Source organism: Candidatus Villigracilis affinis (assembly GCF_016705895.1).
Taxonomy (GTDB): domain Bacteria; phylum Chloroflexota; class Anaerolineae; order Anaerolineales; family Villigracilaceae; genus Villigracilis; species Villigracilis affinis.
On record NZ_JADJKT010000036.1, the window covers coordinates 461,374 to 576,716 of the forward strand.

Sequence of the window (115,343 nt, forward strand, 5' to 3'; positions counted from 1 at the left end):
TTCCACACTCAAATCCGAATCAGGTTCGAAGGTCGTTCCCTGAATGATCAGTGTGTATTTGCCCTTTAATGGCTGATTACTATCAGGCAGGGAAAACAATGCGGGAATGACCTCTTCCGTGCGCAATTTGGTACGCAGCTTTTCATCCTGTGAGAAGCGATAGGTAAATTCATTCCCGACAGAGAAATTGCCAATGCGGATCGTTCTATTATCCGGTGTAAGCAGTTCGACGGAAACGAACGGCTGCTTTTCATTGTAGGCCGCCTTCAGATACAGGATCAATTCCTGCGGATACACGTCGTACGAATAATCGAACTCGTAGGACATATCAATCGTTGAAACACCTTCGCTGCCGGGCGTCACTGTTTTTGTCACCTGCCCGTCCGTTGTGTTGACGGCGAACGATTCCGAATATTTCTGGTTGGAAAAATAATTGATCCAGGCCGGGGCGGCAAAGCGCGGATTCTGATACCAGACCTCTTCCCCGCCGCGCCACAAACGGATCGCTTCGGAGTAGGGAATCGTGATCATGGCATAGGCAGCCACAACGATCAGGGCCAGCACCACAAAGATACCCGCAACAGCCGATGGGTACTGAAATAATTTCGATAATGAACTTCGTAAATTGTTCATAGACTCAGCCGCCTATCTTCACCCTTGGGTCAACAAGGGCGTATACAAAATCGAGCAGGAAAACGGTCATGGCAAGCATATAAGCGAAGATGATGGATGAGCCGACAATTATGGGCGTATCGTATTGGCCGATCGCCTGAAAAAGCGTGCGTCCCAGGCCTGGCCAGAGAAATACGGTTTCGGTAAACAATGCACCCGTCCACAGGGTAATGATGAGCAGCGAAAAATTCGTGATGATGGTTGGCAGTGTGGGCCTGAGGATGTAAGTCCGTTCGATATCGCGGGCAGGCAGGCCTTTGGCTTTTGCCATATCCACATAATCTTCGCTGGAATAAATGAGGAAGAAGGTGCGATAGTTGTAAACGCTCAAAAAGAACGAGCTCAGAATCAGCGAAAGGCACGGCAGGGTCAGGTGCTTCAAAACGCTCATCGAATAATCAAAAGTATTGAGCGGCGGCGGAGAATCTACCATGCCGCCAAAGGGAAGGATCTTTAAAGCAGCAGAAAAGATCAAGATCAGGAAGATGCCGTAAAACCACGGCGGCACCGCCGAAGTTGGAGAAAGCGCGATCACCAGCTTGTCCCAAAAACTTCCATACTTGCGTGAAAGTGAAAGGGCAATAAAGATGCTCGAAAAGAACAGGAATAATTGCGAAGTGCCCATCAATAACAGGGTGGCAGGCAATCTTTCAAGAAGGATCAGGCGCACCTGTTTTGAACCGCTATCGCTGGTCAGGTTGATCGCGCGGCCAAGATCCAACTGCAAGGCATTCGACAGATAACGGAAATTACGCACGGCAATGGGCGTATTCAATCCACGGCGTTTTTCCTCGAGGGCGATCTGGTCTTCAATTAACTTTTTTCGCAGCTCAGGTTCCATTTGCAGTGCGTTCGGGTTGTTGGCAACCCTCTGCGTCACCGTATCGCGGATCTGGCCCTTGATGATCTGATCTACAAAACCGCCCATGTTGGCGATCAGGATCGTCAGATAGATTCCGATCACAACAGTGACGAACAGGGTCAGTAAACGTTTTACTGAAAAACGCAGCACGCGCAACACAGAGCTATTGGCGATCGATTTTTTGACTGTCAATTTCTCCACAGGGACTTGAGCAGTAACAGACATGGCAACCTCCACAATCGGTTTCTCAGGGCGGAGCAAGCTGCCCCGCCCTGAGTATTGAAATTACAAGCCGAGTTTATTTGACGACAACAAAATCAAATGAAGTGAAGGAAGGAATCGCCACAGGGATCGGGACGACGGCCACTTCAAGTTTCGCTGAACCAGTTTGCAGTTTGGATGTAGCGTCCGCATCCAACGTGACCTGGTACTGACCCTCGCCAAGAGCCTCAGCCTCACCGACAGCAACGACCGCGCCAGTGGTATCGTAGAGGATGTACTTCACGAGTTTGATATCCGCATTGGCATAGGCGGTGTCACCAAAGTTGACGATGACATCGAAGATCGCTTCCTGACCTGCGGTAACTTGTCCGGGGCCATCGAGGACGGTGCTCGCCAGTTTGGGTTCGCTGAAGTTAGCCCAACGATCAGAGGTATCGGCGAAATCAGGATTGTTCTTGAGAACAAGGGATTTCTCAGTGGTGAAGACCTGATCGAGATAATACGGGCCTGTACCAACCCAGAAGTGTCCATGCTCGTCGTACCAATTCTTCATGTTCGTGTAACGTTCTGAGGCTTCATCTGCAGTAAGGAACTGACTCATGGTGGGTTCGTACGGGATCAAGCTTTCTGATTGAGCCTGTTCCATATACTTCGCGAGGATCTCAAGGCTCGGTCCACCCACCCAGCTCATCTGCTCGATCTGGGCCACATCGGCTTTATCGGAGGAGTAGGCAAGCTCACCCGCAGCTTCAGCCAGATTCGAAACAGCCAGGATCTGCCAGCTGTTCTCACCGGAAAGCCCAAACGGAGAATTCGGCCAGAGGGTGAGGATATTCAATTCCGCGTCCGCATTGTAGGAATCTGAGTAAGCTTCGATGGTCAGCGGGTCGGTCGAAACGATGCGATAGCCTTTGAAGGAGGGCAGGAAGCCCGCGAGGCCAGGCACTGCGGCTTCGTCATATATGGCACTTTCGGGCTTGGCACGATCGAAGAAGATGATCATCGCCATTACAAAGTCAGCGGCGGAAATCGAACTGCCATCATGCCATTTCACGGTGTCATAGAGGTCGGCGGGGAAAGTGACAACACTCTTAACCTTGGCGGTGGTGCCATCGGGGAATTTCTCGCCAGCGGTGATGAACTTCTGGCTTGCGGCATCCCAATCCACCCAGGCATCTTCGGGGACATCGATCTGGTCGACGGCTTCAACACTCAACCAGTCGAGATTGTGCGTGATCGGCAGACCCTTTTGATAGGTCAAAGAAGCGCTTTCGATCCGCTGCGGCCAGGCAAGGCCGGTATATGGATCGCCCATGATGCCGCCGGTTCCGGTAATGTTATCGTTGCCTTGAGTTGTGGCGCGCATGACGTTGGAATCCCAGACCCAGTTACTACCGCCAATGGTATTCCACGGCTGGGTGAAGAGATCGTTCGTGCCAATCTTCATGGTTCCACCCTCTTGATCCTTGAAGCGCAGGTTGTAGTTACCCATAAAGGTTGATTCGTATCCTGCCGCAAGATCATAGGTCACGGAAACATTGTCATTGAAAGGTGCGTATGTTTGCTGGTCGATCACGAACACAAAGAGTGAATCTTCCAGAGAAAGGGCAAGCGCTTCCGCCATCATGGCATCGCGTTCCTCTTTCGTTGAGAAATTGCCTAGGGCCAGATCATCACCAAGTTTCTGGAATTCAGGGTCGGAAACATTGGAAAGGAAAGGCTCGGCAGCTTGAACACTTGTGTTCAGGTAATATTGCTGGAAATTAGCGCGTTCATCGCGGGTAAGGCCCGAGGGCAGATAACCAGCAGTATATAAATTCCACTGTCCATCCGCGGCATCCGTGCCCTGCCAGATCGGGAAGGCTTCGGAGGAGGTTTTGTACTGACGGTCAACGGTGAAACCAATGGCTTCCAACTGATTGGAGACATAATCTCCCATCGGCTGACGTGTACCATCCCCATCAGAGCGGATCAGGAATGCCAGAGTTACAGGCGCGCCGTTGTACTGCCATTTGCCATCGGCGCCGAGTTCGGCTCCCATTCCAGTCATTTCAGCGCTAATGACTTCATTCGCTTGATCGAGGTTATAGGCATATTTGGTTTCCAAAGCGCGTGCGGTTTCCACGAGGTTGGTGTATTCAACCAGTTGGGTGGTGATCGAAAACAGCTTCGGCAATGAGCCTCCGCCGTAGATCTCCTGGTTGATGTAGTTACGGTCGACCAACCAGTTCATCGCTTCGCGGATCTTGCGATTCGAAAATGGATTCAACACAGCGGTATCGTTGAACACGGCGGGGTTCATGCTGATGGCATAGCTTCCACCGAATGATTGTGTGTATCCCAGCCCGGCTTCCTTGATCGCTGGGAATGCATCCGAGGCAAGGGCGAAGGAATAAAAATCGATCGTCCCAGCCTGTAATTGCGAGATCGCGGAATCAGCCGCGACTACGGAAAAATCGATCTCATCCAACCAGCCGCCGCGGCGAGTTGTAGCGGCAGGTGCAGGCTCTTCAGTCGCGGCCATCGGGGGCTCGGTTGCAGCAGCGGGCGCATCGGTTGGCGCAGGCTCTTCCACTGCTTCTGTGGCGGCAGGCGCGCAGGCAGCCAGAATCATGCTAAATACCACGAGCAGACTGAACAGCATGTATAATTTTTTCGGTTTCATTCTCTTATCTCCTTGTTTTTGATTTTGAAAAAATGAAGGCACAGACAATGGAAGATCTACAACCAACCACCTCCTTTGTTTCTATTCGGTAGATATAATGGGAGGCGGAGTTCAGTGCGTAATGCTGAAATCCGCCTCGCCTGTCAAAGTGCGGTATGCTTTCGTGAGGAGAAGGCTGCCCGCTAAACGTTGACATCATCATACGAATTCCCGACCGAACTGTCATGCACCTGAGTAAGTATCTTTGCCAATACACCTGAACGGTTTACCCACCATGCTCTCCCCATTGTTTTGCACTTCCCCATGGATAAAAAAACCCCTCCTGAGGAGGGTATCCAAATGGGGTGGGCAGACACAAACTGCATATAATTGACTTTAATCATGCGAAAATACCTCGCCCCCGTCTTTTTTTTTCTAGCCCTGCTGACCAACTCCTGCGGCGCGGCGACCCCTACCCTAAAACCGCCTCCACCCGTCGCGTTCTCTGCGTCTCAAAGCGGTCAGAATGTGGCGCGGGATAATCGGTCAAGAGCATCCTACAGCCAAAACATCCGCTTCGAACATTTCAGTCTTGAAGAAGGGTTGTCTCAGAGCACGGCTACTGTCATCTTTCAAGACAGTAAGGGCTTTTTATGGATCGGCACAGAAGATGGGCTGAACCGATACGATGGCTACAATTTCAAGATTTACAAACCCAATACTGACGATCCAAACAGCCTAACAGACCGCTGGATCACAGCCCTTGCGGAAGATCCAAAGGGGAATTTATGGGTGGGCACACGTCTGGGCGGCCTGAACCGCTACGATCCCAAAACAGGGAAATTCACTCATCTTCTTTACAGCAGCACAAATAGTGAAGGTATCAGCCATAACAACATTACCGCGCTCAGCGCTGATAAAGATGGGATCTGGATCGGAACCAAGAACGGGCTCGACTACCTGGACTATGATTCGCAAAAGATCGAACATTATCGAGCATCCTCCATAAACCCCAACAGCCTGAGCGGCAACTGGATCAGCGCCATCATTCAGGATGCCAATGGGAATTTATGGGTTGGGACACAAGACGCAGGACTGAACTTCTACGACAAAGCCAAGAACGCCTTTTTTGTATTCAAACACAGCGATGATGTATTTACCAGTATTAGCAATAACCGCATCACGAGCATTCTTATCGACAAGCAGGGCGTGTTGTGGGTAGGCACGGCAAACGGATTGAATACTTCAGAATCATCAGGCCGCTATTTCACACACTTCTCCAATTTCCCGGATGATTCAGACAGCCTAAGCGGCAGCATTATTTATGCCATATACCAGGATCGCTCTCTTGGAATCTGGATCGGCACCAACAATGGGCTAAACCGCTACGATCCTCAACGACAGGGGTTTGTCCGCCATAACCATCAGCCAACTACACCCAATAGTCTGGCAAACGATACGGTTGTCTCGATCTTTGAAGACAGCAGTAACGTTCTATGGGTTGGTACGGATGGCGGTGGTCTGAGCAAATACAACCGCCAGCAGGACCACTTCGCCTACTATCGCGCAAATCCAGATGACCCCGCCAGCTTAAGCGGCAATTTCATCATGCCCATCATTCTCGGAGAAAACGGCACAGCATGGGTTGGAGCATACGGCACCGGGCTAAATCGGCTCAATGCCATTTCAAATCAATTCAGGCGATATGTGCACGATCCAAACAACCCCAATTCGATCAGCACCAACGAGATCATCTCGTTGAAACTGGATAGCAGCGGAAATCTCTGGATCGGCACCACCATCGGATTGGACCGTCTCGATCCAGACACCGGACTGTTCACTCATTTCGTCCCCGACATTACCAACCCGGAAAGCCTCTCGGCCGCTCCCGTCAACGTGATCTATGAAGACCATTCCAACACGATATGGGTTGGAACCAGTCGAGGCCTCGATCAATTCGATCCGCAATCACAGGTCTTCATCAAATATGATACGGAAGATAACGACCCGAACAGTTTCGATGACAATCAGATCACAAGCATTCTCGAAGATGAAAACCTGAATTTTTGGATAGGCACCTTCGATGATGGAGTTAAGCTTTTCAATCCGAGCAATGGCGAGATCATCAGTTACACCAACAACCCGGATAATCCCACAAGCCTCGGCAGCAATGCCGTGTTATGCCTGCACATCGACCATGCAGGCACCTTGTGGATCGGCACCGCTGGCGGGGGATTGAATCGCTACGAGCCGGAGACCGATTCATTTACACGCTTCACCGAAAAAGACGGACTGCCCAATGATGTCATTTACGGCATTCTCGAAGACAGGGATGGCTATCTCTGGGCAAGCACCAATTTCGGGATCACGCGCTTCGACCCCAACACGAACACCTTTCGCAACTTTACAGCCAGCGACGGCCTGCAAAGCAATGAGTTCCACCAAAATGCCTTCGCGATCGACCAAAAAGGGAACCTATATTTCGGCGGAATCAATGGCTTCAATGTCTTTTCACCGGATGCGATTGACAGCGATACGGTTGCGCCAAAGATCGTGTTGACCTCGCTCACACGAGATCGAGTGCCGATTTCAGGCCTGACCCCGGCCGAAAGCCTGCAGGAGATCACCCTGCAATGGCCGCAAAACTCTTTCGAATTCGAATTCGCCGCGCTTGCATTTGAACAGCCGTCAAAAAACCAATATGCCTATACGTTGGAAAATTTCGAATCCAACTGGAATATGATCGGGACTCAGCGCAATGGAAGATATACCAACCTACCTGGCGGCACATACACACTACGTTTGCTCGGCTCAAACAGCGACGGTGTCTGGAATGAAGAGGGTGTATCCATCAAAGTCACCGTCATTCCACCATTCTGGGTAACATTGTGGTTCCGAAGCTCGCTTCTGGTTTTTCTTGTGGCAGTCGTTGCCGTTGGCTATCGATGGCGTGTAAAAAGTATTGAAGGACGCAACCGTGAATTGGAACGCCTCGTGCAAAGGCGCACCGGCGACCTTGAGAAACGCACGCGAGAGATCGAAGCCCTGTATCAGGCCGATGAAAGAATTCTGAGGAATGTAACGCTCATCCAGGTCTTCCAAACATTGGTGGATGTATCCGTATCCATGCTCAAAGCAGACCGAAGCGTGGTCTTTATATGGAGTGAAGAGAAGAACAAGATCGTGCCGCGTGTCAGTCATGGATTTCGGCCCGAAACGCTGTATGCCCTCAACTTCGACCAGGGAGAAGGCCTGGTAGGGCAAACCATGAAGACCGGCGAAACCCTGATCGTCATGGATGTAAAACTCAGCGCCTTGCGCGGCGACATTCAAACTGTCATTCGCAACGAAGGTATTCAATCCTTCGCACACTTCCCCATTGTCGTGGACGGCAACGTGATCGCCATTTTCAATGTGGCATACACGCGTCCCAATGCATTCAATGATGATACGATTCGCCTGTTCACTTCACTGGTCAATCGCGCCGCGCTTTCCATTGCAAACATGCAGCTTTTCGAACAGACCAAGGACCTGGCGGTAATGGAGGAACGCAACCGCCTCGCCCGGGACCTGCATGACAGTGCCAAACAAAAAGCATTTGCGGCACTCGCACAGTTAGGCACTGCCAACGGCATTTTGAAGACCAAGCCGAATGACGTCAAAGTTCATTTAACTGAAGCGGAGACGCTCGTTTTCGAGGTGATCCAGGAGTTGACCTTCCTGATCCAGGAAATCTACCCGATCGCATTGCAGGAAAAGGGATTACCCACCACGTTAAGAGAATACATCTTCGAATGGGAAAACCGCAACGATACGGAAGTCAAGCTGGTCATTCGCAATGAGCGGCCACTCCCTCTGGAGATCGAACAAGCCGTGTATCGCATCATTCAGGAGGCACTGGCGAATGTAGCCCGCCACAGCAAGGCCAAACGGGCAGACGTTTCCCTGGTTTATAATTCCGATTCACTCCAGATCATGGTTGCCGACGACGGTTACGGCTTCGACATGAACCAGAGAGCAAAAGGCATGGGCTTCCGATCCATGCGCGAACGCATCAGCAGCGTTCGAGGTACCATTCAGATTCAAAGCGCGCCCGGACAAGGGACGCGACTTATCGCCCAATTGCCCATCAAAACCCAGGGCAAGGAGACATCAATATGAAACATCACCGCACAAGTATATTAATTGCAGACGACCATGAAGTGGTTCGCAATGGGATTCGCTCCTATCTTGAAACACTTCCTGATTTCCAGGTGGTAGGCGAGGCATCTTCCGGAGAGGAGGCGCTTGGCATGGTCGCTGAATTGATTCCCGATATCGTCCTGCTTGACCTGATCATGCCGGGCATGGACGGCATCGAAACCACACGCCGCATCAAACAGACCAGTCCACGCACACAGGTCGTCGTCCTTACTTCGTACCATGAAGATGTGCATATTTTCCCTGCACTAAAAGCTGGCGCGATCGCTTATATTTTGAAAGACATGAAAATGGAAAAGTTGTCGGAAGTTTTGCACCGCGCGGTACAGGGCGAAGTGACCCTGCACCCGCGTGTGGCTGCTCGCGTTCTGCAAAACATCCGCGGTGAAAACGGAGAGGAACAACCTCTATTCACAGATCTAACCGACCGCGAAACAGACGTCTTGAAATTGATCGCCAACGGACTGACCAACAGCCAGATCGCTGAAAAACTCGTCATCAGCGAAAACACGGTCAAGGGACATGTGAGCAATATCTTGAGCAAACTACATCTCGCAGATCGTACAAAGCTGGCTGTTTACGCATGGCAGCAGGGCATTGTCAATAGAGACAGCACGGCACGCGAGTAAATGCAGAGAATCAAAAAGGACACGGTCCATGAGACCGTGTCCTTTTTATTTTCCAAACTCTATTGAGCGGCTGCAGCCAGCGCAGCTTCAATCGCTTCGCTGAATACAGCGAAGGGTTGTGCACCTTCGATCAGCTGCGTAACTTCCTCGCCGCTGGCATTGGTATAGCTTAATACAAATCCAGGAGTACCTTTCACACCGGCAAGAAGCGCATCCTTGCCATCCTGAAATACCTGATCTTCGTATTTATTGCCTGAGTAGCATTCATTGAACTGACCCATATCCAGACCGGTCTTTTCAGCAATGGCAGCCAAACGGCGGTCTGTAAAGGAATCCACATCCTCACCCAGAACGTTTTCGAAAAGCATATCGTGCATTTCCCAATAAAGGTTCTGGTCGCCTGCGCAATAAGCAGCCTTGGCAGCGTCTTCTGATTCGGTCTTGCCGCCGCGGATGTTGTCACTTACCCAGTTGCCCGCCGAGCGGTAGGTGAAGTACAACTTGCCCGTGGAGATGTAGGTTTCAACCAATTGCGGCTCGGTCTGGGTGGAAAAACGCTCACAGAACGGACATTGGTAGTCAGAGTATTCCACAAGTTTGACCGGGGCGTTGGGGTCGCCCATATGATTGGCATCAGCCTGCGGGCGCGGATTCGGCTCAAGGGTGACGATTCCAGTAATCGGCTTGAAATTCGGCCAGATGATCAAAAAGGCAACTGCCAGCGCGCCTAGCGTGATCAAAGCGATCCCGACCAACCGCCCCCGTTGTTCCTTGCGGCGCATTTGCTCACGGCGTGCCTGCCGTTTGCTCAATTCTTTTGGGTTATTCATATTCTCTCCTGTTATTTAGATAGATGGGTGCGAATTTTCCCATGCTGAAATCAATTTGTCCAGTAAAGCGTTAATAGGCTCTTATTTTCACTCGCGCAGGCGCGCATCCATCCAGAGCGTCATGGTTTTGAAAACTTCACCCTTTTCAGGCTCATTATGAAGTTCGTGCGCGGCGCCATCCCAAAGGACGAGGGTACATTTTTCCTTCAGAGACGCTGCAAATTCTGTACTGCTGGAAGGAAAGGCGATGGCATCGGCCTTGCCATGCATCAGAAGAAGAGGAAGCGGAAAATCGCCGGCGTGAGCCAGCGTCCAGTTTGTGACGCCTATCATTACTTTCCCGAAGCCAAATGATATTCTGTCGTGCACGAGCGGGTCGTTGATGTAAATCTGCACCACTTTATCATCGCGGGAAATGCTTTTCGGGTCCAAGCCACTGGCGATCTGTACTTTGGGAGCGAGCGAGCCCAGCACTTTTGCCATCATCACTTTCGCTTTTTGATTTTCCAGGGCGGTATGCAAAGCTGAACTGGTTGCGATCACACCTTTGACGTTCGGCTTACGCAGTAAGCTGTAGTGCAATACCAGCACTCCCCCAATGCTGTGACCGTATAAAATGATGGGAAGGTTCGGATAGCGTATGCGCGCCTGTGCCAGAAGCAGGTCGATCTCCCCCATAAAATCCTCGATGGAGTTGATATGTCCGCGGGCACCATCGGAGCGGCCATGCCCGCGCAGATCCGGGCCAAAGAGGATCAGGCCTTCCTTTCCGAAGGCTTCAGCAACATGAGCGTAACGGGAGGTATGTTCCCCGAGGCCATGTACAAGACAAACCACGCCTTTCGGCTGAAGCACAGTCGGCTCCCAACCTTGTGCAAAAATATTCAGGCCGTCACTTGCTTTCCAGCTCGTTTCAAAGTGTTTCACTCTATCCTCCAATTGTGATCTTGAATTCGCATTGCCGCGCGCCCATGGCTCGACAGGCGCGTTCTTCGATATCGTGTTCCTGCCCCACCGCCCAAAACAAACATTCACGGATCAGGCCAAGGGTCACAAAGCAGATCGGAGCAGGATCGGTTTGATCTGTCGCTGTGGGAGATGCCTGGTCAACGAGAAGCAGGTCAAGGTCCAGAGAATGAACCGAGACATTTCCCGGAGTCACGCTCAAAATCCGCGCCAATAAATCCAGGGCGGGTTTGCGTCGCAAATTTTTTGGAAGTCTTTGAATGATCGCCGCCTGTGCCTTAATGCCAAAAGCCGAATCGTTCAAAAGCTGTTCCCAAAGTTTTACGCCGATACGCAACAAGGTGCTGCGTGCACCGCGCCCATAGTAAGTGCGCAATGCAGATTGCAAACGGGAGTACACATGCGCAGCGCGTTCATCATCCAACGCAGAGAAGTGTGCGGGATGCGCCCACTCTTCGGGCAGCCCGGCATTTGCAAGCGCGCCTGTAAAAATTTCATGTCCCATTTCGGCGGAAAGGGTTTCGACAAATCGCTGAAGGATGTGTGCTGGAAAACTGACGGCAGACATCAAGCACCTGCTCCCAATGGATAAACCAGCACGGGGAAATATTCGCCCGTGCGGACAAATCCCATTTTTTTATAGAGGGCCAGGGAAGATTCGTTATCTGATTGTGTGTTGACCGAAAGTCGATTGAGTTGGATTCCGCCAAGCGATTGGATGAGATCACTCACGAGAGCGGCCCCCACTCCCCTGCCTTGCGCTTCCGGACTTACCCCAAGCCTGGCGAGGTGGGCCCCAAGCGGATTCTTCGTACTGAGCTGGTACCCGATCACACCCGAAGAATCCTCGGCAACCGTGGCACTCGCGCATTGCAAACGCGCCCGCTGAAGTGTGCCCGCAGTGTTATGCCAGAATTCTCCAAATGCGGCCAGATCCAATTTGGCAACGACAGGGATATCGCCATCGGTCATCGGACGGATGCGAATGCCTGGCGGTGTGAGGTAATAGCGAATGTTCTCGCTCCTCAAATCAAGCAGGACAATGTTCTGTCTGTTTATAAATCCGCTTGAAAGCAATAGAGGCTGGAACCATTTGCGGACGACAATTGCGGCAACGCAAATCTCTTTGTTTTCGAATGCCAGGTCGCTGCGCGCTTTTTCCCATAGCAACAGCCATGCCTCCGCCCCAGACACGCTGTGATGATGCCCAAAGAAACTGACCCAGGCCACATTCGGCGGGTCTTCAGGACAGGCTAAAACGGCGTAAATGCTGTCGCCTTCGGCGAGCACCCAGCAATTCGGGAGGTTGATCCGTTCGAGCGGGGAATGCCAGTCTAAATGGCGGTGGTTGTTGGTTTCGTAATAGACAAGGCTTGCGACCTGGTTGTAGTCTTCGGCAACCATGCGGCGAGCCTGCAAATTGATATTGATCATTTGATGAAGCGAAGGAAGAATTTAAGAATGCGTTCGAAGAATCCTGGATTCTCTTTTGCATCGAGGGAGCCCATCATTTTGAAGGCCGATTCGGTGACCTTGCCTGTTTTGAGCTTGATGGCTGCAGCAGATTTCATGACCATGGAGCGGAGGTCGCCTTCGCCCGCTTCAGCAAATAATTCTGCAGAACGTTCATAGGCGGCGATGGCTTCGTCAAATCGGTTGAGCGCTTCGAGAGCGGCGGCTTGATTCCCCAAGGCCATTCCCTGACTTTTGATATCCTTTGCTTCTGCGAATATGCTGTCTGTCCCCATTGCGGCATCCAGTGACTCCTGCGCCTTGCCCGCCTGCAACAATGCCACGCTCAGGTTGTTTTTCATTTCGGCGGCAAGCAGCCCGGCGCGGCCAAGTGAAAATCCTTCCGCAGCCTGACGAAACAGTTCGGCGGCTTCGTCAAACTGTTTATTCCTGAAAGCCTGCTTGCCTTGTTCAGCGAGTTGGGCGGGTTCGAGTGTCATGGTATTTTCCCAATTTCAAAATGTTCTGCAAGTGCGTACGGTTCGGCCTGTTACAGTGTAATATCAAGCAGCCCTTCGGCCACGGAGCGGAGTTTTTCCTTGGACATATCGCTCAGTTTCATCGCCAGTTCAAGATAGGGTCGGTTGACCGGCTGGCAGACAAAGTTTTGGATCTCTTCGGGCAGGTCCAGGAATTTTTGCATGGCACGCTGGCTCGTCATCCACTGACCCACAGGGCCGTTTTGATCGAAGAAAACTTCGATGCGGCTACCCATGACGGAGAGAATGCTTTCCAACTCCGGCACGGAAATGGGGCGTTCGCCCAACTCATACATATTGAGGCGCGATGACTTGATACCTGTATCTGCCGCAAGCTGGCGGATGGACATATTGATCTTGTTGCGTTCCTGACGCAGAAGCGCACCGATCATCCTTTGACGTAAAGCGATCAGCTGAGCCGTATCAAGAGAGTCCACCGGGGAGGATGATTCGGACATGGTCTCCCTGCCCCAAAAATGTGTAATGGGGAGTTTGAGGTAATAGACGAGCGTCTCAAGTTCCGGCAGGGATGGCGAGCGGCGTCCCTCTTCGTAAGCACGGAATAAGCCCGGCTTTACACCGATCGCATCGGCACATTCCTTGATGCTGCGTCGTTCCGCCATACGCGCGTCACGAATGAGCAAACCAAGCTTTTTTTCACGTATGATGATCTGGGCGTTGTTCATAAATCCTCGTAAATAGGGTTAATAATTGTCGCTTGTCTCATAATTCGGCAGGCTTTTTCCGAAATTGCAAAGAAGAATCATTGTTTTATTTACCGAATATGCAATACTGTGTAGATTATAGCAGAGTGTTTCACCGCCGCGAGCCCTGATTGGAAGGTGCTTTCGGGGCGAAAATATCGGCAGTCAGTTTGAATCCAGCTGCTTCCAGGCGTGGGGTGAAATTGGGACGAATCCCTGTGGCGTTGATCTCGCCAAGCACCTTGCCTTCGGTGGTGACACCCGTTTGCACGAATTTAAATATATCCGTCAATACAATGATCTCACCTTCCATGCCTGCCACCTCGGTCACAGCTGTCACTTTGCGCTGACCATCCTTCAAGCGAGTCTGCTGAACGATCAAATCTACAGCGGAGGAAACTTGCTGGCGAACTACTTTGAGGGGCAAGTCCATGCCTGCCATGAGAACCAGAGTCTCGATGCGGGACATGGCATCACGCGGAGTGTTCGCATGCACGGTTGTCAGCGAACCATCGTGGCCGGTGTTCATCGCCTGGAGCATATCCAATGCCTCGCCGCCGCGCACCTCCCCCACTACAATACGGTCGGGGCGCATACGCAGGGAATTCTTGACTAGTTCGCGAATGGTTACGGCGTGAAGCCCATCTGCATTGGCGACCTTTGTTTCCATGCGCATGACATGATCCTGTTGGAGCTGCAACTCGGCGGCGTCTTCAATAGTAATGATGCGCTCATTCTCCGGAATATAGCCCGACAACACGTTCAACAGCGTTGTTTTACCTGAGCCTGTTCCGCCAGAGATAATGATATTAAAACGGGCTCTCACACAGGCTTGCAAAAAATCAGCCATTTGTCTTGTCAACGAACCGAAATTGATCAGGTCTTCAGGCTTTAGTTTATCCTTCCTGAATTTTCGGATCGTGATGGAAGGACCGTCGATGGCCACCGGGCGCACGACGGCATTCACACGCGAACCGTCGGGCATACGCGCATCCACAGTGGGAGAATCAGCGTCGACACGCCGACCAAGCGGCAGGATGATCCGATCGATGATCCGCAGAACATGGTCATCGTCATCGAAGGTGACTGCAGCTTTGGTCAACTGTCCCTTCTTTTCAATGAAGACTTTTTTAGGGCCGTTGACCATAATTTCGGTAACTTCTTCATCATCCAGTAATGACTGGATCGGACCATAACCAAGCACATCATTCAATACCTGGTCAAAGATCTGTTTTTTCAGGTCTTCAGGCAATTTCAGTTGTGTCTGTTCATATACGTGGAGGATATTCTTTTTTAAAAAAGCGCTACGCTCGTCTGCGGGAATCTTTTCCGACCCCATGACACTCATTAAATTGTCGGCGAGATATTTTTTCAGACGGGAGAGATCTTGCCCTGTCAACCTGCTGGATGGGCCAATGGTTGTCATCTGATCACCCCCCATGACTGGCTTCGTCGGCGGGTGTGATCCAAACAATGTGCGCGCGCAAAATCGCAAGGAAGGCCCCGGACAAAGTGACTTTATCATTCGTATCGTGAATGGTGAAATTGGTCACCGCTATGAATCTTTCCTCCACTTCAAGCTCATCCTTAAGCCTTTCCCCCTGGCGGACGTGCACCAACCCGCGCACCAAATGTGTGGTAGTTTGGATCACAACAGCAGTGGGGACTTTCGTCACCACCTCGGTATAGAACTTGCCCTTCTCGTCGTATTCAATTGTCATGATGATGGTTCCTTGTGATCGCCCGCATTGGGCGATTAATCAAATCAGGCATTATTCGGGGATGAACTTTTACAGGGTATCACAGAATACACCAAACTGAAATTACAAATTTTTAATTACAATTACTGAAAAAGATAAGTGGCTTTTGAAGCAATGAAAACACAGGCAACGGTCATTTTTTTTCATGTTCCGTGCGTAATTTATGAGCCAGGGCAATCATCTCCCTGGCGGTTTCCAGGAACACAAAGGAAGCCGTATCGTTCGGGTATTTTAAAGAAAACGGCTGATGATGACTGGTGGCAAATGCAAAACTGCTGCCGAGGTAGGGCATGGCAGCCTTGATCTGGATCTCGAGCGTTTTTTCCACATCCGGTTTGCTCAAGCCTTCCAAACCCACCGAGCGATTCAGGATCGGGAAGATCGAGTTCGAATCCACACTCTTATTCTTCATATAATTTAGAACGGTTTTTGTCAGGGGCAGGGCGCTGATATCGGTGCTGATGATCAGGGAGATCAAGTCGGCGTGCTGGATCAGCGGCAGGCTGATCTTCGAGAGCGCCCGTCCAATATCGATCAGCACGTAATCATAGGAGGCTTTCAAAGCCGCAATCACATTCCAAATGCGCCCCACTTTAAGGTGATTGCTGCTTTCGGGGTCCGGCGAGCCTGCCAGTAAATTAAAACGCCAGATATTCGTATCTGCAAGCTGATCGCGGAAATATTCAGGAGTGATTTTCTCTTCGGGCAAATCCGCTGCGTTGACAATATTTATCTCCCCTTCATAGCCGACAATGGAAGAAATGGAACCAATGGGCAGAACCAAATCCACGACAGCCACGCGGGCCTCCGGCTGGTTCTGGCAGAGGGTCATGGCAAGGTTTGCACAAAGGGATGATGTACCCGCTCCGCCCTTCGCACTGAGGAAGACGATCAGCAGCCCTCCTTCTTTTACCAGCGCGGAATTGATCCCCAGCAGGCGGTTGATCGCTTCGTTCAGGGTGGCCATGGCCTGGCCTGATTTCGTTATATATTCGCTGAAACCTGAATCAAGGCAAGATTTAATCCGAGCCACCCCTGGGTCACTGCTGAGTGCAATGAGCGGCATGTTCGTGGTGCGCGCATCCAGTTTGAGTTTTCGAGCCACCTCCTCCCCGGTGATGTCCGGGACGGTGGGGTCGATCACCATTAAATCAGGGCGGTCGCGCCACGCATAGATCAATCCTTCTTTGCCGGAACCCGTCTGAATGATCTCATATTTTTGATTTTGGAGGTTGCGCGAAATGAAGTTACGGCTGGCAACATCTGCATCAACAATAAGGATCTTCTTTTCGGGCATGACTCAAATTCCTTTACGCGCGTGGGGTACGCGCACGGCCGTGGTCAGACTTCAGTGGGTGGCATCAGATATCCCAGACCAGAGCGTGTAACAATATGTCGTGGAGAATGGGCATCTGATTCCAATTTTTGGCGCAAGCGCGCAATACTCACCCATAGAATTTCCTTGTCGTTCTTATATTCCACGCCCCACACACTGGTCAGCAGGTCTTCTGATGTGAGGATCTTCCCTACATTATGGGTGAACTGCAGGAGAAGACGATATTCCGTGGCTGAAAGTGAAACAGGTTCCTCGCCGCGCCATACTTCAGCGCGCGCAAAATCAATCTTGAGATCGTCATGAGTGAAGAAACGTGCCTGCCCCGACTCGGTGGGAGCTTGCGCACGGCGCAATACCGCACGCACCCGCGCCAGCAATTCGGTGGCAGAGAAGGGCTTCACCAGATAATCGTCCGCGCCCAGGTCGAGGCCGCGCACGCGATCCTGTTCCTCGCCTCGGGCCGTCAGGATGACGATCGGGACGTTCGAGAATTCCCTCAGACGCTGACAGACGCCGAAACCATCCAAACGCGGCATCATCACATCCAGCAGAACGAGGTCTATGGGCTGCACCGAAAACACATCCAATGCCTGAACGCCATCTTGTGCCGTGGCCACTTCATAACCTTCCGTACGCAGGTTCGCCTCCAACAGACGCAAATAACGGGGCTCATCGTCAACGATCAATATACGCTTGGACATAACGATCTCCTTGATGAAAGAGTTGAAGGTTGGTCAAAGCGTTGGATCAACCGGCAGTTCGATAATGAACGTTGTGCCTTTGTCCAACACTGACTCTACCCAAATATTACCATGATGCGCCATAACAATTTGCTTGCAAATATAAAGCCCCAAACCAGTACCGGTCACGGTGCGTTCACCGGGGACGCGATAGAAACGTTCAAAGAGAAAGGGGAGATAATCTTCCGGGATGCCCTCGCCATTGTCAGCGAAGGTGACGCGGATCTTATCCGACATTAAACGCATGCCGATATTGATCTCTGAAGCGGGGGCATATTTGAGGGCATTGCTGAATAAATTCTCGAAGACTTGTGCGATGCGCATGCCATCGCCGCGAATGGAGGGAAGCGTCTCGACATCAAAGTTGACTTTCATCTCCGGGTGATGCGTATGAATGCGCATGGCCACATCACGGGCGAGCGCATCGATGCGCACGGGAGAGAATTTGAACTGCAGGGTCTGGCTTTGCAACCGCGCCGATTCGAGCATGTTCTCGATCAGCCGCGCCAGTCGGTCGGCTTCCTCATCGATGATGTTGAGGAATTCGCGCTGGGTGGAGTCATCCCAAGTGGTGTCCTGCCTCAGCAGGCTGGTGCTGTATCCTTTGATAAAACCAAGCGGGGTGCGAAGTTCATGCGAGATCGTGGAAACAAAATCATCCTGCAAGCGCATCTGCCTTTGCACAGAATCCAACTCAGTGCGCGCGTCTTGCAATTCCTTGCGTTCGATGAGCGCCGTGGCCCAAAACGCCTGCAGGGATGCGATCTGAATATGCAGTTCGGTATACTGCGGCCCGCCAAAACGGATGAACACCAAGGCCCCATTCATATTGCCGCCGACATATAAGGGAAAGCCTAGCAAGTGCGCCTCGGTCAGACGATTGGCATAACTAAGGCCTTTTCGCGGCTCCTTCAAGATCATTTTCCCTTTTGAAAGCACCTCATTTGCAATGCCCTCCCCCCACATGGAATCCGCTTCGGCAGCTTTTCCACGCCCAACCGCGCGGGCGTACACAACCTCCGACGCCTTGGTCTGCGAATCTTCGAGATAGATGGCGGCATTATCAAAAACAAAAGAGCCGCGCAAGGACACAAATAATGTATCCAAGGCAGCCCGCCAATCCTGTTTTCTTTGGACCTCTTGAAAGGTCTTGTGCAGAAACGAAAGTGTAGCCAGATCCATGTTATTCACCCAATGCCAGCAACGGGAATTTGAAGATGGAGCCTTTTCCTTCAGCCGATTGTACATCCAACAGAGAGCCGTGTGCCTCGACAATTTGCCGCACCAGTGAAAGGCCAAGCCCTGTGCCGCCGAAATGCCGTGTCGAAGAACCATCCAATTGGTGGAATGGCTCAAAGATCTCTTTTAATTTATTCGATGGGATGCCAATGCCGGTATCCGTCACAGTGAGGATGACGAGGTTGTGGCCTTCTTCTTTAAGGGAGATGACCACGCTTCCACCCGACGGGGTGAATTTGATCCCGTTATCGAGGAGTTGATTCACCACCCAGCCGATTTTCTCGGGGTCTGCCTGCACGGTGGGGATATTCTCCACGGCAGAAACCAGCACCTGCACACCGCGTTCCTCCGCTTTGGGCAAAGCCGATTTCGCCGCGAGTGAAACAATGCGACGGATATCCACCTTTTGCAATTTCATGCTCATCTCGCCCTTCGAAGCGAGCGAGAACATAATCAGGTCTTCGATCATGCCTTCCAGTTTTGCGGTTGCCCGCTGACTGACTTGCAGCGCATGGCGCTGCTCATCTGAAATACTACCAAGCGACCCAGCCACCAGCAATTCGATGTACCCCTTCACATGGGTCAGCGGTGTGCGTAATTCATGTGAAATGTTCGAGACGAAATTCGATTTCAACTGACTTAATTCCGAAAGCCGCTGGAGTGCTTCATTCAATTCAGAGGTGCGTTCTTTTACACGCTGTTCCAAATTGCGGTTGGCAGATTGCAAGGCTGAGCGCAATTGCAGGATCTGTTCCGTCACCACCTGGTCGAGGGTGTCGCGGTCGAGCATGTTCAAATCCATCAGGGATTGACCCAGCAGATAGTGATTGCCTTTTGCCATCTGGTCCTGTTGATAGGCAAGCGCCTTTTGAAGGTCAGATTCACTGATCAATCCTTTTTGGACGATATATTCGCCCATGCGGGGAATCAACATTTCAGGGGTGAGTTTCGGAAGGTTTTGTGACATAGGTTTCTCAATAACTGATTTTACACAAAGGCAAAATTTTTGTCTTTGTTTTGGAGAGCGGGCTTCAACCCACAGTTCATTTTGCAAGCGCGGACTGAAGTCCGCATTCCAGTAAATTCAAGGTATTAACTTTCCAGTACCCATTCACCATGTATCATCGTTGATTTTGCTTCGATTGTCAACAGGGTCTGCGGGTCGGAGGAAAAGATATTTTCGTCAAGAACGATCAGGTCGGCGAGGTAGCCTTGCGCGAGTTTGCCGAGGCGGTGTTCTGCGTTGGCGGCGTAGGCGGCGCCGATGGTGTAGGCGGATAATGCCTCAGCCAAAGTCAATTTTTGTTCGGGGTACCAGCCTTCGGCGGAGGGTGATCCGTCGGCTCTTCGTCGAGTGACTGCGGCGTGCAATCCTAAAAACGGATTCGGGGATTCGACCGGGGCATCCGATCCAAATGCGAGGGAGGCGCCGTGATTCAATTGTGTGCGCCAGGCGTAGGCATGTGCGGAACGATCTCCCCAAAAGCGGTCGGCGGCGTACATATCGGAGGGCGCGTGGATGGGCTGCATGGATGCGATGACGTTGAGTTGGGCAAAGCGCGGCGCGTCATCGGGGTGAATGACTTGCACGTGTTCGATGCGATGGCGCAGGTGCGGAAGCCCATGTTCTGTTTCGTAGGCGCGCAGTTGCTGATAGGCGTTGAGCACTTCGTGATTGGCGCGATCCCCGATGGCATGGACGGTCATGCTCAAGCCAACATCGGCGGCTTTGCGGCAGTGCTCGAACAATTCCTCGCCATCCATGTTGAGGATGCCGCGATTCTCGGGTTCATCTTGATACGGTTGAAACATGGCGGCGGTATGCGGACCGAGTGCGCCATCCATAAAAGCTTTGACGGAGCCGATCCATAGCCAGTCATCGCCGAAGCCGGTGCGGAGGCCAAGCGCGTTCGCATGGTCAACGCTTTCGACGGGGATGTTTTTGTTCACGCGCAATTTTAGTTTCTTTTGCGCATGTAAGTGTTGCAAAGCCATGAAAGAATCACGGCGGTCGAAATCATGAACGCCTGTGAGACCCATTTTCCATAAAATGGATTGGGCCTTTTCAATTGCAGATTCAATTTCAGAAATTGACGGGTCGGGTATGGTCTTTTCCACCAAACTCATCGCTGTTTCGAGCAGGATGCCTGTTGCGCGGCCTGTGTCGTCGCGTTGAATGGCTCCGTTTTTGGGGTCGGGGGTGTCGTTGGTGATGCTGGCACGCTGCAATGCGGCGGTGTTTGCCCAGCCCATGTGCAGTGATTTCGCTGTGAGATAAACGGGATTGTTCGGGGCGATGGCATCGAGTTCGGCGGCGGCAGGGAAGGCGCTGTCATCGGTCCATTCATTTTGATTCCAGCCATGACCGAGAATCCACGCGCCGGGTTTGGCTTTTTGGGCGCGCTCCGCCACACGGCGCAGACATTCTGCCTTGGTCTTTGTTTCGCAATCCACTTTTTGCAGGGAAAGCCCGTAGTGCTGCAGATGCAGGTGCGCATCGGTGAGACCCGGCAGAATGGTTCTGCCGCCCATATCCTGTTTTTCCACCCTGCCATGTGCGCTGGCTTCAAGCACATCATTCTCCCCTACTGCCACAATGCGCCCGCCTTCGATCAAAATGGCGGAGGCATGTGGGTGCGATGTATCGAGTGTGTGAATATTTGCGTTGTAGAGAAGTTTCATGGGATGTACCTTTAATTTTTGATTCTATCATAGGGTATTGCAGGGAAATCGTGGCAAAGGGACTCATGGCGTGGGCAGACGCAGTTTGAGAACAGGGAAAAAACATAAAAAACCGTACTACCGAAAGAGGAGCAGAAATCAAATAACCACCTTACCTTGAACTATTATTCCGCTCTCATCATAATACCAACCTCTGAAATAATACCAATCGCTATAAACAGCAATTTTGTGTTTGTTCCAGAAAGATAGATTCCATCACCACGAACAACATACTTCCCCGTTGGGGAAGGTACATCTGCATCATAAAGGGAGAAATCCACAATCTCGTAATCCATCTCCCCAAGTCTTTCATGAGTTTTTCAAACAATTCCCGTACTCGCGATATATCAACCAAAGGACAACCTGTTACCCTGGATGATGTCGAAAATCAGTGCCAAGGCAATTAGAACATTTCCTGAATGATGGAGAAAAAACATTTCAGCCGATTCTGAAATATTCGTAGTATTTAGGATCAAACTGATCATCTTTAGTGGAAGCCAATCCAAATCAAGTAAGCTCATAGCGTTGACCATCTGTCAAATCCAAGATGTAATGAGGCCTATAACAGGAGACTCTGGACCTCCAAACTACCCATCAACCAGACCAGTTCGAACTTAAAATACTCCATATCAAACAAAAGCGGATCATTGGGGACATCCCTCTTTTCCCCAGTGCGTAAATCCAGCAGGTACATCTTGTCGGTAAATCCTTCGTCCCGGGAAAACAATACCACTGCTGGGCGTACAGGCCAAGAATTCTGTGTTGGCGGCAGGTTTGCGACATGCCCAGAGACCGAACATTTCTTTGTGTTGGGCGGAATGAAAAAGTCTTGTTTCAAATTCCGACCCTCATTCTTGCAAAGCTTGGTCGCAGTTTGTCGAAAGCGCAACACAACACAATCAACGAAACAACCATCAGTATTTTTACGAGCTGGGGTCTTCTTTCTTTGAGCGTTTGCATTGAATTAAAACCTCCCATCATCTCATTTGTAAATCACCAAACAGAATTACAAAAAAGGGACACAGCGGCGCTGTGTCCCTACGGGTTAGATCAATTTTTCGAGAAGCGCATCCAGTTCTTCGCCTGAGTAATAGTAGATGGTGACCGTACCGCCTTTTTTACTGTGCTTCAAAGCGACTTTGGTGCCGAGGCTGTTTTGCAATCGCTTTTCGACATCGTTCACGTCCGCGCTGCGGATTGGTTTCTTCGCCTTGATCGGTTTCTGCCCCGCGAGTTTTCTGACGTATTCTTCCGTTTGGCGCACATTGAAAGAAAGGTTGATGATCGTCTGCAAAGCGGATGTCTGCGCCTTCTGCGTGGATAAGGCCAGCAATGCGCGGGCGTGGCCTTCGGTCACTGTCCCATCCACCAACGCCTGTTTGACCACATCCGCGAGACCGAGCAGGCGCAGGGTATTGGTCACAGCCACGCGGCTTTTGCCAACGCGCTTCGCAACGGCTTCGTGCGAAAGCCCAAATTCTTCAACGAGTTGACGATAGGCTTCGGCTTCTTCAATTGAATTCAAGTCCGCGCGCTGGACGTTTTCGATCAGCGCAAGTTCAAGTAATTCCTGATTATTCGCCTGACGCGTGATCACAGGGACAGTCCGCAAGCCCGCTTTTTGAGAAGCCTGCCAGCGTCGTTCGCCCGCGATGATGATGTACGTCCCGTCCGCTTTCGGAGTGACAATGATCGGCTGGATCACGCCATGCTCGCGGATGGATGCGGCCAGTTCTGCAAGTTCCGCTTCTTTAAAGTGAACGCGCGGCTGCCGCGGGTTCGGCTGAATGGATTCCACAGCCACCTGTTGAACACCGCCAGTCCCCGCAGATGAAGCAGGCGGAGTCTTTCCGCCAGCGGGAATGAGTGCGTCCAGTCCTTTGCCAAGTCCAGTTCGTTGAGCCATAGTTTTTACCTTTTCAACCACCAAGGGTCACAAAGTATCACAAAGGTTTAAGAAGGTTTCCTTCGTGATACTTTGTGGTTAGTTTTTATCGCCCTTCAACAATTCCTTTGCCAATGCCTCATACGCCGCTGCACCGACAGAGGTGGGCGCATACACGGAAATCGGCAGCCCATACGAGGGCGCTTCCGCAAGGCGAATGCTGCGGGGAATCACGCTCTTGAATACCTGATCGGGGAAATGCCGATTCACTTCGGTCACTACATCTGTGGAAAGATTCGTGCGGCTATCGAACATCGTCAGCACCACACCGCGCACATTCAATTCAGGGAAAAGCAATGAACGCACACGGTCGATGGTTTGCGTTAATTGTCCCAGCCCTTCGAGCGCGAGATATTCGCACTGCACCGGCACGATCACACCGTTGATGGCGGCCATTAAGCCATTCACGGTCAACAGTCCCAGCGAAGGCGGACAATCGATCAGCACATAATCATATTGATGCGCCAGCGGTTCGATCGCTTTTCGCAAACGCACTTCACGGGCCAGTTCATCCACCAATTCAATTTCCGCGCCAGCAAGTGACGGCGAAGAGGGCAGCAGGGATAACCTGATCCGCTCATTCAATAAAACATAAGAAGCAATATTCGTATCGCCAAGCAAAGCTTCGTATGTGCCGCCCTGCACACTTAACTTGTCCACGCCGAGACAGGATGTGGCATTGGCCTGTGGATCCAGATCCACCACCAGCACGCGCTGACCCAACTGCGCCAGATACGCGCCGAGGTTGATTGTAGTGGTGGTCTTGCCCACGCCGCCTTTTTGATTCACAAGCGTATAAATACGCGTCACTGTAATACCTCCATCAAACATTCTTCGATCTCTGCCGAGGTCGGGATTCCGTTCAAACCGATCCGCGCCACCGAACGCGCCGCGAGTTGAGTGGCAAAACGCGCCGCCTCCCACGGGTCGCGCGTGGAATATAAACGCACAAAAAACGCTGCGGCGAAAATATCACCTGCGCCCGTCGCATCCACTTCATGCATCACAGGCGCACGAAAACGGCGGCGGTCTCCATTCCAATGCAGCACCGAGCCCAACTCCCCTTCCGTCATGCAGAGGATGCGGGTATGGTGCGCCATTTCTTCGGCAAGTTCCAGATCGCGATTGATATCTTCGACGCTCATGACTACGGCTCCTGCGTAACGAAGGGCCTGATCCTTGTTTTCCCAGGCAGTGGCCGCCACTTGACCATTTTCATCCCAAGTGCGCATCCAGCCTTGCGGCGTGATCCCCAAAAGCGAACCAGCCAGCTTCTCCGGCAGAGACAAATCCAATTCGCGGGCGATGGGCGCAAGATGAATGATCGGCGCGCTCCGCCACACCTGTGGAATGTGCTCCAACGTGATCGGCGCAGCCTGATGATGCAACACCTGCCTGCGTCCGTTTTCGGTTTTGATATTTTCAAATGTGGTGCTGTGTTCCGAGGGAATGTTGACGATGGTAATGCCATCCAAGGCTTGCAGGGGCGCACCCTCCCCCACCGCTGTAACGATGCCCACGCGCATCCCCAAAGCGCGCGCGGTCAGGGACGAGTAGGAAACTGTCCCGCCAAGCTGCATACCCGCTGGCGTAATATCCACAGCGGCGTGACCTACAACGAGATAATCCACAGGTTGAAGTGAAACAAGTTCCAGCATAGATGAATTATACCGTAGGGTAAATTCTTTCATCTTTCTTCTATATCTTCAAGAAAAAAGATGAAAGAAAAAAGACCGCCTTTCGGCGATCTTTTGGGTTGGAAATTTTATTCCTTCGGCAGAATGACCACTTTGCGGTGCGGTTCTTCGCCCACGCTTTCGGTCGTTACGGCGGGGTGTCCGCGTAACTCGATGTGGATGGCGCGGCGCTCACTGGCGGTCATGGGTTCGAGCGTGGCTTTGCGCCCGGTCTTGATGACCTGATCCACCATGCGCAGGGCGATCTGGCGAACCTGCTTTTCGCGGCGGCTGCGATAGCCTTCCACGTCCACAACCAATTGCACCCACTTCTGGGTTTCCTTGCCGACGATCAACGAGGCGACATATTGAAAGGCGTTCAGCGTTTCTGCCTGGCGGCCGATCAACGCGCTCAAGTCATCACCACGCACGTCCACTTGAATAATGCGGCGGTCGTCAGTGCTGCTCTCATCATAATGAGCGGAGACTTGTGCTTTCATGCCGAGGTAATGGATCAACTTGGAAACAATGGATTCGGTCGTATCCAATAACGGGTCATTGCTATCTGAAGCCTGTCTTGTTTTTTCAGGGGCGGGGGCGGCAGGTGCTTCGCGCGCGGGTTTCTTTTCTACGCGCGGTTTTTGTTCGCGCTGTGCTTTCGGCGCTGATTCTGTTTTTTGAACAGGAGCAGGCTTGCTCTTGGGGCGATCCGCGGGTTTTTGTCTGGCAGGCGGAGGAGTTTGAACTTCCTCCCCGGGAGGCGGGTTTACAGTCAGGCGAACGCGTACCTGGCGTCCACCGAGTCCGAATAATCCCTTGCTTCCTGAATCCAGCACTTCCACAGAAACGGCATCTGCCGTCAGGCCAAGTTGCGCCAAGCCCTGTGAAAGGGCTTCTTCAACGGTTGGGGCGATGATCTCAAGCGTGGTTCCGCTCATGGTGCCTCCCTATCTATTATTTTTTCTTGCTGCCGGGCAGCAGGTTGCTCCAATTGGCGCGGCCTGTGGCGGCATATTGAACGATACCCAATAAGTTACTGGTAATGAAGTAGATGGCAATGCCCGAGGCAAAATTCAGCGCGAACCAGCCAAGCAGGAGCGGCATGTAAATGCTCATCATGTTCGACATTTGCGCAGATTGGTCGTTGGGATTGCTGGAGGTGGGCATCGTCAGTTTTGACTGAATGTAGGTGGTCAATGCAACGATGAGCGCGAGCAGCGGAAAGCCGTTCGGCAGGAAGGAGGTGTGGATCAAACTTTGCAGAATGCCTTCCGGGCGGCCCAGATCCATCCACAGGAATGTGCTGTTGAGCGGAATGATGTTCTCAACATTTTGGAACGGGTAGATCGTGCGCGCCAGTTTGAGCATGTCGAAGGGTGTGATCGAAAGCGCGCGCGTAATGCTCTGATAAAGACCGATGATGATCGGGAACTGGATCAACGTGGGCAGACAGGAAGCAAAAGGATTGATGCCCTTTTCCTTGTAAATACGCATCTGTTCCTGCGCGAGCTTCTCGCGGTCTTTGGCGTATTTCTTTTGGATGTCCTGCCAATCCTTGTCATTGTTCAATTCCTGCATGGCCTGGGCGCCTTTTACCTGCGAGGCATTCAACGGCCAGGTGACCACCTTGATGAGGATGGTGAATAAAATGATCGCAAGACCAAACATATGCGGGCCATGACCGAGAACATCATAGATCCACAATAAAAGGTTGGTCATGGGGTTGATAATAATGGTATCCCACATGGGTTAGTTTCCTTATTTCTCTGGTATGAAAGTCCAGGCTTGTTTGCCTTCCGCATCATAAGCGACAAGCGTGAACTCAGCCTGATACGGCGCGACGAGGATCAATTCACCTGAAATAACAGGCGCGCTGTACAACTTGCCGCCGACTGTCTTTTCCCAGAGGCTGCCTCCGTCGCGGTCCAAAGCAACGAGATTGCCCGCTTCGGTCACAACGTAGATCTGGTCGGCCGTAACAAGCAGTCCCGCCACGACAGCATCGGACTGTGCAGCTTCCCAGTTCTGGCTTCCATCGGCAGTATTTAATGAAAAGACCTTGCCATTGAGGTCGGCATAATAAAGTGTTTCGCCATCGAGGACAGGCGAACCCCAGATCCAGTTTTCAGTTTTGGCAATAACTTCATGACTGCCATTGGCCTGGATCAATTCAATGGTAGAAGCGAACGAGCCCACATAGACTCCGCCATCAGCAACCACGGGGCTGCTGGGCGCAGCACCGCCCAAATCAATGCTTACAGACGAAGTGCCGCTGGCTGGGTCAATGATATGCAGATGATGATCGAGGGACGCAATATAGATGAGGTTCCCATCCGTTACAGGAGCAGACCACAGGGCGCCACCAACTTCGATGGGGTCTGCGGCCTCCCTGCCCTGCATATCCAGAATATATACGAAGCCATCGGTATTCGGCGCATAGATCGTATCATTCACAACAAGCGGAGAAGCAAGCCAGGCGCCTTTGCCTTTTGTAAAAGATTCCGCCCAATTTTCCTTGCCGGTTGCGGGATTCAAACTGACAAAGGGATGAGCTGTCCCAGCACTTCCGATGAGCAGTTGGCCATCAGCAGTGAGAACGGGATTTGCATAAAACATCAATTTGGTATCGGCTTCTGCGGGATATCGCCAGACTTCATTGCCGTTTTTCAAATCCACCGCATAAACATGCGAACCGCTGGCTACATAGGCATGTTCTGCATCTGCGGCGAGTCCGTGCCAGTTATTGGACACCGTGCGGCTGCCGCTACAAGCGCTTAAGATCAAAGCGCCCAGCACCAGCAGCGAGATCAAGACCAATCGTTTTGTATTCAAGTTATTTACTTCTCCTAGATTAATCGCAACAACCCGGGGATATTGAAATGGGAATGATCAGGGAACGGGATCGTATCCACCCGGGTTGAACGGGTTGCAGCGTAAAACGCGCCAGGCTGCCATCAGCGAACCTTTCAACGCGCCATGTTTATAAACGGCTTGATAGCCATAATGAGAGCAGGATGGATAAAAGCGGCAGGTGTTTGCGGGCAGGCCCGGAGAAATTGCCATTTGATATAAACGAATCAAGGCCAGCACGGCAATGCGCGGCCAGTTTGCCAGATTACGCGGCATGTCCCGCAAACGCGGCTCATGGGAGTAATCATGTAAATGGAATTCTTCTTCAGGGTTCATCCGCAGGAATAATTTTTGCGCGCTGGAGGAGGGCAAGCAGGGCAGAACGGGTATCTTCCAAAGTGGCGGTCACAAGTGCGGGTCTGGCGATCAGCACAAGGTCCCAGCCGGAAGCGAGGGAGGCCAGCATGGGGCGCATGGCCTCGCGCAAGAGTCGTTTGGCCCGGTTGCGATGGACGGCAGTCCCAGTCGTTTTGCCCGCCGCAACACCCACGCGCACGTGGCGAATGGCAGGGTCACTGACCAGCGCAACCAACACAACAAGCGGGTGGGCATAGGACTTGCCAATTCGCCGCACCCGCTTGAAATCTTCAGATCGGGACAGGCGAAATTTGCTCTGCACCCGTGCCTCAATATGAATCTATGCGCCCTAAAAAACGCAAATGCCTACCAACGAGTCTTCTTTACATGCTCATTGGCTTTGACGGTGAGTTTGTAGCGGCCCTTAAGGCGGCGACGCTTGAGAACTGCGCGTCCGTCAGCAGTGGCCATACGCGAGCGAAAACCGTGCACACGCACGCGACGGCGGATCTTGGGTTGGTATGTTCTTTTTACCATTCGAAATACTTCCTTATGTAAAGATGATTGCAAATCCCACGGGGGAGTTGTCTGTGAGTTAGTGGCGCGGAATTATACACCAATGCTTCTGATTCGGTCAATTTGAGTTTTAATCGTTTTCTTTTGTATAATCAAGTCATCCACAGGAGGCTGCCATGCCAATTCAGGTCGAACATTATAAAAGTCTGTTCGAGTACGCGCCAATCTCATTATGGGAGGAGGACTACAGCGGAATCAAGCTGTTCTTTGACCAATTGCGCGAGCGCGGCGTGATAGACCTGAATGAGCACCTCACCCGCCACCCCGAGGATGTGGAAGCCTGCATGACCAGGATCAAGGTCACGCGCGTGAACCTCAAGACACTGGAGATGTTCGGCGCAAGCTCGGTGGAGGAACTGACCGAAAACCTCGGCAAGATCTTCCGCGATGAAATGCGGCACCACTTTCACACCGAATTGCTGGCACTTTGGAACGGCGACACCAGCTGGTCGGGTGAAGGCATCAACTACACCCTGCAAAACGAACCGCTCAACATCCGTCTGCGCTGGCAGATCCTGCCGGAATGCTGCGAGATGTGGGAATGTGTAATGGTCGCCATCGAAGATATCACCCTGCTCAAAAAGGCGGAAAAGCGCTTTCAAAACCTGTTCACATATGCACCCATCTCGCTTTGGGAGGAGGATTATCGCGGCATCCGCGAGATGTTCGACACGCTGCGCGCACAGGGAATCACCGATCTAAAAACGCATCTCCTTCGGAACCCGGAGCTGGTCAACCAATTTATGAGCAAGATCGCCGTTACAGATGTCAACCTGAAAACGCTCGAACTCTACGGAGCAGAATCAAAGGATGCCTTGCTCTCCAATCTTGACCGTGTCTTTCGTGATGAAATGGGAAAGCACTTCATCGGCGAATTGCTCGACATGTGGAGCGGAAAGACCATATACGATCACGAAGGCATCAATTATTCCCTATCCGGCGAACCGTTCAACATCCACCTCGATTGGCGGCTCATGCCCGGGCACGAGGAGGATTTCTCATGGGTGTTGGTCGCCATTCAGGATATTACCGCGCGCAAAAAAGCGGAAGATTACATGCGCTACCTCGGCACCCACGATGTGATGACCGGGCTGTATAACCGAGCCTTTTTCGAAGATGAAATCTTACAGCTTGCTGCCCACGGAAGCGAAGTCAGTTTTGTGATGATCGATCTCGACGGACTGAAACAAATCAACGATACCCTCGGGCATCAGGCAGGAGACAACCTGATACGCCGCGCCGCCGAGGTGCTAAAAACCGCATTCACAGACAAGGCCACCGTCGCACGCATCGGCGGCGATGAATTTGTCGCCATCTTGAAAAACCAGGAATCCCCGCAGGAATTCATTGATCGCATGCCCGCTTTGATCGCCCTTAACAATCGCTACTATCAGGGTCCGGAGCTAAGATTCTCAATGGGCAGTGCAACCCGCAAAACGAACGAGGCACTTGAAAAGACTCTTATCCGCGCTGATGAAGCAATGTATCGAAACAAGGAAAGTCGCTACAGAAATAATCCCGCTCATGAAAGACGAAGAGAAGAATAGCCAAATAAAAACAGGTCAGGCGCAAAGCCTGACCTGTTTTTATTTTCCTTGCGTACCAATTCTACAAAAAATATTTCTGCCAAATCCTTTGCTTGACCTTTTCATCGACAAAAGAAGATTCAAACGCAAAACGATTGCAAGTCGCAATATCATCCATGCTCATGCCGAGGATTTCATGAGCAATTCGATATTCGTTGTTGACATTCGTCTCCAACACTTCGGGGTCATCCGAATTAATGGTTACACGCACGCCTAAATCAAACAACTTCTTGAGCGGATGCTCTTCAATCGTCCGCACTGAATTCGTCAGGTAATTGCTCCACGGGTTGACTTCGAGCGTGATGCCACGCTCTTTGATGAGATCAACTACTTTCATGTCTTCGATGCTGTGAATGCCATGACCGATGCGGTCAGGCTGAAACGCGTGGATCGTATCCCACACCGCCGAAGCAGGCGTATCTTCTCCTGAATGAATCGTTACCTTCAACCCTGCTTCTTTCGCCTTCAGAATTGGCTTCACAAAATCACTCATCGGGTAAAGCAACTCCCCATCAGCAAGATCCACAGCATGGATATTTTCTTTATGGCGGATCGCCCAGTCCACGGTTTTGACACACGACTCCGCGCCCATGCCGCGTGAGGTGATGGCGATGATGCCGATGGCCATATCAAATTCTTTTTCGGCGCGATCTTTAGCGCGAATCAAGCCTTCGAGACAGGCATCCCAATCCAAATCGTGACCATGAAAAGCCCAATCGGGAGAAAAGCGCACTTCGAATAGTTTTATATTCTGCTTCGCGCAATCCTCAAACAACTCCCAGCTGATCCGCTCGAAAATAGCAGGCGAAGTAATGCTGTTTTGGAAAATTCCAAAAGCCTCCAACACCGCCTCCAAATCACGCAACTGGTCGAACACTTTCACATGTGTATCCAATTCGCGGACATCATACGAAGGCAGTTTTAAATTATATTCACGCGCAATGTCAATGATCGTCTGCGTGCGGATCGCGCCTTCAAGATGGCAATGAATTTCGGTTTTGGGAATGTTATTGTATTTTGGGTCGAAGTTTTTCATGAGATCTATCTCTTTTTTACAAATAAATACCGTCAAGCCTATTTTACCCTGCCGCCAGCCGCAACACCGTCTGCAACAACACATTCGCACCGTTCACACAATCTTCCCACTTGGTGAATTCGCGCGGCGCATGGCTGGCGCCATCCACCGAGGGGACGAAGATCATGCCGATCGGGCAAACATCCACCAGCGATTGCGCATCGTGGATCGCGCCTGAAGCCAGCACCGTGCTTGATAATTTCAAATCATCACATGAATTCTTGAAAGCCTCTTGAATCTCCGTGCTCATCAAATTCGGCAGGTGCTTTCCGAGCGGCTCTGCGATCAATTGCAAACCAAATTGTTCGGCCTTTTCTTTCGCAAGGGTCATCAAAGTCGCATCCAATTTTGCGAGTTGATCTTCATCAGGTGAACGAAATTCAAGCAGAAAATCTGCGCGGGCGGGTACGATATTCGAAGCGCCGGGCGCAAACTCGATCTTACCTACATTTGCAACGCAATTCGGAAAATCGCGCATCACGGTTTCACGTGCCGCCAAAATAAAAGCGGCGACGCCCTGCCCCGCATCCCGCCGATCTTCCATCGTCGTCGAACCTGCATGGTCGGCGCGGCCAACATAACTCATGCGATACGATCCATAGCCCACGATCGCCGAGACAATGCCAATGTCAATCTTCGCACGTTCCAGCCGCTTGCCCTGCTCAATGTGCAATTCCAAATATCCCGCCAAAGATTCCTTTGCGCGTTTCGCTTGAAACAGCCCGTCTTCGGTCAAGCCAGAACGCGCCAATCCTGCCGTGAAATTTTCACGCCCGCTGTATGGATTTTTCAAATCTTCTGGATGAAGATGCCCGGACAGGGCACTGCTCCCAAACAGACTCAAATGTGTGCCTTCTTCGTCTGTAAAGTCAATCGCTTCGAGATTTAACCGCAAGTTGATCCCGCTTTCTTTGACAGTTCTCAACACTTCGAGAGCCGCCATCACGCCAAGCGCGCCGTCGAATCGTCCGCCTTTGGGGACAGAGTCGAGATGCGAACCTAACAACAAGGTTGGCGCGTTTGAATGTTTACAGGTTAAAACAGCGGAATGATTCCCCGCGCCATCAGTGCGAAATTCCAAGCCAGAGGCTTCGATCTGTTCTCGAAACCATTTGCGCGCAGCAAGATGCGCTTCACTGAATGTGGGCCGATTGACACCGCCGTCACCCGTCGCGCCGATCAAAGCCAGTTGGTTAAACGTATCCAGCATACGGTCGGGGTTGATGCGTAAAGATGAAAAAGAGTCAGTCATGTGGATGAGTCTCCTATCCATTAATCATAACGCGTAAAGTACGTCTCACCCATTAAAGCAAAACAGGAGTCGATTCTGCTCGACTCCTGTTTTGGGTTGGCGGTGGTTACTTCGCCTTAATCGAGATGGTCTTGGGTTTGGCTTCTTCAGCTTTGGGAATTGTGATGGTGAGGATGCCGTTTTCGAAATCGGCTTTGGCCTTGTCGGCGACGACCTCAGTGGGAAGAATGACCGAACGCTCGAACATGCCCCAGCGCTGTTCGCGCAGATGGTAGGCTTTTTCCTTCACTTCTTCCTTCTGCTTGATCTCACCCTTGATGGTGAGCACTTCGCCTGTGACATTGAGCTGCACGTCTTCGGCCTTCATGCCAGGCAGGGCGGCCTTGACCACGACCTCGTTATCGGTCTGGTACATATCCACTGCAGGCACAGCCCAGCCATTGCCAGCCATGCTGAGCGGACGGGTGAAGGCGTCGTCGAAGAGGCGATCCATGGCCTCTCGCAGCGTCATCATTTCACGGGCGGGTTCCCAACGAATTAAATTGGACATAGGTACCTCCTTCAGGTTTGGTTGGTTTTACCGTACGCCCTTAATTTAAAACGCTTGCGTTAAAAAAACGCAAGCGTTTTGTATTCGTTTTATTAGAGATTTTACACAGTCAGAAATGTGACCAGTGAAACAATGCCGTAAACGATACCGAAGCAAAGGATGCAGATGGCGATCATTTTGGCGATGGTGATGAGCTTATTGTCAGGCTTTTGTTCGGACATGCGATTACTCTTTACCGCGCTTGTAATCTACAAAACGGTAACCTACACCGCGCTCGGTGAGGATGTACTTGGGGTCGGCGGGATCCTTCTCAAGTTTCTGGCGCAGGTAGTTGATATACAGGCGGACATAGTGAGGCTCATCTCGATACTCATAGCCCCAAACTTTTTGAAGCAGCTGGTCATGCGAAACGACCCAGCCTGCATTTTGAACAAGGTGGAAAAGCAGGCGGTATTCAGTGGGGCGAAGTTTGACGAGCTTGCCTTCCAGCCAGATCTCACGGCGGTCGAAATCGATCTTGAGGCGTTTGTCGATTTCGAGCAGTCCGTGCATTGAGCCAGTGGCGCCTTCGGTGCGACGCAAAACGGCTTTGACACGGCTGACCAATTCACGCGGGCTGAACGGCTTGGTCACATAATCATCCGCGCCGCCTTCGAGGCCGCGCACGCGGTCGTCTTCTTCGCCTTTGGCGGTTAGCATGATGACGGGTACGGTTGTGATCTCCCGAATAGTTTCAAGTACTTCAAATCCATCCAGATCGGGCATCATCACATCGAGCAGAATGAGGTCAGGCGTAACATCGCGCAGTTTTTGAATGGCCTGTTTGCCGTTGAAGGCTTCGCTGACCTGAAAACCATCATGCTCAAGATTCATGCGGATGAAGCGCACCATGCGCTCTTCGTCATCCACAACAAGAATACGACGGCGTTCCAAAGAATCGGACATATTCCTTATTCCCTCACGAAGCTAATGATCTTCTCTTCACCGGTGCCTTCGAGTATCTCGATAAAGTTCAATTTGGTAAGCGGCCAGATGACCTTGGTGACATTGCTATCAAGATAATGCAGATCCTTGCCGTCCTTCTGGCGCGGATTCGTCACCAGGATGATCGTATCTGTAGGTTTTGGGAGCTCTTCAATCTCCCCTGCCACGGAAGTCTCTCCTGAAATATGAATAATCACTGTATAAGCCATATCGATCTCGCTTTCCTAATTACTCTTGACCAGTATCTGCAGTTTTAATTTTCCAAGCGCGACAATATCGCCGTGATTGAGGATCTGTTCAACGTTCGGAGTGAGACGTTTGCCATTGATATAGGTGCCGTTGGCAGAGCCGAGGTCAATGAAGATGATGCGTCCAGCCTCGCGCTTGATCACCGCGTGTAAACGCGATACTCCCGCGGCGTAAGCCTGATAGGGCGAAAGGTCAATATCGGGCATGATGGGCTGGCCTTCGCTGATGCGTCCCATGGTAAATTCGTTTTTCGTGGAAAGCGGAAGGACCTGCCCGGTATCAAGCAAATGCAGGCTTCCCCATGCATCGCTGCCATCAAAGGGCTGATAGGAATCGCTCCCGGGTCTGGGTTTTTCCTCTCTGGCCTTCTCGAATTGTTTTGTCGAGATGTTCTGGGTAATGAGGGTATCTTTACCGACCAGTTGCGAGCCGCATTCCGCGCAGAACATCGCCCCATCCATGTTTGTATTTTTACAATTGGAGCAGATAATCATTTTACTTTCTCCTTTGAACCGCCCATGAGGAGCGCACGGGTGTGATATTTAATATCCTTGGTTCCGCTGGCACTCCAGGCATGCATCTTTTCAAGATTCTCAGCTTCAAACAGGGCGGTTTTGGCAAGCGAGTTCTCACCTTTTGAAAGAAGGTGGGTCGCCAGGTTATGTAGGTGACGCGCCGCTTCATCAAACTGACCGGCATCTGCAGCACTGCGAGCCCGCTCCTGCATGCGGTATAAGGTAAGGCGGGAAAGTGCGCTCAGAATACGGGTGGGAGGTGGCTCAGCGGAAGGATTGGCGTGGACTTCACGCTTAAGATTTACACGAATGGGAGGAACCGGCGTAGGGCGCGCAGCGATAGACAACTTCAGCGTGCCATTCAATACAGAAACATCATCTTCCTTCAAGGCTGAAGGATCGACAATAAATTCGATCAGCACATGCAGCGGAGTATCGCGCAGGATCGGACCGAGCTTCATCGGAGATTCAATGGCAATGGAGCCGCCTTCCGGTTGAAGCCGAAACACATAACTGATCTTGATACCTTCCCGTGCTTTGAAATCAAGGAGGACTTCATCCGCATAGGTGCTGATAAGAGCGTTGAATTTATCGATCAGCAGATGCTGAATGTCCTTGGGTTTGGAAATATATGCGGAAGAGCCGCCCGTTTTGCTGGCGAGGGCGTCGAGGAAAATATCATTCCATTCATGGCCAATGCCCATGCCGGTAATGCCAATATTCTGGGCTGCGGCTTCCTCGGCAAGTTTCAAGCAATCCAGTTCATCACCGTAGGTCTGGCCATCGGTAAGCAGGATAATATGATTCACACGCGAAGGGTCAACGGTCCGTCGGACTTCCTCCAAGCCAGCTTTCAGCCCCTGGAAAATTTCAGTCGCACCCGATGATTGCATCATCTGAATGCGACCTTCCTGTTTCTTTTTATCTGCATTCAATGCGGCGGGGATGATCACTTCAGCACGATCACTGAAAGCCACCACACTGAAGACATCTTCCTGCCGCAGGCTGCGCAGCAATTGAATGGCAGTGGCCTTCACCATGTCCATCTTGTCGCCTTGCATGGAAGTGGAACGATCCAGCACAAGGCAGATGTTGAGCGGAGGAGTGGGCAGGCTTTCCTTTTCCTCACGCGGACTGACTTCGAGGAGGGCATAAAGCAATTGCGGCTCACCCAACTTTACGAGATTTGGGCGGCTAAAGGTCACTTCATGCTTTACAACAGTGCTGAAGTTGAGGTCCGGGGGGAGGGTGGCGTCGTATAAATTTTTTCGCTTGGGATTCGAGAGGACTTCGTAGGCTTGTTGTATCTCGAGAAAAAGCTCGGTTTCACCAGCAGCCACATTCTTATCCGGATGTAATCGCTGGGCTGCTTCAAAATAAGCGTGCTTTATCTCCTCTGATGAGGCATCGCGAAAAACACCCAACGTGGCGTAATGATCCGGCTTGTTGGAGGCCATGATTATCCAACCATTTGAACGAGGATCACTGTAATATTATCGGGACCACCGGCTAAATTGGCTGCTTCAACCATGTTCTGACAGGCACGGTGGAGATTTGGCGCTTCGGCAATCGAGCGATAGATATCTTTTTCGCTGATAACACCCCAAAGACCATCGCTGCAGATCATGAGATAACCAGCCTGCGGAAATGGAACCGTGAAGACATCGGCTTCAAGGGATTCGCCCTGGCCCAACGCGCGGATCAATACGTTGCGATGGGGGAAATTGGCGGCTTCATCCTTGCTGAGGTGTCCGAGCTCTTCCAGTCGCTTGACCAGTGAATGGTCGCGTGTGATCGGCTCGATCCTTCCATCCGGATAAATGGAATAAGCACGACTATCCCCCACATGCGCGATTGTCACCTGCTGACCGAGAACCAGCGCGGCGGTAACTGTGGTGCCACTGCCCGGCGCTTCCTTCTGAACGTATTGATGGGCTTCCATAACCGACGATTCCATCACCTCTTGCAGAGACTCTTGAAGGGCCTGAGTCGGCAGGTTGTAAAGATAGGAATGGAATTTTTTGGTAATGTTGCCACCCATAATGCGAACGGCGGCATTGCTTGCCACCTCACCGAACTGATGCCCGCCCATGCCGTCGGCCACGATGTACAACCCAAAGGGGATGCTTTCCGTGCTTCCGGAAATGGTGGATGTGATCGCGAGCAAACTATCTTCGTTATGCTCACGCTGCTTCCCTACAGACTGGCCCACACTGGCGATAACCTGTTTCGTTTCATACTTCACATATTGGTTCGCAATAATGGAGTTGATCTGCTGGTCTGAAAGCGGCGCAGTTGTGGCCATATCTACCTGCTTTGGTTTCGCAGGTTCCTCAGTTGTTTTTGTACCAAATAGTTTTCGAAAAAAATCAGCCACGAGAGACTCCTTTTAGGCAAACAGTGCGTAAACTTGGTGGTCTGTAGAACCAAAATAAACAATATCATCGAACACGACCGGTGAACCTGTAATAGCGGCCTGTGTTTCGAACTTCCAGCGCAAACGGCCAGTGCGGTATTCCAGGCAATACAAACTTCCATCGATGGAGCCGCAGTACAGGGAATCTTTGTATATCACGGGCGAGCCGCTCACCTGGTTTTCAGTATGGAAACGCCATACTTCCTTGGCGTTCCGTGTATCAACACAATAGATGAAGCCGTCAGCCGCACCGACGAAGATGAAATCATCTGCAAGCGACGGGGAGGAGATGGATCCCTTGCCCATGCGGAATTTCCAGATCGGCCAGCCGTTCTTTGAATCTAGCGCGTACAGGGTGCCATCCACAGACGAAAAATAAACGGCCTGTCCCTTGATGATCGGAGAGGATGTGACCGCGCGCTTGCTTTGAAAACGCCACTTCTGTTCACCGCGGAAATCAATAGCATAAAAACCGCCAGACTCGGTGCCGAAAAATATCATTTCATTTGCCACTAGCGGTGTGGAATGGATCGGCGCATCTGTGGCAAATTTCCATTTTGCGCGGCCACTGGTAACGTTGACCGCGTGCATATCCTGGTCATCTGAGCCGAAGAAGATATGTCCATCCGCAATACGCGGCGAGGAATAAATCTCACCTTCGGTGTAATACGTCCAAACCACCTTGCCACTGCGCACACTGACCACATGCAAACGATGATCCTCTGAACCAAAGATCACATTATTATCATAGATGGTCGGACGGGCAACGATGCCGCCCTCTGTGGCATACTTCCATTGAAATTGACCGTCGGCTGCGTTCAAGGCATACAGATTGTTATCGTAACAGCCGATGAACAGCATGCCCTGATGCAAAGCGGGCGTGCCGCGAATCTCATCTTCGCACTTGAACGTCCAGAGCGGTTTAACTCCACCGCTGGAAACCGGCAAAGCAGCAGCAACCTTGTCCAACGTTCCCGTCTTGCGGGCAACATTCAGCAAAGCATCTTTCATGGCGGCTGTGCTGGAGAAGCGGTCATTCGGATTATATTGCAACGCCGTATTTACCACGGCTTCAAATTCCATTGAAACATTGGGGTTAATACGGCGGATGGGGCGCTCTGCAAAAGAGAAAGGCGGCTCAAGGCGCGGGTCGCGTCTCGTAATAGCATGATGCAGGGTGGCGCCAAGGGAATAGATATCTGCCAACGGGGTGGCTTCGCCACGATATTGCTCGGGCGGTGAATATCCTTCGGTGCCGATCATGGTCCCTTTTTGCCCGGACTGGAAAGTCTTGGCAATGCCGAAATCTACAAGCACCACATCCCCATTGTGATTGATCATCACGTTGGAAGGCTTCATATCGCGGAAGATGATCGGGTCTGGCTTGTGACCGTGGATGTAGTTCAGCACATCACAAAGTTGAACCGCCCAACTGATCACCTGATCTTCCGGCAGGAAACCATTTGAATCACCGATAACCGCTTCAAGGTCCTTACCGTGGATAAATTCCAGGACAAGGTAGGAGCGATCATCCAGGGAAAAGTAATCGTAAATACGGGGGATGGCGGGATGATTAAGTGTGGCAAGCAAATTTGCTTCGCGCTCGAAATTTTGCACAATGGTTTGGCGCACAAGCGGATCTGGCGCGCTGTTGATCATTTCCTTCACAGCCACCAGCTTGACCACGTTTGGAAAATGCAGGTCACGGGCGCGATAAACAGATCCCATACCTCCCACACCGATTACATCCTGGATATTGTAACGATCCACGAGTGTAATGCCAGATTGTATCTGCTGGCGGGAGGCGGAATTACTGCCTGAATCTGACCCAATGGGAGAGGTGATATTTCTGGTTTCCAGAGAAGACTCCTGCGTTCATCCTGCGAATTCTTTGATTATAGTGTGTGGTTAATGGAATTGCAAATGCCGGAAATTGCAATTTCGTCGGTAAACTGGCTTGCGGGGAAATGCTTTCTACGGCAAAATGTAGAAGTTATGAAAATCCTCGCAGTAAGTGACCAGGCTCTTGATCGCATCTACACACTCTCAGCCAGCGGCCACTTTCGAGATGTGGAATTGATCCTCGGCTGCGGGGATATGCCCTTCGAATATCTGGAATATCTCGTCACCATGCTGAACGTGCCGATGTTCTACGTGCCGGGCAATCACGACCCGCGGCATGACCCGCGCCAGAATCCCCTGCGCCCCGAAGGCGGCATCAACCTGGACCTGGAAACTGCGCGCCACAACAAGTTCCTGATCGGCGGCTTTGGCGGAAGCATCCGATACCGGCCCGATGGCATAAATCAATACAGCCAAACGGACGCCTACTATCGGGCAATGCTCATGCTGCCCCGCCTGCTGCTTAACCGCCTCCAATACGGCCGCGCACTGGATATCCTCATCAGCCATTCGCCCCCCTTCGGCATCCATGACGATTCAGATCCAGCCCATCAGGGGTTGAAGGCCTTGAACTGGCTGATCCGCATTGCAAAGCCGCGTTATCATTTTCACGGCCATACCCATGTATACAAAAGAAACCTTGAGAACGTTGAAGCCAACTTTGGTCTTACAAAGATTATTAATGTTTATCCCTACAAAACCATAGAAGTGAGCCATTAACCATGTCTGACGAATTAAATTCCCGAGTGCGTGCCGATTTTAGCAAGGCACGTTTCAAATCCTTTATCAACCAGGCTATTGCCGTCCTGAAGGGACAGCGCCCCACCACCCTGCTCTCCTACGACGATGTCAAGGAGAAACTGCACATCGGCGGTCCCATTTATCGGGGAGTTAAAACCATTCGTGTGGAGCAGATCGCGGGTAGTTTGAATCGTTATCATGAATTCGACCGCGCCTTCCTTCCGCGTGAAGATCAGCTTGCCAACCGCTGGCAAAAGGTCGACCGCGCTTTTTATCAGGATGTAAATCTCCCGCCTGTCGTTCTTTATAAAGTAGGCGAAGTGTATTTCGTTGTCGATGGGCATCACCGTGTTTCTGTGGCGCGCGAACAGGGGCAGGAATTTATCGAGGCTGAGATCCGCGAATGTGCCACCCGCGTGAACATTACGCCGAACATCCAGCCCGAAGACCTCGAAATCCTCGGCACCAAAGTGCGTTTCCTCGAACGTTCATCGCTTGATCACATCCGCCCGGATGCGAATATCAAGCTGACCATCCCTGATGGCTTTGAGCGCATGCTCGAACACATCGCCGTTCATCGTTATTTCATGGGGATCGATCTGCAACGCGATGTCACTGATGAGGAAGCTGTGGCACATTGGTATGATACAGTGTATCTGCCGATCATCGAGGTCGTTCGCAAGAGCGACATTCTGAAGAATTTCCCCGATAAGACCGAGGGCGACCTTTATTTATGGACATTGGATCATCAGCACTATTTGTCCAAGGAAAAGGGACAGCCGTTGCTGCCGCCCGAGGAAGCTGCGCAAAAATTTGTCAAGAAGAAAAAGAAATAATCCATGACTGACTTACACCCACTTGCAGGAGTCTACGCTGCGGCAGTAACTCCCCTTCTCGAAGCACCTCCCAAAGGGAGTAAACACGATTCATCGCTGGACCTTGAAGCGGTTCCTGCTCTTTTGCGTTATCTCGCCGCCAGCGGATGCCACGGCGCGTTGCTCTTCGGCACCACTGGCGAAGGCCCGTCCTTCTCGCCAAAGGAGCGTGAAGTATTGCTGCGTTCCGTACGCGTGTATCGTCATCAGTTGCCTGGATTCAAATTGCTGGCAGGTACAGGCACGCCCAGCCTTTCCGAATCGATCGAATTGACCAAGCTCGCCTTCGATCTCGGTTATGACGGTGTGGTGGTTCTGCCTCCGTATTACTTCCGCAAAGCCACTGACGAAGGTTTGTTCAAATGGTTCAGTGAGTTGATCACCAAAGCCGTGCCAGCCAATAAATATTTACTTGGCTATCACATCCCCAGTGCTGCGGGCATTGGATTCTCACTTGACTTGATCGCCCGTTTGAAGGATGCGTTCCCAAATCAATTTGCAGGCATCAAAGATTCCTCTCACGATGAGGCTTTTTCAGCGGCAGTTGGTCAACGCTTTGGCAAAGACCTACTCGTGCTCAACGGCACGGATTCGCACTTCCATCACGCATTGAAGAATCACGCACAGGGCGCCATCACCGCGATGGCGAATTTAATTGGAAATGATTTGCGCGACATTTGGGATTTGTATAACGAAGGCAAAGACCCGTCTGAAATTCAGGCGCGGGTTGCAAAACAAAGGCATGCCCTCGAAAAATACACTCCCTTCCCACCCACATTGAAGGCGCTGTTGCATAAACTGCACGACATGCCGCGCTGGACCGTCCGCCCGCCGTTGGAATCAATTTCACCCGAACTTGAAGATCAAATATTGCAAGAGTTTGAAAGTTAGCAAGTTGAAATGTTTACAAGTTTCAACCACCCGACTTTCAAACTTTTCAACCTTTAAACCCAAATGAACTGGCGTCTCCTTTACACTCCCCCATCCAGCGGCGCGTGGAACATGGCCGTGGACGAATCCATTCTTGAACATATCCATCGCGGAGAATCGCTGCCTACGCTGCGGTTGTATTCGTGGGATCCGCCGTGCCTGTCTTTGGGCCACGCGCAATCCTTTGCAGATGTGGATGTGGAACGATTGAAGGCGAACGGCTGGGAAGTCGTCCGCCGTGTGACGGGAGGGCGGGCCATTTTGCACACTGATGAATTGACTTACTCAGTCACTGGCAGTGCAGATGAACCCGTGCTGGCAGGCGGCGTTCTGGAATCCTATAACCGTCTCGCGCAGGCTTTGTTATTCGCCATCCGCGAGTTGGGGCTGCCTGTTGAAATCAAGGAACATATCTCTGAACCTGCAACCTTAAACCTTAACCCCGTCTGCTTTGAAGTGCCGTCCACGTATGAAATCACTGTGGAAGGAAAAAAGCTCATCGGTTCGGCGCAGGCTCGAAAAAAGGAAGGCGTACTGCAACATGGCTCGCTTCCTCTTACGGGAGATCTGACTCGTATTTGTCAGGCATTAGTCTTCAGGGATGAAGCTGCGCGAGAAAATGCGGCTCAACGATTGCTGGCACGAGCGACGACTGTCGAATCCACTTTAGGCGTGAAAACTGATTGGGAAACAGCAGCCCAAGCCCTCGTTAAAGGGTTTGAAACGCAGTTGGGAATCCGCTTTCAGCGCGGGGAAATGTCTACATCCGAATCCGAAAGAGCGGAAGAACTCGTCCGTGAAAAATATGCACACCCATCATGGACGGAGAGGTCATGAAAAAATTTCTGATTTACGGATCGTATGGGTATACTGGAAGTTTGATCGTTGAACAGGCTGTTAAAGAGGGAATGCGGCCATTGCTTGCGGGGCGTGATGAAAGATTGTTGCAAGCGCAGGCTGAAAAATTCGGTCTGGAATATCGTGCGTTTTCAATTGATGATACAGCCGCGCTTGACTCGGCTTTGCGGGAAGTGGATGCAGTGCTGCATTGCGCAGGCCCGTTCGTGTTGACGTATCGCCAGATGGCGGAGGCATGTATCCGCACGAAACGGCATTATGTAGATATCAGCGGCGAGATCGAAGGGTTTGAAGCGCTGGCCGCGATGGATGAAGAAGCAAAACGTGCAGGCATTATGCTGCTGCCCGGCGGCGGCTTTGACGTGGTGCCATCGGATTGTTTGATCGCGCATGTTGCGAAAAAACTTGAAAGCGCGACCCATCTTGAAATTTACATCAAAAGTATTGGCAGCGGAGTCTCACGCGGCACGGCCCGTTCTGGCATCGAGAATATGCAGCGGCAGGGACGTATCCGCCGCGATGGAAAGATCGTCTCCGTTCCAAATGTGTGGGGCAGCAAGCAGGTGGATTTTGGGCGCGGGCCTTCGCGCGTGGTTTCGGTCGGCTGGGGTGATGTGAGCACGGCGTATCACAGCACGGGCATCCCGAATGTGACGGCGTATATGGGCTTCCCCGCTGCGATGGTCAATGGGATGCGCCTCACGCGTTATTTTGGATTCTTGTTGTACAACCGCACCGCAAAAGATTTCATCAAATGGCTGATCGGAATTTTTCTCAAGACAGGTCCTTCACGCAACCAAAACGAAAATGGATTCAGTCTGATGATCGCCGAAGCAACAGACGGAAAACAAACGGTCCGCGCGAAGTTGCGCACACCCGAAGCCTATCATCTGACCGCGTTGACGGCTGTCGAAATCATGAAACGTATCACTTCTGAAGATTACAAAATTGGTTTTCAAACCCCAAGCAAAGCCTACGGTGCAGATTTCATTTTGCAATTTGCAGGGGTAATGAGAGAAGATTTATAAGTAGACGGGTGCGCTGCATTTATTCTTTTAAACAAAAAGACCCTAAAGGTTTCGAAAACCTTTAGGGTCTCATCTTTATTATTTATCTTCTATTTCTCAAGAAGGTCGGGATATCCAAGTCGTCATTGCTGATGGAAGGCTGTGACGCGGACTTGGATTCGCTCGGGGTTTTGTAATCGGCGCTGACGCTGACCGATTCGCTCGGGCGTGATGTGAACAATGAACCAGCCGAAGCAGCAGGCTTCTCATTGCGGACGGGGCGTTCCAAGGCGCGGCGCGGAACGCTGGTGCGCTCAAAACCGGTCGCGATGACGGTACAGCGGATCTCGTCACCCATTTCAGGATCGATAACCGCACCGAAGATCATGTTGACATCGGGATGCGCGGTTTCGCGAATGATGGCCGCAGCCTGATTGACCTCGAAGAGGGTCATGTTGGAGCCGCCGGTCACGTTGAAGAGCACGCCGCGCGCGCCGTCAATGGTGATATCAAGCAACTGGCTGGAGATGGCCTGCTCGGCGGCGGTCTTGGCGCGTTCATCGCCTGAGCCGCGGCCTACTGCCATCAATGCCGCGCCGCCCTCGGACATGATCGCACGAACATCGGCGAAGTCGAGGTTGATCAAACCAGGAATGGTGATGAGTTCGGAGATGCCTTGAATGCCCTGATGCAGAACTTCATCCGCCATGCGGAAGGCATCCTGCAGGGATGATTTCTTATCTGCAAGTTGGAGCAAACGATCATTCGGGATCGAGATGAGGGTGTGCGCGTGTTCCTTCATCTTGGTCACACCCGCCTCAGCGGACTGGGTGCGCTTTCCGCCTTCAAAGGTGAACGGACGGGTCACAACACCAATGGTGAGTGCGCCGCATTCCTTGGCGACCTGCGCAACAACAGGAGCAGCGCCTGTTCCTGTACCGCCGCCCATGCCAGCCGTGACGAAGACCATGTCCGCACCCTTGAGCACGTTGTAGAGTTCGTCGGAAGATTCTTCCGCGGCTTTGCGGCCGATCTCAGGGTCGCCGCCCGCGCCAAGCCCGCGTGTGAGTTTGTCGCCGAGGCGCACACGGATGGGCGCGCGTGAAAGAGTCAACGCCTGCGCATCGGTATTGCAGGAGATGAATTCAACTCCCTGAATACCTTCTTCCATCATGCGGTTGACTGCGTTCTGACCAGCACCACCAACGCCGATCACTTTGATACGGGCGAAGGCTTCGGTATTTGGATTTCTTTTGTTCGAGTCCATGTGTTCCTCCTGGCAAGGGTATGCCAATCTTAAACGAGAATGCCGATTTTTAAAAGGTTTTAAACGATCTTTGTGAATCTTCTCATTAAACTTTTCTTCTTCCTTTTTGAAGAAGAAAGTCAATTACTAGGGTAGCAGCCGCTTCATCCAATTTTTGATCGAATCCAAATTCATAGAGCTTTCTCCTCTCGATCTGCGGCGATTCTTGTTGCCGCTTGTAACGATCATATCGTGATCGCGCATGGTCGTAGCCCAGCGCAGTAAACCAACGCTTGTGGAATACGCGGGGGAACCAAGTTTGTCAACAAGACCCGTCAGATTCTCCGGTTGCGCAGTGCGTACCGACATGCCCAATACTTCACTGGCGATCTGTTTGATGCCCGGCAATGCCGATGTACCACCGGTCAACACCATGCCAGCGGGAAGCAATCCGTCGTAGCCGGAGCGTTTCACTTCCTGCAGAATCAGGCGAAAGGTCTCTTCGATGCGGGCTTCGATAATGTGGGCAAGGTCCTGGCGATTGATCTTCACATCATGATCTTCGCCGAACGGGCGGATGGAGAAATATTCATCGCTCGCAATATCGGACCGAATTGCATATCCCTGTTGCTTTTTCACATCTTCAGCCTGAGCCATTGGCAGGCGCAAGCCGTGCGCGATATCCTGTGTGACGTGGTTCCCGCCAACGGCCAGAACCATCGTATGCCAGACATCGCCATTCACATAGATCGCCAGGTCGGTCGTACCGCCGCCGATATCGCAGACTGCGACACCCATCTGACGTTCCTGTTCTGTCAGCACCACTTCAGCAGAGGCCAGCGGATTCAAGACGAATTGCTGAATCTCAACCCCAGCCGCGCCAACACATTGACGAAGGTTATCCACCGTGGCCGCAGCCGCAGTGATAATGTGTGTTTCAACTTCGATCTTGTAGCCGTGCATCCCGATGGGAGTCCGCACGCCTTCCTGTCCATCCACGGTCATGCCGCGCTGAATCACATGCACGATCTCGCGGTCATGCGGAATGGCCACCGCCTGCGCCTGTTCAAGCGCGCGGGCAATATCCATTGCATCGATGATTCCGCCGGGAATGCCAGACGTGCCGCGGCTGTTCACTGATGAAACATGCGCGCCCGCCAGGCTGACCAATCCAGTGGTAATTTCCAACCCGGAGGTATTCTCCGCTTTTTCAACCGAACGTTTAATGGCTTGCGATGCGGCAGCAAGATCGACAATGATCCCCTTGCGGATCCCGTCGGAGGGTTCAATACCCACGCCAAGAATCCGAATGGACTTTGCATCCTCCACACGTCCGACGAGGGTGCAGATCTTGGTTGTGCCTACATCTATGCCAACTACGATTTCATCCATCTTTATTATTGTCCATCTTCCACGGTCAAGTCTTCTGTTGTGACTTCTGTTGCATCCTCTTCAAAATCAGCCATTCGATAAAAAGGTGCATCGGGATATACAACACTGATAAATACTGGAACCTTTCCACGGCCCTCAAGGGAAGCAACGAGGGATTGATACACGCGTACCTTCAACGGCATGTCATTGGCACTCGTGCCGAAATATGCCTTCCAGCCGCGGCTGTCTTCCCAACCGAGTCCATTGGCCGCATCGTAAAACATCGTTGAACCGGCGGGCACATTCGGAGCAAGAATGAGGATCGCTTCCACCAATTCCTTTGATATGTACGGCATCGGGCTAAGCGGATCGTCAGATGTGGCCAGACCAGCTGGCGGCGTGGAAAGACCGTTCACAGGGACAAGAGTCGATACAGCGCCACGCGGACGAAATGCCACACCGGCTGCGTCGATCCATGTAAATCCACCGCCTTGCTGCCACAGGATGACAGGCTCACGCTCTACTACTGTAATGTAAACATGGTTCGGCAAATAAGCATTGACATCCACTGAAGCCAATTCCGGATAATTCATACGCAGGCGGATTTCCATTTCATCAGGTTGAACCGTAAAAATAGATTGGCCGTTCACGCCAAGCACTGCTTCGATCTCTTCACGGCTCAAGCGTCCGCCGCCCAGCAGGGTGATGTTCGGCACGTGGAAATAAGGCAGGGTCAACGAAAAATAGATTGCCGCGCCAAAAAATACGATGATAAGGAAAGAGGTCAACCGCCAACTCGGGCGGATGCGCGGCATGCGAAACTGAGGTATACGAAACTGGGGCTTGTGCAGGTGGATCTCCGGCAATCCCAGCGCGATATTAAATCGGCGGCGCGGTGCGGCCTGGCGGGTCTTGGGAGCCACAACGATTTCAGGCACGCGCGAAGTGACGGACTGCATGGGTTTCAATGCACGTTTGCTGGTCAGTTCCAGTTCTTTTCTGGTGCGCTGATTACGGCGCTGGCGTGCGATCTCGGCACGGGTGGGTCTCTGTCGATCGCTCATGCCGCCCTCCGTCGTTCGGTGTGATCGCGCTGTGCTTTGCGCTCAAATGCAAGTTCGATCAAGCGGTCAACAAGCTGCGGATATGTCAGGCCGGTGGCCTGCCACAACTTCGGATACATGCTGATGGAGGTAAAGCCCGGCAGTGTGTTCAATTCGTTCAGGTATATCTTTTTCATATCGTTATCAAAGAAGAAATCGGCGCGCGCCATACCGGCGCAATCAATCGCCTTGTATGCACGCGCGGCATACTCGCGGATCTTATCGCTTATTTCCGATGGCAAGTTTGCAGGGATAAGCAGCCCGGAAGTGCCATCGATATATTTGGATTCATAGGAATAAAACTCACGACTCGGCAGCACTTCGCCGCACACAGATGTCTGCGGATGCTCATTGCCCAGCACACTGACTTCGATCTCGCGCACATTTCCAACGCCGCGTTCGACCACAATACGGCGGTCATAGCGCGCTGCTTCCATCAACCCTTCGCCAAGGTCGGAACGTGAATTGCATTTGCTGATTCCCACCGAAGAACCAAGATTGGCAGGTTTAGCAAAGAACGGATACGCGCCCATCTGTTCGACCTTTTCGATGACCGCATTCATATCCTTCTCGATCTCGCCGCGCAGAACAAGGATCGAATCCACAATGGGAATGCCGTTCGCGCGCATGACATCTTTGAAGATGCCCTTGTCCATGCCCACCGATGAACCAGCCACACCCGCCCCCACATAGGCCACATCTGCCAGTTCAAGCAAACCCTGGATCGTGCCGTCTTCGCCGAAAGGACCGTGCAATACGGGGAAGAACACATCCACCCCGCTCAAAGTTTCGAGTTTATCGCCAAGCTTTGTGGAACGCACTACATACAACGACTGATGAGCAGGCTCCGAGGGAGGCACAACGCGATCAAGTTCCTTGATATTTCCTTTTTCAAATGCATCCAGTGTGTTTTCGCCGGTCAGCCAGTTGCCGTCCAAAGTGATCCCAATCTGAATCACCTCGTAGCGTTCCGGATCCAGCGCATTGAGCACGGAACGCGCAGACATGAGTGAAACATCATGTTCACCGGAACGACCACCAAACAACACTGCCACTCGAAGTTTATTCATATCGTTTCCACGTTAAGCGCTTGCACGCTTATTCGTTCCATTCTCCAACAAGCTCAACTTCCAACTCCAACTGAACGCCGAATTTTTCGCGTACAGTTTTTTGCACCAAACGAATCAAGGCGAGAATATCATCCGCCCTGGTCTCGCCGTGGTTGATAAAAAAATTTCCGTGCAGCGTGCTGATTTCAGCGTTACCGATACGCGTACCCTTTAGTCCCGCAGCTTCGATCAAACGACCTGCATGATCGCCTTCAGGATTCTTGAACATTGAACCCATGCTCGCACCGGGCGGCTGCGTGGCTTTACGGCGTTCGCTGAATTGTTCGATTTTAACAGACACTTCCTCTTTTGCTGAATTTTTTAATCTCAACAAAGCCGAAAGTACTATTGCATGAATCTCACCACGCTTAAAAACGCTGGTGCGATACCCATATCCCATTTGCTCAACAGACATTCGTTCACGTCCGTTTTTTGTCAGCACATCGGCCCAGATCAAATTCATCGACACATCTCCGCCGAACGCGCCCGCATTTCCATACACCGCGCCGCCAACCGTACCGGGGACTGTCGCCGCCCATTCCAAACCTGCCAAACCTTTGGATGCACAGCGATTCGCGAGGTTGCTGAAAACAACACCCGCTTCACACCAGACTGTGGGCTGGTCGCCGCTTTCGAAACGCACTTCCTTCGCCCGATTCAAAATCACCACCCCGCGCAGACCCAGGTCGCTGACCAGCACATTCGACCCGCCGCCAAGGATGTAATACGGAAAATCGTTTTCCCAAATGAATTTCATCGCACTGGCAAATTCTTCTGCCGATTTAACCGTCACCACCACATCCGCCGGGCCGCCAATGCGCGCAGACGTATACGGCGCAAGCGAGACATTCTCCTGCACGGCATCGCCAAATTGACGGCGCAGCATTTCAATATTGAGGGCAGATCGGGTCATATCCATTTCTTTATTACTTCTTTTCCAGATGCTCGATGATCTTTTCGAGTGATTGCTTTTCCAAATTCTCATTACCCAGCACAGGGATTGCTGAGAGTTTACGGGTGGCCGTTTCAAGCGCGGCCCGCGTCAGGTACTCATCCACGGCATGGAATAGTGCCATCTTCAACGGCGGAAGCGCGATCACCTCAAACTGGACGGTTTGCTTTTCATTTTCCAACATATTCATTTCACAAACTCTTCAAAACGTTCGTGCTGATCTGGTCCGCATCGCCAGCAGAAAGCACCAGGAGAACATCGCCAGAGCGCAGGTTTTTCAATAAATACTTCGTCGTATCATCCAGCGAACCGGTGTAACGCGCAGATGCATGCGGCATGGAGCCCACCACTTCGGCAGAGGAAAATTCCTGCTTTGCTTCACGCGAGGCATAAATTTCGGTCACCAGCACTTCATCCGCATCGCTGAATGCACGGGAGAATTCAAAGAACAGGGTCTGCGTGCGTGAATAGGTGTGAGGCTGCCAGACCGCCCAAATGCGGCGGTTTGGATAACGCGCCTTGGCACCTGCCAGTGTCGCGCGGATCTCGGTGGGGTGATGAGCGTAATCATCGATCACGGTCACGCCCTTCTGCTCACCGCGGATCTCAAAACGGCGTCCAGTGCCGGTGAATTCACCCAAAGCATCCGCAGCTTCCTGAAGCGGCAGACCGAGAGTGGCAGCCACAGACAGGGCCGCCAGTGCATTTCGCACATTATGCTGTCCCGGCACTTGCAATGAGACATTCACAACAGAAGCGGAATCAGTGCCCATATTCGTCATCGCAGCGAAATCAAAGCCGCCGCGATCATTGGGTTTGGGGGTGCGCGCCTGCATCCACTGCGGACTATTGATGGTCAACTCGCTTTGCACGCTGTAGGAGATCACACTTAAACCTTTTTTGCGGGCATAAGAAAGCAAACTGACCGCGCCTTCATCCTCTGCACAGACGATCAATGTGCCATCAGCGGGAAGCAGATCTACAAAGCTTTGAAAAGCGGAATACATGTCATCAAAGGTCGGATAACAATCAGGATGGTCATGTTCCAGGTTGGTCACCACGGCAATATGCGGTTTGAGTCCCAGGAACATGCGGTCATATTCATCTGCTTCGATCACAAAGGGGCTGCCTTTGCCCGCCCGCGCATTGACCTTCAGGTTGTTCAACGTGCCTCCCACAATGAAGGAAGGATCACGGTTCATCGCAGTTAACATCCACGCGATCATGGCAGTAGTGGTGGTTTTGCCGTGTGTGCCTGCCACCGCAATACCGGTCTTCTCGGACATTAACTGACCGAGGAAATCGGAACGCTTGTAAACAGGAATGCCTGCACGTTTGGCAGCATCCACTTCGACATTTTCATCGGGAATGGCGGAGGAACGGATCACGATATCCGCGCCCGAAACATTGCGCGGATGATGACCCACATAAATGCTGACACCGCTATTCTGCAGGTCGATCGCGAACTGCGAAAGCGTGCGGTCAGAGCCCGTTACATCGTAGCCGCTCTCTTTGAGCAGGCGTGCGATGGCGGAAAGCCCTGAACCTCCGATGCCGATGAAGTGAACGCGTTTCATAATTTAGCTCCTAGCTGTTTGCTGTTAGCGATTGGGATCTAGCCACAAGCCAATCGCTCATAGCCAACCGCTAGATATACACCACGATAATGAAGATCAAAACGATGATGACTGCAAAGTATATACTTGGTTCGCCCAAAAAGCGCGGGGGCATGTATTTCATCATCGTTTCAATTGCCTGGGCGATGGCAGGGTCGACGGCCCGGCTGATGATGTGCGGATACGGGTAGTTTGCCATATGGTTGTAGAAAAGAACGGAACCTGCAACCAAATAGCCATTAAAGCCGCCCAGTACCGAGCCAAACATGGAATCCTGTAAACGCTCACGTGCAGCCTTGGAGGCAAAGCGCGAGATGTTCACAGTCTGGTACCCGAAGAAAACCAGTGTGATCAGGATGATGCTGCGGATCCAAAAAACGGAACTGGTGGTTTTATCGAGGTCGCGGACAAGGGGAATGTATTTCTCCAGCAGAAGGTTGACCGCCAGCGCGGTGATCACGCTGAAGATGACCATCAATTCCTTGGCCCATCCGCGCATGGCGCCGACGATGCCAAAGAGGAGGACATACATCCAGAAGATATAAACAACGCTCATCATAAGGGCTGTGCTCCTGCCAATTTAACCAACTGGCTGGCGATACTGCCCGCCGCGTCAGGGTGCGATAAAGCCTGCATTGCGGCGCGCATGGATTCGAGTTTGGTCTTGTTCAACAATAGATCTTTCACAACAGACGGAAGTTTCTCTTGCAGGAATTCATCCTGCAAAAGGACTGCCGCGTTCTTTTCAACAAGGAAATCTGCATTCACTTTTTGATAACGCCATGCATATGGATACGGCACAAGCACAGCGGGCAGACCGAAGAAGGGATATTCTCCAAGTGCAGAAGCTCCCGCACGCGAGATGACCAAATCTGCGGCAGCGAGGGCAGCGCCCATTTCATGAGAATAAGGCATGGCATGGTAGCGTGACTGCAAATCCACGGGCAATTCCTGGGCGGCTTTCTCAATGACAGGCCAATCCAATGAGCCTGTGATGTGAATGATCTGCGCCGCACCGAGCAATTCATGGAGATGTTTCAACACGGCCATATTGATCGAGCGCGCGCCTTTGCTTCCGCCGGTGACGAGCAGGGTGGGCATTTGTGGATTCAGCCCAAAGTGCTGAGTCGCTTTTTCGCGGGACCAGTTTGAAAGGTCGGAGCGAAGCGGATAGCCGGTGAGGACGAGTCTTTCCGGGCGAGTGAAATACTTTTTCGAGTCGGGTGCGGTCACAGTGACGACATCCGCAAAACGGGAAAGGAACTTGAGCGCAAGCCCGGGTTCGATATCGGGCACGTACAACGCGGTCGGAATATTTCTTCCAGCAACGGCCATGGGTGCGGCAACGAAGCCGCCGGTGAAGAAGAGCACATCGGGCTTGAACTCGCGCAGGATGCGGCGTGAAGCCAGCACACCGCGCGTGAGCTTTGCGATGTTACCCGGCAGTGCGCGCAAGCCAACGCCATGCACACCCGCCGCAGGAATGGAGCGATAAGAGATGCCCGCGCGATTCACGAGTTCCTCCTCCATTCCGCCTTCACCACCGACCCAAAGTGTTTCAACTTTCGGGCGCTGACTGGTTAGCGCGTTGTGTACGGCGAGCGCGGGATAAACCCCGCCGCCCGTTCCACCAGCGCAAATTAACAACCGCACTGTAAGACCTCCATTCGTCATCTGAGATCGTGCCTTCGCCTGTCTGGCGAGAGATATTAAAGATAATGCCGAGCGCGGCAAGCGTGGCTACAAGATTCGAACCGCCCGCACTGATAAAGGGCAAGGCGTTGCCTGCGAAGGGCAGCAGGCCCACCATCACCGCCATGTTGACCAGGGCCTCAATGGCGATCCATGTAACCAGCCCGGTGGCGAGCAGTGTGCCGAGCATGTCAGGTGCGCGGCGCGCAATGACCAATCCGCGCCAGACGAGAAAACCATACAAGGCGATCAAACCAACCGCGCCAAACCAGCCAAGTTCCTCAACCACAACTGCGAAGACGCTGTCGGTGGGAGGCACGGGCAACCCCGTGAGTTTGGATTGCGATTGGCCAAGGCCCACACCAAACCATCCGCCATTGACAATGGCTTCAAAGGAGCGGCGCACATGATATGAAGCCTGCAACGGGTCTTTGATGCCTGCAAGAAAATCACCCACGCGTTGTTGACCCGTGGCGCTAATGGAAGCTACAAACCATGCGGCAATAGTTGCAACGATGAGCAAAACGCCGATCTGTTTCAAATCACCGCCTGCAAGGAAGAAAAGCAAACCGCCCAGCATGAGCACGGTCGCAGCGGCGCTCAGGTCGGGTTGTTGATAGATCAACCCACCCACCACACCGAGGATCACGCCCAGCGGGATCAAACCAAGTGAAATATCGTGCAGATGTTGGCGTTTCGCATACAGCCAGACACTGAGATAAAGGATCGAAACCAGTTTCGCCAATTCAGAAGGCTGCACCGAACCGCCGAGGATGGCGCGCTTCGCACCGAAACGAATTTCATTCATCAACAAAACGACGATCAACAAACCAATGGTCAACGCCATGGCTGGCACCACAAACCTGCGCCAGTTGTGATAATCGAAGAACGCAAGTACGAGTGCGGCAAATAGTCCAAGTCCAAGCCAGGTCAACTGGCGGTTGAACATGTACATCGCATCGCCATAGGCGCCGAGCGAGAAATCCCACGAAGAGGAATAAAGCATGGACAAACCAAACACGACCAAAGACACCACCACTACCAGCAGCGGCATGTCAAAGCCACCGGTGAAGCGCGGCTTCTTGTAGGTCTGTCCGTTCACGAAAGCTCCTGTACCCATTTTCTAAAGTTCTCTCCTCTCTCAGCAAAATCCTTGAACTCGTCATAACTCGTACCGCCCGGCGAAAACAGGACGATGTCTCCTGCGCTGGCAACTTCCGCCGCGAGGGCCACAGCCTCTTTAAGATGCTCTGCGCGACGAAGATCAACGCTTCGCTCTCCGCCGACGGCTGATATGGCTTTCTGAATCAGTTCCGCCGCCTCACCAAAGAGCACTACATGATCCACGCGCTTGTGAATCAGTTTTGCAATTTCATCCCAGGGCAGGTCTTTGTCACGCCCGCCGAGCATGAGCACAATGGGCTCGTCAAAAGCATGGATATCTGCCATGCTTCGCTCTGGCGCAGTGGCAATCGAGCCGTTGTACCAGCGCACGCCGCGCAATTCGCGGACAAATTCCAGCCTGTGCGCCACGCCGCGGAATTCTTCCACAGCTTCGAGCATGGCATCCAATTTAAATCCAGCCGCGTGACCGATGGTGAAGGCCGCCAGCACATTGGCCACATTGTGAAGGCCGGGTAATTTGATTTTCTCGCGCAGCATCAAAGGCAGGTAGGCATACCCATCGCGCAGGCTTAACAATCCATCCTCGTGCATATACGCGCCGTTCAAGCCTTCGGCCAGATCATATAGGCTGAATGTCAGCAGCTTGCCATTGACCTTGTTGCGTAAATTCCACGCACCTTTGTCGTCATGGCTGAGAATGGCAGTGTCTTTTTCAGTTTGAAATTCCAAAATACGCGCCTTGGCATTTGTGTACGCTTCCATCGTGCCGTGGCGATCCAAATGATTCGGCGTGATATTCAAAATGGCTGCGATGTTCGGCGAGATCGTCATCTGCTCCAATTGGAAGGATGAAATTTCGAGAATGGCGAGGTCATCGGCAGTCATGTCGTCCACGTAGTTGATGAGCGGGTCACCAATGTTGCCGCCGACAAAAACCGAAGGATGAATGCTTTGCACAGCAGATGAATTTTTGCTCTCTTCATCCTTCATCCTTCCGCCTTCATCCTTTGTTCTTTGCGCCATCTTCCCAACCAGCGTCGTCGTGGTGGTTTTGCCTGCCGAGCCGGTGATACCGATCGTTTTACATGGAACGACTTCCATGAATATCTGTGTGTCGTTCGAGAGCGGAATGCCGCGCTTGACCGCTTCCTGCACGATGGGCAATGTCAACGGCACGCCGCCGGAAAGACAAAGCACATCGGTCGTATCCAGCAATTCCAACGGATGACCGCCCGCCGCCCATGTCACATTCGTATCCGCAAGGGATTCACGAGCGGAAGCGAGCTGCTCCAGTGAGCGCGAATCACTCAAGGTCACGTTTGAGCCGTGACGGGAGAGCCAGCGGGCAAGGGCAATTCCCTGCCGTGCTGCTCCGAGAATGAGGGTGCGGGTTCCGTTCCAGTTGGTCATCATTGTTTGAAAGTTTGCAGGTTACAGGTTTTTGAAACCCGCACCTATTCACTATTCTCTAAACTTGCGACAATCCTATTCCGATCAACGCGGCCATCAGGCCGATGAGCCAGAAGCGCTGCACAACCTGTGTTTCGCTCCAGCCAAGCAATTCAAAATGCAAATGGATGGGCGCCATTTTGAAGAAACGCTTGCCCTTTGTCCATTTGAAATAACCGATCTGGATCACCACGCTCAACATTTCACTGAGCGGGATGATGCCGATGATCAGCAGCATCAGCCACTGACCTTCCATCAATGCGACCACAGCCAGCACCGCGCCAAGCGAGAGCGAGCCCGTGTCACCCATAAACAATTCGGCGGGGTGCACGTTGAACCACAAAAAGCCGAAAAGTGCGCCGACCAAAATAAAACAAAAGCGGGCGATATAAACCTGTTCCTGCATCAAAGCGATGCCGCCGAATGCGGCGATGGCTGTCGCGGCGATCAAGCCAGCCAGGCCATCAAGACCATCTGTGAAGTTGATCGCATTTGATTCAGCCACGATGATAAAGGCGGCAATCGGCACGTACCACCAGCCAAGCTCAATCTTGAAGAAAATGCCGGGGAAATACATATCCGGCGCATCCATTTGATATTTCAAAATATAAGCAGCCACGAGCGCAAGAAGCACCTGAAACATGAACTTCGTGCGGGCGCGCATACCGTCGCCTTTGCGTTTTCCACGAATGCCTTCCCAATCGTCTACTGCGCCGAGAACGGCAAATCCTGCCATCACCGCCATCGGCAGCAAAATGGAACGTCCCACCCCCACCGCGCCGGAAAGCCCGCCGATCAACGCCGCCGCATTGAGCAAACCACTGAACAGCAGCACCGGAAAAATGAACATGACTCCGCCCATGGTGGGCGTCCCCATTTTCACGCCATGATGACCGGGTTCCTCCACACGGATGATCTTACCGATCTTGTAATGGCGCAGAATGCGAAGCAGAGGACCACCCCAAATGGCCGTCATCACAAAAGAGAGGCCTGCCAGACTGAGTGAAAGGGCGATCTGTCTCAAGATTGAATCTCCAATACGGCGGTAATGCGGTCCATGCGCAAGCCATGTGAGCCTTTGATGAGCACAGCGTCGTTCGAGGTGAGATGCTTGTTTAGCCAGTCAATGATCGGCTCGGAAGATTCGAATTCCAAAATGTTGGCAGATTTCATACCAGCACGGCGCGCGGCATCAGCGATCATATGCGCGCGCGGACCCAGCGTGAGCAAAGTCCTGGCGACCTGAGCGGCGCGCATGCCGACCATCTCGTGTCCCTGCTTTTCATAGGGCCCCAGTTCGAGCATATCGCCCAGCACGGCGATCTTGCGTCCGTCCATTTCATCGAGCAGGTTAAGCGCGGCCAGCATGGATTCAGGCGAGGCATTATAGGTGTCATCCAAAATCAAAGCACCTGTTTTGCTGCGAACGGCAACGAGACGCAATTGCGCATGTCCCTGCAGAAGACCATCGAAAATTTCCTGCCAGGTCAGCCCGTCGCTCAACCCAACTGCGGTGGCGCGCAAGGCAGTGTGCACGGAATGACGTCCGATCATCGGGATGTGCGAATGAACGGTCTCGCCTTTGTAGTGCAAACGGAAACGAATCCCATCCAAACCGAGGCCTTCGATGCCATCGGCCCACAGATCAGCTTCCGGGGAAAGCCCGTAAAAGAAGACCGGGGCTTTGGATTTCTCTTCCATTTTGCGGACCCAGGGATCGTCGAAATTAAGAATGGCAACGCCATCGGCGGGAAGTGCCTGGATCAATTCGCTCTTTCCGCGGGCGATGGCTTCCTGCGAACCAGCACGCTCGGCATGAACTGTGCCGACATTCGTAACCACGCCAATTTGAGGCTGGGCAATATCGCACAGGAATTGGATCTCACCGGGTACATAAAAACCCATTTCTAAAACAGCGCGTTCGTAACCCGAACCGAGTTTCAAAATCGTGAGAGGCAGGCCGATCTCGTTATTCAAATTGCCGGGGTTTCGCAGAGTGCGATAGCGGGTGCCGAGCACTTCCGCGATCATTTCCTTGGTGGTGGATTTGCCCACGCTGCCTGTGATGCCAACCACACGCAGATCCAGTTTGCGGCGCCAGAAGCGCGCAATCTGCTGCAGGGCGGAGACGGTATTGTCCACGCGCAGGCAGAGAGGAGTTGAAAGGTCGAGGGGAGACTCTGCCGATAGGCCATTGCGCAGGTCGAGGGTCCGAAATGAATCGGGCATCTCTGTCTGGGTTAAAGCAAAAGAGGCCCCCCTCTTGAATGCATCGGCAATGAAGTCATGCCCGTCCATTTTTTCACCGGGAATAGCCACGAACAGCGAAGCGGGAATCACCTGACGCGAATCAATGGCCGCTTCAGTAATGACGGCATTTGCGTTCGCAATGCGAATCGAGGTGATGGCTTCAAGGGCGTCGGCAAGTGTGAGCATATTATTTTGCTACGAGTTGTTGGCGAATGTAATCGGGAGGGATATCCATAAGGATGACGGTTTTTTGCGCCATCTCTGCAAAGACGGGGGCGGCGGTTTCCGAACCCCAGATCGATGAAGAAGGTCGTTCAAGCCAGACATAGATCATGAAACGCGGGTCGTCAATGGGTCCCCAACCAATGAAAGAGGCATTGGTCTGGGTGCTGTCGTAAAACCCGTTGACGGGAATCTGTGCGGTACCGGTTTTACCTGCAACACGATACCCGGGCACAAGCGCCAACGAGCCTTCAGATTCGAGTGAAACTGCAAGCATACCAGAAAGAATGTCGGCGGTCTGTTGTGAAATGGGTGTGCCTGCGAATTGCGCGGGTACGTTGTATTGGCGTCCGTCGCGCATCATGGCGTAGAGCGCATGGGGTGTGACCACGCGGCCATGATTGGCAATGGAAGAGGCGGCCATCATCACCTGCATGGGTGTGGCTGTCATCCCCTGACCGAATGAATTGGTGCCGAGATCAACAGGATACCAATCCGCATCGCCGGGGATCTTGAGCCTGCCCGGTGCTTCCCCGGCCAGATCCACGCCGGTGAGTTGACCGAGACCAAAGTTATCCATGTAGCTGTAAAAGCTGCCTGCGCCCATTTGCGTGGAAAGTGTTGCCATACACACATTGAGCGAGTGCTGCAAACAACCGGTCATATCCTGCACACCCCACGGTTCCTGATCCCAATTTTGAATGGTGGCTCCACCAACGAGAATGGAACCGGTATCAAGATAGGTTGTTTCCGGGACGACGGTGCCTGAATCAAGCGCGGCGGCCATGGTCAAAATCTTGATGACCGAGCCAGGCTCATACGGCATGGAGATGGCAGGGTTGAAATCACTGGCGTTGTCGTAGATCGAGCCGTAATTCCAGAACTCGTTCAAATCCATGCGCGGGGTGACAGCCATGGCAAGCAATTCGCCGTTGCGCGGGTCCATGATGACGATCGTGCCGCCTTGCGCACCATACTCGATGAGAGACCGATCGAGGATGTCTTCGGCGGCGGATTGCAAATCACGGTTGATGGTGAGGACGAGGGTCGTGCCATTGGGCACACGCGGAATTTCAAAAGCCTTGTTCGGGTCAGTAGGGACGAGAACCTGCACCGGGTTTCCAGCGAGCAGGGTATCGTATTTCTCTTCGACGCCGAAATATCCCTTCCCCTCACGATTGACGAACCCGATGATATTGGAGCCAAGGGAATATTCAGGGTAACTGCGCTGCGGATGAGATTTAAACTGCAAACCGGTCAAGCCGCCGAGCGTGCCTTCCGGGGCTTGTTCCTGCAAAGCCTTCTTTAATTCCTGTAACTTCAAAGCCTGCGAAGATTCGACATAATCAGCGACAACTATATAAGAAAGGCCATCGGGCGGATTAATGATCGTATCCATGATGCGGTCGTAGTTTTCGCCGAGTTCAGAGCTGAGCGCAAAGGCGATGGCGTGCGGGTCTCTGACTGTGTTCAAATCCACGCCGAGTTCGTAAACGGATTTGTTCCCCGCAAGCAAGTGACCGTTGCGGTCATAGATCTCGCCGCGATCGGGATAGAACGTGCGCAATTCATAGGCATAATTCGAGGCCTGCTGACGAAACACAGCGGCTTCGGCGCTGTTCTGAATGCGAGTCATTTGCACGACGATGGCAAGCGCGATCAACCCCATGACGAAGGTCAAGACCTGCGCGCGGCGCGCATACTGCTGTCTCATTGTGTGCCTCGCGAAGAGGAGGATGTGATCTTGTTATCCATCCAATCCAAAAGGGATTGATTGTATTCGGGGGGGAAAGTCAGCGCGCTCAATTGCGGCAGGGGCGCAGAGGAAAGGATATCGGGTTCGAGGACCACGTAGCCCGGCACCACAAGATATTCCGCCTCTTCAGATTCCATCGGGCGGAAACCAAGTTCGAGTGCGCGCTGCTGCATCACACTGGCAGAAGTCAATGAAGCGAGATGGGTTTGCAGATCACCACTCAACTGCTGGCTGACGATGATCGAAGCTGTGAGATCCTGTATTTCGCGGCCGGCAATGGCGGCCTGCGAGGTCACATCCAAGTAAAGTGTGGAGACCATCGCAAGCGCAACCACGGCAAGCAATGCGTTGCCGATCCACTGACGCTGTACGCGCCAGGGAGCGATCTTATAAGCATGAATGTAGTGGTTGACGTTCGGTATGTTCACTGCTCTTCTCTCTCTATTTATATCTTTTCAATAACTCTAAGTTTTGCACTGCGCGACCGCGGATTATCTTTTATCTCTTCCTCGGAGGCCGTGAGCGGTTTTTTATTGACCAATTTCACAACTGCCTTGCGTTCCTCTTCGTAAAGTCTTTCGTAAGGCGGATTGACGATGTCTTTGCTCTGCTCTCGAAAATATTCCTTGACGATGCGATCTTCCAAAGAGTGGAAGGAAATCACCGCGCATCTTCCACCTGACCGTAAAGCTGCCACGGCTTGCGGAAGCGTTTTCTCCACTGCGGCCAATTCATCGTTGACGGCGATGCGCAGGGCTTGAAAGGTCTGCGTGGCAGGGTGCACTCGGTCACCGTGGCGGGGAGAAGCCTGTTCGATGGCAGCGACCAGTTCACGGGTGGTGCGAAGCGGTCTATTCCTCACAATGGCCTTGGCGATCTTCCTTGAGTCGCGATCTTCGCCATAACGGAAGATGATGTCGGCCAGTTCCCGTTCTTCAAAGGTGTTGACGATCTCCTCCGCGCTCATGGTGGCGTTGACGCCAAAACGCATATCGAGCGGACCGTCCTGCATGAATGAAAATCCGCGTTCGGCGTTATCGAATTGCATGGACGATGCGCCGAGATCGAGGACGATGCCGTCGATCGAGTCCCATTTCAGCGCGGCGAGCTGCTGGCTGAGGGTAATGTGGGAGGCTTGCACGAGATGAATGCGCCCCTCGTAAGGAGCCAAGGTCTCACGAGCAAGCGCCAAAGCCTGCGGGTCTACATCAAGACCCAGCAAAAGCCCATCTGGCGTACAAGCCTCCAAAATCCCGCGAGCGTGACCGCCCGCGCCCAGAGTGCCATCTACATACCGCCCGCCATTGCGGGGTTGCAGAGCGTGTATAATCTCTTGGTAAAGTACAGGTTTATGCTGCATAAGTAGTGGCGACTTCAGTCGCCCCTAACGGCTAAAGCCGTTACTACGATGGCTTACTCTTTGAAAGATCCAGCGTGGAGAAGCGCGCATTGTTGGCTTCAGTGTCCTGCAATTGGGTCATTTGCTCGCTCCATTGTGCAGGCGTCCACACTTCGAAGTACTCGCCCTGCCCCGCTACAACCAGTTCGCCATTCTCAATGCCGAGAAAGGCACGCAGGTTTTGCGGAACGAGGATGCGCCCAACCTTATCCACTTCGATTGGATAAGCATTGGAAAGAATCAAGCGGCGCAGCAAACGGGCGGTCGGGTCAGCCAGGTTCATAGCTTCGATGCGTTCATAGACCTGCTTGAAATATGTCTCGGTCATCACCATGAGGCATTTATCAAAGCCCTGTGTAATGAAGGCCCCGCCTTCCAACATCTCACGGAAGCGCGCCGGTATCATCAAGCGCCCTTTGTCATCAAGATTGTGTTGGAACTGGCCTAAGAACATTTGTGCTACTTATCCTTTTAATGCGATGAACGCCGGGCATCCCGGCGCTCTTACCACTTTCTACCACTTCTTCCCATATTATACTGTTTTATGGGCAGAAATCAAGTGGCAGAAGGGCATTCCTATATTGCAAAGGCATTGTTGACTCATGAAAACCTCCCCCACCTTCACCTTACTTGAAGCCGCCAACTGGCATGATTATGAATTGCTCGATTCAGGCGACGGCTTGAAAATGGAACGCTTCGGCAAATACATTTTCTCGCGCCCCGAATCCCAGGCCATGTGGAGTCGCGCGCTGCCTGCCTCAGAGTGGAACAATGTCCATGCTGTGTTCCAGCCCACAGCCGAAGAAAGCGGCGGGCATTGGGTCGAGAAAAAGAAGCTGCCCGAAAAATGGGAGATGAAGTATCCACTTCCCCATGTACAGAATTTGACTTTCTCCGTGATGACGACGCCCGGCCGTCACCTCGGCGTATTTCCAGAAGTCGCCTCTCACTGGGACTTTATGGCTGATTCCGTCCGAACAGCGGGTCGGCCTGCAAAAGTGCTCAACCTATTCGGATACACAGGGCTTGCATCTCTTGCGGCCGCGGCAGCAGGCGCACAAGTGACTCACGTCGACGCCTCCAAAAAGTCTGTGGGGTGGGCGCGTGAAAATCCAAGGCCTATCTGGCCTGAACGAAAAACCCATCCGCTGGATCGTGGAGGATGCGGTGAAATATGTTCAGCGCGAAGAAAAGCGCGGCATGAAATACGACGGCATCATTCTCGACCCGCCCAAATTTGGACGCGGCCCGAAAGGTGAAGTATGGGAAGTATACAAATCCCTGCCCAGCTTATTAGACATGTGCCGTGCCTGTTTGAGTGACAATCCGCTCTTTGTCATTGTTACGGTTTATGCGGTTCGCGCATCCGCCATTCACATCGCACAGGCTATGGATGAGATGATGAAAAGATACAAGGGAAATATAGACAGCGGCGAACTGGTTACGCGCGAAACGAGCGCGAACCGTTTGCTTTCGCAGGCAGTTTACGCGAGATGGTCTTCCAAATAAAAAATTCCGAGGCTCATCACCTCGGAATTTTTTATTTCATCCAGATTATCCGCTGCTACTGCTGCTTGTGCTGCTGCTCCCACTCCCGCTGCTTTTACTGCTGCTCGTGCTTGTGGAGGGAGAAGATAATTTCTTCAACAGGTCATACCAGAACGATGATCCCTGTGAAACCGCTGCGGCAGTGACACCCAATCCAAGCATCTTCAGAAAAATAAACAACATCCAGTCGCCTACATTGTTGCTTTCTGGGAACTCCTGAGTCTGCCACCAGCCGATTTTTATCGAATACTTACTCAAGTCATCGATCAAGTCAGAAAGGTCAGCTGATGCGCCTTCTCTTGCCACCACAGCATTTGCCTGTGCGGCGGCAATGGCACGCAGCTCGGCATTTGTCCATAAATTCCTGGCAAGTTGAATGGTATCCGTGCCGAATAAAATAGTAATGGCAATGGAAAGAATGATCACAAAACTACGGGCACGCGCGCGGAATGTCGAGGAAGCCTGCTCGAGGATACCGCTGAAATATGCGGTGGTACGCGTGCGCAATTCAGTAAGGCTGGTCACACCCTGGTTGATCCAGATAATAAATGCCTTCTTACCTTCCGAATCTGGCAGCCTATCCACCAACTCGGCCAATTCAAGCAGTTCCATTTCCTTTTTTGCGGTCAAGCCTGCAAGGTCAAAATAAGCATCCACCAGAGTGGCTACTGGAATCTTCTCGATCATCTTCGGTTCGGTAACAGACCCAAACACACTCAACGGGTTTTTATATCGGATCGGTCGCAGAGACTGGATCTGCGGCAGGCTTCGCAGGTCACCTATCTTTTTATCGCCAACCAGTTTGATCAAGTATTGCTCCAGCGCCCTGCCGCGTGATTCAAAGAACTCATTGATCCACTGCGTGATCAACGAAACAACAGAGCCCAAAATATAATATACGACGATGAGACCAACAGCAACTTCGAGAACCAGCGAAATGGACATATGTTTCTCTCCTTGGATATGATGTTTTATTTTTTGTTAGGCACTGTATTTTCCAACTCAGCGAGCCATTCCAGAGGCCTGCCCCAGCGTTTCCGTTCCTGAACGCCGATTTGATCCTTCCTTGGTCTATCCCACTTGGGACCGGGCGGCCCCGATTCTTCGCTTAACATGCTTTTCACACCCCATAAACCTTTATATTGTACCCAATCCGGTTCAGGATTCAAGAGCACGCGCCGCCACTCCTTCACATGCGGGCGTGTCGTCTGCCGGTCCGACATGATCCGCTTGATATAACTGGTGGATTTCAGGATTCCCTCGCGTGTATTCTGGCCATCCAACCCAATGCGGTGACCATCCCCGGAAGCGATCTCCATCGGCAAAGTCACCACGTAGTGATCGGTCTCATCGCGCATGCTGGCAAACATTTCCTCGGTGAGAAAATTTCCGCCCTGTGTCCAGAATTGTCGCAGCGCGATCTGACGCGCCCGTTGATTCGGATTAAGCAATAAAAACAAATAATGAATAAAGCCATCGACCCAGAAAAGGAGTTGCTGCAGCCTACCCGGCTTATACATCACCGGCGAGCGGATCACCTCCGGCCTGCTGTAATTTGCATGTGAACCAAGCGCCACATAAACAACAGGATGTGTCGTGTCATTTCCATGCTCATCCACAGCCTTACGGACCGTCCTCCATTTTTCGATATTGCCTGCGCCATGCTGTGAAAAAAGAACCGCATAAGGCTCGTCATTTTTCAGGTAAACAGCCACCATCTCCCAATCCCCTTCGTGATGGTTCATCCCATTCGCAGCAAGCCGCCAATCATTGAATGCATAGAAAAAATGATATTGCAGAATTGTCCAATGATTCGCCTCGGCATCAGTTTCCCGCAAGACGCGTCCATAATAGACCGGCTTCGGATCCTTTTCAAGGATTTTTGCATATTCAAAATACGACTCGCGCGCGATCTTCTCTGTGGCCTGTGAAAGCATATCCATCACCATGCCGGGAGCCTCCGGAATCAAATGGTCAAGGATGAATTTCATCGTCCGCACGGAAAGATAGAACAATACAATCAGATAGATTGGCAGCAGGATAAGATATTCCACCGCAACACTGATATACCGGCTTGGATGAAGAAAGAACCAAACAGGCACAACCTCCGCAACAACAAAGAACAGGACGGCCAATGCGGCTGGAATGATCCGCAATCGTATCGGAGAGGCAAGCATGAAGATCACTAAAGCACCGAGCAATGAAAGCGCAAGAACAGCTTCGATCCCCGCAAAATTGGCAGCAAACCATCCCCCCACCATTCCTGCCGCCGAAAGCAACGCCCACCATACCCAAACATCAGAATCGTTCAACGGCTTATTGATGAACCGCAAAAAGAATTGCTCGCTCTTCAACTTGCCGATCCGCGCAACAAGTGGTTCATTTAAATGCAGCAGAGCCTCTACAACACCATGCGGCCCGCTCGGAAAGATCAAACATTGTTCTAGATACGGTTCAACCGCCATCGGAAAAAAACGCTCGCTCTTTGCAAAACGAAGCACAGGCTCATATTTTTCAAGAATCTCAAGCTCAGTCACATCGCCTCTATGGTATAAAAGCAAGCATGGACACAAAAAACCTCGAACAATCCTTTTTGACTCATTTTAATACCAAACCTGAATTTATAGTCCGTGCGCCCGGGCGTGTCAATTTGATCGGCGAGCACACTGATTATAACGATGGATTCGTCCTACCCATGGCCATTGACCGCGCCGTCTGGATCGCGCTTTCTCCCAGAACGGATTCACAAGTCCGCATTCATTCGCTGGATAGTTCAAACGCGGTCGAATCGGACCTGGGACCTGATTCAGCCTTCGATCTGCATTCCCTCACGAAAGGCAAAGGCTGGGCTGAATACATCAAGGGCGTGGCATATCAATTACAAAATGCTGGCCACGATCTCCGCGGCTTTGACGCGATCATGACAGGCGATGTTCCCCGCGGCGCAGGTTTGTCCTCTTCTGCCGCCGTGGAACTGGCAGCCGCGCGCGCCTTCGCTGTAGTCTCAGGCTTTGAATGGGATGCAGCGCAAATGGCAAGGCTTGCACAAAAAGCTGAAAATGAATGGGTCGGTGTCAATTGCGGCATTATGGACCAAATGGCAAGCGCAGCCTGCAAGGCTGGTCATGCACTATTCCTCGATTGCCGCTCATTGGAATATGAACTTGCCCCCCTACCCCACGGTACGGCCGTGGTGATTTTGGATACATCCACAAGGCGCGGATTGGTTGACTCAGCCTACAACGAAAGACGAAATCAATGCGAAGAAGCCGCGCGCTGGTTTGGCGTGAAGGCGTTGCGAGATGTCAGTGTGGCTGAATTTGAAACGAGAACCAAAGAGAATAACGATTTGAATGCCAATGCCTTCAAACGTGCCCGACACATCGTCACCGAAAATGCGCGCGTGCTTGAAGCTGTTGAAGCGATGAAACAAAATGACATTAAAAAGCTGGGCGAGTTGTTCAACGCCAGTCACAACAGTCTGCGCGATGATTTTGAGGTGACCAACGAAGCGCTCAATCAGATCGTTGCGTGCGCGCAGGAACAATCCAACTGCCATGGCGCGCGCATGACAGGCGCTGGCTTTGGAGGATGCGCTGTGGCTCTCGTGCAAGAGGAACATGCCGAAGAGTTCACAACTGCCGTTTCCGCCGCATACAGGCAAAGGTCGGGGTTGGAAGCGAGTGTCTACGTCTGCAAAGCCAGTGACGGCGCAGACATCATCCAAAGATAACTGCAATAAAAAATGGACACGTTGTACGTGTCCATTTTTGTTTTAGCTGTATGCCATCTGTTCAACGGCGATGGGGCGTTTGCGAGATTGACGTTTGATGATCTTTTCAGCGGCAATGCGGGTCTGTCGCATTTGGGCATTGCGAATGATCAGCTTCATAAATTTCGTATGATTGACCGGGTCATTCAGAAGTGAGAAATCAGCCGAACCCGGTTCGTGAGGCGGATAGAAAATACCGCAGTTGGGGTTGATCTCAAGCATATAAATATCGCCATTGGCATCCATGCGGTAATCGCAGCGGGCATAGCCATTGCCGCCCAACTCTTTGAAGACACGCATGGTTTGCTCGCGCAAGGTTTTCTGGATCTTCGGTTCTGCAACCACAGCCACAGACATTTTTTCGTATTCGATCCACTTCATATCGTAGTGTTTGAACGATTCACCATTGGGGAAAATGAATTCAACCGGGGTGAACGTGAGCGGTTTCTTCGGGTCTTCGGGATTCTCGGCGATCAAACAGGTGAATTCGCGGCCTTCGATGAATTCCTCGATCAAGGCACGCCCGAATTCGTTGATCTCAAGTTTCAACTGTTCGCGCAATTGATCAACATTCTCGACACGTGAATTGCGGCGGATGCCAACACTGGCATATCCGTGCGGCGGTTTGACAAGCATGGGGAATTTCAAGCGCTTTGCGACCTTCTCGGCATCTTCAACACGGTTCACGAAAACCCAATTCGGTGTGGGAACCGAAACGCGGCGTGCGGCGTTCTTCATCTCATCGCGTGTGGGATCGAAGAATTTCGAATTGGCGCCTGAAAAAGCGGCGTTATGTTTTTCGAGCGCATTCACGAGAGCAATGCCTGAAAGAGCATCATCGGGAGTGCCATCACATAAATTGATGAACACGTCAACACCCTCATCCATAAGATCACGAATTTGCTTTTCAACGTTCTTTGGTTCCACCAGATGTTGCTTCCAGCGATATCCATTCATGTATGGAGATGGATCGTAGGGGATATCGTTTTCGTCTGGAACGCTTGTCAATACACAGATATACATAATATTTCCTTTGTTATTATCCTTCTTTGTTTTATTTTTGATTCAATTCAGCGAATTGTTTTTATTTAATTCATCACTCAATCGATAATCAATCATCATTTGATTTGTAATCAATGAATTAATTATTATCATATGTTTATTGTATACAACTATTGAAAGATGTAAAGGTTTTTGAACATACAATTATCTTAAAATATTATGATAATGTTAATACAATTTTATTGTTTTATCATCAACAAGCACTACAAAATCATTAATGTCTTTAACGTTTTTAAGAATCAAGGACGAGCGTTCTCTGCTCGTCCTTGATAAACACACGAATTGCATTTGCATTACGCAATTCCATCACCGATGGAATTGCGGGAGATGGTCTTTGTATGCCATCAAGTAATCATCAAGCGTAGTCTTTGCAACGTGCATATCTGTAATGACTGGATCAAGTAAAAGACACTGCAATGCTTTTTCATAACTACCTTCCACAGCGGCATCGACGGAAAGCTGCGCAACCATCAATTCGCGCCGACATAACTCTGCAACGGCTTCAGGCAACGCGCCAACATGCACGGGGTGAATCCCCGCCCCATCGACATGGACGGGTGTCTCCACCGTTGAGCCCAATGGCAGGTTCGCAATTTGACCGACATTCGGCAGATTGGCGGCAAGATGATAATGACTGCCTGCATAAGCAATATTCTCAATCATTTCGAGTGCACCTTCAGAATCTGTGTTCAACAAACCATCAATAGCGACTGTGCCTTCGGCCATGTCATTCAAACGGTCCAGGCTGACATCGCGCAGGGTGGCACGCTCATCCCAATCGTACAAGCGGATATTGAACTTCTCCCACGGTTTGGTGACAGGGTCGCTGAGCCAGGGGAGATATTCGCACAAATGCGTATCACCAGGGACGGGAAACAATTCAAAGGCATTGAAGACTTCACGGGTTAAAGGCTCGAAGGCTGGGTCATAGGCCTTAAAACGCTCCCTGAACCGCGGATACAAATCCTCGCCTGTGCGTTTATCGCGCAGGGAAAGTATCCAGGTGAAGTGATTTGTCCCGGCGGCGCGCAGATCCACCAGCGGCAGGGTTTGATGAACAACGTGGTCCCGCAGGTCATGCTCCACCATATCGGCTTGCATTCCTGTGATGCCTTTAGGGACTTCAATGCCGAGTTCTTCAGCGAGCACCATTCCCACAAAACAATAACCGATAAATATCTGATGGCACAATCCAACTGCCTTGATCTTGCTGTGACGATTCACCAGGTCACAAATGCGCACCATCGGGTTGGTGAAATTGATAAACCACGCATCCGGACAAGCCTGCTCCATATCGCGGACAATACTCAACACGGGCATCGCATTGCGGGCGGTGTGCGCAAAACCACCGGGGCCGCCATTTTCTGCATAAGGCTGACGCACGCCGTATTTGATCGGGATATCAAAGTCTGCTTTCCATAATTCCTCACGTGGACCAACCTCGATGGCAGAGACAACGAAATCCGTGCCATCCAATGCGTCTTTGTGATTTGTATGCGCAGTGATGTTGAAACCCGAATTCCACTCCTTATTCAAGCGATTCGCAAGCCTGTGAACGATATCAAGGCTTTGCGCATTGCGATCAACAAGGCGAAGCGTGGAGCCTTTTAGTTTTTTCGAGCGCAACAATGCCGAGAGGGTGTTTTCTCCAAACGATGCACTTCCTGCGCCAATAACGGTGATGGTGGTCATGTTTTTCTCCTTTTTATGGGATGTGTCGCATTTATGATGGCGGCCCAAAAAATAAGCACGCTGGATAAAATCCAGCGTGCTTATTTTACTTCCATACCCAAACACTTTACTGCGTTTGTATTTCCACTTCAGCGCTCATCCCCCAAAACAAACCTTCGGGTTGTTCATCCAATGAAATGGTGACAGGGTAAACAACATCTCCACCAACGGTTTCTGAAACGGGAGAAATGCGCAGGACTTTGCCTGTTACAGTAATATCCAGTGCTTCGATGTAAACATTCACGCTCTGACCGATCTTCACGTTCGGAATATCGCGCTCGCTTAAGTCCGTTGTTTCGATCTGCATGTGGGCAATATCACCCAGGGCGATGACAGCACGTCCAGCCTGGGCAAGCTCACCCACTTGAACATTCACATCTACAACCGTGGCGTCAAATGGTGCGAACAGGGATGTTTGAGCAAATGTGGCTTTGGCTGTTTCAAGTTTTTTCTTCGCCTGCTCAAGTTCTGCTTCGGCTTGCTGCCGCCGTTCTGGCGGGCGATCATGGCGGGCAGGAATCCAATAGGTGAATTCAAGTTCCGCGGCCTTCAATTCAAGTTCTGCAGAGGTTACAGCAAGCTCGAGATCGGGCGAATAAAGCGTCATCAAGGTTTGACCCGCTGTCACGACGTCGCCTTCCTTCACGAGCACTTCCTTCACCGGCGCGGAAATGACGAAACTGATCTGTGTATCCTGCGCGGGGATGATCTCCGCGGAAGCAATCACTGCGTCAGACGAGGTAAAACCTGTTTGTGTTGTGGCAGGCTCCTCGGTCTGTACGGGAGGCGGGGTCGGGGTGGCAGGCGTTCCACAAGCCGTGAGAATCAAAGTCGCAGCGAGGAACGTCATCCAAATATTTTTTTTCATTCTCGCCTCGTTACTTTTCTTCGATCTTCACTTCGGCGCTCATACCCCAGCGCAAACCATCAGGCTGGTCATCCAATTCGATCGTCACTTTGAAAACAACATCACCGCCGACAGTTTCGGAAACGCGCGCGATATCGGTGACCTTGCCAGTGAATTCCTGATTGAGCGCTTCGATATAAACTGTTGCAGCCTGGCCGATGGATGCGGAAGGAATATCCTTTTCGCTGAAATCGGTGGTCTCAATTTGGAAGTGTGTGAGATCGCCCATCACGATGATGATCTGGCCCGGGCTTGCAAACTCGGCGGGCGAAATTTCAACCGAAGCGATCGTGCCATCGAACGGCGCAACGAGAGTGGCCTGAGTCAATTGCGCTTTGGCAATTTCAACAGCGGCTTGCGCGCGGTCAATGTTTGCCTGTGCGGCGTCAAGGCGTTCTTGCGATGTGCCTGTGCGTTTAAGGTATGTCAATTGAGTTGTCACCGTTACGACATTTGCCTCAGCCTCGGCAACACGCGCTTCGAGGATCGACGTATCCAACGTGACCAGAGGCTGGCCTGCGGTTACTGAATCACCCGCCGTAACCTCAACAGTTTTCACCGCGCCTGAAAGCGGAAACGACAATTCGACCTTGGTTACTGGAACAACAATTGCGGAAGCAGTGGCATTCCCCGACGACGATTGTGACGTGGTGTCGAGCGAAACCGTGGGAACGGCTTCAGGCGCTGCCTGCGCCCCACATGCAGTCAGTGCGATGGCAGTTAATATCAGTACGATCAAAAGATTCTTTCTCATTTTCATGGTTCTCCACATTACTGGTTTTGCCAAAGGATCGCTCCCGGCAAGTATTTTCTTTCAACAAGTTTTATCACACCGTGTCGGAAACCAACACGTTTTATCGCTACGAACTACTATCTTTTTCTATCAAACCATCCTGCAAGGTGACCACGCGGGAGGCATAGCTGATGACACGCGGGTCATGAGTGGCAAACACGAAGGTAACACCCGTTTCCTTGTTGAGTTTTTTCATAATATCCATCACCTGTTTGCCGTTGGTCGTATCAAGATTAGCCGTTGGCTCGTCAGCTAGAATGAGCGTCGGCTTGGAAGCCAATGCGCGCGCAATTGCCACACGCTGCTGTTGACCACCGCTCAATTGATCGGGACGGTTGTTGGCGCGGTCGGTCAAGTCCACTGCTTTGAGCAGCTCCATGACGCGCTCCTGGCGTTCTTTGGGAGAATGACCATTCAACAGGAGGGGCATCTCCACATTTTCATATGCGGTGAGGGTGGGGATCAACGCGAAGAACTGAAAGATGAACCCGATCGTTCCGCGGCGCATATCGGCGCGCTGGTTGCGATTGAGTTTGGTGACATCCTTGCCGCCAATGATCACCCGTCCGCTTGTGGGTTGGTCAAGACAGCCGATCATTTGCAAAAGCGTGGTCTTGCCAGAACCGGAAGGTCCAACCAGCGCGGTGAATTCTCCACTTTCGATGGACAGGTTGACGCCGCGCAATGCCTGGGTTTCCAATTTTCCAATTTGATATACACGAGTTACATTTTCGATTTTTACAACTTCCATTTTGCACTCCTCGCGGACTCGGATCCGCGTCTATTTTTCTGCGCGCAGGGCTTCGACCGGTTGCATGCGGGAAGCCATCACTGCCGGGTAAAGCCCGGCCAACAAGGTCACTACAAAGGTCATGATGGTCAGATTGACAAGGTTCTCCATCGTCAACTTGGCATAGATCGTATCGGCGATCGTCATCCCGCTCAATCCCATGTCGCCAATGTAGAATCCATTGATGTTGAAATACAGGGTAGCCAATACACCGATGATCAATCCCATCATCACACCGCCGACAGCCAGCATTGAAGATTCAGCGAGGAACAGCATCATGATGCGCCCGCCTCTCATTCCAATTGCAGAGAGGACCCCGATTTCACGTGTACGTTCGTAGACCGACATGATCAATGTATTGATGATGACCGAGGCAGAGATCGCCAGAATGATCATGTAAAAGATCGCGATGTAACTTTGCGCGAATGTCTCATATTCAACGAATAATACGTTCAAGTCTTTCCACGTCTTGATCTCCAAATTTGAAGAAACGCTCAACGCGGGGACAACGCTATCAGTCAATGTTGTATCTTTAAGCAGTACAAAAATCGTACTGGCATGATTTTCCGTCCGCGTCATCGCCTGCGCTTTTGCCAGCGGCAGAAAAACCGTCGCACTGTCGAAAGAATACGTATGGGTGGTGTAGATTCCTTTTACAATAAAAGTTTGATCCTGCACATTACCGTCGGCGGTATTAAGTGACAAGCTGACACTGTCGCCTACTTCCAAGTTCAATTTATCCGCCATCGGTTTGCCGATCAACAAGGCGTCACGGTCATCGGGATTAAGATAATCCCCGCTAATAACCCCTTCGCGGTAGGGATCGCTCGCAGGTGAAAGCGGGTCAATGCCCGTGATTCTCGCGCCCGCAGATTGAGTCCCTGAGGATAGGAATCCGCTTGCGTACAAGCGCGGTGTTGCGGTTTCGACCTGATCGAGCGCGGCGATCTTGTTTGCGACCTCATCAGGATTGGAGACAAGGTCTTCCCATTTGAGACTCGATTTATTTTCATCATACGTCGCCGCGCGGATTTGGATGTGCCCGGTTTGGAGGTTGATGGCAGACTCAATGGCGCTGCCCATCTCGCCTGCAACAACAGACGACATAAGAATCAACAGCGCAAGTCCGCCGCCCACTGCCAGCGCAGAAAAGAAACTGCGTCGGCGGTTGCGGCCCAGATCCCGAAAAGCCATTTTAAGAATTTGCATCATAGGAATGCCTCATACAAAATGCAGGGCTTCGGCAGGTTCGCGCCGCCCGGCTTCTGCAGCAGGGATAAGCGCCGCCAGCGCGGAAATGATCAAGATCATTGACACGCGCAAAGGCAGTTTCTCGATACCCCAGGTTGGGTAAGCACGGCTTTGAATCAACGCCATGTAACTGGCGGCTTGGGTCATATTGCCAAAATCGAGACCGACTTTCATCAAATAGCCGTTGATCGCCAGTCCCAGGATAATACCTGCCGCGACGCCGACCAGCCCGATCATCATGCCCTCAAGAACGAACAGCATGGAAATTTGATTCGGCTTGAGTCCCATCGCACCCAACACGCCGATCTCACGCGTGCGTTCATAAACCGCCATCAACAGCAGGTTGAGGATACCAACACCCGCGATGGCAATAATGATGATGCTGAAGACATCCATCACACCACTCTTGGTGTTGATCGCAGAAGCGAGGTCAGGATAATTCGCCTGAAACGATTCGATCTCATAGCCAGGCAGACCAGGCTGCATCGATTCGATCACAGCGCTTTCCTGACCCAGCTTTTCAAGGAAGATCGCCACTTCAGTGGAACCTGTCACTTCGTAAAGCGCCTGCGCCTCTCCAAGTGAGATATAAACGCTTTGCTTCTCAATGTCTGTCAGTCCTAAATCAAAAATACCGATAACGGTCATTGTACGTTGACGCATTTGCTCATGCTGTGAACGCCCGACCATGGTGATACGGTCACCTACTTTCACGCCCATCGCATCGGCAAGGCCCTTGCCGATCAAGACACTGTCGAGATCGTTGCTGGTGAGGTTACGCCCCTCTTTGACATTCTGCCCGATGATGTTGACGGTCATTTCCTTTTCAGGTTCGATACCAATGATACCCACTGAAAACGCGCCCTCACGGCTGGTGACCAACCCACCCGTACTGATGCGCTGTGTAGCCGCCAACGTCAGTGGATTCGCCTCCGCAGCATTGATCACCGCTTGCGGATCAACCAATGGAAAAAGCGGATTTGAATTTGCCTCGGCACGGTAGCCTTCGGCATGAACTTGAACGTTGCCGCCCAATATTTTCACGGCGTTGCCGTAAATCGCATCGGTGAACCCGTTCATTAGCCCGTCATACCACATCATCAAAGCCAGCGTCAAAGACATCGCCAGGACGATGATGATCGTGCGGCGTTTATGCCGCCAGATGTTGCGCCATGCAAGGCGCAGATAAAGTTGCATTCTTACTCCTTTTCTCTCGAAAACACGAGAGTTGATCTTCAAAAACAATTATTACTTTGGCAGCCACTCTTTCATCGTGGCAATATTACCCAACGGCAAAGAGCCTGACGGCGCGCCAAGGATCCGCTCCACCGAGTCAGAATAAGCGCCGATCAAAGCCTCAAGCTGTTGTACTGCATCTGGAGGCGGATGGTCTGTCAGCAACAATTCGACAAACTTATCTTCAAATCCATGCGACAACCCCACAAAAATATTCCCAAATTGTTCGGGATATTTTGTAGAAAACACGCCCTCGTCTATTCCCTGACGGATGATCTCCGTCAGCATCGGCGCGATCCGCTTAATAGAGGCAACTTCCTGTTTTTGGCGCATGATGGCGTTTGCATCTGCACGCCATACACGAAACAAGTCGAGCATGAACTTCTTTTGCGCCACTTTCCACCGCCCGGCGGTATCGAAATACCGCCGCATCTTTTCAATGGCAGATAGATCTTTTGCATCAACGATCGGGCGCAAAACCTGCTCGGCATCATCCAACATTCGTTCGATCAAACCATCCAATAATGATTGCTTCGAGTCGAAGTAATGGTAAAAGGCCCCCTTCGAAATCTTCAATGCATCCAAAATATTCTGAATGGACATCTGCTCATAGCCCCTGGTGTAAACCAGCTTTCGAGCCACATCCAAAATCTCATTGCGTCTGGCGGCATAATCTTCTTCTTTAACAACTCTAGGCATAACACCTCTTTTATAAACCGACGGTCGGTTTATTTTTCAGGATTATATATCTGGCGAATACCGGTGTCAATAGGATTCTTAATAAGGAAAAGAGCGCCTCCCCCTCCACCGAAACCTGCTCGGTTTTCTCGAACAGTCTCTCCCCGAAAATAAAAAATCCACGAGGCCGCTCGTGGATTTCAAACATTTCCTACTCGCTACTCACTATTCTCTGCTCCCGCGCCATTCCTGCTTTCTCCATTACCATCTTCACCATCAACCCAGCCCGCCAAAAAGCGACAGCCGCCATGCCATGCGCTAGCACCGCGAACAACGGCGGCTTTTGAAATGTGTAATACGTCCAGCATTCGCGGGTGGTCCCCCACAATTCGAGGAAGTAACCAAGCCCTGCCCCCGCGATAAAGGTCAACAATGCAAAACGATGGTCCGTGGGCGTGATGATCAGCAAAATGCATAAGATCGTCGCGAGCCATGTATAGGATTTGTCGAATGTCGGGGAAACAAAAACCAGCATCAGGATTAAGAAAGAAGCGAAAATGATCCAATAGAGAATGGCAAATAGTGAATGGTTAATAGTCAGCTTGATCTTTTTATCGAATTGATCGATTATCCAACCTAATAACCTTGTGATTCGATCAATTGAGAGACTCGCGATCGGCCACGCAGGAATGATCCACAAGGGCGGGCGTTCAGCAGTGTAGTAATGCCAGAGGTTGGTCTGAGTGCCCCACGATTCGATGGCCAGCCCGCCGCAAATACCGACGAAGACGATCAACACATCGGTCTTGAGATTCGCGCGCGCCACAATGGTGACCGACATGAAAAAAAACACGCCAAGCAGCAGCCAATCCATATACAGCCACCACGGACCGTTCCAATCGATGTAAGAAAGAACCTCCTCTGCGAGCGGCCACCAGATGTACACGATCAAAAAAACAGTGACGAAGAATCCGCCAAGCAAAATGGATGAATCACGAGTCCAAAAGGGTGTCTTTTTATTTTCCATGCAGCAGATTATATTTCATGATAAAAAAATAAAGGGAAGTCCTTCGTACTATTCCACACATATAGCTTAAATCTTTTCTCTTCATTAACCTTTCAGGGATACAAACGGTTATAATTATTTTATTGATTACGAAAGTTAATCATTCATCATATTCAAACAAAAGGAAAGGATTACCACCATGAGTTTCTTCAGCACCATTCTCCAAAAGCTCGGCCTCAAAAAAGAGGAACCCGTAGCGACACCCCCTGCCGCCGCTCCCGCCCAAACCACTTCAACCGCCGCACCCGCTAAACCGCCCGTAGGATACGGCCCCACCACTACTACCACTGCTCCTGCCACTCCCAAACCCGCAGGCACAAGCACTGTGACTGATCGCCGCGTACAGGACGACATGGCTGTAAATCACGAGCCCATGAAGCCCGTTGTGCAAGCCATCTCGGAAGTAGACGTGGTTAAGCAGTTGGAAACCCTCGGCGCAGGCTCAGGCCTCGACTGGAAAGTCTCCATTGTAGACTTGCTCAAGCTTCTCGAGATCGACAGCAGCCGCGAAGCCCGCAACGAACTCGCCAAGGAACTCGGTTGTCCCGCCGATTTGATGGGCGACTCGGCCAAGATGAACGTCTGGCTGCACAAGACCGTTCTCAAGAAGATCGCCGAGAACGGCGGCAACATCCCCGCCAGCATGCTCGACTAATAATCTGCAATTCAAAAACAGCGCGGACAAATGTCCGCGCTGTTTTTACTTAAAGTATGGAGTAGGTTATCTTGCGAATCATTCTCCAAATCCCGCAGGCGGAATCCCCAAAGCCTGGATCAACCGCGCCCAAAAATTGACCTGCGCCGCGGTGCTGACAAGAATTACAAATTCTCGCTCTGAAAATGCCGCTTTCACTTTCTCAACCATTTCAGGCCGAAACTTCAATGGTGTTTCGGAGATCAGGCGGGTGTAGGCAATCGCCAGTTTTTCACGTTCCGAAAAACTCCCCACTTTTCAGGGTCTCCACGCAACGCCTCGGCTTCTTCATCGCTAATACCGTACTTTCGATATTCATACGAATTCATATCCACGCAAAATGGACAGGCCACCGCATACGAAGCCGTCATGCGGATCAACTTGAGCATGCGCTGGTCCATGCGGCCGTCTTCGTGAGCAACAAGTGCCTCCATGATGCCCGAGCCGATGGCGGCCTTCGGATACCAGGCAAGGATACGCGGGGGCAGCATCATTCTGCCAGTGATCTTTTCAGACATCCAAATTCCGAGTCTCAAAAGAAATGGGATCTTTACAGGTTGGGGGATAAAAGACATGCTGAAATTATAAACCTTCGCGACTCTGTAAACAGCATGGTTACCTGCCACCGGCTGGCCTTTTCAAAACCTTATTGGCAACTCCTCATAACTATGTTAAACTGAAAGTGCTTTCACCCAACTTTCATATTATGACATCTGCTAAAAAGACCCCCACAATTTACGATGTAGCTAAACTTTCCGGCGTAAGCATCACCACCATCTCACGCGTTCTTAATTCACCGGATAAGGTAAATCCCAAGACCCGCCAACAAGTGATGGATGCGATCGACCAGTTGGGCTTTGTTCCCAAGGCCGAAGCACGCGCCCGTGCCATGCGCTACACGAACCGCATCGGTGTCATCACACCCTTCTTCACTGCGCCTTCCTTTGTCCAGCGTTTACGCGGAGTTGCAGCAACTTTATCCAAGGCAAGTTACGAGCTGGTCATTTATCCCGTCGATTCAGCCGAACACCTTCAGGGATACATCTCCTCTATTCCTGTCATGAGAAACTTGGACGGACTGATCATTATGTCGCTGGCCATCGACGAAAAAGATGCACAGCGTCTGGTCGATAATGCAATGCACACTGTTCTTATAGAATACTCAAACAGCTTGTTGAACAGTATCGTGATCAATGATGCGCACGGTGGACGACTTGCCGCCGAGCATTTGATCGGCAAAGGGCACAAATCCTTTGGATTTATAGGAGATATCGAACCCCCGGAACGCTATGCCATTCACCCAGTCAGGTCTCGTTTACAAGGGTTTAAAGAGGCATTGAATGAAGCGGGAATAGACCTCTCTAAAAAATATATCAAACAGGCATACTATAGCCAGGAAAATTCACGCGAAGCCGCATTGGAATTGCTCAATATGAGCAAACGTCCAACCGCTATTTTCGCCGCATCAGATATTCAGGCGATCAGCATTATGAAAGTTGCCCGCCAGTTGAATTTACGGATCCCTGAAGACCTTGCCGTGATCGGCTTTGACGACATCGATATGGCAGAATATGTAGACCTCACCACCATCCGCCAGCATCTGGATGATTCAGGTCGGCTGTCTGCTGAAATGGTGTTGGCGCGCATCAATGACCCAGGTAGGATACTGCAAAATATCCATCTTCCGCTCACCCTCATCGAACGTCAAACCGCATAACATCCATCAAAACATCAAGATGGATTGTAGAAGCTACAAAGCAACTTCTTGCAGATTCAACGCTTCAATCCCAGCTGATAACTGATCATTTCAATATAAATATTCCTTCCCCAAAAAATTGAAATTGCCTCTTGACTCGGGTAAATGAAAGTGCTAAACTAAAATATGAAAGTGCTTTCAGGATAACACTTTCAGATACTTTCCCTTCCTCTTCAGGAGGTGTACTTTTACAAACAAAAGTATGAATCCCCCCCATCGTCCGTCAACCATTGAAATATCTTGAACAAAATAATGAGGAGAAAAATGAACAAGAAATCCCTGTTATGGTCTTTGATGAGCCTGCTCGTTCTGGCTTCTATGTTGCTCTCTGCCTGCGGTGCCCCCGCCACTGAAGCCCCTGCCGTTGTAGAAGAACCCGCTGCGACTGAAGCTCCCGCCGCAACCGAAGCTCCTGCCGCTACTGAAGCTCCCGCTGCCACCGGTACCTTCCTCGAACGCGCTTATGCTGGCGAATTTTCCGGTACTGTTGTAACCGCCACAGGTCCGTTCGTGGATGCGGATGCCCAGAAGTTCGATGCCACCATGGCCTCCTTCGAAGAAGCCACCGGTATCGATATCCAATATCAAGGCTCCAAGGAATTCGAAGCCTCCATCAAGGCGTCCATTGACGCTGGCAACGCCGCCGATCTGATCGACTTCCCCCAGCCCGGTCTTCTTTCCACCTTCGTTGCACAGGGCAAGATCGTTGATGTGAGCCAATACCTCGATATGGAAGCTGTTGCCGCCAACTACAACCAATCCTGGTTGGACATGGCCACCATGGAAGGTCCCGATGGCCCGATCATGGCTGGTATTTGGGAACGTGTGAACGGCAAATCCCTCGTTTGGTATCCCAAGAAGGCATGGGACGAAGCTGGTTATGCAATCCCAACAACCTGGGATGAAATGACCACTCTCATGGACCAGATGGTTGCTGATGGTTCCACCCCGTGGTGTATCGGTATCGAATCCGGCGCCGCCACTGGCTGGGCTGCCACCGACTGGATGGAAGAACTCATGCTCCGCACCACCTCCCTCGAGAACTACGATGCGTGGGTAAAGGGCGAGCTTCCCTTCAATTCACCTGAAGTTAAGAATGCCGCTGAAGTGATGACCAGCATTTGGGCTGATCAATATGTGTACGGCGGACGCGCCAGCATTGTTGAAACAAGTTTCGGCGATGCCCCATTGCCCATGTTCGATGCAGATGGCCCCAAGTGCTGGATGCATAAGCAGGGTAACTTCATCACATCCTTCTTCCCCGAAGGGACAGTTGGCGGTGAAGACTACAGCTTCTTCTACTTCCCCGGCAAAGACGAAGCCTATGGCAAGCCTGTTCTCGTCGCTGGTGACATCTGGGCTGCTACAAATGACCGCCCCGAAGTGATGGCAGTGATGGAATACTTCACCAAGGGTGAACACCTCAAGGTGTGGATGGAACAAGGCGGCGCGATCGCTCCTCACAAGGATGCTGACCTGAGCTGGTATGGCAACGACATCGAACGCGGCGTTGCTGAGATCATCCAGAACGCCACCTCCGTACGCTTTGATGGTTCCGACCTCATGCCCGGTGCCGTTGGTTCTGGTACCTTCTGGTCCGAAATGACCAACTACATCTCCGGCGCAACCGATCTGGATACTGCACTTTCCAACATCGACGCCTCCTGGCCCAAGTAATAAAATAGCAACAAAACCTGTCGGCTCGTTCACACGAGCCGACAGGTAATTAATGACACATCACCTGATACAATAGCACGAATCAATTCATTCATCACCGCTCAACTATTCTTTTATATGAAAGGATCGGCGGCAAATCCCATGACATCTACAACACCTCATAGCTCCAAGTCTGGCAACAGGACCATTACGGGGATACTGGCCCTTATTCCCCTGCTCGCATCGCTGGCTGTTTTGGTGTGGGGGTTCTTCTTTTTACGCGATATCCAACTGGCCAAAGACTCAAATATTCCCCAGGTTGTCACTGTGCTTATGGCAATCGTTTGGGGTGTTGGTGGTGTGATCCTTCTTTTTACAACTGCCAATTTCTTTATTGAACAACTATCAGATGCATGGGTGCGAAGACTCCAGCCTGTGCTATTCGTAGGCCCGGCCATCCTAATGCTCGTCTGGGCATTGGTCTTGCCGACCATCCGCACATTGGTCTTGAGTTTTTACGATGAAGGCAGCGCCAACTTCGTTTGGTTTGAGAATTTCAAATTCGTCTTTACCAATGATGCGATGTTGACCGTCTTCCGCAACAACCTAATGTGGATGATCTTCGGAACGATCTTCACCGTCTCCACGGGGCTGTTGATCGCTGTGCTGGCAGACCGCAGTAAGTTTGAATCGTTTGCCAAGGCGCTCATCTTCATGCCGATGGCGATCTCATTCGTAGGCGCAGGCGTCATCTGGAATTTTGTGTATGCCGTAAAACCCGTGGATGCACCGCAGATCGGTTTGCTTAATTCGATTGTGGTATTTTTCGGCGGCCAGCCCCAGGCGTGGACAGCCTTCTTCCAACCATGGAACAACTTCTTCCTGATCGTGATCGTCATTTGGCTTCAAACGGGCTATGCCATGGTGCTATTCTCAGCGGCCATCAAGGGCGTCCCAAGTGAAATCCTCGAAGCCGCCCGCGTGGATGGCGCAACCGAACTCCAGCTCTTCTTCCGCATCATGATCCCGCAGATCATGGGGACGATCATTACCGTATCCACCACCATCATCATCTTCACCTTGAAAATATTTGACGTGGTCATCGTCATGACGGGCGGCCAGTATGGCACCAGCGTGATCGCGACCGAATTCTATCGTCAATACTTTACCTATAATAATAACGGCGTCGGCTCCGCCATCGCCATTATTCTTTTGATCGCGGTCACGCCTGTCATGGCATACAACCTGCGTCAGTTCGCACAACGGGAGGTGTTCTAATGAAGAATAAAAAAATGCTCAACAGCCTCCTCATTAATGGCGTGCTCGCCGTCATCTGCCTATGCTGGACCGTGCCCACGATCGGCCTGCTCATTTCCTCCTTCCGTGACCGCATCGACATCAACCGTACGGGTTGGTGGACGATCTTCCCGCACAAAGACTGGGTCTCCGTTGAAAAAGTAAAACCAGGTCCCGAAGTGGACCGCAATCAACCGATGACCTTCGAAGGCATCACCGCGACATTCGAGGAATTCAGCCAGGGAATCGAAACAAAAGATTTGCGCCTCAAGTGGGTCGGCAATCGCCGCGTTGGTTATCTTGACATTCAAAGATACGGCTGGACGGCAGCCTCAAACTTCTCATTGGAAAACTACAAACAGGTATTGGCAGGCGATGATTACACTGCCACACTGGCCGATGGAACTACCGTCACCGAGCGTGGCGACAATATGAACCGCGCCTTCCTAAACAGTCTCGCAGTCGCAATTCCAGCCACAGTGATTCCCATTTCACTGGCGGCCTTTGCCGCCTACGGCTTTGCGTGGATGAAATTCCCAGCGCGTAAAATGCTATTTGCACTCGTGGTGGCTTTGCTGGTCGTGCCTTTGCAGATCGCATTGGTTCCGATCCTGCGCGACTACGTCCGCCTTGATCTGAACGGCACCTTCCTCGCAGTCTGGCTGGCCCATACGGGGTTTGGTCTGCCGCTGGCGACATATCTGCTCTTCAATTATATGAGCGAACTTCCACGAGATATTTTGGAAGCTGCATTTGTGGATGGCGCTTCGCACTTTACGATCTTCACAAAGTTGATCCTGCCGTTATCCGTCCCTGCGCTGGCTTCCTTTGCGATCTTCCAATTCCTTTGGGTATGGAATGACTACCTCGTGGCATTGATCTTCATCGGCGCATCGCCCACAAATCAATTGCTCACCCAAAGGCTGGCAGAGATCGTCGGCTCACGCGGACAGGACTGGCATCTTCTCACCGCAGGCGCATTTATCACCATGCTTCTGCCGCTCGCAGTATTCTTCGGTTTGCAACGCTTCTTCGTGAGGGGATTGCTTGCAGGCTCAGTCAAAGGTTAAAGGAGATAAATGGACTGGGCAAAACCCAGTCCATTTTTTATATTAAAACATGGAAACAACCTGGTACAAAGACGCTGTCTTCTATCAAATCTCAGTACGCGCATTCAAAGACAGCAATGGGGATGGCTATGGCGACCTGCGCGGACTCGAACAAAAACTGGAATACATCCGCGATCTGGGAATCGACTGCATCTGGCTAATGCCGATCTATCCCTCTCCCCTGCGCGATGACGGCTACGACATCGCAGACTATTGCAACGTGGCCGAGATGTATGGAAACCTGGATGACTTGAAGTCGCTAATTCAGACGGCGCATTCACTCGATATCCGCATCATCATGGACCTCGTGCTGAATCACACCTCAGATGAACATCCGTGGTTCAAGGCTTCCCGCTCCGATAAAAACTCGCCATATCGTGATTACTATGTCTGGAGCGATACCGACCAAAAATACAAGGACACACGCATCATCTTTCTGGACACCGAACCCTCCAATTGGACTCTGGATGAAAAGACAGGCCAATATTACTGGCATCGTTTCTACGCCAGCCAGCCCGACTTGAATTTTGATAACCCAAAAGTTCAGGAAGAAATGCTCAACGTGGCAAGTTTCTGGCTCGACCTCGGCATTGACGGTTTTCGCGCTGACGCAGTTCCATATCTCTTCGAGCGTGAAGGCACAAACTGCGAGAACCTGCCTGAAACACATATCTACCTCAAGGGCCTGCGCACTTTCATGGATACGAATTACCCCGGCAGGATTCTGCTGTGCGAAGCGAACCAATGGCCTGAAGATGTTCGTCCCTACTTCGGTGATGGCGACGAATTCCACATGGGCTTCCACTTCCCCATCATGCCGCGCATCTACATGGCGCTCAAAAAGGAACGCCCCGATGACATGATCGAGATCCTGCGCCGCACACCGACCATTCCTGAAAATTGCCAGTGGTGCATCTTCCTGCGCAACCACGATGAATTGACCCTCGAAATGGTCACCCCTGAAGAACGCGATTGGATGTGGCAGCAATATGCACCCGAACCGAATATGAAATTAAATCTGGGCATCCGCAGGCGGCTTTCATCCCTGCTCGATGACGATCGCTGCAAGATCGAGCTGGCCAACTCCATTCTATTCACGCTCCCAGGTTCACCAATTATCTACTACGGCGACGAGATCGGCATGGGCGACAACCTTGACCTCTTCGACCGCAACGGCGTCCGCACGCCGATGCAATGGGATAATTCACCCAATGCGGGTTTCACCAGCGGAAAACCGTTCACCGAATTTGTCAAAGATGGACGAAGCTACGAACATATCAACGTCGCCAGTCAAATGGCAGATCAAGATTCGCTGTTCCACGCCATCAGCCGCATGGTCAATACCCGTAAGGCACATCATGTATTTGGCCGCGGCAGCATGGAATGGATTGAAACAAACAATCCGTCCATGGCAATTTACATACGGAAATATCAGGGTGAAACATTATTGATCGTCAATAATCTGAGCAGTTCCGCGCAAACTGTTTCTCTTCCCGCCGAACTCCACGCGGACTATATTGAACTGCTCTCCAATATCCGACAGCAGATCAATTCCTCGATCACGCTGGAACCCTACGACCATCTCTGGTTGAAAAGAGAATAAATTTTCAAATCCATGAATGATATAACCCAACTCAAAAACGAATCGAAACGCGCCCTGCAGCGCCTGATTCCGCGCGTAAAAAAGGAATTGGAAAGTTCCGTTGCCGCCGACCCAAATGGCTGGCAGGATTTCTCAAACCGCCTGGATAAATATTTCCCCGCGTTATTCAGTTTATATCTTGGAATGTACGGCGGTCAGTATGATTTCTTCTTCCATCTGGAAGACCTCATCACCAGCCTGGCGCGCTCATGGTTTCAACGCCCCGCCGATTTGCGCGCACTGGACAATGCCCGGGAGAAGAATCCGCTTTGGTTTCAATCGAACCAGATGCTGGGCGGAGTCTGTTACGTCGACCTTTTCGCAGAGAATCTCGAAGGGGTGAAATCCAAGATCCCCTACTTCAAGGAGCTCGGCCTCACCTATCTGCATCTCATGCCGTTGTTCAAAGCGCCCGAAGGCGAGAACGACGGCGGCTATGCCGTGAGCAGTTATCGCGAAGTGCATCCGCCGCTCGGTACCATGGAAGAACTCGCATCCCTTGCAGATGAATTGCGCAGTGCAGGCATTAGCCTTGTTGTGGATCTCGTTTTCAATCACACTTCGGATGAACACCTGTGGACCAGCGGTGTGAAATCGGGCAACGAAGAATATCAGGATTTTTATCGCATCTTCCCCAACCGTGAAATGCCCGACATCTATGAACAGAATCTCAGGGAGATATTCCCCGAGGAACATACAGGCGCATTCACATTTTTCCCCGACCTGTTCAAAGATGGCGGCTGGGTGTGGACAACCTTCCACTCCTATCAATGGGACTTGAATTACGCCAACCCCGCCGTCTTCAATCGCATGACAGAAGAGATGTTGTTTCTCGCCAATCAGGGCGTTGAAGTAATTCGCCTCGACGCTGTAGCTTTCATCTGGAAACAGCTCGGCACGAATTGCGAAAACCTGCAGGGCGCGCATCAATTAATTCAAGCCTTCAATGCCGTTGCCCGAATCGCCTCGCCCGCATTGCTGTTCAAATCCGAAGCCATCGTCCATCCCGATGACGTGGTCAAATACATTTCAGCAGACGAATGCCAGCTTTCCTACAATCCGTTATTGATGGCATTATTGTGGAATTCGCTTGCCACACGCGAAGTGAAGTTACTTTCACACTCTCTCGCCACACGTTTCAAACTTCATCCCGACACAGCCTGGGTCAATTATGTGCGCGTCCACGATGACATCGGCTGGACCTTCTCCGACGAAGATGCCGCTTCCTTTGGCATCAACGGCAACGACCATCGCCGCTTCCTGAATGAATTTTACAGGGGCCGATTCGAAGGCAGTTTTGCACGCGGACTTCCCTTTCAAGAGAATCCAAAAACAGGTGATTGCCGCATCAGCGGGACGGGCGCTTCGCTCGCAGGATTGGAGAAGGCTTTAAAGGAAGAAGGCGCACACGAAGTGGAACTGGCCGTTCGGCGCATTCTCCTTATCCACGGCGTGATCCTCACCGCTGGCGGAATTCCGCTCATTTATCTCGGCGACGAGATCGGCACGCTCAACGATTACACCTACCGCGACGATCCAGCCCATGAACGCGACAGCCGCTGGGTACACCGCCCAAAAGCGGATTGGGAGAAGTATGCAAGGCGAAACGATTTCCGTACCATTGAAGGGCGTGTTTATCAGGGGCTTAAACTGTTGATCGACCTGCGAAAAAAACACAACGTCTTCTCAGGCGGCGAATTGGAGATCATCCAAACCGAGAACGACCACGTTCTGGGATTCATGCGCATGCACGCGGGCAAACGCTCCGTCATCTTCGCGAATTTTTCCGAAGCCCCGCAAATGATCGTCTCACGCATCATCGAACAATATTCTGTAACGAGCATCAAGCAATTACACGGACGCAGCACGCCCTCGCGTCACAAAGAACTCAAACTTGAGCCGCTTGATTTTGTCGTCTTCGGGTAAACACATCCATCATAAAGTCAAAACATCATGTAAAATAAAACCATGCTCTCCCGAGTTTACTCCTGCGCTGTAGTGGGTCTTGAAGGCGTCATCGTTGAAGTGGAAGTCGATTACACCAACGGTCTGCCCGGTGTCACCATTGTGGGCCTGCCCGATGCCGCCGTGCAAGAGAGTCGTGAGCGTGTGCAAACCGCAGTCAAGAATGCGGGCTTGCATTTCCCCCGTCACCGCATCGTTGTCAATCTCGCTCCCGCAGTCGTCCGCAAGGAAGGACCCGCCTACGACCTGCCCATCGCACTCGGTGTCATCCTCCTCGCAGGCCACCTCCCTCATGATGTCGTGGATGGCACACTCGTCGTCGGTGAGCTTTCACTTGATGGCGTCGTCCGTCACACGCGCGGCATTTTGCCAATGGCCGCCACAGCCCGCGCCAATGGATACAAGCGGATGTTCGTCCCTGAAGTGGATGCGCCCGAAGCGGCCTTGATTCCCGGCCTTGAAATTATCCCGGTCAAATCGCTTGCGGATCTCTACGACCATTTAGCGGGTCGGCGTTTAATTCAGCCTTATCAACCCTCAGAGAATTTTCTCGAACCGCTCTTCACCCCCACTGACTTCTCCGAAATCAAAGGTCAGGAACACGTCAAACGCGCACTCGAAGTTGCGGCCGCGGGCGGGCACAACGTTTTGATGGTCGGCAGTCCTGGCGCTGGCAAAACATTGATCGCGCGCGCCCTGCCCGGCATTCTCCCTGAAATGTCCATCGAAGAATCTTTAGATGTGACGCGCATCTATTCTGTTGCAGATCAACTCCCCGTTGGAACACCCTTAATCAAACATCGTCCATTTCGATCACCGCATCACACGATTTCACATGCGGGTCTCGTCGGTGGCGGGAATATTCCCAAGCCCGGCGAAATCTCCCTTGCGCATCGCGGCGTGCTCTTCCTCGATGAATTCCCCGAATTCGGCACACGCGTTCTCGAAGTAATGCGGCAACCCATGGAAGATAAAGTCGTCACCATCAGCCGCGCCAAAGGCTCACTAACTTTTTCAGCAAACTTCCAATTGATCGCTGCCATGAATCCCTGCCCTTGTGGCTACTACGGCGATTCCCTCAAGCCCTGCACTTGCGCGCCTGCTATGGTAACCAAATACCAAAAACGCATCTCCGGTCCCCTGCTCGACCGCATCGACATTCACATCGAAGTCCCGCGCGTGGATTACGAAAAACTTAGCGGCAACAAACTTGGTGAGTCAAGTGAAGCTATCCGCAAGCGCGTTCAAACCGCCAGAGATATTCAAAATAATCGTTTCTCTAATGGAGAAGCTAAAGATGTTGTCTGCAACGCAGACATGCGCATCGGGGAGGTAAGGCAATTTTGCAGCCTCCAGCCCGAAGGTCAGAGTTTGATGCGGGCGGCAATGAGTCAACTCAATTTGTCGGCGCGTGCTTATCACCGCATCCTCAAACTCTCACGCACCATCGCAGACTTGGCAGGGAGTGAAGAGATCCAGTCCACGCATTTGGCGGAGGCGTTGCAGTACCGTCCGAAGATCATGATGGGGTGATAAAAACCCAAATCTTCAGGCTTAGGATAAAAGATGTAGTGGGAAATAATTCTATACGGGTATAAATTTAGGTAATCGCGATTTATACCCCACCATAAAAAGAAGAAAATATCCGAAAATAGTTTAGCACCTCTGTATCTAGGGGTGTTTTTGTTGGGAGGTTCTCATACATGTTAATACCGCTCAATTTTCACTCAACCCCATTATTTCCCATTATCCTTCACACCAGTTCAGTTTTCGAACGGATGTTTTGTCGATTTCAAACCTTCTCAAACGACTATTCAATAAAAAAGGAGTCCATGATGAAATTTTTATGTGTTGTATATGAGGAACCAAACAATGGGCTGGGCCCACAGACCGAGAAGGAAGCAGATGACCTTGTCAATGAGCACCTTGATTACGATGAAACCCTGCGCCAGAGCGGACATTGGCTCATCGCCCAAGCCCTGCAGCCTGTGGAAACCGCCACGACGGTGCGCATGCGAAACGGGAAGATTTCCATCACTGATGGGCCATTTGCCGAGACCAAGGAAGTATTGGGCGGATTCGTGCTGATCGAGGCAAAGGATATGGAGGAAGCAGTCCAGGTCGCTGCCAGGATTCCCTCCGCCCGCATGGGGTTTATTCACGTCCGCCGCGTGTACGAATTTGAGAAGAAGTAGGCATTTTTTTCAGATTGTCGATTTTGGGCTATGCCAAACGACTATTCCCTGAAAGCAAGTTCAAATCTACTTAAAGGAGTACACAATGAAATATCTATGTCTGGTTTATTTTGACGGGACGGTACTCGACAAAATGTCGGAGACCGAAAAGATCGCTTTTGACAACGAGTCGCTGGCTTATGACGAAGAGCTTCAACGCAGCGGCCATTTCATCGCTGCAGAGGCACTTGAGTCTGTAAAATCTGCCGTCACCGTACGGATGCGTAACGGGAAGATCTCCACCACCGATGGCCCATTCACGGAGACCAAGGAACAACTGGGCGGCTTCATCCTGATCGAAGCCAGGGACTTGAACGATGCCATCCAGGTCGCCGCAAAAATTCCGCTGGCCCGTTTTGGTAGCATTGAAGTCCGCCCGATCTGGGAATTGGAAAAGAAGTAGGCCATCAAGATATCGGATGGTGCGAACGCGATAACCGCATCTGTTACAAACTTAACCTGTGGCGCACTAGTCGATTAAAATAACAAGGAGAAAAACAATGATCAACATTACAGAACCCAAACTCGTGGATCGCAATGAACAACATTATGTAGCGATCCGCAAACTCGTCAGCATGGCTGAGATCGGCCCCACCCTGCCTCCCCTGAGCGACGATGTCTTTGCCTGGCTTGCGGAAAAAGGGATCCAACCATCAGGCGCAGTATTCTGGCGCTATAACGTCGTGGAGATGGATAAAAAACTTGAGATCGATGTGGCTGTGCCCGTTGCATCCCCCATCAAAGGGGATGGGCAGATCATCGCGGACATTTTGCCTGCCGGGCATTATGCCATGATGCTGCACACGGGGCATCCTGCTGAGCTCGAAGAAGCCACAGCAAACCTATTGGCCTGGGCAGAAAAGAATAACATCCAATGGAAGATGGACGGCGAACGCTGGGGCGGGCGTGTGGAATGGTATTACTCCGACCCGGCTATTGAACCCGATATGAGCAAATGGGAAACGGAACTGGCATTTCTAACGGCCTAACATTGAAAATGAGTGAGGACGCGAGCGAAAAATTACGTGAGACGATCGATGAGATCTATCGCCTTGAATCACGCCGCGTTCTCGCTACTTTAATTCGTCTACTAGGGGATTTCGATCTTGCAGAAGAAGCCTTACATGAAGCCTTCACCACAGCATTGGAACAATGGGGGCGCGAAGGTCTGCCTAAAAATCCACGCACCTGGCTGGTTTCCGTGGGACGCTTCAAAGCCATCGATAACATCCGCCGCCGCGCGCGCTTCGACTCTTCGCTCGCACAGATCGCTAATGAATTGGGGCCAAATACGGAAAATCCATTTGAAACAGAGGATGAAGATATCGAAGATGAACGCCTACGTTTGATCTTCACCTGCTGCCACCCTGCATTATCTCCAGATGCGCAGATCGCGTTAACCCTGCGCACCGTCTGCGGATTCACCACCGAAGAAATCGCGCACGCGTTTCTCACTCCTCCGCCCACCATCGCGCAACGCATCGTACGTGCAAAGGCAAAGATCCGTGATGCACGCATTCCCTATGAAGTGCCATCGCATGCTGATCTGCCGGATCGGCTTGATTCTGTTTTGCATGTCATTTATCTGGTTTTCAATGAAGGCTATTCCGCATCTTTCGGTGAATCCCTCACCCGTCACGATCTTTCCAGCGAAGCCATCCGGCTTGGAAAGCTTTTGGTGGAGTTGTTAGCGGAACCCGAAGCCATTGGATTGCTGGCTTTGATGCTCTTACAGGAATCGCGGCGGGCCGCGCGCGTCTCACCGACGGGAGAGCTGATTCTGCTCAATGAGCAGGATCGTTCGCTGTGGGATCGCGCTCAAATCACCGAAGGCTTGAGCTTGATCCAACAGGCGCTCGCCTCCCGTCGCTTCGGTCCTTATACCATTCAAGCCGCGATCGCTGCCGTTCATGCGAGAGCCGCCACAGCAGATGGGACAGATTGGAATCAGATCGTCGCGTTGTACGATATTTTGATCCAGGCGGATCCATCCCCGATCATTGAATTAAATCGTGCCGTTGCGGTTGCTATGCGCGATGGCCCCGAAGCAGGCCTTGTGATCATTGAAGCCATTCTCGCACGTGGTGATCTCAATGATTATCATTTCATCCATTCCGCACACGCAGATCTATGCCGTCGCCTGGGGAAAACAGCAGAGGCCCGTGCTTCCTATGAACGGGCACTTTTATTAACTCAACAAAAATCTGAACGAGAGTTCCTTGAACGAAGATTAAGAGAGTTGTATAACAACGCTTCATAAATACGTAAATAATATTTATCAGGGAAAACACAGAAAAATATCCAGACAGATTTTTCATGTTTCTTATCTTGAGAGAATTGCCACAAGATTTAACAGTGCGGCAAAAAATGTAATAGCTAATGCAGACATACGCATCGGGGAGGTGAGGTAATTTTGTCCGTTGCAGGCTGAAGGTCCGAGCTTGATGCGGGCGGCGATGAGTCAGTTGAATCTTTCAGCGCGCGCTTATCACCGCATCCTCAAATTATCGCGCACCATCGCAGATTTGGCAGGGAGTGAAGAGATCTTGTCCACGCATTTGGCGGAGGCGTTGCAGTATCGTCCGAAGATCATGATGGGGTAGCGATAATGCCCCGCATGGTTATGGCGGGATCAAAGCCCCCTGAGGCGATTACGAAAAACTTAGCGGAAATAAAGTACTCCAATACCGTCCGAAGTTGATGATTAGCTAATGAAGACTTCGTCTATTGTGGTTGAATGTAATAGTATGATCAACTAAAGCCCTGACTGGAGTACAACCCGGTTGCGTCCAGATTGTTTAGCGGTGTACAAGGCTTTATCTGCTTGATCAATAAGATCGTCGAGCGTTTGAGCATTTGCCTGGGACTGTTCTGCCAAACCAACACTGATGGTAATGCCGAATTCAGTTTTGTCACTGCGAATATTCAGCTCTCGGACCATGTGCAATAAGCGTTCAGCTATTTTATGCCCGCTGGCAAGGTCGGTTTCCGGCATTAGAACAACAAATTCTTCGCCGCCATAACGTCCAAGAATATCAGTGGTACGCAACGCCTGACGTATTTGGTCGGCAAGTTTACGCAAGGCTTCGTCTCCAGCGGCGTGACCATAGGTATCGTTGATTTTTTTGAAGTAGTCGATGTCGATCATCATGGCTGTGAGGGTATGGCTATACCGCTTCGAATGGTTTATCGCCCGTTCCCCCAAGCTGATTAAATGCCGACGGTTGAAGATCCCGGTTAACGGATCGGTAATCGCCATACGGTGGATTTCCCTTGTCCGCTCTTTAACCAGTTCTTCAAGATGATGGCGATGATGAAGCAATTCATCCTCAATCTTGATCCTTTCCGCAATTTCTTCCTGAGCCTGCTTGTAAAGGCGAGCATTTTCGAGGGCAATAGCAGCATGGTAAGCAAAGGCTTGTAAACGTTCAGCAAGAACTTGGTTATATAGATTCGGCGTTCCGCTCATGGCGTTAAGAAAACCAACCACTGTGTCACGCAGGATGATGGGCGCGCCAATGTATGAACGGATCCAATTGTGTTCAGGGCGGGAATAAATCCATTCTGAATCGTGCGTCGCATCAAGGATTAAGATAGGTTGGCGGGTTTCGTACATACGGCGCAAGCCGATTACAGTAGAGACATTCAGGGTGGTGCTTTGCAAAGTGGACGCTGTACCAACCTGTTCATAGCCACGTCCACGGTATACCCGGGCAATATCTCCTTTTTCAATCATCATTACATTGCATGTATCAAACGGAATAACAGTACTAACTCGTTCCAGGATGTTGTCGATCACTTGGTCATAGTCCAGGGTTCTGGTCAATGCGGCACTGGCTAACTGCAAAGCCTCAGCTGTCTTACGTTGGTCTTGTTCGTCTTGAGCCAGTTGTTTGTAACGTTCTATCTGCCGCGCGTTTTCAAGGGCGATGGTCACTTGTGCGGCGAGCGCTGTCATGATTTGTGCATCTGTCTCATCAAATTCAAGCCCATCTTTTTTGTTTTCCGCTTCTAAGACACCGATCTTACGATCTTTGAATTTGAGTGGTGCGGCCAGAAGCGAATGCACGGGAAAGTTGAGCAGTTCAGCGATTCTTGGGTAATACCGTGGATCGATCCGAACGTCTGGCACGCTGACCAGTTGACCACTTGTAATAGCCGCCCCAGCGATGGATGATTCGATCGGCACTGGGAAATCAAAGAGACGATCTTGATACAAAGTCGCAGCTACAAAGCGCAGAGTATTTGTTGGCTCATCCAACAACAGGATCCCAACTGACTCACAATTGACCAGGTCGGCTGCAACCTGAACAATTCGATGTAGGATCTCATCGAACGGGCGGTCAGCAACGAGTTCCTGGCTGATTGTCAGGATGCGTTGTATATCAAGTAGCTGGTTCTTTGTCTGAGACATGGCTGGAATTATATGTCCTAAAACTCTTTTAAGAACACCAGAATAAGCAAATGATCTTACAAAGGGCAGTTACAGAGTTGGATCATAAAACATCCATTAATGCCAATTCAATGGCTTCTTCCAATGTCATCTTCTCGCCCTCCGCCCATGCCGTGTTAAAGGCGGCGTCACCGAGTACGGCACGAAGGGTTGCAAGTGCAGATTCAGTTTCTTCCTCTTCGCCAGCGGGGAGAGGATTGTTAATGGCTTTCCGGGTAGCAATAGTCCAGGCAAATATTTGCACAGATTCTTTCAACCGCCCTTGGGCAAGGGATAAGCCCGCCATACCTTCAGCAGAAAAAATTACGCCGATGACAGATTTCAATTGGTGAAAAGCAACCAGCGCTTCATGAAAAACGAGGCGCGCTGTACTGAATTGTTGCAAATGGGTCAAGGGTCTGCCTAAAAAAGAGAGTACCCACGCAGTGCCTGCTTTGTGACCTAATTCACGAAAACGGGTCAGCCCCTCCTCCAACAATACCCGCGCTGTTTCATATTCCTTTTGGCTTTGCGTTACAGCCCCTAGGTTGTATAGCGCCCAAGCGGTGGCCGATTTATCACCCATTTCCCTGTTGAGCACTAGGCACTCTTCGTACAGCCTCCGCGCCTCTGCCCAATCGCCCCGAAACCGCATAGTTTTCCCCAAATTTTCGAGAGCGTCTGCAATTCCGAACTTGTCACCTAGTTCGCGAAATAGTGTCAGGCTCTCTTCGAACAGTGCCTGCGCCACTTTATAGTCTCCTTGAACACATGCCACATTCCCAAGGTGGTTGAGTGACCACGAGATCCCCAGCTTATCACCCAGTTCACGCTGGAGTGCTAAACTCTCTTCGTGCAATGCCTGTGCTGCCGCATAATCGTCCTGAGCATGTGCCACCATCCCTAGACTATTGAGCGCCAGCGCCACGCCGTGTTGGTCGTGAAGCCCTCGAGCCAATGTTAGACCTTCTTCCAAATGCCTCCGGGCATCTGGAAAGTCCCCTTTGCGCCAAAAAACAATGCCGGCTTCAATCAGCGCCTGGCTCAAACCTGCCGAATCCTGCAACGCCGCCCAACTCACTCGCGCCTGTGTCAACCATTCCAATGCGAGGGCAAAATCGCCGCGCAGGCGACACAACTTGCCTAACGCCAGTTGCGCGCTCACATGCATTGCAACACCCGCCCTCATTAGCGTTAATACAGCGCGGTAATCATTTTCGGCATCCGCCCAATTACCAAGCAATTCCAACACCGCACCGCGTTGCAAATGCACTTGGGCTTGTTCGTATGCATCCTGGAGCAAGGGCAACAGTTGTTCGTAATAATCCAACGCGGCAACATTCGCAAAATTCTTTTGCGCCGCTTCACCCGCCTTGCGCAAATAGTGAAGTGTCCGCTCTGCTGCGGCATCCATGCCCAATTGATAAGCATTTTTATAGTGATATGCCAGTATGTCATAATAGGAAGGCAATTGGTCAGCATATACCTGTTCCGTAGTCATGGCTGCCAGGTAATGCAGTTCTCGCAACCGCGAGTGCAATTGCATGTCATAGGCTGCATCACGCAGGAGTGCATGTTTGAAGATATAGCGCAGTTCGCTCAACAGATGCCAAATCTGTCCTTGCTCTGCTTCCAATACTTCTACAAAAATATCTGTATACAACATCTTCGAGAGCAATTGCACATCGAATTCGAAACCAAGAACAGCAGCGGCCTGAACGACCTGCCTGACCTGATGTGTCAGGCGGTCAATGCGTGCAACCAGCATTGTATGAACATCGGCAGACATGGTGATGGACCCCGGCTGTACATCCCATTCGCCTGTTGGGGTTTGGATTAATGCGCCGGTTTCGCGGAAGTGCAACAGCATCTGCTCTGCGAAGAATGGGTTGGCACGGCTCCGTTCCCATAACAAGGTCATCAAGGCTGAAGATATTGTTCCTTCAAGAATGGTAGCAGCTTGCTGTACCAGAGCCTCGTGAGGAAGTGCTTCAAGATCAAGTATGAGTGTGGGCATTTCTTGATCCAAAGAAAAGGCTGGCTGACTGCCATCATCGTTGTAACGCGATGTGATAATAATGAGCAGGGGGTATGCAGTCACATTACGGCTAAGCGCCAACAGCATCTCGCGTGACGGTTCATCCAGCCAGTGGCCATCTTCCAGTTCAAATACAATGGGGCGTAGCTGACTTTCTGCCAACAATAGCGTTTTGATAGCGTTGATGGTATTCTCGTAACGTAATTTTGGATCGGTCAATTGTGCGTAAAGCGAGTTTGTCCAATAAAGCCCCAGCAACGCACCCAGGAACGATCGGGTGCGGGTGAGTTCCGTTTGCAGGTTAGTGCTTGAAGGCCGCGGCTTGACGACCATGGAGCGCAAGTTGTCGCCAATCTGGTTTAAGCGGCTTTCAAAGTTAGTTTTGTTTTGTTCAGGTGTGGAGTCGGACAATTGGTTAAAGTAGCGTTTTAACCAGTGAACAAAGGGATTGAATGCTTGATGAAGTATCTGGTCAGTTTGCCCAGTAAACCAGGAAACCCGTTCTCCCAGCATTTGCTGTAAGGCATATGCCAGACGCGACTTGCCGATGCCTGGCTCACCATAGATGATCGCCGCACCTGCCAATCGGTTCTGAAAGAGCGGCTGGGCGAACATCTCAAGTTTCTCCAGCTTGGCTTCGCGCCCCACCATTGCCGTTTGAAATATCCGCCTATCTTCTACCTGTTCGCCCAACAAACTATAGGTTGGCAATGGGGTTTCGAAACCCTTATAAACCAGATCTCCTATGTGCTCAAAACGAAAACCAGGATACTGCCCCATTCTCTCCGAAACGAGAATTTGCCCCGGCTCTGCCTTCCCCATCAGGCGAGCTGAGAGATTTACATCGCTACTGATAACACCGTACGTAAAACGTCCATAACCACCATAGTTGCCAGTCCATGCCGTACCACGTGTCAATCCGATGCGTAGTGGTGTGATGTAAGCGGTTTGGTCAACCGACTCATTACGCAGGGACAAAGCCGCTTGTAATGCTCGTGCCGGGTCATTTTCATGTGCCAGGGGTGCTCCAAAAGCGGCATACATAAACGCGCCTTTGTCACCGATCGTTAATTGAAGGAAACTGCCTCCATGACGATGAACGATTCGTTGTGCCCAACTCACTAAGGCATCTAACTTGGCTCCAGCATCTTTATCGGTATCAAAGTCAATGCCGCCAAACTGAACCATCAACGGAGTAACTGGACGCAAATCACCCAGGCTATCAACTCCACTGCGCAATTGCTCGAAGATCGACGGGAGTATCCATGGGCGGGCTTGATCTTCGCTCAATGCGGTTTCTGGCAGAGATGGCCAAGGAGCAGCCTGTACTGTAGTACTCAAACCGTCCACAACTGCATACTTTTTCTCGGCACGCCATGCGCTAACGCTTAGCACATCTCCCAAATTCTCGACAACTTCTTGGCTGACTACCACCTCACCCTGACCAGCATATTTCTCCGCATCCGACATTCGGGACAACGTTGCACCCGCAACAGTATCTATTTGCTGAATTGCTGGATCACCCACTACAAATCGCCGCGCCGTACCAGACGATATAGCTACTTTGATGCTCAACGTAACTGACGAGCCATCAGGCGTATACACGATAGCAAATGGCTTCATTGCCGACTGCATCGCTAGAGCAGCCGCTGTTGCTTGCAAGGACGAATAATAAAGAGGCTGCTCCGAATGCAGTGAAGGGATGTTGAACCAACAGGTAATTGCATCGCCAACGAACCCAATCACGCTGCCACCATAGTGATGTACCGGCTCAATAAGCGCATCAAATAGCGGGTTAAGCAATCCCAAAAGGGCTTCTGCGCCTCGCTTGGGTCCGAGCGTTTTGGCAAAGGCACGTGCCATCGGTGTGAAGCCATGGATGTCAGCGAAAAGAGCACTGCCAGATGTAAAATCAGGCAAACTTTCGCCTCGCACCAAAGCGTGCAGGCGATCTTGTGGAATATAGGTATGCAGTGTATTCATAAAAGGTTTATTTAGAGATATTATAAACACACAGCCTACTATCTGGTGGTCTCTTTCTCATCACTAGCATGATTTGTCTATAACAGAATTCGGATGTATTTTGAGCAAAGACCCTTTTTGAACCTTTCCTCTTGTGTATACCCCTTCTGCCCTGCGGCTTCATGGCGACTCACAAAAACCATGCACCTGCGAACCAGCCGTGGTGACCAAATACCAAAAGCGCATCTCCGGCCCCCTACTCGATCGCATCGACATTCACATCGAAGTGCCGCGTGTAGATTATGAAAAACTCAGCGGGAATAAGCTCGGCGAATCAAGTGAGTCGATCCGCAAGCGCGTGCAAACTGCAAGAGATATTCAAAATCACCGCTTTACCCATTCCATCGACATTGTCTCTAACGCAGACATGCGCATCGGCGAGGTCAGGCAATTTTGTCAGTTACAGCCCGAAGGTCAGAGTTTGATGCGGGCGGCGATGAGTCAACTCAACTCGTCGGCACGTGCCTATCACCGCATCCTCAAGTTATCGCGCACCATCGCGGACTTAGCGGGGAGTGAAGAGATACAGTCTCCACATCTGGCGGAGGCTTTACAATACCGTCCCAAGATCATGATGGGGTGAACAAAGGATAAATAACAAGAAACTAAAACGTCTATAGCAAAATAATAGTTTTGGCGCGTTCTTCTCTTTTACCCCAAAGAGTATTGGTAAAAAAAACAAGAGTTCTCGCGATAATCTCCAGGATGTAAAGACATGTTGAACTGCAAACAGGAAGCTATGCAACAAGAGGGCGAACCTGCCTTTCATTTTGGGCAACAGATATAAAAATCATCGAGTATGTAATGATTAATGTCTTTCTGAAATAATTTATACCTAATCCGTAACTTGGTCCTTTTCGATTTGATCTTGTTTCATTTCGCTAAGTCCTTATTGTCTGCATCGTAAACTTGTCAGATTTTAGTATTATGATTTACCGTAATAGCTACATTTCCTTTTTTATGCCCTTGCTCGACATAGCGATGTGCCTCGACAATCTGATCGAACGGGTAAACCCGGTCAATGATCGGTTTGATCTTGCCTGCTTCGATCAGTTCTTTGAGAATCAGCATGTATTCAACTTTCTCACCGCCATTCGAATCCGCATGGACATTGATGTAGACGCCGCCCGGCTTGAGCACCTTTTTACATTGCGACGGGGATAGTTTGCCGACGGCATCGAAGATCACATCGTAGGTTTTGCCGCTTTGGGTGAAATCCTGCCGGGTGTAATCAATGACGCGACTCGCCCCGAGCGATTTGACCAAGTCCACATTCGCGCCGCTGCACACTCCGGTCACGTCTGCCGCAAAGTAGCGGCTGGCAAGCTGGACGGCAAATGTGCCTACCGCTCCGGACGCGCCGTAGATCAGGATCTTCTGCCCGGGCTGGATCCTTCCCTTTTGGAGGCAATGCCATGCGGTCTGTCCCCCGCCTGGGATGGCCGCGGCTTCCTCGTAGGTGAGATTGACCGGCTTGATGGCGATCACTCCCTTCTCGGGCAGGCATTTGTACTCGGCATGTCCGCCGAAATCGACATCGAAGGTGGATGCGAACACCTCGTCCCCGGGTTTGAAGCGGGTCACCTTTCGTCCGATAGCCTCGATCTCTCCAGCCAATTCCATGCCGAGAATATGACGTCTGGGCTTGTTCCATCCGAGGATCAGACGTGCCATGAATTTTTGCCAGCCAGTGATGTTTGGCAGTTTGAAACTCCGCATGATCGTGTCGCCTATGGTGACCGTGGTAGCACGGACTTTGACCAATACTTCGTGATCGCGCGGCGTCGGTCTGGGAACGTCCACCAGCCGCAACACTTCTGGGGAACCATATTGAGCGTAAACGCTGGCTTTCATCTCAAGCCTCCAATGCGAGCTGTCTGGTAGGTTCGATGGCGGCGGCAGATGGATTGAATCCGCGGACGATCAGCCAGATGCCCAGGAAGATTTCGTTCAAAAGCATGGGCAGTCCCGTCACCATTCCGAGCGTTTCTCCCAAGCCTGGGTTGAACCAACCGAGCACGGTGTTGAACAGCACCAGTACCGCGGCGATCAATCCCCAAATGGAGATGAACCCAGGAATCAGCCGCGAGCGGAGTAGCATTACATACAGCAGCAGCGCGCTTAGGCTAAATATGAGATTGAGCATTTGAAACGCCCAGAAACGCTCAGCGAGAAGTAATGTTCCCAACTCCTGCATAGCGCCCACCTTGCCTGTATCTCCAGCGAGAGTCAGCAACGCAAGCGGACTAACATCTGCCAGAATCTGGGTGATGAACTCAACCACCCTGAAACCAACATATGCCAAAGCCAGGCTTTCAAAACGCGGCTTGAGGATCGGGAACAGGAGCACGGCGATCCCAACGTAGGCCAGCCCATTAGCAAAGCTGAGGAGCACGCCCAAAACTACCTGTGCCCTGCTCGCGGACATCAGGTTGAGGTAGTCGGGGGAACCGAGGATCGATTCCACCATCACGATTGTGCCAAGGATGAAAGTAATGTTGGAGAACAAGTACGCAGATCCAACAAGCGTTGCTGTCTTTCGGTAAGTTTTCATTTGATCCTCCAGAATCTGTCTACGTCGTCGCGCGCGGTTGGGTGCGCAGCAACACAGTCCCCAGCCAGACGAACCAGACGATCTGACCCAGGCCGAACACAGCTACCAAAGCGTTCAACGCTGGGATGATGGTGAGGATGCCGACCGCGCCGACCAATGCGCCGAGGATGTTCAGCCCTCTTGGAAGTCCGCCTGTCTGCAATGCGGCCAGACTGACCAACAGAGTCAACGATCCGCCGAGGATTTCGCCATTGGCGTTGCCCAACCCGTTCGTGATGGCCTCAATTGCCTGAAAGGTCAACGCGGCCTGGGTAGGGTCTTTGGCGTAGAGTGCGACCACAGTGGAGAGTCCCGCGTTTGCAGCCATGCCACTGGCAATGAGTGAACCAGCCCAAATGATGCCGATCGCGGTTGCCACCTGCATGAGCGCGGGTGCGCCAGACTTCAAGCGGTCGTACAAGGCCAGCGAGAGGACGATCAGCGCGAAGCCAAAGAATACGTACATGAGCAGGTTGGTCGAGAAGATGACCGATTGTTTTTCGATGTTCATGGCGAGCTTTTGCATTGGGTCAGTGATGTTGATATAGTCCAATACCAGGATGAAGATGATAAGGCCGATCAGGTGGCTGATTGCCATATACAGCGCGGCGATGCCGCCAGATTTCTGTAGGGTTTTCATGATTTTCTCCTTTATTTCGAATAGCTTAGGCTTCGATGCTGCGCCAAGTCCATGCGAACCCGACGATCAGCAGCAGACAGAGAGTCTCCACCGTGGCAATGAAAATATAATGGGGATACGACGCCATGCCGCCCCAGATATAGGCAATGGTGACGATGCCCACGACGATATTGACCCAGCGGTTGATCCCATACTTCAACACGCGTGACAGGACAATCATGGCAATGCCGAGTTGCCCCATGACCGCGCCAATCAACATCAGTTGGGGAATGGATGCGCCCGCGCTGGCGGATGTCCTTGACAATTCTTCCGCCGCGCCGGGGATGTAAAGCGAAAGGATGTCCGCTTTCAGCATGTTGATCATGACCACGATCCATAAGGTAGAGAGCAGGACTTTGGTGTCCAGTTTTTTGGTGATGTTTACGTTCATTTTTGCATTACTCCTTATTTGATTTGTGCTTTGTGGATTCGAAACTTCGGTTACCCGCTTCACTGCGACGAGAGTCAATCCGAGGTCGCGCACTTTGCGTAGCAATCCGTACAGGGCGGGCTGATCAGGCACAGGTCCAGAAAGAAGCGTGGTTCCGTCTTCCTCCAGGGTAATGGACATGCTGTCAAACCAATCTGCCCATTGACCGTCCAAGTGTCCTTCGATGTGTATCTCGTAGAATTGGGTCATCGCCTCACGCTTTTGAATCAACGTGAACGAATATACCGGCAGGAAGGTACTGTCGGGTAGCAACTTAAGTATTGATTGGAGTATTGTTTTGGGGAATTAGAGTAAACCCAACTCGCGGGCGCGAACAACGGCCTCAGTGCGATTTTGGGCTTGCAGTTTGTTGAAGATCCGCAGGTTATACCCCTTGACCGTGCTAAGCGCCAGGTAAAGGCGTTGGCTAATCTCGGTGTTGGATTTCCCCTCGGCGATGAGGCGCAGGATCTCGAGTTCGCGGTCGGTGAGGGGTTCGATCATTTGGGAATTTGGATTTACGATTTTGGATTGTGGAGTGACTTCTGCTGATCGCGGGAAAAATTCCAAAATGCGGTCTACATATCCAATCAAAGGGTGAGCGCGGGTAGCGATCGTCAACACCTGCATTGCATCCGCAGTTCGGTGTAAGTGTCGAAAATCAGAGATCAACACTCGCATTGGTTCGCCCTCATTCACATAAACGCGGATGTAGCCCTCAGGCTCGGTCAGTGTCAGCACACGTTCCAGTGCAGCAAAGGCTTTGGGATGGTCGCCTTGTGCTTGGTGGAAAAGCGCCTGTGTCAACAGAATTTCGATCACACTCCCCGTCCGCTTTTGCGATTCGGCCAATGTCAGCAGGCGCCTGAGCAATTCATGGACACCCGTGAAGGAACCTTCGGCCAGACACACCCGCGTCAAGGTGAGATGTTCATACTCGCCCAGATAGCTCGCTTCATCCGTGACCGAGAGGCCGCGTTCCCGCACCCAGGCATGGGCCTTGTCCAACTGCCCTAGTTTGAGATAGTTCCGCACTTTATGGGCCTCGATCGGTTGAAGGATGGGGATTGGGTTTTTGATGTAGGCATGCTTCGCTTCATCGAGGAATTTGAGCGCTCCATCCCACTCCCTAGCGGATTCTTTAAGCCGAGCCTGAGCCAAACTCCAGCGGTACGGCCAGTCTATCAGGGTCGTGCGTGGACCCAGATCGGCAACCGTTTGCAAGCACTGTGTCGCCGCTGTATCATCGCCTCGTTCATGGGCGAGCATGGCCAACCCAAGATGGTGGTGGGCTGTAACAACTTCCGCTTCCGGGCCCAATGCGGCGGCTTGTTGTATAGTTTGTTGAAGAGCCCGTTCGGCTTCATGCAAGTGACCCAATATCACTTGCATATCAGCCACAACAAAGGTGCTGGCAATCGTATACATTTGGTTGCCCAATTTTTGCATATCCTCCATCCAGGTATGCATGGCTTGCAATGAGGCTACCACGTTTCCGGTAGCCCAATGGGTAAATCCCAGTGTGATGGCAGCCTGAGCACGGAGGAAATTATCATTCTCGGGAAGGAGTTGAATGGTCAGCTCTGCATATCGCACCGTTTCAGCCAGGTTCCCTTCTATCTGGGCATTACCGGCACGGATCAGGGCAATGTTCCCTGGCATGGACTTGAACTCCTCCTGGTCCTTCATGCCTTCCAGGGCGCGCTCGGCGTTCTGCAGGTACGTTTCACTTGGCTCCAATTCTCCGACATCCGAAAATGCCCACCCAATGTGGACACATAACCAAGGTTGGGAACAAACAATCGCATTGGGCAGTTTTTTCACCCAGCCAAGCCAGGCAGCAGTTTGGAAATTACGTTCCATGTCCTGCCAGACATCTTCTGCCAAGCGTGTGGCTCGCACGAACTCCCCAGCGTTCAGGGCATGGTGGAAGGCCTCAAGCATCAGACCATTCTGTTCATACCAATCACTGGCGCGGATGTTTAGTTCGGCGATTTCGTTTGGCGCAAGGTTTTTTCCCAATCGCTGGCGCAGCAAATCCCCAAAGAGATGGTGATAGCGATACCAGCGTCTCTCGCTGTCCAACGGAATGATGAACAGGTTGGCATGTTGAAGGCGTTCGAGAGTCTCCTGCCCGGGAATCGATGAGTCGCGTAAAACAGCGTCACAAAGAGGGGCACACATACGATCAAGAATGGATGTGCGCAACAGGAAGGTCTGGATGCGTTCCGACTGCTGTCCAAGAACTTCTTCAACGAGATAGTCCAGCACGAAATGGTGACTGCCGGTGAAAGACTTGATAAAGCTGGCAGTGTCTCGCGAAGCGTGTCCCTGCATGGAAAGCGCGGCCAATTGCAGGCCAGCGATCCAGCCTTCGGTGCGGGATTCCAAAGCAGTGATGTCTTCTGCTGAGAGGGTCAGTCCTGCCACGCGATTCAGAAACTCGGCGGCTTCGGCAGGGGTGAAGCGCAGGTCTGCGGTACGCAATTCGGTCAGTTGGCCGCGGGCGCGCAAGCGGGCCAGGGGTAGTGGCGGGTCTTCACGAGTTGCAATGACCAGGTGCATTTGCAGCGGCAGATGTTCGACCAGAAAGGTGATGGCTTCGTCAACCAGTTTGGAGTCAATCACATGGTAGTCGTCCAGAACAAGAATGAAATTATTCTGGACAGCGGCGATTTCATTAATCAGGGTTGTCAAAATCGATTCGATTGGCGGTGGTTGAGAGGACTGAAGTGCAGCCAACAAACCCATGCCATTTCCCGCATTGACCATCTGTAAAGCCGCTACCAGGTAAGTTAGAAAAGGTGCAAGTTCGTTATCCCCATCGTCCAGCGACAGCCAGGCAACAGGCCGCTCACAACTGTCGACCCATTCACTGACTAGCGTGGTTTTCCCAAAACCAGCGGGGGCAGAGATAAGGGTCAGTCGGCCACCCGAAAGGAGGCCCATGTTGAGTTGTTCAATCAGGCGAGGGCGGCGGACGAGTTGTGGCCGAAGCGGTGGAGCATAAAGTTTGGTGGCTAAAATTGGCGCCGACATAGATTCATTATAAAACTAACAATCAAAAATTTGGCAGTTTCCAAGATAATCGAAATCGGCTTTTACTCATTACGGCAATAACAATGCCTGTTCTCAAGAGTCCCCACACCATCGCGAAGACGCCGCTAGCAACGGCCACCCAACTAACATCAGGCTGGAGAAGAATCATAGTCGAAATATCGACCTCGAATGCTTTTGGCAAGGTCACAAGAAGCACATAGGCGATGGCGGCGTTCCAGATCAACGGCATGGCGACATCACGCGAGATCTGTGCCTGTGATGAAAGGGGTGCGCCGCTCCGCCAGGAACGAACACGGCGCACCGTCATTACGACGGCGAGGAAATGCAGCAGCGGAATCAACATCACGAGAACATAGACTATCTGCCTGAAAAGGATTTCATTCAATTGAATGGGAACCTGACCCAGTAACATTCGCAATACGTTGCCGGGAAGTCTGGATATACGGAACCCCAACATGGGGCTATAGGTGTTCATGACCATCGCAATCGCCATGTTTTTTTCAGGCACAAGGAACATCACTGTCGTATAGCCCGGGACCGCCCCATCGTGAGCGAGCACCTGCACATTTTGAAAGTGCTGCACTTCCCAGCCCATCGCATACGAGGTGGCGACAGGTGGCTGATGCATCTCGGCAATGCCCGCAGGCGACAGCAAAGATACACCTTGATAGATTCCCTTGTTAAGTTGTGCGATGAGATAATGTCCGAAATCCTCAGCGCTCAGGATGAGTTGACCCGCCGGGAGCGAACCGCGCGAGAAAGGCAGGTCCGGTGATGCCACAGGAATGCCAAACCATTTCTGGTAGCCTGCCGCGAGCCCATCTTGTTGGGCTTCGGTTTTTGATGCAAAACTATTTTGCATATCCAGCGGTTGGAAGATATGTTCTTTGATGTACGTCTCATAGGATTGACCTGTGACCGCTTGAATGATCATGCCCAAAGTAACATAGTTCGCATTGGAGTACTCAAATTGTTCACCAGGTGGCGCAATCAGTTCGATCTTTGCCAATGCCCGCACGTTGTTTTCGATCGCTAAATCGCTTAAGTCGACAATTGCTAGTTGCTCCTGCCCAATGGATTTGGGGATTCCGCTCGTCATGTTTAATAGCTGACGTACTGTGATAACTTCGGAGGCTTTGATATCTGCGACTCGAAACCACGGCAGGTAGGTTTGAACCGGCGCATCCAATTGGATCTTGCCTGCTTCAACCAACTGCATGATGGCAAGTGCGGTGAATGATTTGCCCGTCGAACCGGTGAAGAATGGTGTCTGCGGCGTGACTGGGCGACCCGAAGCATCAGCAACCCCGAACCCCTTCTGGTGAACGATTTGATCGCCTTGTATAATGACAAGCGCCGCGCCGGGAATCCCAAGTTCTTTCATCTTGGAACTAATGTAATTGTCAACTTCATCAAAATTAGCAGGTGTAACCTGAGCAAAGGCCGGGCTGACTCTGAGCATGGGTGAGACGATAGACAGAATCACAATGCTTAGCAGAATGATTTTTCGAAGCGGGTAGGTTTCATATTGATTCATCATCTCACCTAAAATTTACTTCTGTATCGCCTGTCGAACTATCTCTACCATCTTCACGATGGCTGCAATCGCATCCTGGGGCTGTTCAATATGGATGGGGTGACCGCTTTGTTCGGCAAAGAGTTGCTGGCTGTTAGTCGATAACTGGAGGAGGGCGGTCTGTGCGGCGGTGTGTTTAGCATCCTGATCTTTACCACGCGACAGAACGATTATGGGCAATGAACCTAACGAGGTCACAGCCCTGGCCTGTGCCCCGCCTTCGGGCATTCCCTTTAATTCATCTATGAAGGTTTGAACGCTACGAGGAGCCACCGCGAAAGCTGTATAGGCTTGCTTATCTCCATCTGGCAGGTTTTCAACAGAGCCAAGGGGTCCCCCCAGCAGGCGCACTAAGCCGATGCGTGCCAGCAACGCTGGAATAGGCGTTCCACCGGGTTTCGGAGCTGGGCGATAAGTGGCGACGTTCGAAGTAGGCAGGTCTTGGGTGTCAACCAGCACCAATCCGGAGACTTCGTCTGGATAGTCATGAGCGTACACGATCACGGTGAACCCGCCCATCGAATGACCGACCAACACATACGGGCCGGGTTCATTGGCTTTTACCAGCAGGGTATGCAACTCTTTTGCATATTCCCGAGCAGTACGCGGCTCGGGACTGAGCTCGCTCCACCCCATGCCTGCTCGATCGTAGGTGCAGATGCGCGTGGTCTTGGCAACTTCGGGCTGTACCCAACCCCAAGATGCAGACATATCGCCCCAGCCAGATTCGACCACTACAGTAGGACTGCCAGTACCCGTGCAGTGGATATGCAGGTGATAACCGCCAACGTCCACCATTTGACCCGGAGGGGGATAAGCTTTCATTTCGGCGGCTTCTACGATAGGCTCGTAAATGTACCCCACGATCGATAACCCTATGATCAAAAGCATAATTCGGCCCAGCCAAGTCAAACAACCGCGACCTTTACCCTTGGAAGAAATTACCTTTCCGTTCTGATTCTGACCGTTCATTGTGCAGCCTCCATACCACTAAGAATAAATATCCATCACACTCATTATTGAAAGCGCTATTGATGAGTATGGCTATAAGTGATCAAACAATACTGATTACATTATTTGATTTTTTGACTTCCTTCGCACAGCAGCATCCGCTTTCATTCGATCTTTTGGGTGGCCAGCACGAATTGGCATCAGCCTTATCTGGGTGCTTTGCAACCATTCCCCCGCAGGTCCAGCATGGAGCTAGGACCGATTCAATGAGGGGAACCTGTAACAGGTCCGCACCGAGGCGGGCACGTTCAGTTGAATCCGAGTAGGGTGCGAGTCCTACTTTCCCATCCACAGTAAAAGAGAGTTGCCCCACAAATTCAAAACCTGCCTTGCTCATACCAGCGCCGGAGGGGAGATTTTCTGGCGCATGGATGATCCAAAATCTTTTAGCGTTTTGGATTTCCTGTTCAAGGATGGATTGGAGCAAGCGCGGATAAAGTCCTTGACCCTGCCAATCTGGAAGAGTGGCGAAATCCCAGAGATAGCGATCGTTGGGCGAAAGTTCAACATTAATATCGAGTTCGCCAATGGACACCTTGCTTGTAGCGAGCCAGCCATATGCAACCGGTTGTCCATCCATTCGCGCAACATACGGACGATGCCCATTATTTAGTCGGCCCATGACCTCTGCGAGAGTGATGTGATTGATTTCCGCAAGTTCATCCCAGTCAGAGGCGGGACTGGCTGTAAATCCAGGTAATGGCGCGATCGGTGCAAAAGTATCTTCGATCCAAAAGGTGGCAAATGACATTTTGTTTTCCTCGTAGGAGTGTTACTCGACAGATTCGGAAACGAATGCAGAGGAATTGAATCCCTTGACGATCAGCCAAACCCCAATGGACATCTCCCACAATCCGCCTGGAAGTGTGTGGAGCAGTTGCAGATTGAAGCCCAGGATTTCCAGCATAGATCCGCCTAAAAAGCTCACGTATCCAATGAAGCCCCAAATAATGAAAAAATGCGGAACCAATTTTGCCCGATAGAAACCGTAGCAAAGCGTCAAGCCAGCCATCCCTAAAGTGACCATGCCGATCTGGTAGGTGTAAGCCTGTGACTGTGTGAACAGAGCGCTCAGGGATTGAAGATAGGAAGTCTCGGAGGCGCTGGCTTTCAGGAACTCGGCACCCAGTGGAATTCGAAGCAGGATGAATAAAGCCGAGACGGCAATGATAGCGGCTTCGACGAGCCTGGCGCTGAGGTAACCGAGCGCGATACGCTCGTTGTTTTGCTTCAAAATCGGGAACATCATCACCCCATGAGCGGCGTCGCCAGCGGCGGCGAGTACCCAGAGCAATGCGCCGATAGCGATCATCATGCTCCTGGCAGAAACCGTGTCAAGCTGACCTGGTGTACCAAGCGCCGATCCTGCAATACCTACAACGAATCCCAAAATGTATAGCGCGCCCACCACTTTTGCTGTCGTTCTGTATGTGTTAACTTTTGTAGCTACGTTATTTTCTCTTTTGATTGAATTCATCTTTTATCTCCTTATTGGCTGTAGTCAAATTTCTAAATTTTGGCGTTATGGTCTATCGTAATGACGACATTTCCCTTTTTGTGCCCTGCCTCAACATACTTATGAGCCTCGGCAATCTGTTCGAGCGGATAGCTTCGGTCAATAACCGCTTTGATCTTCCCTGTCTCGATCAGTCCATTGAGGAAAATTAATTCTTTGGTCTTTTCGTTGGACGGTCTCAACCCTGTAGCCGCAATCCCTACCTTCTTTCCACCTGTCATGGATGTCCACAACATTTGAATCATGGTCGCTGGCGAAGGGACCGTTGTCAGATAGATCCCATTTTCAGTTAGCGAGCCTTTACAGCCTGAAAAAGAACTCTTGCCAACCGTGTCAAAAATGATGTCGTACGTCTGACCATTCTTTGTAAAATCCTCTTGGGTGTAATCAATGACCTTGTCAGCTCCCAACGATTTCACCATTTCCAAATTCGTGGTGCTGCATACGCCGGTGACATCTGCCCCGAAGTATTTGGCAAACTGTACGGCAATGGTTCCTACCGCCCCAGATGCTCCATTGATAAGAACTTTTTGTCCGCTTTTGATTTTTCCTTTATCTCTAAGGAAAGGCAAGGCTGTTAATGCTCCGTTGGGAAGGGCGGCGGCTTCCTCATAGGTGATATTGGCTGGTTTCATTGCAAGCGCCGCTTCTTCAGGCATACAAATGTATTCAGCATATGTACCTAATAAGCCCAGCCCGGTATTTCCATACACTTTGTCGCTTTTCTTGAATCGTTTTACATCTTTCCCAACGGCTTCCACTTCGCCAGCCAGATAAAATCCCAGGATGGGTTTCTTGGGTTTCAAAAAACCATTAAGACCTGGGCGGGCGCGTATTCCGGGATCCTCTGCTGCGACTGTTGTCGCAACGATTCTTATCAGCACTTCATTGTCCTTGGGGGTAGGCTTGGCTACCTCTTTCATTTCAAGGACATCTGGTGATCCAAATTTTGTGTACACAATTGCTTTCATAAGTATTCCTCCGAGGTTGTTTTGATTTGACAATAAGAAATTTTGATTGACATCAGGCGCCTCTTTCTGATCGAGATTGACGCCGTTGACCGAGAGCAATGTCATGCCCAGATCGCGCACTTTTTTTAGCAATCCGTACAGGGCAGACTGATCAACTACAGGTCCAGTAAGAAGCGTATTGCCATCCTCTTCCCGCGTGATGGTCAGACCTTCAAACCAATCCGCCCATTGCTGACCGAGATGGCCTTTGACTTTAATCTGGTAGATAGGTGGTTGACTCGGGTTGGTTTTTGGGTTGAGTTTGTTTGACATTACTGTGTACCTGTTGCGGCTGGTCATAAAAGCCTGCGCCGCTTGCTCCATGTACAAGTAATATATCTGCAACACAGTGCCGGGTATAGACACTTTGGTGTTGTTGCAGGTGTTGTTTTAAATGCTTGGGGGAAAAATAGTGGAGAAAACTTGCGCTTACAACAACAACTATACGCTCTAGCCGCCGTCCTCGGCGGCGTTTTACTCGTAATCCTGCGCCGAGGACGGCGCAGAGAGCAATCTGCCGATGATTGGGGAAAAATATTGGGGAATACTTGCGCTTACAACAAGCCCAACTCGCGGGCGCGGATTATGGCTTCGGTGCGTCTTTGAACTTGTAATTTGCCATAAATCCTGCGGTTGTGCCCTTTGACCGTATCCAGGGCAAGGAAAAGCCGTTGGCTGATCTCGTCGTTTGAAAGCCCCTGGGCGATGAGACGCAGCACTTCCAACTCGCGCTGGCTTAATAGCTCGTTCGAATTTGATTGCGGTATATCGTTGGTTTGCACAAACGCAGACAGGAGTTTATCTACATAGCCCCGCAATTCATGGTCTTTGCCGCGCGGTTGCTTTTCAAGTGACCCACTAAAATCCAAAAGCAATGACCGCATGGGTTCACCCACATTCACAAAGATTCGGAAGTATCCCTCGGGTTGCGCAAGATACAGAGCACGCTCCAGCGAAGCGAATGCCTGGGATGTGTTGCCCTGCGCATGGTAGGCAAGAGCCGTCGTTATCAGTATTTCGAGCATGCTGCCCATTCTTTTTTGATCCTCTGCAAACTTCAAGAGACGTTTCAATAAAGTCAAGGCGTTAAGAATGGTTCGTTCTTCGTGATTACTCTGATATTCAGCGAGCAGCACACGAGTCAGGGTGATATGCTCGAACTCGTGCAAGTAACTAAGTTCATCGTTAATCGAAAGTTCATGCTCACGCATCCACTCTTGCGCATTGGACAATCGTCCTTGCTTGAGATAGATTCTCACCTTTATAGCGTCAACGGGGCGTGTATTTGGAATGAGAGACCTGACATACAAGCGTTTGGCTTCATCCAAGAGGTCGAGCACGGTGTCGAGGTCTCCCTCAGACTCTCTCAGCCGCGCCAGAGCAAGACACCTGCGATAAGACCAATCCCGCAGAGTGGACTGATCACCCAATGCAAGGCTTTTTTGAAAATGTTGCGCAGAAGATTCATCATCCCCCATCTCATGGTATAGCATTGCCAACCCCAAATAATGATGCGCAATGACGCGCTGGGATTCGCTTTCATGTGCGGAAGCAAGTTGTAATGATTGTTGATAGGTTCTTAACGCTTCACGGAGATGTCCCTGCTCTGTCAGAATATCCGCTTTTCCAGAGCCACTGGCAATGGCGAAAATAAAATTGCCAGCCTTTTGTGAACTATCGATCCAGTCGCTCATGGACTTGCAGGCGGCATCCAGATCACCATTTGCCCAGTATGTACCTCCCAGAATCGCAGTGGCTTGGGCGCGCAAGAAATAGCCTTCTTCAGTGGGGGCGAGTTTGATAACCAGCTTCGCATACTTCACTGTGTCAGGGAAATTACGTTGAGTCTGGGCATTGTAAGCGCGGGCAAAAGCGATCCTGGCTGGCAGGATACGAAATTGTTCCTCATCCACAATAATCATTTTATCGGATGGATCTTCCAGACACCGTTCAGCATCCCTCAGACGGGATTCACTGGACTCCACTTCGCTGGCATCCATGAACGCCCATGCAATCTGCGTGCACAACACCGGACGGGTGCGGATCAACTCCTCTGGTAACTGCTTTGCCCAACCAAGCCACTCAGCAGACTGAAAACTTTCATTCATTCCCTGCCAGTACTTTTCAGTCAATCGCGCACTCCTACTGAAATCCCTAGCAGCGATGGCATGGCGAAACGCCTCAGCCGCATCACCATTTTTTTCATACCACTCACTGGCGCGGATATGATATTTGGCGATCTCTTCGGGTGTCAGGCTTTGTCCCTGTCGCTGAAGCAATAGACTCCCAAAGAGATGATGATAACGATACCAACTCCGTTCATTGTCCAGAGCCATAATGAACAAATTGGCGCGTTCGAGATATTCCAGAGTTTCCTGTCCGCGAGTAGACGAATCGAGCAGAACTGCATCACAAAGCGGAGCGCACATGCGGCTGAGAATGGATGTACACAGCAGGAAGTTCTGAACGCTTTCGGTTTGTTGCTGCAAGACTTCTTCCACCAGATAGTCCAATACGAAATGATGAGTACCTGTAAACGACTTGATAAAACTGGAGGCGTCTCGCGAAGCGTGTCCCTGCATTGAAATCGCAGCAAGTTGCAGACCAGCGATCCAACCTTCAGTTCGTGCCTCCAACGCGGAGATATTTTCTGCTGAGAGGTTTAACCCCATTGCTTTGTTGAGAAATTCAGCAACTTCTGATGAAGTAAAACGCAAATCGGCAACGCGCAATTCGGTCAATTGGTCACGGACTCGCAACCGAGCCAAAGGTAGATTTGGATCTTCACGGGTAGTGATGACCAGATGCATTTGTGGCGGCAGGTGCTCCAGTAGAAAGGTTAGAGCATTACCAACCGCTTTGTCTTCAATCACATGGTAGTCATCCAGAACGAAGATGAAATTATCAGGAATGGTGGCGATTTCATTAAGCAGGATTGTCAGGACCGTTTCGATAGGCGGTGATTGCGTGGATTGGAGCATACGTAGCACCCCTGCTCCAATATTCGGAACAATCGTCTGCAAAGCAGTAATGAGATAAGTCAGAAAGCGTACAGGGTCGTTATCCCCTTCGTCCAGTGACAACCACGCGACTGGTCGCTCGCAAACGGAAACCCATTCGCTTATCAACGTAGTTTTACCAAAGCCTGCGGGGGCAGAGATGATAGTCAACTTTCGTCTGGATGATAGCCCTTCGTTCAGCCGTTCGATTAGGCGAAGACGTATAACCAATTGTGGCCGAGGCGGGGGGATATAAAGCTTAGTCGCTAAAATTGGCGTTGACATAAATTTATTATAACCAGTACTTCACAAAAAGACGGGCAATGAGCAACAACAGAGAGATAGGCTCTCGTGTGGATTATAAAAGCTCAGCAGCAACAAAGTCGGCAAGCCAAATTCACGAACAAAAGTCAGTTTATTTCCCTGATGGATGGCGAGAAACCCCTCGGTCTTTCAGGTAGATGGTTATCTCCATAACTTATTCCAAAATCAATTGAAGCAGTGCGTTGGTTTCCACAACTGTGGCAAACTCGCCATTCAGAGTTGCCAGTGTCACATCATGGATCTCTTGCGCGGAGTATTTTCGTCCATTGTGACCAGTGAGATCGAAGGCTGCGGTGGCATCTGAGACGAGGTAGGTTTCGAAGCCGAAGTTGCCTGCCATGCGCGTCGTTGTGGAAACACAGTGCGGGGTGGTGAGACCGACGATGACAAGCGAGTTACATCCGATCTCCCGAAGTTGCCGCTCCAAATCTGTGCCGATGAAGGCACTATTGACGTTTTTCTGGATCAACGGTTCACCCGCCCGTGGTTGCAGTGCGTCTTTGATGGCGTTGCCTGGATGAGCGGGATTCGATGGGCTTGAATGCAGCCACGATATAAGTAAAAAAGCGACCTGGTTCATTGTCGTCTTCGTCCAATGAATACCAAGCCACTTTTTTATTTTGTTTATTCGAAATCCACGCCGAGAGTAACGTCGTTTTTCCAAACCCTGGCGGAGCAGAGATGATGGTTACCCTGCCATTTATGCCTGCTTGCACGCGATCCATCAAGCTGTGTCGATGAACAAATCCTTCTGCTGGCAGCGGCGGGTACAGTTTCGTTAACAGGATCGGAAACGGCATAGAGACAATTATGAAGGGAAGCGGCCAACTCCATGGGCTGCCTACAAAGAGCACGAAGTCGCACACCTGTCCTCCCACATGCTCCGTTTAAGGGATGATAGGCAGGCACCCCCCAAGAATCCTTTGCGCCTTCGTGGTCAATCAAAGCTCATTCTTTTGGCCACTCACAAACATAAATTTTGCAAACCATCCTGAAGCGTATCGGCATTTATATTGAAGCTTTAAGAGCGGATTACGAAAAATACAGTGAAGAGATACGGTCACTACATTTGACGGAGGCATTGCAATATCGTCTAAATATCATGATTTGAACAAACCCACACTGGATATTCAGTGTGGGTTTGTTCGATCTCTACAACTTAGTCCTTCTCAATAACTGCGCATTGACAGCAACTACGATGGTGCTGATGGACATGAGCAGCGCACCCACCGCAGGCGAGAGCAGAACGCCCCAGTTCGCGAGCACACCTGCCGCCAACGGGATGGCGACGATGTTGTAGCCTGCCGCCCACCACAGGTTTTGGATCATCTTGCGGTAACTGGCGCGGCTGAGTTTGAAGATCTTGACCACATCCAGCGGGTTGCTGTTGACGAGGATCAAGCCCGCGGATTCGATGGCAACGTCTGTGCCGCCGCCGATGGCGATGCCGACATCGGCGCGAGTGAGCGCGGGCGCGTCGTTCACGCCGTCGCCGACCATTGCCACGCGATTACCGAGCTTTTGCAGTTCGATGACTTTCTGGTCTTTGTGTTCTGGCAGAACTTCGGAAAAGACGCGTTTGATGCCAAGCTGTTTTGCGACCGCGCTTGCAGTGGCGTGACTGTCACCTGTGAGCATGGCGACTTGAATTCCCATTTTTGTTAATTCATCCACTGCCCCTTTGCTTTCGGGACGGATGACATCCGCAACGGCGATCGCGGCGATGATGTTCTCTTTTGTGGTCAGATACACAACGGATTGCGCATTGCTGTTGGCAGAGTCTGTGAATGTTTTGATGTTGGATGCGGGAGACAAGGCAAGCATTTCCAGCAGACGCGGTCCGCCGATGTAGTAGGTCTGTCCATCGTAGGTGGCTTGGACGCCGCGTCCTTTCAAGGCGGAGAAATTGCTGACGGGTGGAATGACCAGTTGTCGGTCGCGTGCGAAGCGGCGGATGGCTTGAGCGATCAAATGCTCGGAGTCAGATTCAAGCGCAGAGGCGAGAGCCAAGGCTCGGGCTGAGTCCCAGCCATCCGCTGTGGTCATATCTGCAACGCCGAATTGACCTTGCGTGAGCGTGCCTGTTTTATCGAAGATGACGATGTCAATTTCACGCGCGGCTTCGAGCGCAAGACGGTCGCGGACGAGGATGCCGTTCTGTGCGCCCATTGCGGTGGTGATGGCAACGACAAGCGGAACCGCGAGTCCGAGCGCATGCGGACAGGCGATGACGAGAACGGTGACAACGCGATTGAGAACTTCGATGTTGAAGGTATCGGCGGAGTCCACGCGATGGCAGTGAGCAGCGCGGAAGCCAGCGCAATGTAAAAGAGCCAGCCCGCGGCTTTATCGGCAAGCACCTGCGTTTTGGATTTGGATTGCTGTGCCTGTTCAACGAGACGCATGATACCCGCCAGCGCGGTTTCGCTCCCTGTTGCAGTGACTTTCACGCGCAGGCTGCCGTCGCCGTTGATCGTGCCAGCGATGACTTTCGCGCCATACATTTTATGCACGGGAATCGATTCGCCTGTGATCATGGATTCGTTGACATTGGAGTGACCATCAACCACTTCACCATCGGCGGGAATACTCGCGCCAGGGCGGACGAGAAGCAGGTCACCATGTTTGAGCGCAGAGACGGAAACCATTTCGGTCATGTCGCCGTGATGGATGCGCTCGGCGGTATCGGGCATGAGTTTGGCGAGTTCATTGAGCGCACCAGATGCCTGACGCACGGAACGCATCTCCAGCCAGTGACCGAGCAACATGATGTCGATCAGCGTGACGAGTTCCCAGAAGAAGCCTTCGCCCAGGTTGATGAACTGTGCCGCGACGCTGTAAATGAGCGCGACGGAGATCGCCAGTGAGATGAGCGTCATCATGCCTGGCTTGCGTTCTTTTAATTCAGGGACTGCCATTTGCAGGAAGGGAATTCCGCCATAGGCAAAAACGACGAGCGAGAAGACGAACGGAATCCATTCGGCGAATGGGAACATGGGCGGCATAAATCCGAGCCACATTTGGATCATTCCGCTGTAGGCGAGCACGGGAATGCTCAACAACAGACTCCACCAAAAGCGGACGCGGAACATCTGCTCATGTCCGCTGTGGTCTGTGCCGTGACCTGCATGAGCGGAGTGGTCTTCGTGAGACATTTCTGCTTTTCTTCGTGGGACATTTCAGCTTTTGCGGGCATGTTGTGCATGGAATGATCCATGCCGCCATGTGCGGAATGATTCTCCATCGGTTTGCTGGCATGGTTCGAATGGTCATGCATGTTGTGTTGATCAGTTGTGTTCATGGTTACCTTTAAACTT

103 protein-coding genes and 3 pseudogenes (1 of these 106 running past the window's edge) are annotated in these 115,343 nt (G+C 51.5%); 25 read left to right on the forward strand and 81 right to left on the reverse strand.

The features are described 5' to 3' along the window. The 3 genes from IPI86_RS17365 to IPI86_RS17375 all read right to left on the reverse strand — a co-directional run. Positions 1 to 633: the beginning of an ABC transporter permease gene (locus tag IPI86_RS17365; RefSeq protein ID WP_345299269.1), read on the reverse strand. The gene continues 705 nt to the left of window position 1, outside the view; the window shows 633 of its 1,338 coding nt (coding positions 1–633); the start codon lies at positions 631 to 633; the stop codon falls past the left edge of the window. Positions 634 to 637: 4 nt separating this feature from the next. After that, positions 638 to 1,759 carry an ABC transporter permease gene (locus IPI86_RS17370; protein ID WP_345299270.1) on the reverse strand — a complete coding sequence of 374 codons (1,122 nt, stop codon included), beginning with the start codon at positions 1,757 to 1,759 and terminating at the stop codon, positions 638 to 640. Between the two features lie 73 nt (positions 1,760 to 1,832). Next, complete coding sequence (locus IPI86_RS17375) at positions 1,833 to 4,421, reverse strand: ABC transporter substrate-binding protein (protein WP_345299271.1); 2,589 nt, start codon at positions 4,419 to 4,421, stop codon at positions 1,833 to 1,835. Positions 4,422 to 4,802: 381 nt separating this feature from the next. Here IPI86_RS17375 and IPI86_RS17380 point away from each other — a divergent pair, with 381 nt between their 5' ends. Together IPI86_RS17380 and IPI86_RS17385 are read left to right on the forward strand one after the other, a co-directional pair. Continuing rightward, on the forward strand, positions 4,803 to 8,561 hold the full coding sequence (locus tag IPI86_RS17380; protein WP_345299272.1) for a two-component regulator propeller domain-containing protein: 3,759 nt from the start codon (positions 4,803 to 4,805) through the stop codon (positions 8,559 to 8,561). After that, on the forward strand, positions 8,558 to 9,229 hold the full coding sequence (locus IPI86_RS17385) for a response regulator transcription factor (protein ID WP_345299273.1): 672 nt from the start codon (positions 8,558 to 8,560) through the stop codon (positions 9,227 to 9,229). Before IPI86_RS17380 ends, IPI86_RS17385 begins: the two co-directional genes overlap by 4 nt. Before the next feature lie 59 nt (positions 9,230 to 9,288). Here IPI86_RS17385 and IPI86_RS17390 read toward each other — a convergent pair whose 3' ends face one another. The 23 genes and pseudogenes from IPI86_RS17390 to rpmH form a co-directional block, all read right to left on the reverse strand. After that, a complete protein-coding gene (locus IPI86_RS17390; RefSeq protein WP_345299274.1) occupies positions 9,289 to 10,059 on the reverse strand; it encodes a DsbA family protein in 771 nt (256 codons plus the stop codon). A gap of 87 nt (positions 10,060 to 10,146) precedes the next feature. Next, entirely contained in the window at positions 10,147 to 10,986 is an 840-nt protein-coding gene (locus IPI86_RS17395) for a lysophospholipase (protein WP_345299275.1), read from the reverse strand. A gap of 1 nt (position 10,987) precedes the next feature. Then, positions 10,988 to 11,593 carry a 4-vinyl reductase gene (locus IPI86_RS17400; protein ID WP_345299276.1) on the reverse strand — a complete coding sequence of 202 codons (606 nt, stop codon included), beginning with the start codon at positions 11,591 to 11,593 and terminating at the stop codon, positions 10,988 to 10,990. Then, a complete protein-coding gene (locus IPI86_RS17405) occupies positions 11,593 to 12,459 on the reverse strand; it encodes a GNAT family N-acetyltransferase (protein WP_345299277.1) in 867 nt (288 codons plus the stop codon). The genes IPI86_RS17400 and IPI86_RS17405 overlap by 1 nt, the downstream gene beginning before the upstream one ends. After that, positions 12,456 to 12,977: a hypothetical protein gene (locus IPI86_RS17410; protein WP_345299278.1), complete on the reverse strand. Its 522-nt coding sequence runs from the start codon at positions 12,975 to 12,977 to the stop codon at positions 12,456 to 12,458. The genes IPI86_RS17405 and IPI86_RS17410 overlap by 4 nt, the downstream gene beginning before the upstream one ends. Positions 12,978 to 13,027: 50 nt before the next feature. Continuing rightward, positions 13,028 to 13,702, reverse strand: coding sequence for a helix-turn-helix transcriptional regulator (locus IPI86_RS17415; RefSeq protein WP_345299279.1), 675 nt, complete (start codon positions 13,700 to 13,702; stop codon positions 13,028 to 13,030). Between the two features lie 130 nt (positions 13,703 to 13,832). Continuing rightward, on the reverse strand, positions 13,833 to 15,146 hold the full coding sequence (locus IPI86_RS17420) for a CpaF family protein (RefSeq protein WP_345299280.1): 1,314 nt from the start codon (positions 15,144 to 15,146) through the stop codon (positions 13,833 to 13,835). Positions 15,147 to 15,150: 4 nt separating this feature from the next. Next, positions 15,151 to 15,441 (reverse strand): hypothetical protein, encoded by a 291-nt coding sequence (locus IPI86_RS17425; protein ID WP_345299281.1) that lies wholly within the window; start codon positions 15,439 to 15,441, stop codon positions 15,151 to 15,153. Between the two features lie 172 nt (positions 15,442 to 15,613). Continuing rightward, on the reverse strand, positions 15,614 to 16,777 hold the full coding sequence (locus tag IPI86_RS17430; RefSeq protein ID WP_345299282.1) for a response regulator: 1,164 nt from the start codon (positions 16,775 to 16,777) through the stop codon (positions 15,614 to 15,616). A 44-nt stretch (positions 16,778 to 16,821) separates the two neighbouring features. Further along, positions 16,822 to 17,517, reverse strand: coding sequence for a response regulator transcription factor (locus IPI86_RS17435; protein ID WP_345299283.1), 696 nt, complete (start codon positions 17,515 to 17,517; stop codon positions 16,822 to 16,824). Between the two features lie 33 nt (positions 17,518 to 17,550). Then, positions 17,551 to 18,738 (reverse strand): GAF domain-containing sensor histidine kinase, encoded by a 1,188-nt coding sequence (locus IPI86_RS17440; RefSeq protein WP_345299284.1) that lies wholly within the window; start codon positions 18,736 to 18,738, stop codon positions 17,551 to 17,553. 1 nt (position 18,739) lies between these two features. Continuing rightward, entirely contained in the window at positions 18,740 to 19,762 is a 1,023-nt protein-coding gene (locus IPI86_RS17445) for an ATP-binding protein (protein ID WP_345299285.1), read from the reverse strand. Between the two features lie 125 nt (positions 19,763 to 19,887). Further along, positions 19,888 to 21,477: an amidohydrolase gene (locus IPI86_RS17450; protein WP_345299286.1), complete on the reverse strand. Its 1,590-nt coding sequence runs from the start codon at positions 21,475 to 21,477 to the stop codon at positions 19,888 to 19,890. A gap of 164 nt (positions 21,478 to 21,641) precedes the next feature. Next, positions 21,642 to 21,812, reverse strand: coding sequence for a hypothetical protein (locus tag IPI86_RS17455; protein ID WP_345299287.1), 171 nt, complete (start codon positions 21,810 to 21,812; stop codon positions 21,642 to 21,644). Positions 21,813 to 22,561: 749 nt separating this feature from the next. Then, entirely contained in the window at positions 22,562 to 23,422 is an 861-nt protein-coding gene (locus IPI86_RS17460; RefSeq protein ID WP_345299288.1) for a ParB/RepB/Spo0J family partition protein, read from the reverse strand. 78 nt (positions 23,423 to 23,500) lie between these two features. Beyond that, positions 23,501 to 24,271, reverse strand: coding sequence for a ParA family protein (locus tag IPI86_RS17465; RefSeq protein ID WP_345299289.1), 771 nt, complete (start codon positions 24,269 to 24,271; stop codon positions 23,501 to 23,503). After that, positions 24,268 to 25,152, reverse strand: coding sequence for a PfkB family carbohydrate kinase (locus IPI86_RS17470; protein ID WP_345299290.1), 885 nt, complete (start codon positions 25,150 to 25,152; stop codon positions 24,268 to 24,270). Before IPI86_RS17470 ends, IPI86_RS17465 begins: the two co-directional genes overlap by 4 nt. 74 nt (positions 25,153 to 25,226) lie before the next feature. Beyond that, a complete protein-coding gene (jag, locus tag IPI86_RS17475) occupies positions 25,227 to 26,075 on the reverse strand; it encodes an RNA-binding cell elongation regulator Jag/EloR (protein WP_345299291.1) in 849 nt (282 codons plus the stop codon). A 16-nt stretch (positions 26,076 to 26,091) separates the two neighbouring features. After that, the gene (locus IPI86_RS17480) at positions 26,092 to 26,883 is read right to left on the reverse strand and encodes a YidC/Oxa1 family membrane protein insertase (protein ID WP_345299292.1); all 792 of its coding nucleotides are present in this window, start codon (positions 26,881 to 26,883) and stop codon (positions 26,092 to 26,094) included. A 12-nt stretch (positions 26,884 to 26,895) separates the two neighbouring features. Continuing rightward, on the reverse strand, positions 26,896 to 27,969 hold the full coding sequence (locus IPI86_RS17485) for a PQQ-binding-like beta-propeller repeat protein (protein WP_345299293.1): 1,074 nt from the start codon (positions 27,967 to 27,969) through the stop codon (positions 26,896 to 26,898). 60 nt (positions 27,970 to 28,029) lie between these two features. Then, positions 28,030 to 28,263: pseudogene (gene yidD / locus IPI86_RS17490) on the reverse strand (membrane protein insertion efficiency factor YidD); the annotation flags it as partial. 49 nt (positions 28,264 to 28,312) lie between these two features. Then, complete coding sequence (gene rnpA, locus IPI86_RS17495) at positions 28,313 to 28,666, reverse strand: ribonuclease P protein component (RefSeq protein ID WP_345299294.1); 354 nt, start codon at positions 28,664 to 28,666, stop codon at positions 28,313 to 28,315. Positions 28,667 to 28,710: 44 nt separating this feature from the next. Continuing rightward, the gene (gene rpmH / locus IPI86_RS17500; RefSeq protein WP_345299295.1) at positions 28,711 to 28,881 is read right to left on the reverse strand and encodes a 50S ribosomal protein L34; all 171 of its coding nucleotides are present in this window, start codon (positions 28,879 to 28,881) and stop codon (positions 28,711 to 28,713) included. Positions 28,882 to 29,036: 155 nt separating this feature from the next. Between rpmH and IPI86_RS17505 the strand changes: the two genes are divergently transcribed. Continuing rightward, positions 29,037 to 30,467 carry a GGDEF domain-containing protein gene (locus IPI86_RS17505; protein ID WP_345299296.1) on the forward strand — a complete coding sequence of 477 codons (1,431 nt, stop codon included), beginning with the start codon at positions 29,037 to 29,039 and terminating at the stop codon, positions 30,465 to 30,467. A gap of 61 nt (positions 30,468 to 30,528) precedes the next feature. Here IPI86_RS17505 and add read toward each other — a convergent pair whose 3' ends face one another. From add to IPI86_RS17550, 9 genes are all read right to left on the reverse strand, one after another. Then, the gene (add, locus tag IPI86_RS17510; protein WP_345299297.1) at positions 30,529 to 31,542 is read right to left on the reverse strand and encodes an adenosine deaminase; all 1,014 of its coding nucleotides are present in this window, start codon (positions 31,540 to 31,542) and stop codon (positions 30,529 to 30,531) included. Positions 31,543 to 31,585: 43 nt separating this feature from the next. Continuing rightward, the gene (locus IPI86_RS17515; protein ID WP_345299298.1) at positions 31,586 to 32,833 is read right to left on the reverse strand and encodes a Zn-dependent hydrolase; all 1,248 of its coding nucleotides are present in this window, start codon (positions 32,831 to 32,833) and stop codon (positions 31,586 to 31,588) included. A gap of 106 nt (positions 32,834 to 32,939) precedes the next feature. Continuing rightward, positions 32,940 to 33,383, reverse strand: a complete 444-nt coding sequence (locus tag IPI86_RS17520) for an Hsp20/alpha crystallin family protein (RefSeq protein ID WP_345299299.1) — start codon at positions 33,381 to 33,383, stop codon at positions 32,940 to 32,942. A gap of 225 nt (positions 33,384 to 33,608) precedes the next feature. Then, the gene (locus IPI86_RS17525; RefSeq protein WP_345299300.1) at positions 33,609 to 34,328 is read right to left on the reverse strand and encodes a response regulator transcription factor; all 720 of its coding nucleotides are present in this window, start codon (positions 34,326 to 34,328) and stop codon (positions 33,609 to 33,611) included. A gap of 5 nt (positions 34,329 to 34,333) precedes the next feature. Further along, complete coding sequence (locus IPI86_RS17530; RefSeq protein ID WP_345299301.1) at positions 34,334 to 34,576, reverse strand: hypothetical protein; 243 nt, start codon at positions 34,574 to 34,576, stop codon at positions 34,334 to 34,336. 15 nt (positions 34,577 to 34,591) lie between these two features. Then, entirely contained in the window at positions 34,592 to 35,110 is a 519-nt protein-coding gene (locus IPI86_RS17535) for an FHA domain-containing protein (protein ID WP_345299302.1), read from the reverse strand. After that, positions 35,107 to 36,588 (reverse strand): VWA domain-containing protein, encoded by a 1,482-nt coding sequence (locus tag IPI86_RS17540; RefSeq protein ID WP_345299303.1) that lies wholly within the window; start codon positions 36,586 to 36,588, stop codon positions 35,107 to 35,109. The genes IPI86_RS17535 and IPI86_RS17540 overlap by 4 nt, the downstream gene beginning before the upstream one ends. A gap of 2 nt (positions 36,589 to 36,590) precedes the next feature. Further along, positions 36,591 to 37,436 carry a protein phosphatase 2C domain-containing protein gene (locus IPI86_RS17545; protein ID WP_345299304.1) on the reverse strand — a complete coding sequence of 282 codons (846 nt, stop codon included), beginning with the start codon at positions 37,434 to 37,436 and terminating at the stop codon, positions 36,591 to 36,593. An 84-nt stretch (positions 37,437 to 37,520) separates the two neighbouring features. Continuing rightward, a complete protein-coding gene (locus tag IPI86_RS17550; RefSeq protein WP_345299305.1) occupies positions 37,521 to 39,317 on the reverse strand; it encodes a serine/threonine-protein kinase in 1,797 nt (598 codons plus the stop codon). A 225-nt stretch (positions 39,318 to 39,542) separates the two neighbouring features. Here IPI86_RS17550 and IPI86_RS17555 point away from each other — a divergent pair, with 225 nt between their 5' ends. From IPI86_RS17555 to IPI86_RS17575, 5 genes are all read left to right on the forward strand, one after another. Then, positions 39,543 to 40,169, forward strand: coding sequence for a metallophosphoesterase (locus IPI86_RS17555; protein ID WP_345299306.1), 627 nt, complete (start codon positions 39,543 to 39,545; stop codon positions 40,167 to 40,169). A 2-nt stretch (positions 40,170 to 40,171) separates the two neighbouring features. Beyond that, complete coding sequence (locus tag IPI86_RS17560) at positions 40,172 to 41,026, forward strand: hypothetical protein (RefSeq protein WP_345299307.1); 855 nt, start codon at positions 40,172 to 40,174, stop codon at positions 41,024 to 41,026. A gap of 3 nt (positions 41,027 to 41,029) precedes the next feature. Then, entirely contained in the window at positions 41,030 to 41,956 is a 927-nt protein-coding gene (locus IPI86_RS17565; protein WP_345299308.1) for a dihydrodipicolinate synthase family protein, read from the forward strand. Between the two features lie 63 nt (positions 41,957 to 42,019). Next, a complete protein-coding gene (locus IPI86_RS17570; protein WP_345299309.1) occupies positions 42,020 to 42,832 on the forward strand; it encodes a lipoate--protein ligase family protein in 813 nt (270 codons plus the stop codon). Beyond that, positions 42,829 to 43,881 (forward strand): saccharopine dehydrogenase NADP-binding domain-containing protein, encoded by a 1,053-nt coding sequence (locus IPI86_RS17575; RefSeq protein ID WP_345299310.1) that lies wholly within the window; start codon positions 42,829 to 42,831, stop codon positions 43,879 to 43,881. Before IPI86_RS17570 ends, IPI86_RS17575 begins: the two co-directional genes overlap by 4 nt. Positions 43,882 to 43,963: 82 nt before the next feature. Here the strand turns inward: IPI86_RS17575 and ftsZ are convergent, their stop codons facing one another. The 17 genes from ftsZ to mraZ all read right to left on the reverse strand — a co-directional run bounded on the left by ftsZ (position 43,964) and on the right by mraZ (position 61,604). Beyond that, entirely contained in the window at positions 43,964 to 45,127 is a 1,164-nt protein-coding gene (ftsZ, locus tag IPI86_RS17580) for a cell division protein FtsZ (protein ID WP_345299311.1), read from the reverse strand. A 126-nt stretch (positions 45,128 to 45,253) separates the two neighbouring features. After that, positions 45,254 to 46,498, reverse strand: a complete 1,245-nt coding sequence (gene ftsA, locus IPI86_RS17585; RefSeq protein WP_345299312.1) for a cell division protein FtsA — start codon at positions 46,496 to 46,498, stop codon at positions 45,254 to 45,256. A gap of 5 nt (positions 46,499 to 46,503) precedes the next feature. Further along, on the reverse strand, positions 46,504 to 47,541 hold the full coding sequence (locus IPI86_RS17590; protein WP_345299313.1) for an FtsQ-type POTRA domain-containing protein: 1,038 nt from the start codon (positions 47,539 to 47,541) through the stop codon (positions 46,504 to 46,506). After that, positions 47,538 to 48,650, reverse strand: a complete 1,113-nt coding sequence (locus tag IPI86_RS17595) for a D-alanine--D-alanine ligase family protein (protein WP_345299314.1) — start codon at positions 48,648 to 48,650, stop codon at positions 47,538 to 47,540. Before IPI86_RS17595 ends, IPI86_RS17590 begins: the two co-directional genes overlap by 4 nt. 28 nt (positions 48,651 to 48,678) lie before the next feature. Further along, positions 48,679 to 49,602 carry a UDP-N-acetylmuramate dehydrogenase gene (murB, locus tag IPI86_RS17600; protein WP_345299315.1) on the reverse strand — a complete coding sequence of 308 codons (924 nt, stop codon included), beginning with the start codon at positions 49,600 to 49,602 and terminating at the stop codon, positions 48,679 to 48,681. Positions 49,603 to 49,615: 13 nt separating this feature from the next. Continuing rightward, positions 49,616 to 49,831 (reverse strand): hypothetical protein, encoded by a 216-nt coding sequence (locus IPI86_RS17605; RefSeq protein WP_345299316.1) that lies wholly within the window; start codon positions 49,829 to 49,831, stop codon positions 49,616 to 49,618. A gap of 1 nt (position 49,832) precedes the next feature. Continuing rightward, positions 49,833 to 51,218 (reverse strand): UDP-N-acetylmuramate--L-alanine ligase, encoded by a 1,386-nt coding sequence (murC, locus tag IPI86_RS17610; protein ID WP_345299317.1) that lies wholly within the window; start codon positions 51,216 to 51,218, stop codon positions 49,833 to 49,835. Between the two features lie 70 nt (positions 51,219 to 51,288). Beyond that, on the reverse strand, positions 51,289 to 51,816 hold the full coding sequence (locus IPI86_RS17615; RefSeq protein ID WP_345299318.1) for a CvpA family protein: 528 nt from the start codon (positions 51,814 to 51,816) through the stop codon (positions 51,289 to 51,291). Beyond that, the gene (murG, locus tag IPI86_RS17620; protein ID WP_345299319.1) at positions 51,813 to 52,910 is read right to left on the reverse strand and encodes an undecaprenyldiphospho-muramoylpentapeptide beta-N-acetylglucosaminyltransferase; all 1,098 of its coding nucleotides are present in this window, start codon (positions 52,908 to 52,910) and stop codon (positions 51,813 to 51,815) included. Before murG ends, IPI86_RS17615 begins: the two co-directional genes overlap by 4 nt. Continuing rightward, on the reverse strand, positions 52,816 to 54,069 hold the full coding sequence (locus IPI86_RS17625; protein WP_345299320.1) for a putative peptidoglycan glycosyltransferase FtsW: 1,254 nt from the start codon (positions 54,067 to 54,069) through the stop codon (positions 52,816 to 52,818). The genes murG and IPI86_RS17625 overlap by 95 nt, the downstream gene beginning before the upstream one ends. Beyond that, complete coding sequence (gene murD, locus IPI86_RS17630; protein WP_345299321.1) at positions 54,048 to 55,487, reverse strand: UDP-N-acetylmuramoyl-L-alanine--D-glutamate ligase; 1,440 nt, start codon at positions 55,485 to 55,487, stop codon at positions 54,048 to 54,050. The genes IPI86_RS17625 and murD overlap by 22 nt, the downstream gene beginning before the upstream one ends. 55 nt (positions 55,488 to 55,542) lie before the next feature. Beyond that, positions 55,543 to 56,547 (reverse strand): phospho-N-acetylmuramoyl-pentapeptide-transferase, encoded by a 1,005-nt coding sequence (gene mraY, locus IPI86_RS17635; protein WP_345299322.1) that lies wholly within the window; start codon positions 56,545 to 56,547, stop codon positions 55,543 to 55,545. Continuing rightward, a complete protein-coding gene (gene murF / locus IPI86_RS17640) occupies positions 56,544 to 57,959 on the reverse strand; it encodes a UDP-N-acetylmuramoyl-tripeptide--D-alanyl-D-alanine ligase (protein ID WP_345299323.1) in 1,416 nt (471 codons plus the stop codon). The genes mraY and murF overlap by 4 nt, the downstream gene beginning before the upstream one ends. A 1-nt stretch (position 57,960) precedes the next feature. Next, positions 57,961 to 59,709: a penicillin-binding protein 2 gene (locus tag IPI86_RS17645; RefSeq protein WP_345299324.1), complete on the reverse strand. Its 1,749-nt coding sequence runs from the start codon at positions 59,707 to 59,709 to the stop codon at positions 57,961 to 57,963. After that, positions 59,706 to 60,179, reverse strand: coding sequence for a hypothetical protein (locus tag IPI86_RS17650; RefSeq protein ID WP_345299325.1), 474 nt, complete (start codon positions 60,177 to 60,179; stop codon positions 59,706 to 59,708). The genes IPI86_RS17645 and IPI86_RS17650 overlap by 4 nt, the downstream gene beginning before the upstream one ends. Before the next feature lie 17 nt (positions 60,180 to 60,196). After that, positions 60,197 to 61,111 (reverse strand): 16S rRNA (cytosine(1402)-N(4))-methyltransferase RsmH, encoded by a 915-nt coding sequence (gene rsmH / locus IPI86_RS17655; RefSeq protein WP_345299326.1) that lies wholly within the window; start codon positions 61,109 to 61,111, stop codon positions 60,197 to 60,199. 43 nt (positions 61,112 to 61,154) lie between these two features. Continuing rightward, entirely contained in the window at positions 61,155 to 61,604 is a 450-nt protein-coding gene (gene mraZ / locus IPI86_RS17660; protein WP_345299327.1) for a division/cell wall cluster transcriptional repressor MraZ, read from the reverse strand. Positions 61,605 to 61,752: 148 nt separating this feature from the next. On the opposite strand from mraZ, the gene IPI86_RS17665 reads away from it, so the two are divergent. Beyond that, on the forward strand, positions 61,753 to 62,409 hold the full coding sequence (locus IPI86_RS17665) for a hypothetical protein (protein WP_345299328.1): 657 nt from the start codon (positions 61,753 to 61,755) through the stop codon (positions 62,407 to 62,409). Next, entirely contained in the window at positions 62,351 to 62,659 is a 309-nt protein-coding gene (locus tag IPI86_RS17670) for a hypothetical protein (RefSeq protein ID WP_345299329.1), read from the forward strand. The genes IPI86_RS17665 and IPI86_RS17670 overlap by 59 nt, the downstream gene beginning before the upstream one ends. A 45-nt stretch (positions 62,660 to 62,704) precedes the next feature. Here the strand turns inward: IPI86_RS17670 and IPI86_RS17675 are convergent, their stop codons facing one another. After that, positions 62,705 to 63,643, reverse strand: a complete 939-nt coding sequence (locus IPI86_RS17675; RefSeq protein ID WP_345299330.1) for a hypothetical protein — start codon at positions 63,641 to 63,643, stop codon at positions 62,705 to 62,707. 26 nt (positions 63,644 to 63,669) lie between these two features. Continuing rightward, positions 63,670 to 65,235, reverse strand: a complete 1,566-nt coding sequence (locus tag IPI86_RS17680) for a hypothetical protein (RefSeq protein WP_345299331.1) — start codon at positions 65,233 to 65,235, stop codon at positions 63,670 to 63,672. Between the two features lie 26 nt (positions 65,236 to 65,261). On the opposite strand from IPI86_RS17680, the gene IPI86_RS17685 reads away from it, so the two are divergent. Next, on the forward strand, positions 65,262 to 66,431 hold the full coding sequence (locus IPI86_RS17685) for a galactokinase (protein ID WP_345299332.1): 1,170 nt from the start codon (positions 65,262 to 65,264) through the stop codon (positions 66,429 to 66,431). Between the two features lie 42 nt (positions 66,432 to 66,473). On the opposite strand, the gene IPI86_RS17690 is transcribed toward IPI86_RS17685, so the two are convergent. The 9 genes from IPI86_RS17690 to IPI86_RS17730 all read right to left on the reverse strand — a co-directional run bounded on the left by IPI86_RS17690 (position 66,474) and on the right by IPI86_RS17730 (position 75,945). Further along, on the reverse strand, positions 66,474 to 67,493 hold the full coding sequence (locus tag IPI86_RS17690; RefSeq protein WP_345299333.1) for an ATP-grasp domain-containing protein: 1,020 nt from the start codon (positions 67,491 to 67,493) through the stop codon (positions 66,474 to 66,476). Between the two features lie 345 nt (positions 67,494 to 67,838). Then, complete coding sequence (locus IPI86_RS17695; RefSeq protein WP_345299334.1) at positions 67,839 to 69,224, reverse strand: hypothetical protein; 1,386 nt, start codon at positions 69,222 to 69,224, stop codon at positions 67,839 to 67,841. Between the two features lie 106 nt (positions 69,225 to 69,330). Further along, positions 69,331 to 70,131 (reverse strand): HlyD family efflux transporter periplasmic adaptor subunit, encoded by an 801-nt coding sequence (locus tag IPI86_RS17700; RefSeq protein WP_345299335.1) that lies wholly within the window; start codon positions 70,129 to 70,131, stop codon positions 69,331 to 69,333. 10 nt (positions 70,132 to 70,141) lie between these two features. Beyond that, complete coding sequence (locus tag IPI86_RS17705) at positions 70,142 to 70,924, reverse strand: efflux RND transporter periplasmic adaptor subunit (RefSeq protein WP_345299336.1); 783 nt, start codon at positions 70,922 to 70,924, stop codon at positions 70,142 to 70,144. Positions 70,925 to 71,030: 106 nt separating this feature from the next. Further along, complete coding sequence (locus tag IPI86_RS17710) at positions 71,031 to 71,714, reverse strand: ABC transporter ATP-binding protein (RefSeq protein WP_345299337.1); 684 nt, start codon at positions 71,712 to 71,714, stop codon at positions 71,031 to 71,033. A 30-nt stretch (positions 71,715 to 71,744) separates the two neighbouring features. Continuing rightward, on the reverse strand, positions 71,745 to 72,965 hold the full coding sequence (locus tag IPI86_RS17715) for an ABC transporter permease (RefSeq protein WP_345299338.1): 1,221 nt from the start codon (positions 72,963 to 72,965) through the stop codon (positions 71,745 to 71,747). 9 nt (positions 72,966 to 72,974) lie between these two features. Continuing rightward, on the reverse strand, positions 72,975 to 74,201 hold the full coding sequence (locus tag IPI86_RS17720; protein WP_345299339.1) for an FtsX-like permease family protein: 1,227 nt from the start codon (positions 74,199 to 74,201) through the stop codon (positions 72,975 to 72,977). Between the two features lie 51 nt (positions 74,202 to 74,252). Next, positions 74,253 to 74,939, reverse strand: coding sequence for a TetR/AcrR family transcriptional regulator (locus tag IPI86_RS17725; protein WP_345299340.1), 687 nt, complete (start codon positions 74,937 to 74,939; stop codon positions 74,253 to 74,255). Positions 74,940 to 75,129: 190 nt separating this feature from the next. Further along, positions 75,130 to 75,945: a hypothetical protein gene (locus tag IPI86_RS17730; RefSeq protein WP_345299341.1), complete on the reverse strand. Its 816-nt coding sequence runs from the start codon at positions 75,943 to 75,945 to the stop codon at positions 75,130 to 75,132. 178 nt (positions 75,946 to 76,123) lie between these two features. Here IPI86_RS17730 and IPI86_RS17735 point away from each other — a divergent pair, with 178 nt between their 5' ends. Continuing rightward, positions 76,124 to 76,639 (forward strand): DUF3597 domain-containing protein, encoded by a 516-nt coding sequence (locus IPI86_RS17735; RefSeq protein WP_345299342.1) that lies wholly within the window; start codon positions 76,124 to 76,126, stop codon positions 76,637 to 76,639. Between the two features lie 78 nt (positions 76,640 to 76,717). On the opposite strand, the gene IPI86_RS17740 is transcribed toward IPI86_RS17735, so the two are convergent. Next, positions 76,718 to 76,933 carry a hypothetical protein gene (locus IPI86_RS17740; protein WP_345299343.1) on the reverse strand — a complete coding sequence of 72 codons (216 nt, stop codon included), beginning with the start codon at positions 76,931 to 76,933 and terminating at the stop codon, positions 76,718 to 76,720. After that, positions 76,882 to 77,196 carry a carboxymuconolactone decarboxylase family protein gene (locus IPI86_RS17745; protein WP_345299344.1) on the reverse strand — a complete coding sequence of 105 codons (315 nt, stop codon included), beginning with the start codon at positions 77,194 to 77,196 and terminating at the stop codon, positions 76,882 to 76,884. Before IPI86_RS17745 ends, IPI86_RS17740 begins: the two co-directional genes overlap by 52 nt. Before the next feature lie 188 nt (positions 77,197 to 77,384). Between IPI86_RS17745 and IPI86_RS17750 the strand changes: the two genes are divergently transcribed. The 12 genes from IPI86_RS17750 to IPI86_RS17805 all read left to right on the forward strand — a co-directional run bounded on the left by IPI86_RS17750 (position 77,385) and on the right by IPI86_RS17805 (position 90,939). Beyond that, positions 77,385 to 78,395, forward strand: coding sequence for a LacI family DNA-binding transcriptional regulator (locus tag IPI86_RS17750; protein WP_345299345.1), 1,011 nt, complete (start codon positions 77,385 to 77,387; stop codon positions 78,393 to 78,395). Between the two features lie 303 nt (positions 78,396 to 78,698). After that, on the forward strand, positions 78,699 to 80,111 hold the full coding sequence (locus IPI86_RS17755) for an ABC transporter substrate-binding protein (RefSeq protein ID WP_345299346.1): 1,413 nt from the start codon (positions 78,699 to 78,701) through the stop codon (positions 80,109 to 80,111). Positions 80,112 to 80,252: 141 nt separating this feature from the next. Continuing rightward, positions 80,253 to 81,368 (forward strand): sugar ABC transporter permease, encoded by a 1,116-nt coding sequence (locus tag IPI86_RS17760; RefSeq protein ID WP_345299347.1) that lies wholly within the window; start codon positions 80,253 to 80,255, stop codon positions 81,366 to 81,368. Further along, positions 81,368 to 82,456 (forward strand): carbohydrate ABC transporter permease, encoded by a 1,089-nt coding sequence (locus IPI86_RS17765; RefSeq protein ID WP_345299348.1) that lies wholly within the window; start codon positions 81,368 to 81,370, stop codon positions 82,454 to 82,456. Before IPI86_RS17760 ends, IPI86_RS17765 begins: the two co-directional genes overlap by 1 nt. 49 nt (positions 82,457 to 82,505) lie before the next feature. Continuing rightward, positions 82,506 to 84,098, forward strand: coding sequence for a maltose alpha-D-glucosyltransferase (gene treS / locus IPI86_RS17770; protein ID WP_345299349.1), 1,593 nt, complete (start codon positions 82,506 to 82,508; stop codon positions 84,096 to 84,098). Between the two features lie 12 nt (positions 84,099 to 84,110). Beyond that, complete coding sequence (locus IPI86_RS17775; RefSeq protein WP_345299350.1) at positions 84,111 to 86,063, forward strand: amylosucrase; 1,953 nt, start codon at positions 84,111 to 84,113, stop codon at positions 86,061 to 86,063. 42 nt (positions 86,064 to 86,105) lie between these two features. Continuing rightward, positions 86,106 to 87,635: a YifB family Mg chelatase-like AAA ATPase gene (locus IPI86_RS17780; protein ID WP_345299351.1), complete on the forward strand. Its 1,530-nt coding sequence runs from the start codon at positions 86,106 to 86,108 to the stop codon at positions 87,633 to 87,635. Positions 87,636 to 87,937: 302 nt separating this feature from the next. Then, positions 87,938 to 88,297, forward strand: coding sequence for a YciI family protein (locus IPI86_RS17785; RefSeq protein ID WP_345299554.1), 360 nt, complete (start codon positions 87,938 to 87,940; stop codon positions 88,295 to 88,297). Positions 88,298 to 88,382: 85 nt separating this feature from the next. Further along, entirely contained in the window at positions 88,383 to 88,739 is a 357-nt protein-coding gene (locus tag IPI86_RS17790) for a YciI family protein (protein WP_345299352.1), read from the forward strand. Between the two features lie 97 nt (positions 88,740 to 88,836). Then, a complete protein-coding gene (locus IPI86_RS17795) occupies positions 88,837 to 89,325 on the forward strand; it encodes a GyrI-like domain-containing protein (protein WP_345299353.1) in 489 nt (162 codons plus the stop codon). Between the two features lie 8 nt (positions 89,326 to 89,333). After that, positions 89,334 to 90,596: an RNA polymerase sigma factor gene (locus IPI86_RS17800; RefSeq protein ID WP_345299354.1), complete on the forward strand. Its 1,263-nt coding sequence runs from the start codon at positions 89,334 to 89,336 to the stop codon at positions 90,594 to 90,596. 160 nt (positions 90,597 to 90,756) lie between these two features. Next, the gene (locus IPI86_RS17805; RefSeq protein WP_345299355.1) at positions 90,757 to 90,939 is read left to right on the forward strand and encodes a hypothetical protein; all 183 of its coding nucleotides are present in this window, start codon (positions 90,757 to 90,759) and stop codon (positions 90,937 to 90,939) included. Between the two features lie 152 nt (positions 90,940 to 91,091). Here the strand turns inward: IPI86_RS17805 and IPI86_RS17810 are convergent, their stop codons facing one another. Then, on the reverse strand, positions 91,092 to 92,750 hold the full coding sequence (locus IPI86_RS17810; protein WP_345299356.1) for a diguanylate cyclase: 1,659 nt from the start codon (positions 92,748 to 92,750) through the stop codon (positions 91,092 to 91,094). An 82-nt stretch (positions 92,751 to 92,832) separates the two neighbouring features. After that, positions 92,833 to 96,789, reverse strand: coding sequence for a tetratricopeptide repeat protein (locus tag IPI86_RS17815; RefSeq protein WP_345299357.1), 3,957 nt, complete (start codon positions 96,787 to 96,789; stop codon positions 92,833 to 92,835). A 133-nt stretch (positions 96,790 to 96,922) separates the two neighbouring features. Here IPI86_RS17815 and IPI86_RS17820 point away from each other — a divergent pair, with 133 nt between their 5' ends. Further along, entirely contained in the window at positions 96,923 to 97,411 is a 489-nt protein-coding gene (locus tag IPI86_RS17820) for an ATP-binding protein (protein WP_345299358.1), read from the forward strand. Between the two features lie 329 nt (positions 97,412 to 97,740). On the opposite strand, the gene IPI86_RS17825 is transcribed toward IPI86_RS17820, so the two are convergent. The 14 genes and pseudogenes from IPI86_RS17825 to IPI86_RS17890 form a co-directional block, all read right to left on the reverse strand. Then, positions 97,741 to 98,682, reverse strand: coding sequence for an NAD(P)-dependent alcohol dehydrogenase (locus IPI86_RS17825; protein ID WP_345299359.1), 942 nt, complete (start codon positions 98,680 to 98,682; stop codon positions 97,741 to 97,743). A gap of 1 nt (position 98,683) precedes the next feature. Continuing rightward, positions 98,684 to 99,382, reverse strand: coding sequence for a DUF4386 domain-containing protein (locus tag IPI86_RS17830; protein WP_345299360.1), 699 nt, complete (start codon positions 99,380 to 99,382; stop codon positions 98,684 to 98,686). Between the two features lie 19 nt (positions 99,383 to 99,401). Then, a complete protein-coding gene (locus IPI86_RS17835) occupies positions 99,402 to 100,061 on the reverse strand; it encodes a DUF4386 family protein (RefSeq protein WP_345299361.1) in 660 nt (219 codons plus the stop codon). Between the two features lie 25 nt (positions 100,062 to 100,086). Continuing rightward, on the reverse strand, positions 100,087 to 100,740 hold the full coding sequence (locus IPI86_RS17840; protein WP_345299362.1) for a DUF6326 family protein: 654 nt from the start codon (positions 100,738 to 100,740) through the stop codon (positions 100,087 to 100,089). Positions 100,741 to 100,836: 96 nt separating this feature from the next. Continuing rightward, the gene (locus IPI86_RS17845; protein WP_345299363.1) at positions 100,837 to 103,479 is read right to left on the reverse strand and encodes a LuxR C-terminal-related transcriptional regulator; all 2,643 of its coding nucleotides are present in this window, start codon (positions 103,477 to 103,479) and stop codon (positions 100,837 to 100,839) included. 112 nt (positions 103,480 to 103,591) lie between these two features. Then, positions 103,592 to 105,130: a serine hydrolase domain-containing protein gene (locus IPI86_RS17850; RefSeq protein WP_345299364.1), complete on the reverse strand. Its 1,539-nt coding sequence runs from the start codon at positions 105,128 to 105,130 to the stop codon at positions 103,592 to 103,594. Between the two features lie 12 nt (positions 105,131 to 105,142). Beyond that, on the reverse strand, positions 105,143 to 106,138 hold the full coding sequence (locus tag IPI86_RS17855) for an alpha/beta hydrolase (RefSeq protein ID WP_345299365.1): 996 nt from the start codon (positions 106,136 to 106,138) through the stop codon (positions 105,143 to 105,145). 82 nt (positions 106,139 to 106,220) lie between these two features. Continuing rightward, on the reverse strand, positions 106,221 to 106,928 hold the full coding sequence (locus IPI86_RS17860) for a GNAT family N-acetyltransferase (protein ID WP_345299366.1): 708 nt from the start codon (positions 106,926 to 106,928) through the stop codon (positions 106,221 to 106,223). Between the two features lie 21 nt (positions 106,929 to 106,949). Continuing rightward, on the reverse strand, positions 106,950 to 107,654 hold the full coding sequence (locus tag IPI86_RS17865; protein ID WP_345299367.1) for a DUF4386 domain-containing protein: 705 nt from the start codon (positions 107,652 to 107,654) through the stop codon (positions 106,950 to 106,952). 32 nt (positions 107,655 to 107,686) lie between these two features. Then, positions 107,687 to 108,664 carry an NAD(P)-dependent alcohol dehydrogenase gene (locus IPI86_RS17870; RefSeq protein WP_345299555.1) on the reverse strand — a complete coding sequence of 326 codons (978 nt, stop codon included), beginning with the start codon at positions 108,662 to 108,664 and terminating at the stop codon, positions 107,687 to 107,689. A gap of 593 nt (positions 108,665 to 109,257) precedes the next feature. Further along, positions 109,258 to 111,873: a LuxR C-terminal-related transcriptional regulator gene (locus tag IPI86_RS17875; RefSeq protein ID WP_345299368.1), complete on the reverse strand. Its 2,616-nt coding sequence runs from the start codon at positions 111,871 to 111,873 to the stop codon at positions 109,258 to 109,260. Positions 111,874 to 112,180: 307 nt separating this feature from the next. After that, positions 112,181 to 112,555, reverse strand: a pseudogene (locus IPI86_RS17880) (isochorismatase family protein); the annotation flags it as partial. Between the two features lie 623 nt (positions 112,556 to 113,178). Then, positions 113,179 to 115,181 (reverse strand): annotated as a pseudogene (locus tag IPI86_RS17885) (copper-translocating P-type ATPase). Beyond that, positions 115,082 to 115,327 carry a hypothetical protein gene (locus IPI86_RS17890; protein ID WP_345299369.1) on the reverse strand — a complete coding sequence of 82 codons (246 nt, stop codon included), beginning with the start codon at positions 115,325 to 115,327 and terminating at the stop codon, positions 115,082 to 115,084. The pseudogene IPI86_RS17885 and the gene IPI86_RS17890 overlap by 100 nt, the downstream one beginning before the upstream one ends. Between the last annotated feature and the right edge of the window lie 16 nt (positions 115,328 to 115,343).

What these genes read in the sequence shown, in the direction of transcription:
- IPI86_RS17700 (WP_345299335.1), bottom strand. Translation starts at nt 70,131, where the DNA reads ATGAAAAAAAATATTTGGATGACGTTCCTCGCTGCGACTTTGATTCTC.
- ftsZ (WP_345299311.1), bottom strand. Translation starts at nt 45,127, where the DNA reads ATGGACTCGAACAAAAGAAATCCAAATACCGAAGCCTTCGCCCGTATC.
- IPI86_RS17890 (WP_345299369.1), bottom strand. Translation starts at nt 115,327, where the DNA reads ATGAACACAACTGATCAACACAACATGCATGACCATTCGAACCATGCC.
- IPI86_RS17715 (WP_345299338.1), bottom strand. Translation starts at nt 72,965, where the DNA reads ATGATGCAAATTCTTAAAATGGCTTTTCGGGATCTGGGCCGCAACCGC.
- IPI86_RS17400 (WP_345299276.1), bottom strand. Translation starts at nt 11,593, where the DNA reads ATGTCTGCCGTCAGTTTTCCAGCACACATCCTTCAGCGATTTGTCGAA.
- murC (WP_345299317.1), bottom strand. Translation starts at nt 51,218, where the DNA reads ATGAAACGCGTTCACTTCATCGGCATCGGAGGTTCAGGGCTTTCCGCC.
- IPI86_RS17560 (WP_345299307.1), top strand. Translation starts at nt 40,172, where the DNA reads ATGTCTGACGAATTAAATTCCCGAGTGCGTGCCGATTTTAGCAAGGCA.
- IPI86_RS17460 (WP_345299288.1), bottom strand. Translation starts at nt 23,422, where the DNA reads ATGGCTCAACGAACTGGACTTGGCAAAGGACTGGACGCACTCATTCCC.
- IPI86_RS17455 (WP_345299287.1), bottom strand. Translation starts at nt 21,812, where the DNA reads ATGGATTACGAGATTGTGGATTTCTCCCTTTATGATGCAGATGTACCT.
- IPI86_RS17450 (WP_345299286.1), bottom strand. Translation starts at nt 21,477, where the DNA reads ATGAAACTTCTCTACAACGCAAATATTCACACACTCGATACATCGCAC.
- IPI86_RS17440 (WP_345299284.1), bottom strand. Translation starts at nt 18,738, where the DNA reads ATGGATCTGGCTACACTTTCGTTTCTGCACAAGACCTTTCAAGAGGTC.
- IPI86_RS17710 (WP_345299337.1), bottom strand. Translation starts at nt 71,714, where the DNA reads ATGGAAGTTGTAAAAATCGAAAATGTAACTCGTGTATATCAAATTGGA.
- IPI86_RS17445 (WP_345299285.1), bottom strand. Translation starts at nt 19,762, where the DNA reads ATGTCACAAAACCTTCCGAAACTCACCCCTGAAATGTTGATTCCCCGC.
- IPI86_RS17615 (WP_345299318.1), bottom strand. Translation starts at nt 51,816, where the DNA reads ATGATGAGCGTTGTTTATATCTTCTGGATGTATGTCCTCCTCTTTGGC.
- IPI86_RS17385 (WP_345299273.1), top strand. Translation starts at nt 8,558, where the DNA reads ATGAAACATCACCGCACAAGTATATTAATTGCAGACGACCATGAAGTG.
- IPI86_RS17695 (WP_345299334.1), bottom strand. Translation starts at nt 69,224, where the DNA reads ATGACCACCATCACCGTTATTGGCGCAGGAAGTGCATCGTTTGGAGAA.
- IPI86_RS17775 (WP_345299350.1), top strand. Translation starts at nt 84,111, where the DNA reads ATGAATGATATAACCCAACTCAAAAACGAATCGAAACGCGCCCTGCAG.
- IPI86_RS17815 (WP_345299357.1), bottom strand. Translation starts at nt 96,789, where the DNA reads ATGAATACACTGCATACCTATATTCCACAAGATCGCCTGCACGCTTTG.
- IPI86_RS17535 (WP_345299302.1), bottom strand. Translation starts at nt 35,110, where the DNA reads ATGATTATCTGCTCCAATTGTAAAAATACAAACATGGATGGGGCGATG.
- IPI86_RS17755 (WP_345299346.1), top strand. Translation starts at nt 78,699, where the DNA reads ATGAACAAGAAATCCCTGTTATGGTCTTTGATGAGCCTGCTCGTTCTG.
- IPI86_RS17545 (WP_345299304.1), bottom strand. Translation starts at nt 37,436, where the DNA reads ATGGCCACAACTGCGCCGCTTTCAGACCAGCAGATCAACTCCATTATT.
- IPI86_RS17555 (WP_345299306.1), top strand. Translation starts at nt 39,543, where the DNA reads ATGAAAATCCTCGCAGTAAGTGACCAGGCTCTTGATCGCATCTACACA.
- IPI86_RS17785 (WP_345299554.1), top strand. Translation starts at nt 87,938, where the DNA reads ATGAAATTTTTATGTGTTGTATATGAGGAACCAAACAATGGGCTGGGC.
- IPI86_RS17645 (WP_345299324.1), bottom strand. Translation starts at nt 59,709, where the DNA reads ATGAGACAGCAGTATGCGCGCCGCGCGCAGGTCTTGACCTTCGTCATG.
- IPI86_RS17390 (WP_345299274.1), bottom strand. Translation starts at nt 10,059, where the DNA reads ATGAATAACCCAAAAGAATTGAGCAAACGGCAGGCACGCCGTGAGCAA.
- murF (WP_345299323.1), bottom strand. Translation starts at nt 57,959, where the DNA reads ATGCTCACACTTGCCGACGCCCTTGAAGCCATCACCTCGATTCGCATT.
- IPI86_RS17845 (WP_345299363.1), bottom strand. Translation starts at nt 103,479, where the DNA reads ATGGGCCTCCTTTCGGGTGGCCGACTGACCCTTATCTCTGCCCCCGCT.
- IPI86_RS17420 (WP_345299280.1), bottom strand. Translation starts at nt 15,146, where the DNA reads ATGACAACCATTGGCCCATCCAGCAGGTTGACAGGGCAAGATCTCTCC.
- IPI86_RS17850 (WP_345299364.1), bottom strand. Translation starts at nt 105,130, where the DNA reads ATGATGAATCAATATGAAACCTACCCGCTTCGAAAAATCATTCTGCTA.
- IPI86_RS17430 (WP_345299282.1), bottom strand. Translation starts at nt 16,777, where the DNA reads ATGCCCGAAAAGAAGATCCTTATTGTTGATGCAGATGTTGCCAGCCGT.
- IPI86_RS17570 (WP_345299309.1), top strand. Translation starts at nt 42,020, where the DNA reads ATGAACTGGCGTCTCCTTTACACTCCCCCATCCAGCGGCGCGTGGAAC.
- IPI86_RS17375 (WP_345299271.1), bottom strand. Translation starts at nt 4,421, where the DNA reads ATGAAACCGAAAAAATTATACATGCTGTTCAGTCTGCTCGTGGTATTT.
- IPI86_RS17780 (WP_345299351.1), top strand. Translation starts at nt 86,106, where the DNA reads ATGCTCTCCCGAGTTTACTCCTGCGCTGTAGTGGGTCTTGAAGGCGTC.
- murB (WP_345299315.1), bottom strand. Translation starts at nt 49,602, where the DNA reads ATGACCCGATCTGCCCTCAATATTGAAATGCTGCGCCGTCAATTTGGC.
- IPI86_RS17370 (WP_345299270.1), bottom strand. Translation starts at nt 1,759, where the DNA reads ATGTCTGTTACTGCTCAAGTCCCTGTGGAGAAATTGACAGTCAAAAAA.
- IPI86_RS17415 (WP_345299279.1), bottom strand. Translation starts at nt 13,702, where the DNA reads ATGAACAACGCCCAGATCATCATACGTGAAAAAAAGCTTGGTTTGCTC.
- IPI86_RS17800 (WP_345299354.1), top strand. Translation starts at nt 89,334, where the DNA reads ATGAGTGAGGACGCGAGCGAAAAATTACGTGAGACGATCGATGAGATC.
- IPI86_RS17745 (WP_345299344.1), bottom strand. Translation starts at nt 77,196, where the DNA reads ATGTCTGAAAAGATCACTGGCAGAATGATGCTGCCCCCGCGTATCCTT.
- IPI86_RS17830 (WP_345299360.1), bottom strand. Translation starts at nt 99,382, where the DNA reads ATGAAAACTTACCGAAAGACAGCAACGCTTGTTGGATCTGCGTACTTG.
- IPI86_RS17790 (WP_345299352.1), top strand. Translation starts at nt 88,383, where the DNA reads ATGAAATATCTATGTCTGGTTTATTTTGACGGGACGGTACTCGACAAA.
- IPI86_RS17380 (WP_345299272.1), top strand. Translation starts at nt 4,803, where the DNA reads ATGCGAAAATACCTCGCCCCCGTCTTTTTTTTTCTAGCCCTGCTGACC.
- IPI86_RS17860 (WP_345299366.1), bottom strand. Translation starts at nt 106,928, where the DNA reads ATGTCATTTGCCACCTTTTGGATCGAAGATACTTTTGCACCGATCGCG.
- IPI86_RS17685 (WP_345299332.1), top strand. Translation starts at nt 65,262, where the DNA reads ATGGACACAAAAAACCTCGAACAATCCTTTTTGACTCATTTTAATACC.
- IPI86_RS17705 (WP_345299336.1), bottom strand. Translation starts at nt 70,924, where the DNA reads ATGAGAAAGAATCTTTTGATCGTACTGATATTAACTGCCATCGCACTG.
- murD (WP_345299321.1), bottom strand. Translation starts at nt 55,487, where the DNA reads ATGATGACCAACTGGAACGGAACCCGCACCCTCATTCTCGGAGCAGCA.
- IPI86_RS17530 (WP_345299301.1), bottom strand. Translation starts at nt 34,576, where the DNA reads ATGGCTTATACAGTGATTATTCATATTTCAGGAGAGACTTCCGTGGCA.
- IPI86_RS17855 (WP_345299365.1), bottom strand. Translation starts at nt 106,138, where the DNA reads ATGAACGGTCAGAATCAGAACGGAAAGGTAATTTCTTCCAAGGGTAAA.
- IPI86_RS17730 (WP_345299341.1), bottom strand. Translation starts at nt 75,945, where the DNA reads ATGGAAAATAAAAAGACACCCTTTTGGACTCGTGATTCATCCATTTTG.
- rpmH (WP_345299295.1), bottom strand. Translation starts at nt 28,881, where the DNA reads ATGGTAAAAAGAACATACCAACCCAAGATCCGCCGTCGCGTGCGTGTG.
- jag (WP_345299291.1), bottom strand. Translation starts at nt 26,075, where the DNA reads ATGAGCGGAACCACGCTTGAGATCATCGCCCCAACCGTTGAAGAAGCC.
- IPI86_RS17595 (WP_345299314.1), bottom strand. Translation starts at nt 48,650, where the DNA reads ATGAATAAACTTCGAGTGGCAGTGTTGTTTGGTGGTCGTTCCGGTGAA.
- IPI86_RS17765 (WP_345299348.1), top strand. Translation starts at nt 81,368, where the DNA reads ATGAAGAATAAAAAAATGCTCAACAGCCTCCTCATTAATGGCGTGCTC.
- IPI86_RS17795 (WP_345299353.1), top strand. Translation starts at nt 88,837, where the DNA reads ATGATCAACATTACAGAACCCAAACTCGTGGATCGCAATGAACAACAT.
- IPI86_RS17865 (WP_345299367.1), bottom strand. Translation starts at nt 107,654, where the DNA reads ATGAATTCAATCAAAAGAGAAAATAACGTAGCTACAAAAGTTAACACA.
- IPI86_RS17405 (WP_345299277.1), bottom strand. Translation starts at nt 12,459, where the DNA reads ATGATCAATATCAATTTGCAGGCTCGCCGCATGGTTGCCGAAGACTAC.
- IPI86_RS17565 (WP_345299308.1), top strand. Translation starts at nt 41,030, where the DNA reads ATGACTGACTTACACCCACTTGCAGGAGTCTACGCTGCGGCAGTAACT.
- IPI86_RS17750 (WP_345299345.1), top strand. Translation starts at nt 77,385, where the DNA reads ATGACATCTGCTAAAAAGACCCCCACAATTTACGATGTAGCTAAACTT.
- add (WP_345299297.1), bottom strand. Translation starts at nt 31,542, where the DNA reads ATGAAAAACTTCGACCCAAAATACAATAACATTCCCAAAACCGAAATT.
- IPI86_RS17760 (WP_345299347.1), top strand. Translation starts at nt 80,253, where the DNA reads ATGACATCTACAACACCTCATAGCTCCAAGTCTGGCAACAGGACCATT.
- ftsA (WP_345299312.1), bottom strand. Translation starts at nt 46,498, where the DNA reads ATGGATGAAATCGTAGTTGGCATAGATGTAGGCACAACCAAGATCTGC.
- IPI86_RS17690 (WP_345299333.1), bottom strand. Translation starts at nt 67,493, where the DNA reads ATGTATATCTGTGTATTGACAAGCGTTCCAGACGAAAACGATATCCCC.
- IPI86_RS17515 (WP_345299298.1), bottom strand. Translation starts at nt 32,833, where the DNA reads ATGACTGACTCTTTTTCATCTTTACGCATCAACCCCGACCGTATGCTG.
- IPI86_RS17540 (WP_345299303.1), bottom strand. Translation starts at nt 36,588, where the DNA reads ATGGCCTCCAACAAGCCGGATCATTACGCCACGTTGGGTGTTTTTCGC.
- IPI86_RS17720 (WP_345299339.1), bottom strand. Translation starts at nt 74,201, where the DNA reads ATGCAACTTTATCTGCGCCTTGCATGGCGCAACATCTGGCGGCATAAA.
- IPI86_RS17725 (WP_345299340.1), bottom strand. Translation starts at nt 74,939, where the DNA reads ATGCCTAGAGTTGTTAAAGAAGAAGATTATGCCGCCAGACGCAATGAG.
- IPI86_RS17435 (WP_345299283.1), bottom strand. Translation starts at nt 17,517, where the DNA reads ATGTCCAAGCGTATATTGATCGTTGACGATGAGCCCCGTTATTTGCGT.
- IPI86_RS17825 (WP_345299359.1), bottom strand. Translation starts at nt 98,682, where the DNA reads ATGAAAGCCAGCGTTTACGCTCAATATGGTTCCCCAGAAGTGTTGCGG.
- mraZ (WP_345299327.1), bottom strand. Translation starts at nt 61,604, where the DNA reads ATGTTCTTAGGCCAGTTCCAACACAATCTTGATGACAAAGGGCGCTTG.
- IPI86_RS17605 (WP_345299316.1), bottom strand. Translation starts at nt 49,831, where the DNA reads ATGAATATGTTGGAAAATGAAAAGCAAACCGTCCAGTTTGAGGTGATC.
- IPI86_RS17425 (WP_345299281.1), bottom strand. Translation starts at nt 15,441, where the DNA reads ATGACAATTGAATACGACGAGAAGGGCAAGTTCTATACCGAGGTGGTG.
- IPI86_RS17870 (WP_345299555.1), bottom strand. Translation starts at nt 108,664, where the DNA reads ATGAAAGCAATTGTGTACACAAAATTTGGATCACCAGATGTCCTTGAA.
- treS (WP_345299349.1), top strand. Translation starts at nt 82,506, where the DNA reads ATGGAAACAACCTGGTACAAAGACGCTGTCTTCTATCAAATCTCAGTA.
- IPI86_RS17505 (WP_345299296.1), top strand. Translation starts at nt 29,037, where the DNA reads ATGCCAATTCAGGTCGAACATTATAAAAGTCTGTTCGAGTACGCGCCA.
- IPI86_RS17520 (WP_345299299.1), bottom strand. Translation starts at nt 33,383, where the DNA reads ATGTCCAATTTAATTCGTTGGGAACCCGCCCGTGAAATGATGACGCTG.
- IPI86_RS17410 (WP_345299278.1), bottom strand. Translation starts at nt 12,977, where the DNA reads ATGACACTCGAACCCGCCCAACTCGCTGAACAAGGCAAGCAGGCTTTC.
- IPI86_RS17670 (WP_345299329.1), top strand. Translation starts at nt 62,351, where the DNA reads ATGAAATACGACGGCATCATTCTCGACCCGCCCAAATTTGGACGCGGC.
- IPI86_RS17480 (WP_345299292.1), bottom strand. Translation starts at nt 26,883, where the DNA reads ATGTGGGATACCATTATTATCAACCCCATGACCAACCTTTTATTGTGG.
- IPI86_RS17525 (WP_345299300.1), bottom strand. Translation starts at nt 34,328, where the DNA reads ATGTCCGATTCTTTGGAACGCCGTCGTATTCTTGTTGTGGATGACGAA.
- IPI86_RS17835 (WP_345299361.1), bottom strand. Translation starts at nt 100,061, where the DNA reads ATGAAAACCCTACAGAAATCTGGCGGCATCGCCGCGCTGTATATGGCA.
- IPI86_RS17625 (WP_345299320.1), bottom strand. Translation starts at nt 54,069, where the DNA reads ATGGGTACAGGAGCTTTCGTGAACGGACAGACCTACAAGAAGCCGCGC.
- IPI86_RS17675 (WP_345299330.1), bottom strand. Translation starts at nt 63,643, where the DNA reads ATGTCCATTTCGCTGGTTCTCGAAGTTGCTGTTGGTCTCATCGTCGTA.
- IPI86_RS17665 (WP_345299328.1), top strand. Translation starts at nt 61,753, where the DNA reads ATGAAAACCTCCCCCACCTTCACCTTACTTGAAGCCGCCAACTGGCAT.
- rsmH (WP_345299326.1), bottom strand. Translation starts at nt 61,111, where the DNA reads ATGCAGCATAAACCTGTACTTTACCAAGAGATTATACACGCTCTGCAA.
- IPI86_RS17590 (WP_345299313.1), bottom strand. Translation starts at nt 47,541, where the DNA reads ATGAGCGATCGACAGAGACCCACCCGTGCCGAGATCGCACGCCAGCGC.
- IPI86_RS17735 (WP_345299342.1), top strand. Translation starts at nt 76,124, where the DNA reads ATGAGTTTCTTCAGCACCATTCTCCAAAAGCTCGGCCTCAAAAAAGAG.
- IPI86_RS17840 (WP_345299362.1), bottom strand. Translation starts at nt 100,740, where the DNA reads ATGACCCAATTCTACGAGATACACATCGAAGGACACTTGGACGGTCAA.
- IPI86_RS17575 (WP_345299310.1), top strand. Translation starts at nt 42,829, where the DNA reads ATGAAAAAATTTCTGATTTACGGATCGTATGGGTATACTGGAAGTTTG.
- IPI86_RS17810 (WP_345299356.1), bottom strand. Translation starts at nt 92,750, where the DNA reads ATGTCTCAGACAAAGAACCAGCTACTTGATATACAACGCATCCTGACA.
- IPI86_RS17470 (WP_345299290.1), bottom strand. Translation starts at nt 25,152, where the DNA reads ATGAAAGAATTTACCCTACGGTATAATTCATCTATGCTGGAACTTGTT.